This window comes from Streptosporangium sp. NPDC006007, from assembly GCF_040614315.1.
In the GTDB taxonomy this organism is placed as follows: domain Bacteria; phylum Actinomycetota; class Actinomycetes; order Streptosporangiales; family Streptosporangiaceae; genus Streptosporangium.
Genome location: NZ_JBEXUG010000009.1, coordinates 1 through 115,343 on the forward strand (window position 1 = coordinate 1; position 115,343 = coordinate 115,343).

Annotated in this window: 84 protein-coding genes, 2 pseudogenes and 1 riboswitch (1 of these 87 running past the window's edge); of the genes and pseudogenes, 37 read left to right on the forward strand and 49 right to left on the reverse strand. The window is 71.7% G+C overall.

Annotated elements, in window-relative coordinates; genetic code table 11:
- Positions 1 to 115 precede the first annotated feature (115 nt).
- Complete coding sequence (locus ABZ194_RS09795) at positions 116 to 496, forward strand: hypothetical protein (protein ID WP_355594291.1); 381 nt, start codon at positions 116 to 118, stop codon at positions 494 to 496.
- A 104-nt stretch (positions 497 to 600) separates the two neighbouring features.
- Here the strand turns inward: ABZ194_RS09795 and ABZ194_RS09800 are convergent, their stop codons facing one another.
- On the reverse strand, positions 601 to 1,683 hold the full coding sequence (locus tag ABZ194_RS09800; protein WP_355594293.1) for a protein kinase family protein: 1,083 nt from the start codon (positions 1,681 to 1,683) through the stop codon (positions 601 to 603).
- A gap of 1,069 nt (positions 1,684 to 2,752) precedes the next feature.
- Here ABZ194_RS09800 and ABZ194_RS09805 point away from each other — a divergent pair.
- Entirely contained in the window at positions 2,753 to 3,844 is a 1,092-nt protein-coding gene (locus ABZ194_RS09805) for a TerC/Alx family metal homeostasis membrane protein (protein WP_355594295.1), read from the forward strand.
- Positions 3,845 to 4,240: 396 nt separating this feature from the next.
- Here ABZ194_RS09805 and ABZ194_RS09810 read toward each other — a convergent pair whose 3' ends face one another.
- Positions 4,241 to 5,431 carry an NAD(P)/FAD-dependent oxidoreductase gene (locus ABZ194_RS09810; RefSeq protein ID WP_355594297.1) on the reverse strand — a complete coding sequence of 397 codons (1,191 nt, stop codon included), beginning with the start codon at positions 5,429 to 5,431 and terminating at the stop codon, positions 4,241 to 4,243.
- 53 nt (positions 5,432 to 5,484) lie between these two features.
- Here ABZ194_RS09810 and ABZ194_RS09815 point away from each other — a divergent pair, with 53 nt between their 5' ends.
- Complete coding sequence (locus tag ABZ194_RS09815; protein WP_355594299.1) at positions 5,485 to 6,177, forward strand: TetR/AcrR family transcriptional regulator C-terminal domain-containing protein; 693 nt, start codon at positions 5,485 to 5,487, stop codon at positions 6,175 to 6,177.
- Between the two features lie 450 nt (positions 6,178 to 6,627).
- Here ABZ194_RS09815 and ABZ194_RS09820 read toward each other — a convergent pair whose 3' ends face one another.
- The 7 genes from ABZ194_RS09820 to ABZ194_RS09850 form a co-directional block, all read right to left on the reverse strand.
- Positions 6,628 to 8,028 carry a DUF6297 family protein gene (locus ABZ194_RS09820; protein WP_355594578.1) on the reverse strand — a complete coding sequence of 467 codons (1,401 nt, stop codon included), beginning with the start codon at positions 8,026 to 8,028 and terminating at the stop codon, positions 6,628 to 6,630.
- Positions 8,028 to 8,627 carry an ABC transporter ATP-binding protein gene (locus ABZ194_RS09825; protein ID WP_355594301.1) on the reverse strand — a complete coding sequence of 200 codons (600 nt, stop codon included), beginning with the start codon at positions 8,625 to 8,627 and terminating at the stop codon, positions 8,028 to 8,030. Before ABZ194_RS09825 ends, ABZ194_RS09820 begins: the two co-directional genes overlap by 1 nt.
- 924 nt (positions 8,628 to 9,551) lie before the next feature.
- Positions 9,552 to 10,757 carry a cytochrome P450 gene (locus tag ABZ194_RS09830; RefSeq protein ID WP_355594303.1) on the reverse strand — a complete coding sequence of 402 codons (1,206 nt, stop codon included), beginning with the start codon at positions 10,755 to 10,757 and terminating at the stop codon, positions 9,552 to 9,554.
- A 218-nt stretch (positions 10,758 to 10,975) separates the two neighbouring features.
- Positions 10,976 to 11,767 (reverse strand): ABC transporter permease, encoded by a 792-nt coding sequence (locus tag ABZ194_RS09835; protein ID WP_355594305.1) that lies wholly within the window; start codon positions 11,765 to 11,767, stop codon positions 10,976 to 10,978.
- The gene (locus tag ABZ194_RS09840) at positions 11,764 to 12,708 is read right to left on the reverse strand and encodes an ATP-binding cassette domain-containing protein (protein ID WP_355594307.1); all 945 of its coding nucleotides are present in this window, start codon (positions 12,706 to 12,708) and stop codon (positions 11,764 to 11,766) included. Before ABZ194_RS09840 ends, ABZ194_RS09835 begins: the two co-directional genes overlap by 4 nt.
- 27 nt (positions 12,709 to 12,735) lie before the next feature.
- Positions 12,736 to 13,584: a DUF4097 family beta strand repeat-containing protein gene (locus tag ABZ194_RS09845; protein ID WP_355594309.1), complete on the reverse strand. Its 849-nt coding sequence runs from the start codon at positions 13,582 to 13,584 to the stop codon at positions 12,736 to 12,738.
- A gap of 83 nt (positions 13,585 to 13,667) precedes the next feature.
- On the reverse strand, positions 13,668 to 14,186 hold the full coding sequence (locus tag ABZ194_RS09850; RefSeq protein WP_355594311.1) for a toxin-antitoxin system HicB family antitoxin: 519 nt from the start codon (positions 14,184 to 14,186) through the stop codon (positions 13,668 to 13,670).
- Positions 14,187 to 14,481: 295 nt separating this feature from the next.
- Between ABZ194_RS09850 and ABZ194_RS09855 the strand changes: the two genes are divergently transcribed.
- Entirely contained in the window at positions 14,482 to 15,351 is an 870-nt protein-coding gene (locus ABZ194_RS09855) for an AraC family transcriptional regulator (protein WP_355594313.1), read from the forward strand.
- A gap of 185 nt (positions 15,352 to 15,536) precedes the next feature.
- Here ABZ194_RS09855 and ABZ194_RS09860 read toward each other — a convergent pair whose 3' ends face one another.
- The gene (locus tag ABZ194_RS09860) at positions 15,537 to 16,397 is read right to left on the reverse strand and encodes an alpha/beta fold hydrolase (protein WP_355594315.1); all 861 of its coding nucleotides are present in this window, start codon (positions 16,395 to 16,397) and stop codon (positions 15,537 to 15,539) included.
- A gap of 26 nt (positions 16,398 to 16,423) precedes the next feature.
- Here ABZ194_RS09860 and ABZ194_RS09865 point away from each other — a divergent pair.
- Positions 16,424 to 16,575: pseudogene (locus ABZ194_RS09865) on the forward strand (RNA-guided endonuclease TnpB family protein); the annotation flags it as partial.
- Here ABZ194_RS09865 and rox read toward each other — a convergent pair.
- Complete coding sequence (gene rox / locus ABZ194_RS09870) at positions 16,570 to 18,048, reverse strand: rifampin monooxygenase (RefSeq protein WP_355594580.1); 1,479 nt, start codon at positions 18,046 to 18,048, stop codon at positions 16,570 to 16,572. The pseudogene ABZ194_RS09865 and the gene rox sit on opposite strands and share 6 nt — an antisense overlap.
- A gap of 1,034 nt (positions 18,049 to 19,082) precedes the next feature.
- On the opposite strand from rox, the gene helR reads away from it, so the two are divergent.
- From helR to ABZ194_RS09895, 5 genes are all read left to right on the forward strand, one after another.
- A complete protein-coding gene (helR, locus tag ABZ194_RS09875; protein WP_355594317.1) occupies positions 19,083 to 21,230 on the forward strand; it encodes an RNA polymerase recycling motor ATPase HelR in 2,148 nt (715 codons plus the stop codon).
- A gap of 322 nt (positions 21,231 to 21,552) precedes the next feature.
- Positions 21,553 to 22,470, forward strand: coding sequence for a siderophore-interacting protein (locus tag ABZ194_RS09880; RefSeq protein ID WP_355594319.1), 918 nt, complete (start codon positions 21,553 to 21,555; stop codon positions 22,468 to 22,470).
- Between the two features lie 164 nt (positions 22,471 to 22,634).
- Positions 22,635 to 24,323, forward strand: a complete 1,689-nt coding sequence (locus ABZ194_RS09885; protein ID WP_355594321.1) for an ABC transporter ATP-binding protein — start codon at positions 22,635 to 22,637, stop codon at positions 24,321 to 24,323.
- A complete protein-coding gene (locus tag ABZ194_RS09890; RefSeq protein ID WP_355594323.1) occupies positions 24,320 to 26,281 on the forward strand; it encodes an ABC transporter ATP-binding protein in 1,962 nt (653 codons plus the stop codon). Before ABZ194_RS09885 ends, ABZ194_RS09890 begins: the two co-directional genes overlap by 4 nt.
- Positions 26,281 to 27,336: an iron-siderophore ABC transporter substrate-binding protein gene (locus ABZ194_RS09895; RefSeq protein ID WP_355594325.1), complete on the forward strand. Its 1,056-nt coding sequence runs from the start codon at positions 26,281 to 26,283 to the stop codon at positions 27,334 to 27,336. Before ABZ194_RS09890 ends, ABZ194_RS09895 begins: the two co-directional genes overlap by 1 nt.
- Before the next feature lie 78 nt (positions 27,337 to 27,414).
- Here the strand turns inward: ABZ194_RS09895 and ABZ194_RS09900 are convergent, their stop codons facing one another.
- Positions 27,415 to 27,615: an MbtH family protein gene (locus ABZ194_RS09900; protein ID WP_355594327.1), complete on the reverse strand. Its 201-nt coding sequence runs from the start codon at positions 27,613 to 27,615 to the stop codon at positions 27,415 to 27,417.
- Positions 27,612 to 49,826: a non-ribosomal peptide synthase/polyketide synthase gene (locus ABZ194_RS09905; RefSeq protein WP_355594329.1), complete on the reverse strand. Its 22,215-nt coding sequence runs from the start codon at positions 49,824 to 49,826 to the stop codon at positions 27,612 to 27,614. The genes ABZ194_RS09900 and ABZ194_RS09905 overlap by 4 nt, the downstream gene beginning before the upstream one ends.
- Before the next feature lie 174 nt (positions 49,827 to 50,000).
- Here ABZ194_RS09905 and ABZ194_RS09910 point away from each other — a divergent pair, with 174 nt between their 5' ends.
- Genes ABZ194_RS09910 through ABZ194_RS09920 form a run of 3 tightly spaced genes read left to right on the forward strand, consistent with a single transcriptional unit; the run spans position 50,001 to position 52,973 of the window.
- Entirely contained in the window at positions 50,001 to 51,026 is a 1,026-nt protein-coding gene (locus ABZ194_RS09910; RefSeq protein ID WP_355594331.1) for an iron chelate uptake ABC transporter family permease subunit, read from the forward strand.
- Positions 51,027 to 51,028: 2 nt separating this feature from the next.
- Positions 51,029 to 52,135, forward strand: a complete 1,107-nt coding sequence (locus tag ABZ194_RS09915; RefSeq protein ID WP_355594333.1) for an iron chelate uptake ABC transporter family permease subunit — start codon at positions 51,029 to 51,031, stop codon at positions 52,133 to 52,135.
- A gap of 4 nt (positions 52,136 to 52,139) precedes the next feature.
- Positions 52,140 to 52,973: an ABC transporter ATP-binding protein gene (locus ABZ194_RS09920; RefSeq protein WP_355594335.1), complete on the forward strand. Its 834-nt coding sequence runs from the start codon at positions 52,140 to 52,142 to the stop codon at positions 52,971 to 52,973.
- A 97-nt stretch (positions 52,974 to 53,070) separates the two neighbouring features.
- On the opposite strand, the gene ABZ194_RS09925 is transcribed toward ABZ194_RS09920, so the two are convergent.
- On the reverse strand, positions 53,071 to 54,018 hold the full coding sequence (locus ABZ194_RS09925) for a methionyl-tRNA formyltransferase (protein WP_355594337.1): 948 nt from the start codon (positions 54,016 to 54,018) through the stop codon (positions 53,071 to 53,073).
- A gap of 492 nt (positions 54,019 to 54,510) precedes the next feature.
- On the opposite strand from ABZ194_RS09925, the gene ABZ194_RS09930 reads away from it, so the two are divergent.
- The 6 genes from ABZ194_RS09930 to ABZ194_RS09955 all read left to right on the forward strand — a co-directional run bounded on the left by ABZ194_RS09930 (position 54,511) and on the right by ABZ194_RS09955 (position 57,633).
- Positions 54,511 to 54,924, forward strand: coding sequence for a recombinase family protein (locus ABZ194_RS09930; protein WP_355594582.1), 414 nt, complete (start codon positions 54,511 to 54,513; stop codon positions 54,922 to 54,924).
- Positions 54,925 to 54,961: 37 nt separating this feature from the next.
- Positions 54,962 to 55,303 (forward strand): LuxR C-terminal-related transcriptional regulator, encoded by a 342-nt coding sequence (locus ABZ194_RS09935; protein WP_355594339.1) that lies wholly within the window; start codon positions 54,962 to 54,964, stop codon positions 55,301 to 55,303.
- A 36-nt stretch (positions 55,304 to 55,339) separates the two neighbouring features.
- Positions 55,340 to 55,732 carry a serine hydrolase domain-containing protein gene (locus tag ABZ194_RS09940; protein WP_355594341.1) on the forward strand — a complete coding sequence of 131 codons (393 nt, stop codon included), beginning with the start codon at positions 55,340 to 55,342 and terminating at the stop codon, positions 55,730 to 55,732.
- Positions 55,729 to 56,547: a type II CAAX endopeptidase family protein gene (locus tag ABZ194_RS09945; RefSeq protein WP_355594343.1), complete on the forward strand. Its 819-nt coding sequence runs from the start codon at positions 55,729 to 55,731 to the stop codon at positions 56,545 to 56,547. Before ABZ194_RS09940 ends, ABZ194_RS09945 begins: the two co-directional genes overlap by 4 nt.
- A gap of 289 nt (positions 56,548 to 56,836) precedes the next feature.
- On the forward strand, positions 56,837 to 57,283 hold the full coding sequence (locus ABZ194_RS09950; RefSeq protein WP_355594345.1) for an SRPBCC domain-containing protein: 447 nt from the start codon (positions 56,837 to 56,839) through the stop codon (positions 57,281 to 57,283).
- Positions 57,283 to 57,633, forward strand: coding sequence for a metalloregulator ArsR/SmtB family transcription factor (locus ABZ194_RS09955; protein WP_355594347.1), 351 nt, complete (start codon positions 57,283 to 57,285; stop codon positions 57,631 to 57,633). Before ABZ194_RS09950 ends, ABZ194_RS09955 begins: the two co-directional genes overlap by 1 nt.
- 83 nt (positions 57,634 to 57,716) lie before the next feature.
- Here the strand turns inward: ABZ194_RS09955 and ABZ194_RS09960 are convergent.
- Positions 57,717 to 58,238, reverse strand: a pseudogene (locus ABZ194_RS09960) (N-acetyltransferase); the annotation flags it as partial.
- Between the two features lie 134 nt (positions 58,239 to 58,372).
- Positions 58,373 to 58,975, reverse strand: a complete 603-nt coding sequence (locus tag ABZ194_RS09965) for a CGNR zinc finger domain-containing protein (protein WP_355594349.1) — start codon at positions 58,973 to 58,975, stop codon at positions 58,373 to 58,375.
- 21 nt (positions 58,976 to 58,996) lie between these two features.
- Here ABZ194_RS09965 and ABZ194_RS09970 point away from each other — a divergent pair, with 21 nt between their 5' ends.
- The 3 genes from ABZ194_RS09970 to ABZ194_RS09980 all read left to right on the forward strand — a co-directional run bounded on the left by ABZ194_RS09970 (position 58,997) and on the right by ABZ194_RS09980 (position 61,663).
- Positions 58,997 to 59,449, forward strand: coding sequence for a VOC family protein (locus tag ABZ194_RS09970; RefSeq protein ID WP_355594351.1), 453 nt, complete (start codon positions 58,997 to 58,999; stop codon positions 59,447 to 59,449).
- Between the two features lie 249 nt (positions 59,450 to 59,698).
- Positions 59,699 to 60,499: an SDR family NAD(P)-dependent oxidoreductase gene (locus ABZ194_RS09975; protein ID WP_355594353.1), complete on the forward strand. Its 801-nt coding sequence runs from the start codon at positions 59,699 to 59,701 to the stop codon at positions 60,497 to 60,499.
- 228 nt (positions 60,500 to 60,727) lie between these two features.
- Positions 60,728 to 61,663, forward strand: coding sequence for an MBL fold metallo-hydrolase (locus ABZ194_RS09980; RefSeq protein ID WP_355594355.1), 936 nt, complete (start codon positions 60,728 to 60,730; stop codon positions 61,661 to 61,663).
- Between the two features lie 26 nt (positions 61,664 to 61,689).
- On the opposite strand, the gene ABZ194_RS09985 is transcribed toward ABZ194_RS09980, so the two are convergent.
- Genes ABZ194_RS09985 through ABZ194_RS10000 form a run of 4 tightly spaced genes read right to left on the reverse strand, consistent with a single transcriptional unit; the run spans position 61,690 to position 65,695 of the window.
- On the reverse strand, positions 61,690 to 62,889 hold the full coding sequence (locus tag ABZ194_RS09985; RefSeq protein ID WP_355594357.1) for an MFS transporter: 1,200 nt from the start codon (positions 62,887 to 62,889) through the stop codon (positions 61,690 to 61,692).
- Complete coding sequence (locus ABZ194_RS09990; protein ID WP_355594359.1) at positions 62,886 to 63,812, reverse strand: cupin domain-containing protein; 927 nt, start codon at positions 63,810 to 63,812, stop codon at positions 62,886 to 62,888. The genes ABZ194_RS09985 and ABZ194_RS09990 overlap by 4 nt, the downstream gene beginning before the upstream one ends.
- 3 nt (positions 63,813 to 63,815) lie before the next feature.
- Complete coding sequence (locus ABZ194_RS09995; protein WP_355594361.1) at positions 63,816 to 65,183, reverse strand: TfuA-like protein; 1,368 nt, start codon at positions 65,181 to 65,183, stop codon at positions 63,816 to 63,818.
- The gene (locus ABZ194_RS10000) at positions 65,180 to 65,695 is read right to left on the reverse strand and encodes a YcaO-like family protein (protein ID WP_355594584.1); all 516 of its coding nucleotides are present in this window, start codon (positions 65,693 to 65,695) and stop codon (positions 65,180 to 65,182) included. Before ABZ194_RS10000 ends, ABZ194_RS09995 begins: the two co-directional genes overlap by 4 nt.
- 295 nt (positions 65,696 to 65,990) lie before the next feature.
- On the opposite strand from ABZ194_RS10000, the gene ABZ194_RS10005 reads away from it, so the two are divergent.
- From ABZ194_RS10005 to narI, 5 genes are all read left to right on the forward strand, one after another.
- Complete coding sequence (locus tag ABZ194_RS10005; RefSeq protein WP_355594363.1) at positions 65,991 to 67,229, forward strand: MFS transporter; 1,239 nt, start codon at positions 65,991 to 65,993, stop codon at positions 67,227 to 67,229.
- Between the two features lie 329 nt (positions 67,230 to 67,558).
- Positions 67,559 to 71,287 (forward strand): nitrate reductase subunit alpha, encoded by a 3,729-nt coding sequence (locus tag ABZ194_RS10010; protein ID WP_355594365.1) that lies wholly within the window; start codon positions 67,559 to 67,561, stop codon positions 71,285 to 71,287.
- Complete coding sequence (gene narH, locus ABZ194_RS10015) at positions 71,287 to 72,951, forward strand: nitrate reductase subunit beta (protein ID WP_355594367.1); 1,665 nt, start codon at positions 71,287 to 71,289, stop codon at positions 72,949 to 72,951. The genes ABZ194_RS10010 and narH overlap by 1 nt, the downstream gene beginning before the upstream one ends.
- Complete coding sequence (gene narJ / locus ABZ194_RS10020) at positions 72,948 to 73,574, forward strand: nitrate reductase molybdenum cofactor assembly chaperone (RefSeq protein WP_355594369.1); 627 nt, start codon at positions 72,948 to 72,950, stop codon at positions 73,572 to 73,574. Before narH ends, narJ begins: the two co-directional genes overlap by 4 nt.
- Entirely contained in the window at positions 73,571 to 74,302 is a 732-nt protein-coding gene (gene narI / locus ABZ194_RS10025) for a respiratory nitrate reductase subunit gamma (RefSeq protein ID WP_355594371.1), read from the forward strand. Before narJ ends, narI begins: the two co-directional genes overlap by 4 nt.
- Before the next feature lie 222 nt (positions 74,303 to 74,524).
- Here the strand turns inward: narI and ABZ194_RS10030 are convergent, their stop codons facing one another.
- Together ABZ194_RS10030 and ABZ194_RS10035 are read right to left on the reverse strand one after the other, a co-directional pair.
- A complete protein-coding gene (locus ABZ194_RS10030; RefSeq protein WP_355594373.1) occupies positions 74,525 to 75,016 on the reverse strand; it encodes a signal peptidase II in 492 nt (163 codons plus the stop codon).
- A gap of 215 nt (positions 75,017 to 75,231) precedes the next feature.
- Positions 75,232 to 75,858, reverse strand: a complete 627-nt coding sequence (locus ABZ194_RS10035) for a helix-turn-helix domain-containing protein (RefSeq protein WP_355594375.1) — start codon at positions 75,856 to 75,858, stop codon at positions 75,232 to 75,234.
- Positions 75,859 to 75,927: 69 nt separating this feature from the next.
- On the opposite strand from ABZ194_RS10035, the gene ABZ194_RS10040 reads away from it, so the two are divergent.
- Positions 75,928 to 77,256: an erythromycin esterase family protein gene (locus ABZ194_RS10040; protein WP_355594377.1), complete on the forward strand. Its 1,329-nt coding sequence runs from the start codon at positions 75,928 to 75,930 to the stop codon at positions 77,254 to 77,256.
- On the opposite strand, the gene ABZ194_RS10045 is transcribed toward ABZ194_RS10040, so the two are convergent.
- From ABZ194_RS10045 to ABZ194_RS10060, 4 genes are all read right to left on the reverse strand, one after another.
- Positions 77,171 to 77,596, reverse strand: coding sequence for a DUF4158 domain-containing protein (locus ABZ194_RS10045; protein WP_355594379.1), 426 nt, complete (start codon positions 77,594 to 77,596; stop codon positions 77,171 to 77,173). The genes ABZ194_RS10040 and ABZ194_RS10045 overlap by 86 nt on opposite strands.
- Before the next feature lie 24 nt (positions 77,597 to 77,620).
- Positions 77,621 to 78,175 carry a hypothetical protein gene (locus ABZ194_RS10050; protein WP_355594381.1) on the reverse strand — a complete coding sequence of 185 codons (555 nt, stop codon included), beginning with the start codon at positions 78,173 to 78,175 and terminating at the stop codon, positions 77,621 to 77,623.
- 282 nt (positions 78,176 to 78,457) lie between these two features.
- On the reverse strand, positions 78,458 to 79,150 hold the full coding sequence (locus ABZ194_RS10055; RefSeq protein ID WP_355594383.1) for an RraA family protein: 693 nt from the start codon (positions 79,148 to 79,150) through the stop codon (positions 78,458 to 78,460).
- A 272-nt stretch (positions 79,151 to 79,422) separates the two neighbouring features.
- Positions 79,423 to 80,109 (reverse strand): MerR family DNA-binding transcriptional regulator, encoded by a 687-nt coding sequence (locus ABZ194_RS10060; RefSeq protein WP_355594385.1) that lies wholly within the window; start codon positions 80,107 to 80,109, stop codon positions 79,423 to 79,425.
- Positions 80,110 to 80,186: 77 nt separating this feature from the next.
- Between ABZ194_RS10060 and ABZ194_RS10065 the strand changes: the two genes are divergently transcribed.
- Entirely contained in the window at positions 80,187 to 81,344 is a 1,158-nt protein-coding gene (locus ABZ194_RS10065) for an erythromycin esterase family protein (protein WP_355594387.1), read from the forward strand.
- Between the two features lie 488 nt (positions 81,345 to 81,832).
- On the opposite strand, the gene ABZ194_RS10070 is transcribed toward ABZ194_RS10065, so the two are convergent.
- Complete coding sequence (locus ABZ194_RS10070) at positions 81,833 to 82,702, reverse strand: GDSL-type esterase/lipase family protein (RefSeq protein ID WP_355594389.1); 870 nt, start codon at positions 82,700 to 82,702, stop codon at positions 81,833 to 81,835.
- Positions 82,703 to 82,859: 157 nt separating this feature from the next.
- Here ABZ194_RS10070 and ABZ194_RS10075 point away from each other — a divergent pair, with 157 nt between their 5' ends.
- Positions 82,860 to 84,098: an isochorismate synthase gene (locus ABZ194_RS10075; protein ID WP_355594391.1), complete on the forward strand. Its 1,239-nt coding sequence runs from the start codon at positions 82,860 to 82,862 to the stop codon at positions 84,096 to 84,098.
- Positions 84,099 to 84,198: 100 nt separating this feature from the next.
- Here ABZ194_RS10075 and ABZ194_RS10080 read toward each other — a convergent pair whose 3' ends face one another.
- The 6 genes from ABZ194_RS10080 to ABZ194_RS10105 form a co-directional block, all read right to left on the reverse strand.
- Positions 84,199 to 84,789, reverse strand: a complete 591-nt coding sequence (locus ABZ194_RS10080; protein WP_355594393.1) for a rhodanese-like domain-containing protein — start codon at positions 84,787 to 84,789, stop codon at positions 84,199 to 84,201.
- Between the two features lie 89 nt (positions 84,790 to 84,878).
- Complete coding sequence (locus tag ABZ194_RS10085) at positions 84,879 to 86,219, reverse strand: MBL fold metallo-hydrolase (protein ID WP_355594395.1); 1,341 nt, start codon at positions 86,217 to 86,219, stop codon at positions 84,879 to 84,881.
- Between the two features lie 225 nt (positions 86,220 to 86,444).
- Complete coding sequence (locus ABZ194_RS10090) at positions 86,445 to 86,714, reverse strand: metal-sensitive transcriptional regulator (RefSeq protein ID WP_355594397.1); 270 nt, start codon at positions 86,712 to 86,714, stop codon at positions 86,445 to 86,447.
- Between the two features lie 73 nt (positions 86,715 to 86,787).
- Positions 86,788 to 87,861: a hypothetical protein gene (locus ABZ194_RS10095; protein WP_355594399.1), complete on the reverse strand. Its 1,074-nt coding sequence runs from the start codon at positions 87,859 to 87,861 to the stop codon at positions 86,788 to 86,790.
- A gap of 37 nt (positions 87,862 to 87,898) precedes the next feature.
- Positions 87,899 to 88,528: a YigZ family protein gene (locus tag ABZ194_RS10100; protein ID WP_355594401.1), complete on the reverse strand. Its 630-nt coding sequence runs from the start codon at positions 88,526 to 88,528 to the stop codon at positions 87,899 to 87,901.
- A 97-nt stretch (positions 88,529 to 88,625) separates the two neighbouring features.
- Complete coding sequence (locus tag ABZ194_RS10105) at positions 88,626 to 89,948, reverse strand: lanthionine synthetase LanC family protein (protein ID WP_355594403.1); 1,323 nt, start codon at positions 89,946 to 89,948, stop codon at positions 88,626 to 88,628.
- Between the two features lie 304 nt (positions 89,949 to 90,252).
- On the opposite strand from ABZ194_RS10105, the gene ABZ194_RS10110 reads away from it, so the two are divergent.
- Positions 90,253 to 92,532, forward strand: a complete 2,280-nt coding sequence (locus ABZ194_RS10110) for an AAA family ATPase (protein ID WP_355594405.1) — start codon at positions 90,253 to 90,255, stop codon at positions 92,530 to 92,532.
- Positions 92,533 to 92,545: 13 nt separating this feature from the next.
- Here the strand turns inward: ABZ194_RS10110 and ABZ194_RS10115 are convergent, their stop codons facing one another.
- From ABZ194_RS10115 to menB, 11 genes are all read right to left on the reverse strand, one after another.
- Positions 92,546 to 94,147: an FAD-dependent oxidoreductase gene (locus ABZ194_RS10115; RefSeq protein WP_355594407.1), complete on the reverse strand. Its 1,602-nt coding sequence runs from the start codon at positions 94,145 to 94,147 to the stop codon at positions 92,546 to 92,548.
- Position 94,148: 1 nt separating this feature from the next.
- A complete protein-coding gene (locus ABZ194_RS10120) occupies positions 94,149 to 94,580 on the reverse strand; it encodes a thioredoxin domain-containing protein (RefSeq protein WP_355594409.1) in 432 nt (143 codons plus the stop codon).
- Positions 94,581 to 94,632: 52 nt separating this feature from the next.
- Positions 94,633 to 97,239, reverse strand: coding sequence for an ATP-dependent chaperone ClpB (gene clpB / locus ABZ194_RS10125; protein WP_355594411.1), 2,607 nt, complete (start codon positions 97,237 to 97,239; stop codon positions 94,633 to 94,635).
- Entirely contained in the window at positions 97,230 to 97,541 is a 312-nt protein-coding gene (locus ABZ194_RS10130) for a chaperone modulator CbpM (RefSeq protein ID WP_355594413.1), read from the reverse strand. Before ABZ194_RS10130 ends, clpB begins: the two co-directional genes overlap by 10 nt.
- A complete protein-coding gene (locus ABZ194_RS10135) occupies positions 97,541 to 98,497 on the reverse strand; it encodes a DnaJ C-terminal domain-containing protein (protein WP_355594415.1) in 957 nt (318 codons plus the stop codon). Before ABZ194_RS10135 ends, ABZ194_RS10130 begins: the two co-directional genes overlap by 1 nt.
- The gene (locus ABZ194_RS10140; RefSeq protein WP_355594417.1) at positions 98,497 to 99,105 is read right to left on the reverse strand and encodes a nucleotide exchange factor GrpE; all 609 of its coding nucleotides are present in this window, start codon (positions 99,103 to 99,105) and stop codon (positions 98,497 to 98,499) included. The genes ABZ194_RS10135 and ABZ194_RS10140 overlap by 1 nt, the downstream gene beginning before the upstream one ends.
- Positions 99,098 to 101,005 carry a molecular chaperone DnaK gene (gene dnaK, locus ABZ194_RS10145; RefSeq protein WP_355594419.1) on the reverse strand — a complete coding sequence of 636 codons (1,908 nt, stop codon included), beginning with the start codon at positions 101,003 to 101,005 and terminating at the stop codon, positions 99,098 to 99,100. Before dnaK ends, ABZ194_RS10140 begins: the two co-directional genes overlap by 8 nt.
- A 133-nt stretch (positions 101,006 to 101,138) precedes the next feature.
- A complete protein-coding gene (locus ABZ194_RS10150) occupies positions 101,139 to 101,609 on the reverse strand; it encodes a general stress protein (protein ID WP_355594421.1) in 471 nt (156 codons plus the stop codon).
- A 76-nt stretch (positions 101,610 to 101,685) separates the two neighbouring features.
- Positions 101,686 to 102,321, reverse strand: coding sequence for a DedA family protein (locus ABZ194_RS10155; protein ID WP_355594423.1), 636 nt, complete (start codon positions 102,319 to 102,321; stop codon positions 101,686 to 101,688).
- A gap of 54 nt (positions 102,322 to 102,375) precedes the next feature.
- On the reverse strand, positions 102,376 to 104,031 hold the full coding sequence (gene menD / locus ABZ194_RS10160; protein WP_355594425.1) for a 2-succinyl-5-enolpyruvyl-6-hydroxy-3-cyclohexene-1-carboxylic-acid synthase: 1,656 nt from the start codon (positions 104,029 to 104,031) through the stop codon (positions 102,376 to 102,378).
- A gap of 124 nt (positions 104,032 to 104,155) precedes the next feature.
- A complete protein-coding gene (gene menB / locus ABZ194_RS10165) occupies positions 104,156 to 104,995 on the reverse strand; it encodes a 1,4-dihydroxy-2-naphthoyl-CoA synthase (RefSeq protein ID WP_355594428.1) in 840 nt (279 codons plus the stop codon).
- A 143-nt stretch (positions 104,996 to 105,138) separates the two neighbouring features.
- Between menB and ABZ194_RS10170 the strand changes: the two genes are divergently transcribed.
- The 3 genes from ABZ194_RS10170 to ABZ194_RS10180 all read left to right on the forward strand — a co-directional run bounded on the left by ABZ194_RS10170 (position 105,139) and on the right by ABZ194_RS10180 (position 108,260).
- Positions 105,139 to 106,341: an AMP-binding protein gene (locus ABZ194_RS10170; protein WP_355594430.1), complete on the forward strand. Its 1,203-nt coding sequence runs from the start codon at positions 105,139 to 105,141 to the stop codon at positions 106,339 to 106,341.
- Between the two features lie 22 nt (positions 106,342 to 106,363).
- Complete coding sequence (locus tag ABZ194_RS10175) at positions 106,364 to 106,702, forward strand: hypothetical protein (RefSeq protein ID WP_355594433.1); 339 nt, start codon at positions 106,364 to 106,366, stop codon at positions 106,700 to 106,702.
- Positions 106,703 to 106,898: 196 nt separating this feature from the next.
- Positions 106,899 to 108,260 carry an RNA polymerase sigma factor gene (locus tag ABZ194_RS10180; protein ID WP_355594435.1) on the forward strand — a complete coding sequence of 454 codons (1,362 nt, stop codon included), beginning with the start codon at positions 106,899 to 106,901 and terminating at the stop codon, positions 108,258 to 108,260.
- An 88-nt stretch (positions 108,261 to 108,348) separates the two neighbouring features.
- Here ABZ194_RS10180 and ABZ194_RS10185 read toward each other — a convergent pair whose 3' ends face one another.
- Positions 108,349 to 108,747 carry a hypothetical protein gene (locus ABZ194_RS10185; RefSeq protein ID WP_355594437.1) on the reverse strand — a complete coding sequence of 133 codons (399 nt, stop codon included), beginning with the start codon at positions 108,745 to 108,747 and terminating at the stop codon, positions 108,349 to 108,351.
- Positions 108,748 to 108,928: 181 nt separating this feature from the next.
- Here ABZ194_RS10185 and ABZ194_RS10190 point away from each other — a divergent pair, with 181 nt between their 5' ends.
- Entirely contained in the window at positions 108,929 to 109,516 is a 588-nt protein-coding gene (locus ABZ194_RS10190) for a TetR/AcrR family transcriptional regulator C-terminal domain-containing protein (protein WP_355594439.1), read from the forward strand.
- 506 nt (positions 109,517 to 110,022) lie between these two features.
- Positions 110,023 to 110,214, forward strand: a complete 192-nt coding sequence (locus ABZ194_RS10195; protein WP_355594441.1) for a DUF5999 family protein — start codon at positions 110,023 to 110,025, stop codon at positions 110,212 to 110,214.
- A 9-nt stretch (positions 110,215 to 110,223) separates the two neighbouring features.
- On the opposite strand, the gene ABZ194_RS10200 is transcribed toward ABZ194_RS10195, so the two are convergent.
- Complete coding sequence (locus ABZ194_RS10200) at positions 110,224 to 110,859, reverse strand: alpha/beta family hydrolase (RefSeq protein WP_355594443.1); 636 nt, start codon at positions 110,857 to 110,859, stop codon at positions 110,224 to 110,226.
- A gap of 86 nt (positions 110,860 to 110,945) precedes the next feature.
- Between ABZ194_RS10200 and ABZ194_RS10205 the strand changes: the two genes are divergently transcribed.
- Positions 110,946 to 111,299 (forward strand): hypothetical protein, encoded by a 354-nt coding sequence (locus ABZ194_RS10205; protein WP_355594445.1) that lies wholly within the window; start codon positions 110,946 to 110,948, stop codon positions 111,297 to 111,299.
- A 23-nt stretch (positions 111,300 to 111,322) separates the two neighbouring features.
- Here the strand turns inward: ABZ194_RS10205 and ABZ194_RS10210 are convergent, their stop codons facing one another.
- The 3 genes from ABZ194_RS10210 to ABZ194_RS10220 all read right to left on the reverse strand — a co-directional run.
- The gene (locus ABZ194_RS10210) at positions 111,323 to 112,105 is read right to left on the reverse strand and encodes a hypothetical protein (protein WP_355594447.1); all 783 of its coding nucleotides are present in this window, start codon (positions 112,103 to 112,105) and stop codon (positions 111,323 to 111,325) included.
- A gap of 101 nt (positions 112,106 to 112,206) precedes the next feature.
- Entirely contained in the window at positions 112,207 to 115,062 is a 2,856-nt protein-coding gene (gcvP, locus tag ABZ194_RS10215) for an aminomethyl-transferring glycine dehydrogenase (protein WP_355594449.1), read from the reverse strand.
- 156 nt (positions 115,063 to 115,218) lie between these two features.
- Positions 115,219 to 115,310: riboswitch (glycine riboswitch) on the reverse strand.
- A 15-nt stretch (positions 115,311 to 115,325) separates the two neighbouring features.
- Positions 115,326 to 115,343: the final stretch of a MerR family transcriptional regulator gene (locus ABZ194_RS10220; protein WP_355594451.1), read on the reverse strand. 603 nt of this gene lie beyond the right edge of the window; 18 of the gene's 621 nt are visible here — the last part of the coding sequence; the start codon falls outside the window, past its right edge; it ends in the stop codon at positions 115,326 to 115,328.

The window sequence follows — 115,343 nt, forward strand, 5'->3', positions numbered from 1 at the left end:
GCCTCCCGAGCGCTGATCGAACGTGATCAGCACCATCCAACTGGCAGCAGCGCTCTACACGTCAACCCGGTGATCGTTTCCGGTCACAGCACTAGACGCCACGGAGCGGTGACCCGTGCCAATCCGCCCCGAGAACCGCGGCCGGTACCCCGCAGACTGGAAAGCGATCAGCCTCCGTATCCGCACGGTCCGCGCGGCCGGCCGCTGCGAATGCCTCGGCGAATGCGGACGCGGCACTCACACCGGCCGCTGCCCCAACCTGAACGGGCAGCCCGTGTACGGCACCGGTTCCCGTGTCGTCCTGACCGTCGCGCACATCGACCACACGCCGGAGAACCGCGACCCCGCCAACCTCCGGGCCATGTGCCAAGGCTGCCACCTGCACTACGACCAGGACCACCACGCTCGCACCCGGGCCGAAGCCCGCTGTACCGCGCTCGAAGCCTTCGGACAGCTCATGTTCGAGGTGCAGAGAACTTGCCGGCCAAGCCCATGATCGTTCTCGCCGGGATTTTCTGTACCTCAACCACTCACACCCGGGTAGGCAGCGGCCGTCGCGGCCGATGCCATACTGCCGGACAGCAGAGGCGAGGGCGTGGATCAGCCCGGGGTTGTGGCGCCGGCGCCCAACTGCCGCTCGATCTCCGCGGCCGGGAACGGCGTCTGCTTGCTCTCGGTGAACAGACGGCGAAAGAAGGAGTCCAGGACGACGGTAGGGCGTGCGTGCCGGTCGATGATGGCCGTGATCCCGGGCGGGATGCCGCCAGGTCGCCGGCCTGCGATCCAGTCGTGCAGGAAGACTTCACGTTCCGTATCACCGCGCACGCCGTCGAGCAAGTGGTATTGGAGCAGGTGACTCGCGGTGTAGCAGTGGTCGTACGCGAGGTGGTCCGAGAGGAAGTTGGACTCGTCCGCCGAAAGGTCGAAACGGGAGCTCAGAGCAAGTCCGAAGTCAGCGAAGTAGAGCCGGCGGCCATCGGTCAGGATGTTGGCAAAATGAGCATCGAAGTGGACAAGTCCGCGAGAACTCATGAAGGCGGCCCCGCTCCTCAGAGCTTCCTCCACCCAGCGGAAGGGCGAGCCGTCCCCGCCTTCCGGCACGGCGGTTTTGCAGTGGTCGGCCAGCCATCCGGCGAGTGTGTGCGGCACGTGCTCCAGGAAGAGCACCAGGCTGCACGAGGACTGGCCGATGGCCTCCAGCCGGTCACGAACGGCGGGTGATCCCTCCCAGTGCGCGACGGCCCCCTCCAGTCCCCCGAACTCGTCGGTGAATCCTTCGGGAGGGGAGTCAGGCAGAACCCGCCAGTGGTACATCAGGGGGAATCCCGCATACTCGTCGCCGAGAACCCAGTTCGTGGTCATGGTGTGCACGGCAAGCTCCCGCCAGGCACCGAACCCGGCCGAGCCCACCCCGTACTGGTAGAACATCGGCAGTTCGAAGACGTTCGCCGTCGACCGCGCGTTCTCCGGGCGCAATTCGATGTCCGTCAAAGGGATCCGCTTGACGAAGACGCGCGTTCCGTTGATGTCCAGCTCTGCCGACCTGCCGCCGATGCCCGACCCGAGCGGGGTGGCGGCTGCCACGACCTCCCCGAGCCGGTGGTCGCTCAGCAAGGACAGTTGAGTGCTCACGGTCCCGTAACCAGCCAGGCGCGCGGCGCGCAGCGAATCCCGGTCCAGCATCGACGGCTCCTCGGTGCCCGAACCAGGGCTTCGGCGATCCCGGGTACGGCATCGACTTTACGCTGAAAAGGTCAGCCACTCTCATGAACGACCCTTTCTCGGAGCAAGACCAAGAACAGCCGGCGGAAGCGGGCAGGGTCGCGGATTCGCCGTCACAACCCGTTCCCACTCAAAACCGGAACCCCGGCGCCCGCACCCGTCGGCCCGGACACCCCGAGCGCCGGCATCCGTAAGGTAAGCGTGTCATTTTCCGAAAGCACTTCAGCGCCGGCAACAGTGCGAACAGCGCCTGCGGACTGCTTGTCCGCCCTTGGGCCCAGGCGCTCTCCTCGGCGGTCGGGGTGAAGGACACGTGCAGCACCCGCGCTGAGGTCAGGCGCTTGAACTGCGGGTAGGCGGTTCGCTCGATGACGTCGCGCGAGCCCTTTCCGGCGTACTTGGTCTGTCCCCCGGAAGGGTTTGGCGGGTGGAGTAACGACGCGGTGCACGCCTTTCGCGGCTCGCCGTGGCTTCGGGAGTACCGGGGCCTCGCCGGGGAGGCGGCCCGAAGGTGGACGGTGGCCGGGGACGTCGTGGGCCCGGCCAGAGAACGGCGACGGTGACGATCGCGGAGAACGTCAGCAGCACGCCCAGGAGAAGTTCGAGAAACAGGTTGACCGGCATGGGATCCCCTTCGTCCTCACTGTGGACACGTGGACACGTGGACACGAGGACGGAGGTCTTCCCGCACCCTCCCCCGCATGGGGAGGGCCGCCTCGCCGGGCTTCCCGTACTCCGGGTGCCGTGCTGACGGACGAGGTGTCAGACGGCGGGTACTCCCCTCCGCTGAATCCACTATCCGCCCGGCTCAGCCCTCCGGTCAACCGGGCGGGACCGGGACGAGCGGATCGCTCGCGAGGACGGGGGTGTTCACTCGGAACCGGGAGTGGCCTAACCTGGAAGGAGCGAGGGGAGTACTTCCCAAGAGCCGCTCCGGTCAGTACGGACGCCCCGAGGCGTCCCCGGACGGCCACCCGCGTAGCGTGGGTGAAGGAGACCTCGGACAGCCAAGCGCGTTCGAGGAGTTCTCATGCCCGTCGAGGCGAGTTCATTGGCGGCCGATCTCACGACGATCGCCTCACCCGGACTGTGGGCGATCACCGTTGCCGTCCTACTGTTCCTTCTGGTCCTGGACTTCGTGCTGACCCGCCACCCCCACAAGGTGCGGATGCGCGAGGCGGTGGGCTGGTCGGCCTTCTACCTGATGCTTCCGCTGGTCTTCGGCGTCTACCTGTGGGGGGTACACGGCTCCACCGTCTCGGTGGAGTTCTTCACCGGCTATGTGGTGGAGAAGTCACTCTCGGTGGACAACCTGTTCGTCTTCATGCTGCTACTGGCGGCTTTCGCGGTCCCGCCCGCGCTGGCTCAGCGGGTCCTGCTGTACGGCATCGTCGGCGCGCTGGCACTGCGCGCGGTCTTCATCGCGCTCGGGGCCGCCGCCCTGAAGAGCGGTACCTGGGCGTTCCTGCTGTTCGGTGCGGTGCTGATCGTCACCGCGGTGAAGGTCTTCCGGGACGCGATGGCCGGGCACGAGCAGCAGATGGACATCTCCTCCATGCGCGTGGTCCGCCTGATCCGGCGCTTCATGCCGGTCACCGACGACTATCGGGGCTCGCGCCTGGTCGTCCGGGAGGGCGGACGGCGCGCGCTGACCCCGCTGGCCCTGGCCGTCGTGGCGGTCTTCGCCACCGACATCGTCTTCGCGGTCGACTCGGTGCCCGCGGTGTACGGTGTGACCGAGGACCCGTTCCTCGTCTTCGCCACGAACGCCTTCGCCCTGCTGGGTCTGCGGGCGCTCTACTTCGTGCTCCAGGACGCGCTGGCGAAGCTGCGGCACCTGAACCACGGGCTCAGCGTCATCCTCGCCTTCATCGGGGTCAAGCTCGTTCTGCACTGGGCGCACGGTATCTGGACCTGGGTCCCGGAAATCCCCACGCCCGCGTCGCTGGCGGTCATCGTCGGCGTGCTGACCACCGTCACCCTTACCAGCCTCCTCGCAGCCCGAAGGGCTCCGGCCACCCCGCCGTCCGGGACCGCCGCCCCCGCGCCGGCGCGGCCGACGGAGCTCCGGCCGGAACCACCGCGAACGGCACGCCCCACCTCCCCCGAACACCGCCCATAGGCCGGCCCACCGCGACCGGCGGCATGCGCGACAATGTGCCTGCGTGGACGGGGTGCCGTCTGACAGGATTCTCACCGGCCAGGGCTGCCTCACGGGTCCACCGACGGCACCCTCGGGGGGCGCCTCTTCCGCTGCCGGGCTCTGGCAGGGCAGACCTTCGCCGGACCGGCGGAGATCGCCTACGCCCTCCGGGGGGAGAACCTCGCCGGGTGGATCGACGCCGTCCGCGCCGACGATCTTCCCGTGCTGCGCTCCTTCGCCGGCAGCCTGCACGACGACCGCGCCGCCATCACCGCGGGCCTGACCCGGGGATCTTCCGGAAGGAGCCGCGGCGGTGCCGTGCTGTTCCGTGAAGCCGTGGCGAGCCTCTGGTGCTGGTGCTCTCGCGCCCGGCGGTCAGGATGGCTGAACCTCGTCGAAGAGAGCGAGGGCTTCGGTGGGGTCCGGGCTCACGAGGCGTTCCAGCCCGGCCGTCGTGATCTTGGCCCACCTGCCGGCCCGTGCCCACATCTGTTCCTCGAAGGCGCGGACGGCCTCGTCCAGATCGCCAGGGCCGGGGGCGGCGGCGACGGACTCGGCGAGTTCGGCGCCTTCCAGCATCGCGAGGTTCGCGCCCACCCCCAGCGGGGGCATCAGGTGGGCGGCGTCGCCCAGTAGCGTCACTCCGGGGACATGGGCCCAGGTGTGGCACACGGGCAGGACGTAGAGGGGACGGTGGACGAAGGCGGTGCCGTGGCGGAGGAGGTCGAGAACGGGAGCGGCCCAGCCGTCGAACAGAGCCAGCAGGCTTGATCGCACGGCCTCGGCGTCGGCCAGGTCCAGACCCGCGTCCAGGCCCGCGCGCCGGTTCAGGCCCATGTGCCGGTCCAGGCCCATGTGCCGGTCCAGGTTCGTGTGCCGGTCCAGCGGCACGCGGAACTGGGCGTACACCTTGACGTGGCCGCCGCTGTTGCGCTGGGCGACGAGGGCGCGGTTCACACCGTACACAGCCATGGAACCGTCGCCGATCAGCCGGGCGAGGTCGGGATGGCGGGTGTCGACGTCGTCCAGGGAGGTCTCGACCAAGGTGACGCCGGTGTAGTGCGGCGTCGCGGGCGAGATCGCCGGGCGGACCCGGGACCAGGCGCCGTCCGCGCCGATCACGAGGTCGAACGTCTCCTGTCGCCCGTCCGCGAAACGGACCAGCACGCCGTCCCGGGTCCCCGGCACGACCTCCGTCACGCCCCGCCCCCACTGAACGTCGAGGGGGCCGAGGAGCAGGTCACGGAGTTGTCCCCGGTCGATCTCGGGATTGGCCCGCTCCCCCGGACGGGGCCGCCAGTCGCGGAGGACGGTCCCGTCCGCGTCCAGGATGCGCATGGCCTGCCCCTCGGGACGGGACAGCGCCCGGAACTCCGCCAGCAGCCCCGCCTTGCCCAGCGCGAGCTGTCCCATCCTTTCGTGCAGGTCAAGCGTGCCGCCCGGGGGACGGGCGTCGGGGGCGGGGTCGCGTTCGAGGACGGTGACGGGGTGACCGTGGCGGTGCAGGACGCGGGCGAAGGTGAGGCCGGCCGGGCCGCCTCCGATTACGGCGATACGGTGTCTCATGGCGATATACTGTATTTACCTATTACGATGTATCGCAACAGTACGATGTAACCATGACTGTGTGGGACCGGCCGGAGCCGCCGACTCGCCCCGTGCCACTCGACCGGGAGCGAATCGTCGCCGCCGCCATCGCGCTGGCCGACGGGGGCGGGCTGGAGGCGGTGTCGTTGCGCAAGGTCGCCGCCCGGCTGGACGCCGGCCCGATGCGGCTGTACGGATACATCTCCGCCAAGGAGGAGCTGTTCGACCTCATGGTGGACGAGGTCTACGCCGAGATCCTCCCCGAGGAGCAGCCCGGCGACTGGCGAGAGGTGTTGCGCATCCGAGCCCACCGCACCAGGCAGGCCACCCTCCGTCACGAATGGCTGGCCGACCTTCTCGGCGGCCGTCCGACCCTGGGCCCAAACGCCCTCGCCGTGACTGAGGCCACGCTGGCCGCCCTCGACGGCCTCGCCGACCTCGACACCGTCCTGCGTGCCGTGGAGACCGTCGGCGCCTACTTCACCGGCGCGATCAGGCGCGAGATCGCGAATCTGCGGGCCGAACGCGCCACGGGCCTGTCCAAGCGCGACTGGCAGCGCGCCTCCGGCCCGCATGTGAGGAGGATGCTGGCCACGGGCCGCTTCCCGGCGCTGGCCAAGGCCGTACACGACGGCGCGGAGATGGACGCCGAGGCGTCCTTCGCGACCGGCCTGGACTGGGTCCTCGACGCCGTGGCCGCCAAACTCGCCCGGCCGCCGGCGTGACGCTCAGGATTTCCAGGTGACATCCGTGGTACCCCATGACGCCGCCAGACACGGCCAGGGCGAGCAGGCCGTCCTTTGTCGAGGCGGCGACCCGTTCCACGGCCACGCTCACACTCGCCGGGGCGACCACGTCTTCGGCGGCTCGCCGGGCGCGTCGGTGCCTGTTCCGCTGGTCTCGCTCACGGTCCCCGTCTCCTTGCCCGGAGTGATTTGGTGATTGCCCGAGACCTACCACCAGGTAGGACCTGAGACGGGCCGAACCATTGGTTGACGGAGATCGTGGGGGCTCCAGGCGTTCGAGGTGGATCGCCTGGTGGGTGAGGCGCGGATGGTGATCTTCGTGTCCGGAAGTCCTACCGTGCTCCTGGGCGGGGTTGGCCGACCGGTCTTCTGGCGCCGAAGGTCACCATCCGCAGGCCGTACTCGATCGGGCCGTGGCGGTGTTCCGGCTCATCGGCTCCTACGTCGATGGCGCAGGTGGATACCGAGCAGAACGGTACTCAGCAGAGCCTGGATCGCCAGCGAGGCCGGCGTTACAGCCAGCAGCAGCGGCGCATTGCCGAGAGCCGCCAGGTCTATTCCCGCGATCGCCCACAGTACGGGACCGGTGGGAACCCCTCCGAAACCGAGGTCGATGACGGGCATCGCATGGTTGATCGCATCCCGCCGCGCCATGCGCAGGGCTCCCGCGGCGAGGCTGGGAGCCGTCGCCAAGCCGTACAGGCAACTCCAAGCAGGCATGAACCCTGCGATGGACAACAGGATGAGAGCCAGGCTGATCCAGAGGAACGCGAGAACAGCGGGCATCACAGCCCTCGTAGTGGACCATTTCATGGTGAACAGACGGGCTAGTTCAGGATGCTGAGCATCCCAGCGCGCCCCGGCGGCCGCCGCCGTCGCCGCGGTCAGGCCTCCGCAGAAGAGCACGACCGTGGCCAGGCTGGTCGTTCCTCCAGCGGAGCAGACGAGGACAGGCAGTGAGGTCAGGGCTGCCAGTACGACAAGCCGGCCCGGACGGCGACTCAGCATGCGCGCGTCCGACCGCACCATCGCCAGCCGACCGGTCGTCGGCCAGGCACGTGAGCGCAGCCGCTTAGACCGCCAGAACCGTTGCTCGGCGATCGACGTCAACACGGCAGGTTCGAGGTTGAAGGAAGAGGCGACCAGCGTACCCATGCGAGCTGAAACGTCTAAGAGCGCACGCGAAGGGAAGCGCGCCAACGCCTGCCACGCACGCCACGCCAGGAACGACGCGATCACCGGGGCTGAACACGCGATCAAAGGGAGGGGCGGACCGGGAAGGGCCGGACGCAGCAAGATGAGCGCCCCCACCACCACGGCCAAGAGGATCACGGTGAGCCGAAGCCAGTCGCGTCTGGTTTCGGCTGCTTGGACCAGTACCGCCGTCGAACCCGCGGTGATCGCGGAGGCGATGCCCAGGGACACGCCGGCAATCACATCCTGCGGCCTGCCGAACACGGCCGTGCCCAAGGAGCCCAGGACCAGTCCCGCGACCGTTAAGGATGCCAGGAGCACCAGGGCGTTACGGGTGAGTACCCAACGGCGGTTCAGTGGGGAGAGAACCAGCCACCGTACATCGGCGGGCGACGACACCACCGGCCCTGCCCATGCCAGGAGCATGAGAAGACCGGCCAGAAGGGCCAGAAGAAGTGCCAGGCCCAACGCGGGGCTGGCCATCCTGGCCCCGCTGAAGAGCCAGGAGGTGAATCGGACGAACTGCGGGACGCCGATCGCGGCGGCGAGCCCCACGGCGATCAGCCAGTAATACGCTCGCTGCCAGCCCGGCTCCCGAACCGGCCGGCGACGTCGGGTCAGCTGGGCAACCGTCATCACGCGCGCCCCCCTCCGTGGAGTGTGACCACACGCGCCCCCACGGACTCGGCAAGCCGCGCATCGTGTGTCGCCATCACAAGGGTGCCGCCGTTGCCGGCGTACCTCGTGAGCAGAGTGCCAAGGCTACGGCGGAAAGCCTGATCCAGCCCCTGCTCAGGTTCGTCAAGCAGGAGGAGACGGCTCGGCCTGGCCAACATCGCGGCCAGCGACAGCCGTTGCCGCTGGCCGGTCGAGAGCATCATCGGTGCGACGTCGGCTCGGTCGGACAGACCAAACATCTCGAGCAGCGTCTCCGATTCCAGGCACGAGCCCTCAATCGGCGCATGGATCTTTCTGACCAATTCCAGATGCTCACGGACCGTGAGCCACGGATACCACGCCTGTTCCTCCGTGACCAGACCGACATCACGCCAGAACGCCTCATCATCCCTCGGCGGGGCGCCAAAGACCAGAATCTCTCCCTCCACTATCTGTTGGAGACCGGCGAAGCAGCGCAGCAGGGTCGATTTTCCGACACCGTTCACACCCGTCAGCGCGACGATTTCCCCTGAATCCACCCTGAGATCAAAGTGGTCAAGTACCGTGTAAGCGCCCAAGGCAACGCACACACCTTTAGCTGTGACCGCCGGCAACCGGCCGTCATCAACTTCGGACCGTACTACTTGAGGAACCCTGGCCATTGAACTCCAATCTCCCGAAGGGTATAGACGCCCTCAGTCTAGGCTTAGGGTCACCAAGCCGGACTTGTGACTGTCATCCTGGGAGAAACAAGTAATCGCAGCGGATTTTCCCGTCGGCCCTGTGCGATCCACGATCGCCGTATCCCCCGGGAGAGCGCATCGACAGGATTGTGGAGTCGGCAGCCGGCCGTCATCCCGACCTGCCCGCCATACGATATCAAGACACCATGCTCACCTACGGTGAGACGGTTCGCGATGCGGACTGAGCCGCCGCTCCCGCAACAATCGTCATATCCTCCGGAAAGGCGGTGGTCGTGCGAGGCGAACGAACCCCGAACACCGCTGTCGCGCTTCTTGTTATGAGGACCGGTACGGTCTATGCCTGCCGCCCAGGTGACCGGCCCGTGATTCGGTGCGCTCAACCCGTCCGGCGAACAAATGTCGTCCTGTGTTTGGTCACGGAGCCTCAGAAGCCGATCGCAGGCTTCCCACTGCTTTCCATTGGAGTTTCGCTCGCCATGCCTGGCCAGGGTGCGCAGCCGCATAAGACGATTAGGAAAACGCTCCGTTCTGCGTTTTCCCGGCCTCCGATGACGCCTGTGCCACTCGACGATCGTTATCTCACCGGGCACAGATCGCGGGAACCGGCCAGGGACAGCTTGTCCATGCTCACGATGGCCACGCCCGTGTCCGGCATGCGCCCGGACTCGTCGACCGGCGGTGACCGGCTTTCAGCCGACTGCGCCGGCCGGAGGAATACGCCCACACCCAGCTCATGCCGAGGTCACCGGTAACCCATGGCGCGCCCCCGCCCGGCCTCTGTGGCGCCGCCGTCGCGGATCACACGTCCCAGGTGACCGGGAGGCTCTTCACCCCGTAGATGTCCGCGGTCTCCGGGCGCAGGCCGACCTCTTCAGCCGGTACGGCCAGGCGCAGAGTGGGGAAACGGTTGACCAGCGCGGGGAAGGCGACCCGCATCTCGACACGGGCCAGCTGCTGACCCAGGCACTGGTGGATGCCGTGGCCGAAGGCCAGGTGCCCGCCGTCCTGCCTGCGGAGGTCGAGCACGTGGGGGTCGGCGAAGCGCTCGGGGTCGCGGTTGGCGGTGTTGTACGACAGGATGACCGTCGTACCGGCCTCGATGGTCTGGCCGCCCAACTCGACGTCCTCCAGCGCCGTCCTCATGAACGTCTTGGCGACGCTCAGATACCGCAGCAGCTCCTCCACGGCCCGGTCGGCGAGCGCGGGATCGGCGCGCAGCGCGGCCGGCTGCGCCGGGTTGCGCAGTAGCGCGAAGGTGCCCAGCGCCAGCGTGTTCGCGGTGGTGTCGAACCCGGCCGCCAGCAGAAGCAGGCTGATCCCCCTCAGCTCCTCATCGGTCAGATCGCTGTCGATGAGGTCGCTGAGCACGTCGTCGGTGGGGTTCGCGCGCTTGGCGGCCACCAGCTCCGCGAGGTAGTGCTGGGTCGCGGTGTAGGCCGCTATCAGGTCCTCGTCGCTTGTCTCCCCGCTGAGGAACGACTCGATCCGCTCCTGGAAGGAGCCCCGGTCCTCGTACGGCACCCCCAGCAGCTCACAGATCATGATGGCGGGGATGGGCTTGGCGAACGCGGTCACCAGATCCACCGGCGGCCCGGTCTTCTCCATGGCGTCCAGGTGGTCGGCGGTGATCTGCTCGACGCGCTCGGTGAGCAGTCGCATCCGCCGTACGGTGAACTTGCCCACCAGCGGTTTCCGATAGCGCCCGTGCTGTGGCTCGTCCATGAGGAGGAACTCGCCGGGCGGCGCCGGAGGAATCTCCATACCGGTGACGTCGATGGACGGGTGGAGCATGAGCTCCTTGCGCGAGCTGAACCGCGAGTCGGCCAGGACCGACCTGACCAGGTCGTATCCGGTGATCAGCCAGCCGGGTTTTCCGCCGGGAAAGGTGTAGCGACTGATCGGGCCGTGCCGGCGGGCGTCGATCAGCTCTGCCGGCGGGTCGAAGGGGCAGCCGGGCTGACGCGCCGCCGGCAGCGTCGTGACGGTGTGGAGGGATTCTCCCATGACCATTCCTCTTATCAACTTGGGCTCTACTCGCGATATCACTTATTTGGCGCAGCTTGAAAGCCGCGTCGCGTTCGGAATTTCCGTCAACCACAGGAAGTACATTCAGGCGGGTAACCAGCGTTGATTAAGGTGATCACGCTGCGCGCGAATGCGATGTCGCGTCGCAATGAACTTGGCAGCGTGAGCGCATCGTTTCTCCCTGGCTCACGTGCGGCTTAGCGGGTGGGCTCGCGGTTGAACAGCTTCTTCGACCAGAGGTGGCCGCCGAGCGCGATGACGACGCACCAGCCGACCGCGATGGCGGCGTTGTTCCCGATCGGCGTGCCCATCAGCAGGCCGCGCAGGGTCTCGATGAGCGGCGTGAACGGCTGGTACTCGGCGAACCAGCGCAGCACGGTGGGCATCGAGTCGGTCGGGACGAATCCGCTGCCCAGGAACGGGAGCAGCATCAGCGGCATACCGACGTTGCTCGACGACTCGACGGTCTTGCTGGCCAGGCCGAACGCGACCGACAGCCAGATGAAGGCGAAGGCCATCATCACCAGGACACCGATGAGGGCGAGCCAGTCGCCGGGCCCCGCCGACGGCCGGAAGCCGACGAGCAGCGCGACGCCGATGACCGCCGCGATGCTGAGCATCGTCTGGATGAGGCTGCCGATGACGTGTCCGGTTAGGACGGACACGCGGGCGACGGCCATGGTGCGGAACCGGTCGACGATGCCCTCGGTCATGTCCATGGCGATCGAGATGGCGGTGCCCTGGACCGCGGCGGTGATCGTCATCAGGATGATCGCGGGGGTGACGTAGTTGACGTACTCCGCACGTCCGCCGGAGACGCCGCCGAGCCCGGCGCCGAGCGTGCCGCCGAAGACGTAGACGAACAGCAGCAGGAAGACGATCGGCATGCCGATGAGCGTCAGTGTCATGGACGGGTAGCGCACCATGCGCTTGAGGTTGCGGCGGAGCATCGTCGCCGAGTCGGTCAGGGCGTATGGCACAGTGCTCATCGTGCGGTCACCTTCTCCTTGTCGCCGGTGAGAGCGAGGAAGACATCATCGAGGTCGGGGGTGTGCACGCTCAGCGAGTCGACCTCGACCGCGTTCCGGTCGAGCCGGTCGAGCAGCGCCTTCAGCGACCTGAGGCCGCCGTCGTGCGGTACGCGCAGGGCGAGCGCGTCGCTGTCGCGAGACACCCGGCCCACGGCGCGCGCGGCGGATTCGAGGGCGCGCTCGTCGGCGAATCGCAGCAGGACGTGGCCGCCGGGAACGCGCCGCTTGAGTTCGTCCGCGGTGCCCTCGGCGACGATCTTCCCGTGGTCGAGCACCGCGACCCGGTCGGCGAGCTCGTCGGCCTCCTCCAGGTACTGGGTGGTGAGGAGGATGGTGACGCCATCCGCCACGAGCTCCCGCACGATCTGCCACATGGTGCGGCGGCTGCGCGGGTCCAGCCCGGTGGTCGGCTCGTCGAGGAAGATCACCTGCGGTGAGCCGACCAGCGTCATCGCGAGGTCGAGCCGCCGCCGCATCCCGCCGGAGTAGGTCATCGCCGTCTTCTTGGCCGCATCGACGAGATCGAACTGTTCGAGCAGCTGGGCGGCCCTGCGTCTGCCCGCTTTCCGGCCGAGGTGGTGCAGGTCCGCCATCAGGGTCAGGTTCTCCTGACCGGTCAGCAGGTTGTCGACCGCCGAGAACTGGCCGGTGACGCCGATCGCGGCACGCACCGCGTCCGGCTCGGCGGACAGGTCGTGACCCGCGATCCGCGCGCTGCCCCCGTCGGCGCGGATCAGGGTGGACAAGATCTTGACTGTGGTGGTCTTGCCGGCGCCGTTGGCGCCGAGCAACGAGAAAACGGTGCCACGCGGGACGTTCAGGTCGACGCCGTCGAGCACGACGTGGTCGCCGTACGACCGGCGCAGTCCGGTCGCCGTGATCGCAGATTGGGATGGCATGGTCATGAGAACCCCTTCGAGATCTGGTCAGGAACGGTGGACGGTGATGTCTCCGAACAATGTGCGCGCGCGGACTTCGACGGTCTGCTCGGACTTCTCCGGTGCTTCGCTGAGACCGTCCAGCGAGTTCTCCACCCGCCCGTGCGAGGTGTTCAGGTCGAGCCATGCGGCGGTGCCGGCGGCGACACCGATTTCGAGGTGGCCGGTCGAGGTGTGCAGCGTGACGGTGTCGCGCGTGATCTGGCCGACGCGAATGGCTCCGTTGGAGGTCTTGGCTTCCACCATGGCGTCGGCCCGGTCGACGGAGATGTCACCGTTGGCCGAGCGCACCTGCAGTTCGCCGGTGACGGTGCCGATGTCGGTGTTGCCGTTGGAGTTCTTGATGACGGCGGTGCCGCCGATCTCGCCGATGTGCACGCGCCCGGTGCCGGTGGAGACATCGGCGTTGCCCGCGACCGTTTCGACGGTGATGTCGCCACCAGAGGTGCCCAGTCGAAGTGGTCCGGTCCGGTCGAGGCGGAAATGCCCGACCGACGCCTTGAGCCGGCACTCCCCCAGCGTGCCGACGCCGCTCAGGTCCGCTACCGACAGGTCCGCGTGCACGTGCGAGCCGGTGGGAAGTTCGATCAGTACGTCGACCGACCTGGTCTTCTTGGAGAAGTCGAGTATGCGGGCCTTCGGCCCACGGACCGTCAACGTGCCGTTGGCGTACTCGACGCGCGTCTTCTGCGCGGCGTCCACGTCGGACTCATCGGACTCGTCGCTCGGCCGTATCTCGACGACGGTGTCGATCCGGTCGCTCGCGATGATCCGCACGTCACCGACGGAGAGCTCGATCGTGGCGGAAATCGGTTCAGGCGTGGCGAAAACAGGCATGGCTATCCCCTCAGAATGAGTCAGAAGAACATCTCCGCTGGTCGGAGATGTACGAAGAAAGTGGTTCTGGGTGTCGGCGCGGGCTAGCGAGCCCAGCCGGTGTAACGCTGCGTGCCGCGTTTGCCGCGCCGGTCGGAGTCGTGGTCGCGCTCCGGGGAACGCAGCGCGGTCGAGGCGGCCCGCACCAGCCAGGCGTTGAGCGAGCGCCCCTCCTTGCCCGCCGCCTCCTCGATCGCGGCCTTGAGCTGTTCCGGGAGACGGACGTTGATCCGTGCCACCGGGCCGTCCTCGAAGCTCGCCGCGGCGTCGTCAGCCGACACCGCGCCCAGATCCGGGCCGTCCTCAAGTGGCTGCTCCGCCTGCCGAACCGTCACGACGAAGCTCGGGTCACGCCCACGCAGGCGCACCTGGACCGAACCGGGAGCCAGGTCTCGGGTGATCTCGTCGGCAGCCGCCGACAACGCTTCGAGCAGGGTGAGCCGGATCGCCGACTCCATCGACACGGTCAGCCGCTCGATCAGCGCACTGGCGTCACCATCACCGGTCTCGACGGCGCTCAGCAACTCGCGACCGAGGGAGGCCACATACGGGGTCAGATCCATGGCATCACTATGGCACGCCGTGATGCCATCAGCAAGCCATGTTGGCTCAGATTGGCATCATTCTGGCTCAGGTGGATGTTCGGTCGATCGCGACACGACAGGCCTCCAGGGAGGATGAGTGCAGAAATCAGCGGTTGTGAAGTAGTGCCGTCCGGACGTCGAAGACCGCCGGCCTTTGTCCTCGGCGACTTTCCACGCCGGCTCCGCGTCCGTCCAGGCGCCTGATCGGATCGGATCGCGGCGGTCGGGTACGGCCGGGGTTCTTCCGGCAGGGTTGACATCGAAAGGAGGCCTCGTGATCTCAGCACTCAACCAGCTTGTCGATCTCGTCGAGGAGCACCTCGCCGAGGGACTCGACGTTCACGGGCTGGCCAGGGAGCTCGGCACGACCGAGTACCACCTGCGCCGGATGTTCTCGTCGTTGGCCGGCATGTCGCTGTCGGAGTATGTGCGCCGCCGCCGCATGACCGTCGCCGCCGCCGACGTCGTCCGGGGTGAGGACGATTTGCTGAGCATCGCCGTCCGGCATGGATACGCCTCGACCGAGGCGTTCGGACGCGCGTTCCGCGCGGTCCACGGCTCCGGCCCCGGTGACGTGCGCCGCGCCGGAGGTCCCCTGCGCACACAACCACAGCTCAGGTTCCGCCTGACCGTCGAAGGGAGAACCCCCATGGACACCCGCCTCGTCGACCGCCCCGCGTTCCGGCTGGTCGGACACTCAGCCCGGGTTCCGCTCATCCACCAGGGCATCAACCCACACATCCAGCAGCACATCACCGCACTGCCGCAGGAGGAGCATCACCGGCTGAAGGCCCTCGGCGACACCGAACCGGGGGGCCTGCTGCAGGTCTGCGACGATCTCGACCCCGACGGCACAGAGGGTAGCGAACTGACCTACCTGCACGGGGTCGCTGTCTCCCGGAACACGCCGGCCCCCGACGACCTTGACGCCGTCGAGGTACCGGCCGGCATGTGGGCGGTCTTCCGCACTGCCGGACCGCATCCGCAGGCCCTGCAGACGACCTGGGCCGCGACCGCGACCGAGTGGTTCCCCTCCAACCCTTGGCGTCTGCGGCCAGGTCCCTCGATCGTCGCGGTTGTCGAGCGCGCGGACGACTTCAGCACCGCGACATGCGAGCTGTGGCTACCCGTCGAACCGGCGTGACGGACCGCGGTCACGGAATCGACCCAGGCCGCCGTAACCCATTCGGCTGACGCTCTTTGAGCGCGGCGGCACAGTGGACAGGCCCGCAGCGCCCTCCCCATCGGCGTTGCGGGCCTGAACCATGTGAACGGTCAGCGGCTGGCCAACGGCATTCCACCGCGGGCCGGAAGGGGCGCCGCAGACGCTCAGACCGTGGCGAGGAAGTCCTTGATCTTCCCGGTGATCGCGGGGTAGTCCGGGGCGAACCAGATCATATGGCCATCGGCCCGGCTTTCCACCAGCTCGGCCCGGGGGATGGTCGCGGCGAGGGATTCGGCGTGGGTGAAGGGGACCGAGCGGTCGGTGCGGGTGGCGATGACCAGAGCCGGTTGGGTGACCTGCCTCGCGCAGTCCGGTACGGGCAGCATGTCATTGACGAAGCCCCCGCCTGAGCGCATGAGGGTGAACAGTGCGAGGAGTTCGGCCTGGTCGTGCTCGCTCAGGCCGGCCATGACCCGGCTGACGGGCCGGGTGGACAGGTCGCGCAGCAACAACCGCAACCCCGCCCGCGGCGCCGTGCGCGTCACCAGCCGCACAGCCGCCCAGGTCGCGGCTTCGACGCGGGCGTTGAACATCAGGCGACCGCCCAGGCGGGTGCGCCGGTCGCCGGGCCAGGGGGCGAAGCCGACCGCGCTTTGCAGGATCACCCTGCCCACCAGGTGCGGGTGGCGGGCGGCCATGGTCAGGGCGGTGCGCCCGCCCGCCGAGATGCCCACCACCGCGGCGACCCGCCCGATGCCCAGGTCGCGGCACAGCTGCGCGGTGACGTCGGCGAAGGCTGCGGGCGTGGTGGCGGTACTCAGGGGGGTTCGTCCGTATCCGGGGCGAGAAGGCGCGAGCACCTGGTGGCCCGAGGTGGTGAAGACCTCCTCCCCCAGGGCCAGCCCGGCCCGCATGTGACCACCGTGGAAGATCACGACCGTCTGAGGGCCGTCACCTTCCAGCCGGTACTCCACCGCGCCCGCCGCCAGGCGGGCGGTGATCGTCTCTCGCTCCAAAGCCGTCATGGACCGCAATGCTCGCACGCCCGCCGGTGAACGGCCTGGCGCGCACCCGGCTCGCGAAGTCCGTGCACGACGCCGGATGGTCGCGGTTCGCCGGCATGCTGGAGGACAAGGCCACCCGGTACGGACGACCTTCACCAGGATCGACCGGTGGTTCCCCTCCAGCAGGCTGTGCTCAGTCCGCGGGACCGTCGCCGAATCGATGCCGCTGAACGTCCGGGAGCGGGAGTGCCCGTGCGGCGCCGAACCACCTGGGCAGCCGGGCGAGCAGCTCCTGCTGATCGTCACCGGCCCACGCCACGTGGCCGTCCGGCCGCAGCAGCACCGCGGGCACGTCCAGTTCCTCGCTGACGTCGACGACGTGGTCGACCCGCTCTGCCCAGCCCGCCACCGAGAGCCGGCCGGTCTGGTCGAGCAGCAGCCCGCGACCACCGCGCATCAGCTCATACAGGCGCCCCCGCTTCAGCTCCACGTCCCGCATCCGCCGGCCGAGCAGGTCATGCCCCTCGCCGAAGTCGTAGCGCACCCCGATCGCAGTGATCTTCTCGATCAGGTACCGGTTCACCTCCTCGAAGTCCATCAGTTCCGCCAGCAGCCGGCGCACCGCCTGCGGCCCCGGCTCGGTGGACAGCAGCTCCATCTGCGCGCGGGTGTTGTCCAGCACGTCGGCGGCCACCGGGTGCCGTTCGGTGTGGTAGCTGTCCAGCAGCCCCTCCGGCGCCCAGCCGTTCACCTCGGCGGCCAGTTTCCAGCCGAGGTTGAACGCGTCCTGAACACCGAGGTTGAGCCCCTGCCCGCCCATCGGCGGGTGGATGTGTGCCGCGTCGCCGGCCAGCAGCACCCGGCCGGTCCGGTAGCGCTCGGCCAGCCGCGTGGCGTCGCCGAACCGGGACAGCCAACGCGGCGAGTGCACACCGAAGTCGGTACCCGCGGTCACCCGCAACTGCTGTTTGAACTCCTCCAGAGTCGGCGGGACCGTGCGGTTCCCGGCCACCCCTGCGGCGGGCACGACGACGCGGTACGCCCCGTTTTCGAGGGGTCCGGCGCCGAACCTCAGCTGGGTCTTGCGGACCTCCGCGACGATGGCGGCGAGCGTCGCCGGATCCTCGGTCAGCTCCATCTCGCCCAGCAGCGTGTCGACCCCGGAGGGCTCACCGGGAAAGCCGACGCCGAGCAGCCTGCGCACCGTGCTGCGGCCGCCGTCGCAGCCGACGAGGTAGCGCGAGCGCAACCGCGTGCCGTCGGCCAGTTCGGCGGTCACCCCGTGCTCGTCCTGGCTCAGCCCGACCAGTTCGCAGCCGCGCCGGATCTCGGCGCCGAGCCCGTCGGCGTGCTCGGCCAGCAGGCGCTCGGTGATGGTCTGCGGGATGCCGAGGACGTACGGATGCGCGGTGTCCAGCCGGTCGGGCCACGACTTGGTGATGCCGGCGAAGAAACCACCGACCGCGAACCGCCGGCCGAGCGCGAGGAACCGCTCCAGCAGACCGCGCTGGTCCATCACCTCGATGCTGCGCACGTGCAGGCCGAGCGCGCGGACATATCCGGCCGGCTCCGCCTCCTTCTCCAGCACGAGCGTGTGCACGCCGTGTAGCCGCAACTCACCGGCCAGCATCAAGCCGGTCGGCCCGCCGCCGGCAACGATCACGTCGATCATGAAACCCCCCATTCGACAAGGCTGCGTTTCGGCCGGCCGCTCCGCGCGGTCCGGCGGCGCGCGCACCCGCACCTCCACGCCGCGTGCCCGCAACCGCACCACCCACGGGTCGCCAAAAGCACATGCGCTTCGCGAACCCCTGACTTCCTCAGGTTCCGGCCTTGGCCGACGATTCTGCGGCACGACCCGGGTCTTGCCGCAAGCCCCCCGGCGCGCTATACGTTGAGAGTGGCAAGGAGTGGGTGACCTCCTTGCCTTTGCCTTTTTGTCGTCCGTTGTGGACGGCAAACTCTTCCCGAAGAGGTGACTTGCCGTACGGCGATGCCGCCGCCGGCCGGTATGGAGGCGCGGAAGCGTAGCGGCCCAGCACGTTGAGGTTCGCGTACTTGAGCGGGGAGAGCCGGGCGACGTTCTCTTCGGCGCGTCCTGCTCACGTGTTCCGGCGGGCAGCGGGCAGGCGACCGGCCGGTCTTGCCGGGCGGGCACGGCCTCATCGTGTTGATCCGCTTTGATCCGCTTGAAGCGGGCGATCGGATCGGAGTTCAGAAGCCTGGTGATATCCAAACCCGTGAAGCCGGCGCCGTGGGAATCCACGTAGCCGGTCTCCACGCCCGTTCCAGCGCTTCCTGGGGATCCAGGCCGATGCGGACGCCGGCAGCGATGAGCGCAGGCAGCCGGTGCGCGGTGCGGCGCCGCTTCGCGAAGGGCGTGTCCGTCCACAACGGACGATCAGGGAAAAGGGGAGTACCCACTCCTTTCCCCTCTCAACGTATAGCGCGCCGGGGGGCTTGCGGCAAGACCCGGGTCGTGCCGCAGAATCGTCGGCCGGGGCCGGAACCTGCGGAAACGAGGGATGCGAAGTGCGTGTGTTGTTGTCGACGCATGGGGTGCGAGGGGACGTCGAACCGCTGGCCGCACCACCCGCCGCGGGCGAGGCCGGGCCGGCCGTTCCCACCGGAGGTGACCGGCTGTGAACCACGCGGGATCGTCGAGCCGGGAAAGTGCCTTGTCCACCTCAGATCGGAGCCGATGACGTGAACCCTCTGACCACCAGCGCGTTTGACCTTCCCGACCACCTCACCCCCAAGGCCGACCCGACGCTGATCGCCGGCGACGAGCGGCACTTCGCGGCCATCGCGGAGAGCCTTGAGCAGTCGATCGCCGACCTGTCCGACCGCCTCGACGCCGAGCGCAAGGCGCCCGGCGGCATAGGCCGGCAGGCGATGGACCGGGACCTGGAGATCCACCGGCTGACCGCTCGCCTGCGCGCCCTGCGTCGTTTCGGTCTGGACCTGTGTCTCGGGCACATGGTCGGCGCGGACAGCCCCGAGCCCGTGTACGTCGGACGACTCGGCCTCACGGACAGCGCGGGCCGTCGGCTGCTGCTCGACTGGCGCTCCCCCGCGGCTGAGCCGTTCTTCGGAGCCACCCACGCCAACCCGATGGGGCTGGCAAGCCGCCGCAGGTATCGCTGGACCCGCGGCCGGATCAACGACTACTGGGACGAGGTGTTCACCGCGGACGGGTTCGAAGGGCACGCCGCGCTCGACGACCAGTCCGCCTTCATCGCCAGTCTGGGCGGCAACCGGTCGGCACGGATGCGAGACGTGCTCGGCACCATCCAGGCCGACCAGGACGCCATCATCCGCGCGGGATCCCGCGGCGCTCTCGTCGTCGACGGTGGTCCGGGGACGGGGAAGACCGTCGTCGCTCTGCACCGCTCCGCCTATCTCCTCTACTCCGACCCTCGCCTCGGTCACCGCCGGGGCGGCGTGCTGTTCGTCGGCCCGCACCAGCCCTACCTGGCCTACGTCGCCGACGTCCTCCCCAGCCTCGGAGAGGAGGGCGTGCAGACCTGCACCCTGCGGGATCTCGTCGCGGAGGGAGCCGCGGCAGCGATCGAGGCCGACCCGGACGTGGCTCTCCTGAAGTCGTCCGCGAACCTGGTGAAGGCGATCGAGGCGGCCGTCGGGTTCTACGAGAACCCGCCCGCCAAGGGGATGACGGTCACGACACACTGGTCCGACATCTGGCTGAGCGCCGACGATTGGGCCGAGGCGTTCGAAGCACCGGAACCCGGTACTCCGCACAACGAGGCGCGCGACCGGATCTGGGAGGAACTGCTCACGATCCTGGTGGACAAGCACGACGGCGACGCACCGGACGACCTGCTTCGGAGGTCGCTGCTGCGAAACAGGGAGCTGCTCACGACCTTCAACCGCGCGTGGCCGCTGCTCGAAGCGGCTGACCTCGTCGGAGACCTGTGGTCGGTACCCGCCTACCTGCGGAAGTGCGCTCCCTGGCTCGGCTCCGATGACGTTCAGGCGCTGCGGCGCGGGGACGCCCAGGCCTGGACGGTGTCCGACCTGCCGCTCCTGGACGCAGCACGGCAGCGGCTGGGCGACCCGGAGGCGTCGCGGCGTAAGCGTCGGCACAACGCCTCTGTCGCCGCCGAACGCGAGCACATGGCCAAGGTCGTCGACGCTCTGCTTGAGGCCGATGACGACGGTGAAGGTGTGGTGACGATGCTGCGCGGACAGGACATACAGGACGCCCTGGTCGACGAGACCGCACCGCCCGGCACCGAACCGGACCTGCTCGCCGGCCCGTTCGCGCACATCGTCGTGGACGAGGCTCAGGAACTGACCGACGCGGAGTGGCAGATGTTGCTGCTCCGCTGCCCGTCGCGGAGCTTCACCATCGTCGGGGACCGCGCCCAGGCCAGGCACGGGTTCACGGAGTCGTGGCGGGAACGGCTTGAGCGGATCGGGCTCGACCGGATCAACCTGGCCTCCCTCAGCATCAACTACCGGACGCCGGAAGAAATCATGGCGGAAGCCGAGCCGGTCATCCGGGCCGTGCTCCCGGACGCCAACGTGCCGGTCTCCATCCGCGGCGGCGACGTCCCCGTCGTGCACGGATCCGCTTCGGATCTGGGCTCGATCCTTGACACCTGGCTCGCCGCACATACCGACGGAATCGCCTGCGTCATCGGCGACCCCATGTTCCGGGCGACGTCCCGCGTCCGGTCACTGACGCCGGAACTGTCGAAGGGGCTCGAATTCGACCTGGTCATCCTTATCGACCCGGAGGCGTTCGGCAAGGGCATCGAAGGAGCGGTCGACCGCTATGTCGCGATGACCCGGGCGACCCAGCGACTCGTCATCCTCACGAGCCCCTGACCCTGACCAGGGTGAACGGCTCGGGGCTGCGCCGGAGCCAGGGCGGCCGAACCCAACGGCTGTGATGATCAACCAAGGGCGAACGATCAGCCGTCAGGCCGCGGTGTGTTTCCGGCGTATTCCGGCCGTACCTCTACCTGCGCAGACGTGGTATCCGAGCGGTCATTCCGGAGAAGGCGGACCGGGCGGCCGACCGCAGGAGGCCTTGACGTGGGGCGGTGCCGAGTGGGGCTCGACGAATACCCCGGAGGCAAAAGATAGGCTAGCCTAACTTTACCTTGTCGCCGGCGGGGTGCTCGCGAGGGAAAGGGCAGCCGAGACGATGATCGACCCCTTCCGCATCTTTCACGTGCGGGTGAGCGGACTGAGACGGCTCAGCCCCACATTCATGCGCGTGACCTTCAACGGTGACGATCTCGACCTGTTCGCCGACAACGGGCTGGACCAGCGGATAAAGATCATCTTGCCGCTGCCCGGGCACGGGCTGACCTCGCTGCCGACCGGCCCCGACTGGTACGCCCGCTGGCGCGAACTCCCCGACGAGCTGCGCAACTCCGTACGCACCTACACCGCCCGGGCGGTCCGGCCCCACCTGCGCGAGGTGGACGTCGACATCGTCATGCACGAGTTGCACGACGACGCCGGCCCCGCCGCCCGCTGGGCCTGCGACGCACGGCCCGGCGACGAGGTCGCGCTGTTCGGCCCCGACGCCCGGCACGACGGGGAACACGGAGGGGTGGAGTTCCGTCTGCCCTCCGAGAGCGGCCCCGTGCTGCTGGCCGGCGACGAGACCGCGGTGCCCGCGATCACCGCGATCCTGGAGCGCATTCCCCGCCACTGCTCGGGTGAGGCGCTGCTGGAGGTGCCGCACGAGGCCGACATCCTGGATGTCGACGCGCCGAGCGGGCTGGTCGTCACCTGGCTGCCGCGCGACGGCTCCGGCCACGGCAGCCGGCTGGTGCCCGCCGTACGGGCCGCCGCCGACCGGCTGCTGCCCTCCCCGTCCTCTCCCCAGCATGTCACGGACGTGGACGTCGACGTGGAGGAGCTGTGGGAGGTGCCGGAGGAAGAGGAGGATGAGAAGGGGGCGCGGGCGGCCCGCCCGGTGTACGCGTGGCTGGCCGGCGAGGCGGCCGTCATCAGGACGCTCCGCCGCCACCTGGTCGCCGAACGCGGGCTGGACCGGCGGTCGGTGGCGTTCATGGGCTACTGGCGGATGGGCCGTTCCGAGCAGTACTAGCGACGTCTTCCGCGTCCGTCGCCTCCTGGCCTCCCGTCCCCGCCGCCAAGGCGTCCGCGTCCGGTGGGCGAACCGGCCGCAGCCCTCGGCGGGACTGGTTCACGACCGCGAACTTAGACTAGCCTTACCTAAGTTTTTATCGGCTGCACGGAGGGGTGGTGGGCGTGTCAGGGCCGTCGGGACGGAACGTTCTGGGGCGCGCGGTCCGAGGGCAGCGGCGCGACGTCGCCCTCGGTTCCCTCCTGGGAGCCGGGCACCAGGCCGGAGAGGCGCTGGTGCCGGTCCTGATCGGCCTCGTTATCGACCAGGCCGTCGCCGAGTCCGACATGGGCGCGCTGCTGCGCTGGCTCGCGGTCCTCGCCGTGGTCTACGTGGGGCTGTCGTTCAGCTTCCGCTTCGGCGCCCGCGCCGGGGAGCGGGCCGCCGAGCAGGCCGGTCACGCACTGCGCCTGGAGCTGGTGCGCCGCGTGCTGGACCCCCGCGGCGGGGCCGAGAACGGCCGGCTGCCCGGCGCCCTGACCATCATCGCGACCGAGGACGCCAAGCGTGTCGGCGCCGTGAACATGGCGCTGATGTCGGGAATATCGGCGCTCGCGGGGCTCCTGGTCGGCGCGGTGGTGCTGCTGCGGACCTCGGTACCGCTCGGCCTGATGGTGCTGCTGGGAACGCCGGTGCTGCTCTGGCTCGGCCACCTGCTGAGTAAGCCGCTGGAGCAGCGCAGCGAGGCCGAGCAGGAGCGGGCGGCGCACGCGTCGGGCGTCGCCGCCGACCTGATAACCGGGCTGCGGGTGCTCAAGGGGATCGGCGCGGAGTCCGCGGCGGTCGCCCGCTATAGGCGCACCAGCCGCGAGTCCCTGACGGCCACGCTGCGCGCGGCGCGCGCGGAATCCTGGCAGAGCGGCATGGTCCTCGCCCTGACCGGCGGCTTCATCGCCGTCGTCGCGCTGGTCGGCGGCCGGCTCGCGGCCCAGGGCGACATCAGCCTGGGCCAGCTCGTCTCGGCGGTCGGCCTCGCACTGTTCCTGCTCGGACCACTGGAGGTGTTCTCCTGGGTGAACGCCGAGCTCGCCCAGAGCCGGGCGTCGGCGGCGCGTATCGCCAGGGTCCTGGCCGCGCCGCCGGCCGTGACGGGCGGCGGCAGGCCGCTGCCGCGACCGGTGCGGGGCGGGGTACGGCTGCGCGGCGTCAGCCATGGCGGGCTGCGCGAGGTCGATCTGGACCTCGCGCCCGGCGAGATGATCGGCGTGGCCGCGACGGACCCGGCGGACGCGGCGGCCCTGCTGCGTTGCCTGAGCCGGCAGGCCGACCCCGACACCGGGGTCGTCGAGCTGGACGGCGTGACGATGCGCGACCTGGACCCGGCCGACATCCGCATGGCGGTGCTGGTGGCCGAGCACGACACGGATCTGTTCGAGGGCACCCTGCACGACAACGTCGGCGCCGCCGCGCCCGGATCGGCCGATCCGGCGCGGGCGATGGCGGCGGCCGGGGCCGACGAGATCGCCCGGACACTGCCGGAGGGCGGCGACACGGCGGTGAGCGAGCGCGGCCGCTCGCTGTCCGGCGGGCAGCGCCAGCGCGTGGCCCTCGCCCGGGCCCTGGCCGCCGATCGGCCCGTGCTGGTGGTCCACGACCCGACCACCGCGGTCGACGCGGTCACCGAGGCCCGTATCGCCGCCGGCATCCGCGAGATCCGCCGGGACCGTACGACGATCCTGGTCACCACCAGCCCCGCGCTGCTCATGGTCGCCGACCGGGTGGTCCTGCTCGACGACGGCCGAGTCGTCGACGAGGCCCCGCACGCCGAACTGGTACGGCGCCACGCCCTCTACCGGACGGCGGTGTTGGCATGACCGGCGGCCCCGTCACCGGGAGGGCGGAGGCGATGACCACGGCGGACCACCAGGTGCCGGATCCGGCCGCGGGCGGCACGGCGGACGCGACGGACGCGACGGAGCGCCGGGAGGCGGACGCGCGGCGGACACCGGAGAAAGGCCGCGAGCTGCTGCCCGTCGCGGCCCCCGCCCGGACCCGCGCCGCCGTCCGCGAACTGCTGCGCCCCCATCGGGGACTGGCGCTCGGCGGGTTTACCGTGATGGTCGCGGCGACCGCCGTCGGACTGCTCACGCAGCCGCTGCTGGGACAGATCGTGGATCTGGTCGCCGACCGGCACCCGGCCGGGGCGCTCACGCTGCCGGCGGCGCTCCTGGTGCTCGTCGCGCTCACGCAGGGAGGCGCCACCGCGCTCGGGCTGTCGCTGATCTCACGGCTCGGCGAGACCGCGCTGGCGGAGCTGCGCGAACGGTTCATCGAGCGGGCCCTGCGGCTGCCCCTGGAGCAGGTGGAGAAGGCCGGCTCGGGTGATCTCACCGCCCGGGTCACCGGCGACGTGTCGCAGGTGTCGGAGGCGATGCGGACCGCCCTGCCCGAGCTGGCCCGCTCCCTGCTGGCCATCGTGCTGACCCTCGGGGCGCTGGCCCTGCTCGACTGGCGGTTCCTGCTCGCGGCACTGCTCGCGGTGCCGGTCCAGGCGCACACCGCGCGCTGGTACGTACGCAACGCCGTGCCGCTCTACGCCCGGCAGCGCATCGCCGCCGGAGCCCAGCAGCAGCAGCTGCTGGACACCATCGGCGGCGCCGCCACGGTGCGGGCGTTCCGGCTGGAGGCCGGGCACACCGAGCGGGTCACCCGGCGTTCCCGGGCGGCGGTGGAGCTGACGATGCGCGGGGTAGGGCTGGTGCTGCGGTTCTACAGCCGCCTGCACCTGGCCGAGTACACCGGCCTGGCGGCGGTGCTGGTGGTTGGATTCCTCCTGGTGCGCGGCGGAAGCGCGTCCATCGGCACCGCGACGGCGGCGGCCCTGTACTTCCACAGCCTGTTCGGGCCGGTCAACTCCGCGCTCGTGCTGCTGGACGACGCCCAGTCGGCCGGTGCGAGCCTCTCCCGGCTGGTCGGGGTCGCCGACCAGCCGGCGCAGGAGAAACCGGAACGACCGAGCGAGGAGCCGCGGGAACCCGCCGCGCCGCGGGGCGGGGCGGTGACGGTGACCGGCCTCGGTCACGCCTACGAACCCGGGCGGCCCGTGCTGCACGATGTGGACCTCACCCTGCGGCCCGGGGAACACGTGGCCCTGGTGGGCGCCAGCGGCGCGGGTAAGACCACGCTCGCCAAGCTCATCGCCGGCATCCACCGGCCGACCACCGGCTCGGTACGGCTGGCCGTCGCCGAGCGGCCCGGGATCGGCCGTTCGGTGGCGCTGGTCACCCAGGAGGTACACGTCTTCGCCGGGGCTCTCGCCGACGACCTGCGCCTGGCCAGGCCCGAGGCCACCGATGACGACCTGTGCGAGGCTCTCGGCCGCGTGAACGCGCTGACCTGGGCCGAGGCGCTGCCCGACGGCCTGCGGACGATCGTGGGGGAAGGCGGCCACCGCCTCACCGCCGCACAGGCCCAGCAGCTCGCCCTCGCCCGCCTGGTCCTGGCCGACCTGCCGATCGCCGTGCTCGACGAGGCGACGGCCGAGGCGGGCAGCACCGGGGCCCTCACTCTGGAGAAGGCCACCAAGCGCGCGATCGAGGGCCGCACCGCCCTGGTCGTCGCCCACCGCCTCACCCAGGCCGCGACCGCCGACCGCGTCGTCGTCATGGACGGCGGCCGGATCGTGGAGAGCGGCGGGCACGACGAGCTGCGCGCCGCCGGCGGACAGTACGCCGCCCTGTGGGGAGCATGGTCGGACATCCGTGCCACCGCCCGTCATCACCCCCCGCGCACGACGAATCCACCACCTGACGAAAACACAGAGGACCCCTGATGTTCCCCTTCCTGAAAGGCGGCCGGCTCGCCACCGCGATCGCCTCCGCGCTGCTGCTCTTCGGCGCCGCCGCCGGGTGCGGCTCCGGCTCCACCACCGCCGATCCCGCCACCACCGCGCCGAAGAGCGCCGCCTTCCCGGTGACGGTCGAGCACAAGTTCGGCAGCACCACCATCACGTCCGAACCCAAACGGATCGTCACGGTCGGCCTGACCGACCAGGACGCCGTGCTGGCCCTCGGCAAGGTCCCCGTCGGCACCACCGACTGGCTTGGCGGCTACGCCGGCGCCATCGGCCCCTGGGCCACCGGAAAGCTGGGCGGTGCCGCCGCGCCGACGATGCTGACCGACACCGGCACGGGCCCCCAGGTGGAAAAGATCGCCGCGCTCGCGCCGGACCTGATTCTCGCGCTGTACGCGGGCCTCACCAAGGAGCAGTACGAGACCCTGTCGAAGCTGGCACCGGTCGTGGCCCAGCCGAAGGAGTACATCGACTACGGCATCCCCTGGCAGCGGCAGACCGAGACCACCGCCAAGGCCCTGGGCAAGGAGGCCGAGGGCAAAAGGCTCGTCGAAGACGTCGAGGCCGCCTTCACGGCCGCGAAGAAGGAGCACCCGGAGTTCGCGGGGGCCGACGTCGTGGTCGCCGCGCCGTACGAGGGGTTCTTCGTCTACGGCAGTCAGGACTCGCGTTCGCGTACCCTCACCTCGCTTGGCTTCAAGCTGCCGGCCGATCTCGACAAGGTAATCGGCGATCGGTTCGGCGTCAGCATCAGCAAGGAACGCAGCGACCTGCTCGATCAGGACGCGATCGTGTGGACCGTGCCCGACGTCGCCAAGGACCCGGACACGCTTCACGGAGACGGCGTCTACAAGGACCTGAAGGTGGCCAGGCAGAGCCGTGAGGTCTTCATCGGTGAGAGCACCGACTACGGCAAGGCCTTCTCGTTCGTCACCGTGCTGAGCCTGCCGTACGTCCTGGAGCGCCTCGTCCCGCAGCTCTCGGCGGCGGTCGACGGCGACACCGCCACGAAGGTGGAGCAGCCGGGGTCCTGACCGGACGTGCCGCGTTGAAGGGGCCGGGCCGCGAAGCGATTCGCGGCCCGGCCCCTTCTTCAACGCGCGCGGTGACGGCTAAGACTCGATGAGGCTCTTGGGACGCATGTCGGTCCAGTTGGCCTCGATGTACTCCAGGCACTCCTGGCGGCCGCCGGGGCCGTGGACGACGGTCCAGCCGGCCGGGACCTCGGCGAAGTCGGGCCAGAGACTGTGCTGTCCCTCGCCGTTGACCAGGACGGAGTAGACGCCCTCGGGGTTGTCGAACGGGTTGCTCATGCCGGATTCTCCTCTGTTGTGTGTAGGGGGGCGGCCAGCGCTCGCGCGCGGTCCACCAGGGCTTCCAACACCCGGAACCAGGTCTCGGCCAGGTCGCCGACCGCCTCCTCGGTCAGCACCCCCGAGGCGAAGGACCAGGAGGCGACGAACTCCGGTCCTCCGGGCCGGTCCTCGGTCAGGCAGTTGACGGCCAGGGCGTGGGACATCGGCGTCTCCGGATCGTCGCCCGCCTCCGCGGCCTCCGCCTCGGCCGCCCACGACCAGTCGGTCGCCTCCGGGACGCCGAAGCGGCCCAGGTAGTTGAACTGGATCCGCGGCTCCGGAAGGCGGGCCAGTTCCGGCCCGGTCACCGGATTCAGGTACCGCAGCAGACCGTGGCCGATGCCCGCCGCCGGCAGGGAGGCCAGATGCTCCCTGATCCGGGCCAGCGCCTCGTCGAGCGCGGGCCCGCCGGCGAGCGCGTCGGCCAGGTCCACGGCGCCCGGGTCCAGGCGGACCGGGACAACGCTGGTGAACCAGCCGACCGTGCGCGACAGGTCCGCGTCGCCCGCCAGCTCCCCATTGCGGCCGTGACCCTCCAGGTCCGCCAGCACCGAGGTGCCGGGGCTCGGCCCGTCCGTCCGGCGACGCCGCCAGTCGGCGACGGCCAGCGCCAGTGCGGTCAGCAGCACGTCGTTGACGGTCGCTCCGAAGGCGGCCGGCACCCGCCCCAGCAGCGGCGCCGTACGGTCGGCGGGCAGGGTGAGGGACAGTTGCCGCGAGGTGGCGGCCACATCCCGCTCCGGGTCGAGGGCCCGCGCCAGAGGGAGCGGGTCGCCGCCCTCCAGGATCGAGGTCCACAGTGGCAACTCGTCCTCGCGGGCCGGGTCCTTGGCGCGCTCGCCGAGCAGGTGCGACCAGCGGCGGAACGACAGGCCGACCGGCGCCGGCGTCACGGTCCTGCCGGCGGCGACGTCCTGCCAGGCGGCGGCGAGGTCGGGCAGCAGGACGCGCCAGGACACGCCGTCCACCGCCAGGTGATGGATCAGCAGCAGCAGCCGTCCGGGCCGGTCCCCGCCCGCGTCGAACCAGACCGCCCGCAGCATGTCTCCCGTGTCCGGGTCGAGGCGGGCTCGGGCCGCGCGGGCGTGATCGGCGATGACCTCACGGAGCGCCGTCTCGCCGGTCGCGGCCGTGTCGACCCGGACGAGCCGGGACGCCACGTCCACCGTGCCCGGGACGGGCACCCGCAGCGACCACTGCCCGGCGCTGTCTCCCCGGGTCCGCTCCAGGCGGGCCCGCAACATGTCGTGGCGGTCCACGACGGCCTGGAGCACGGACCTGAGCCCGGCCTCGTCCATGGTCGCGGGGGTCTGCAGCAGCGCTGCCTGGTGGTAGCCCCGGATCGGGCCGCCGCGCTCGCGCAGGGCGTGCATGATCGGAGTCAGCGGGACCGTGCCGGTGCCGTCGCCGGCTACCGGGTTCCCGGCGTCCGGGCCCGGTGTGCCGGCGACGGCGGCAAGGGCCGCGACCGTGCGGTGCCGGAAGATCTGACGCGGCGTGATCCTCAGGCCCGCCGCGCGGATCCGGCTCACCACCCGCATCGCGACGATGCTGTCACCGCCGAGGGCGAAGAAGTCGTCGTCGGCACCGATCCCGGGCAGGCCGAGCACCTCGGCGAAGATCGCGCCGAGGGCGCGCTCGACGTCGCCGGTGGGCGCGCGCCCACCGGCGGCGGACGCGAAGTCCGGCGCCGGCAACGCCTTGCGGTCGAGCTTGCCGTTGGGCAGCAGCGGCAGCTCGTCCAGGATCACCACCGCCGCCGGGACCATGTAGTCGGGCAGGGCGGCGGCGGCGAGGGCGCGCAGGGCGGCCGGGGCCGGGGGCTCCGCGCCCTCGGCCGGAACCACGTAGGCGACCAGTTGCCTGACCCGGGGCCGGTCCTCGCGGGCGACGACCACGACCTGGGCGACGGCCCCGTGCCGGTCCAGCACGGCCTCGACCTCGGCCGGTTCGACGCGGAACCCGCGGATCTTGACCTGGTCGTCGGCGCGTCCGCCGTACTCCAGCCGCCCGTCGGCGTCCCAGCGGGCCAGGTCGCCGGTGCGGTACATCCGGGCGCCGGCCTCACCGAACAGGTGCCCGTGCGGGTCGGCGACGAACCGCTCGGCGGTCAGGTCCGGGCGGCCGAGGTAGCCGCGGGCCAGGCCCGCGCCGGCGAGGTACAGCTCCCCGGTGACGCCCGGGGGGACAGGCCTCAGGCCGGTGTCGAGCACGTAGGCGCGGGTGTCGCCGACCGGGCGGCCGACCAGTGGGGAGTCGCTGTCCCGGACCCGGGCGACCAGGGCGTCCACGGTGGCCTCGGTGGGACCGTAGAGGTTGAACGCCTCGGTGGAACGCAGGCCGGCCAGGCGGCTCCAGAGCAGGTCCGGCACCGCCTCACCGCCGACGCCGACCACGGCGAGCGGGCACTCGCCGTCCTCGACCAGGCCGATGTCGGCCATCTGCGCGAAGAACGAGGGTGTGACCTCGATGAAGTCCAGCCTCTGCTCGCGGATGACCGCGGCCAGCAGTTCGGGGTCGCGGCGCGTCTCGTCGTCCACGATGTGCAGCGCGTGCCCGTCCAGCAGCCACAGCTGCGGCTGCCATGAGGCGTCGAAGGAGAACGACCAGGCGTGGCCGACGCGCAGGTGGCGGCGGCCGGTGGCGCGTTTGGCCGGGTCGTGGAGCGTGCGGCGGTGGCTGTGGAAGAGGTTGACGACACCGCGGTGGCAGACCACCACGCCCTTGGGCCGTCCCGTGGAGCCGGAGGTGTAGATGACGTAGGCCGGGTGCCGCGGGTCCGGGGCGGTGGTGAGGTCGTTCCCGGGCTGGACGGCCAGCCGTTCGGCGGTCTCGGGCGTGCCGAGCCGCAGCAGCGGCACGCCGCCGCCGGCCAGGGCGGCGGCGGGCTCCGCGCCGGTCAGGACCAGCCGGGGCCGGGCGTCGCCGAGCATGCCGAGCACCCGCTCGGCGGGCAGGTCCGCGTCGATGGGCAGGTAGGCGGCGCCCGACTTCAGCACGGCGAGGATCGCGAGCATGAAGTCCGCCGAGCGCGGCAGCGACAGGGCGACGATCCGCTCCGGTCCCGCGCCGTGCTCGGCGAGCAGGCGCGCGAGCCGGTTGGCCCGCTCGTTGAGCTCGGCGAAGGTCCAGCTGACCGTGCCCGAGACGACCGCGACGGCGTCCGGGGTGGCGGCGGCCTGGGCCTCGAAGAGCTCCGGGACGGTGGCGGGCGAACCGGGGACGGCGGGCAGGGCGGTGTCGTTCCAGCTCTCCAGGATGGTGCGGCGGCCGGCGGGACCGAGGATGTCGACCCGGCCGAGGGGTTGTCCGGCGTCGGCCGTCATCGCCTCGAAGAGCCGGACCATCGAGTCGGCCATCCGCCTGGCCGCCGCGCGGTCGAACAGGTCGGGCCGGTACTCGGCGGTCAGGACGAGGGTGCCGGCGGGCTCGACCGCCCAGGTGAACGGGTAGTGGGTCGAGTCCTGGTGGTCGCGTACGGCGGTGCGCAGGCCGTCGCCGGCCCCGAGGCCGGGCCCCCCGGCGTCGGGGTAGGACTCGAACACGACGAGTGTGTCGAAGAGCTCTCCCAGCCCGGCCCGGCGCTGGATGTCGGCCAAGCCGTGGTGCTGGTGGGCGATAAGCCGGGACTGCTCGTCCTGGAGGCGGCGGAGGAACGCCGACAGGGGCTCGCCGTCGCGGACGCGGACGCGGACCGGGACCGTGTTGATGAACAGGCCGATCATCGACTCGACGCCGTTCAGCTCCGGGGGTCGCCCGGAGACGGTCGCGCCGAAGACCACGTCGTCGCGGCCGGTGAGCCGGGACAGCAGGATGCCCCAGGCCCCCTGGACCAGGGTGTTGACGGTCAGGCCGTGGGAGCGGGCGAGGGCCGTCAGGGCCTCGGTCAGCTCCCGGGTCAGGTGCGTGGTGTGCGTCTCGGGTACGACCGGTACCCGGTTCGGGTCGGCGGCCACCAGGTGGGTGGGCCCGTCCAGGCCGTCCAGGGCCTCGGCCCAGGCGGCCGCGGAGGTTTCGGCGTCCTGCCGCGCGAGCCAGGCGAGGTGGTCGCGGTACGGGATCGGGGCCGGCAGTCCGGAGGGGTCCGCCCCGCGGGCGTACAGCTCGGACAGCTCGCCCATCAGCAGCGGCAGCGACCAGCCGTCCAGCAGCAGGTGCTGGTGCGACAGCGCCAGACGGTGGCGGCCGGGCTCCAGGCGGACCAGCATCAGCCGCAGCAGGGGCGGCTCGGCCGGTGTGAAACGGCGTCGCTCCTGGGCGAGGTAGGAGGTCCACCGGGCTTCCCGGGCCGCCTCGTCCAGCTCCGAGAGGTCCACCTGACGCCAGGGCAGGGCGACCGTGCGCGGTATGACGGCCACCGGACGGCCGGAGGACAGATAGTGGAAGCCGGCGCGGAGGTTGTCGTGCCGGTCGAGCAGGGACTGCCCGGCCTCGCGCAGCCGGGCGGCGTCCAGCGGGCCGTCGATGTCGTAGGACACCTGGACCGTGTAGACGTCCGGCGCGTCGTCGCCGGAATCGAAGGAGGCGTGGAACAACAGGCCCGCCTGGAGCGACGTCAGCGGCAGGATCTCGGCGGCGCCCACGGCGGGCGGTTCGGCGCGCTCGTCCTCGGTGAGCGTGATGAGCGCGGTGGAGGAGGCTTCGCCGTCCGTGGCGTCCGGCACATCGGCGACGGCGGCCAGCGCGGCGACCGTCTTGTGCCGGAAGACGTCCCGGGGACTGATCACCAGACCGGCCGCCCGGGCCCGGCTGACCAACTGCATGGCGACGATGCTGTCGCCGCCGAGAGTGAAGAAGTCGTCCTCGGCGCCGACGCGCCCGAGGCCCAGGGCGGCGGCGAACAGCTCGCACAGCAGCTCCTCGCGCGGGGTGCGCGGGAGGGTGCCGGTCACCTCGGCGGCGAAGTCGGCCGCGGGCAGGGCGCCGCGGTCGAGCTTGCCGTTCGGGGTGACCGGAAGGGCGTCCAGGACGACGAAGGCCGCCGGGACCATGTACTCGGGCAGCGCGGCGGCGACGTGGCCGCGCAGGGCCGCCACGCCGGGGGCCGCCCGGCCGGGCGCCGGGACGACGTAGGCGACCAGCCGCCGCTCACGGGCGACCACCGTGGCGTGCGCCACCGCCTCGTGGCGGGACAGCACCTCCTCGATCTCCCCGGGCTCGATCCGGAAGCCCCGGATCTTGACCTGGTCGTCGGCCCGGCCGAGGAACTCCAGCGCCCCGTCGCGGTCCCACCGCGCCAGGTCACCGGTGCGGTACATGCGTGTGCCGGGCGCGCCGTACGGGTCGGCGACGAACCGTTCGGCGGTCAGCCCGGGACGGTCCAGGTATCCACGGGCGAGCTGGACGCCCGCCAGGTACAGCTCCCCGGCCACGCCCGGCGGCACCGGGCGCAGCGCGGCGTCCAGCACATACGTCCTGGTGTTCCACACCGGCCGTCCGATCGGGACGCTCACGGCTCCGGGCGGTATCCGGACGGCGGTCACGTCGACGGACGCCTCGGTCGGGCCGTACAGGTTGTGCAGCTCCGCGGAGAGCACGGAGTGGAGGCGGGAGGCGAGGTCGGCGGGCAGGGCCTCACCGCTGCACATGACCCGGCGCAGCCCCGGGCACCGCGCGGCGCCCGGCTCCTCCAGGAAGGCCCGCAGCATCGACGGCACGAAGTGCGCCGTGGTGACCCGCTCGTCGCGGATCAGCCCGGCCAGGTACGCCGGGTCCTTGTGGCCCTCAGGCCTGGCCACCACCAGCGTCGCCCCGGTGATCAGCGGCCAGAAGAACTCCCACACCGACACGTCGAAGCTGGACGGCGTCTTCTGCAGCACCCGGTCCTCGCCGGTCAGGCCGTAGGCGTCCTGCATCCACAGCAGGCGGTTGACGATGCCCTCGTGCGGCACCACCACGCCCTTCGGCCGGCCGGTGGATCCGGAGGTGTAGATCACATACGCCGGGTGCCGCGGGTCGTAGGACCCGGGCAGCTCTCCCGGCGGGCCGTCCGGCAGCCCGTCGCGCAGCACGCAGAGCGGGCGGGCGTCCCGCAGCGTGAACGCGACGCGCTCCCGCGGGTGGTCCGCGTCCAGCGGCAGGTACGCCGCGCCCGCCCGGTGCACCGCCAGCAGTGCGACCACCAGCTCGACGGAGCGCGGCAGCGCCACCGCCACCGTGTGCCCGGGACCGGCCCCCATGCCGGCCAGCGCCCGCGCCGCGCGCTCGGCGCGGGCGTCCAGCTCCGCGTACGTCAGGCGCTCGTCATCGAAGACCAGGGCGAGCGCGTCCGGCGTCCGCGCCGCCTGGGCGCGGAACAGCTCCGGCAGGGTGGTCGCCTCCACCGCTCGCGCGGTGTCGTTCCACTCATCGACGACCAGCCGGTGTTCCCGCTCGTCCAGCACCTCCAGGTGGCGCACCTGGAGGCCGGGATCGGCCACCACCTGCTCCAGCAACCGCACCAGCCGCCGGGCGACCTGCTCGACCGTGTCGTGGTCGAACAGGTCGGCGCTGTATTCGATCCAGCCCTGGATGCCGTTGCCGTCGCCCTGTTCGACGAAGTCGAAGCTCAGGTCGAACTTGGCGGTCTCCTGGCCGAGCGGTTCGGGCCGCGCGGTCAGCCCCGGGAAGGCGGGGAGGGCGCCCTGGTCGGCAAGGTAGACGACCATCACCTGGAACAGCGGGTGCCTGGCCAGTGAACGGGCCGGGTTGATCGCCTCCACCAGCCGCTCGAACGGCAGGTCCTGGTGCTCGTAGGCGGCCAGGTCCGCCTCGCGCACCCGCTCCAGCAGTTCACCGAAGGTCGGCGCGCCGGACAGGTCGGCGCGCAGCACCAGGGAGTTGACGAAGAACCCGACCAGGTCCTCCAGTCTCTCGTCGGTACGGCCGGAGATCGGCGCGCCGAGCGGGATGTCCTCACCCGCTCCCAGCCTGTGCAGCAGCGTGGCCACGGCCGCCTGCGCCACCATGAACATGCTGACGCCGTGAGCGCGGGCGAGCCGGCGCAGGCCGCTCTCCAGTTCGGGGCCGAGCGACAGGCCGACCGCCCCGCCGCGGTGGCTGCTCTCCCGGGGCCGGGGCCGGTCCGCCGGGAGCGTCAGCTCCTCGGGCAGCCCCGCCAGGGTCCGCCGCCAGAAGGCGAGCTGGCGCGCCTGCTGGCTGTCCGGGTCGTCGCCGTCTCCGAGCACGTCGCGGTGCCAGAGGGCGTAGTCGGCGTACTGGAGCGGCAGCGGCTCCCACCGCGGTGCCCGGCCCTCGCGGCGGGCCTGGTAGGCGGTGGTGAGGTCGCGCAGCAGGGGCCGGTCCGACCACTCGTCACCGGCGATGTGGTGGACCACCAGCAGCAGTACGTGCTCCTGCGGCGCCACCTGGAAGACCCGGGCTCGCAGCGGCGGTTCGCGGTCGAGTTCGAAGCCGTGGCCGGCCGCCTCGGCCAGCCGCCCGGAGAGCTCGTCCTCGGTGACCCGTTCGGTGCGGGTGACGACGCGGACCCGGTCCGGGTCGAGGACGAGCTGGTGGGGGTGGCCGTCCCGCTCGGGGAAGACCGTGCGCAGGCTCTCGTGCCGGACCACCAGGTCCCGCACGGCGGCGTCCAGGGCGTCCGGGTCCAGCGGGCCCGACAACCGCCAGGCCATCGGGATGTTGTAGGTGGCGCTCGGGCCCTCCAGCCGGTACAGCACCCACAGCCGCCGCTGGGCGAAGGAGAGCGGCGGGTACTCCGCCCGGACCGCCGGGGCGAGGGCGGGCCTGCCGCCCCGTCCCTCCCGCAGCCGCTCGGCGAGCCGGGCCACCGTGGGGGCCTCGAAGACCGCGCGGAGGGTGATCTCGGCGCCCAGCGCCGTGCGGACACGGCTGACCAGCCGCATCGCCAGCAGGGAGTGGCCGCCGAGGGCGAAGAAGTCGTCGTCGACACCCACCCGTTCCGCTCCCAGCACGGCGGCGAACAGCTCGCGCAGGATCTCTTCACGGGCGTTGCGGGGACGGCGCCCGGACGTGACGGCCGCCGGGTCGGGGGCGGGCAGCGCGCGACGGTCCAGCTTGCCGCTGACCGACCTCGGCAGGGCGGGGAGCCACACGAAGGCCGTCGGGACCATGTGCTCGGGCAGCGCGGAGGCGGCGTGTGCCCGCAGCTCGGCGGGGTCCGTGCCACGGCCGGGCGGGGCGGCCGTGCCGGATCCGGACGGGAGGGGCGGGCCCTGGCCGGACACGGGGACCAGGTAGGCCACGAGGCGGCGCACGCCGGGAGTGTCCTCGCGGATCGCCACGGCGGCCTGTGCCACGCCGGGGTGAGCGCGCAGCACCGCCTCGATCTCGCCGAGCTCGATGCGGAAGCCGCGCAGTTTCACCTGGTCGTCGGCCCGGCCGAGGAACGAAAGGGTGCCGTCGGCACGGCGCCGCACCAGGTCGCCGGTCCGGTACATGCGGCTGCCGGGTGCGCCGAACGGGTCGGCGACGAACCGTTCGGCGGTCAGCCCGGGGCGGCCCAGGTATCCGCGGGCCAGGCCCTCACCGGCCAGGTAGAGCTCGCCGGGCACCCCGGCGGGGACCGGGCGCAGCGCGGTGTCCAGCACGTGGGCGCGGGTGTTGGCCAGCGGTGCCGCCCAGGGGCGCCGGTCCGGGCCGCCGCCGTGCCAGCCGTAGGCGTCGACGGCGCACTCGGTCGGTCCGTACAGGTCGTGGACCACCGTGCCGGGCAGCGCGCACAGCCGCTCCCACAGCGGGGCGGGGGTGGCCTCGCCGCCCACCGCGATGACCCCCGGCCGGTGGCGGCCGGGGTCGAGGAACCCGTGGTGGACCAGTTCCTGCAGGTAGGTCGGGGTGAGGTCGACGAAGTCGATCCGCTCGTCGGCCAGGTAGGCCAGTAGCGCGGCCGGGTCGGTCATGGTGGTCTCGCCGACGACGTGCAGCTCGTGTCCGGCGAGCAGCCACAGCAGAGGCTCCCACGAGCCGTCGAAGCCGAAGGACGCGGCGTGCACGGCGCGCAGCGTCTCGCGGCCCGCCGCGCGGCGGGCCGGGTCGATGAGGTCCTCGCGGTGCGAGCCGAACAGGTTGCTCAGCCCGCGATACGTGCCGATCACGCCCTTGGGCCTGCCGGTGGAGCCAGAGGTGTAGATGATGTACGCGGCGTCGGACGGCATTGCGCGGGCGGCGGAGGATCGCCGGCCGGCCGGTGGCGGCATGCGGGCGGGCGAGCCGTCGCCGGGGTGGTTCTCCAGCTCGGCGGCGATCCGGGGGTCGTCCAGCGGCAGGGTTTCGGCCCGCCCGGCGGGAAGCGCGGGGGCGGCGGCCTCAGTGGTGAGCACGCAGGCCGGCGCCGCGTCGTCGATCATGTACTTCAGCCGTTCGGCCGGATGGCCGGGATCGAGCGGAAGGTAGGCGGCGCCCGCGGTGAGCACCCCGAGGATCGCCGGCACCATCTCGGCGCGGGGAAGGGCCAGGCCGACCACGCTCCCGGCGGTCACCCCGCGCCGCAGCAGCAGTCGCGCGATGCCCTCGACCCTGGCGGACAGTTCGGCGAAGGTCAGCCGGCGACCGTCGGCGACCAGGGCAGTCCGGTCGCTCCGGGTCCGGGCGGCTTCGGCGAACAGCTCGGGGACCGTGCGCCGTTCCACCGGCCGCGCGGTGTCGTTCCAGGTGCTCAGGGACGCCCGGCGCTCCTCGTCGGTCAGTACGGGCACCTGGCTGATCGGCCGGTCCGGGTCGGCGCTCAGCCGGCCCAGCAGGGCCACGGTGCGCTCGGCCATCGCCCGGGCGGTCTCCGGGTCGGCGAGGTCGGCGGCGTACTCCAGCAGCAGGATGACGCGGTCCTCGCCGACGTGGTCGACGAAGGTGAAGTCCAGGTCGAACTTGGCGGTCTGGATCCGGGTCGGCCACCACTCGGTGGGCAGGCCGAGCACCTGCGGATCGCCGTCGGGGCGGTAGTGGTAGCCCAGCATGACCTGGAACAGCGGGTTGCGGCCCGGCACGCGCGGCGGGTTGACCGCTTCCACCACCCGCTCGAAGGGCAGGTCCTGGTGCTCGAAGGCCGCCAGGTCGGCGTCCCTGACCCGGTTCAGCAGCTCGGTGAACGTCGGGTCGCCGGACAGGTCGGCGCGCAGCACCAGGGTATTGACGAAGAAGCCGACCAGGTCGTCCAGGGCGCTGTCGGTGCGACCGGCGATCGGCGCGCCCAGGGGGATGTCGGTGCCCGCCCCCATCCGGTGCAGCAGGGCGGCGACCGCGGCCTGAAGAAGCATGAACATGCTGGTGCCGGTCTCGGCGCACATGGCGCGCAGGGCTCGGGCGGTGTCCGTGGGCAGCTCCGCGCGTACCATGCCGCCGCGGCCGGTCGGCTCGGCGGGGCGGGGCCGGTCGAGCGGCAGCGGAATCTCCTCCGGCAGGCCGGTCAGCGTCCCGGTCCAGAAGGCGAGCTGCCGCGTGCCCTCGCCACCGGGGTCGGCCGGCTCACCGAGGAGCCGCCGCTGCCAGATGGTGTAGTCGGCGTACTGCACCGGCAGCGGCGTCCAGTGCGGCGCCCGGCCCTCGCGGCGGGCCCGGTAGGCGGTGCCCAGGTCGGTGAGGAACGGCCGGTCGGACCACTCGTCGGTGGTGATGTGGTGCAGCACGATCGCCACCACGTGGTCGTCCGGGGCCACCCGGAACACCGCGGCCCGTAGCGGGAGTTCGGTGCCCAGGTCGAACGGGCGGCCGACGGCGGCGCCGATCCGGGCGTCCAGCTCCTCCCGCGGGCAGTCCTCGACGGTGAGGCGCGGCCAGGTCTCGGCCTCGGGCATGATCAACTGGTACGGCTCGCCCTCCCGCTCGGCGAAGACCGTGCGCAGCGCCTCATGACGGCCCGCCACGTCGCGCAGCGCCCGGTGGAGCGCGCCGGTGTCCAGCGCGCCGCGCAGCCGGAAGACCAGCGGGAAGTGGTAGGCGTCGCCGCCGCTGAGCCGCTCGGCCAGCCACAGCCGCCGCTGCGCCGGGGAGAGCGGAATGCGCTCGGGGCGGTCGGCCACAGGTTCGACGGCGGCCCGGGCCTGCCGGCCGGTGTCCGCGCGACCGGCCAGCAGGGCGGGCGTCGGGGCCTCGAACAGGTCGCGGATGGCGAGTTCGGCGCCCAGCTCCGTCCGGGCCCGGCTGATGAGCCGGGTGGCGAGCAGCGAGTGGCCTCCGAGGTCGAAGAAACCGTCCTCGGCGCCGACCTCGGGCAGGCCCAGAACCTCGGCGAAGAGGCGGCAGAGCACCTCTTCGCGAGGGGTACGCGGCCCGCGTCCACCGGTGAGCGGCACGGCCGGTTCGGCGTCGGGCAGCATCCGCACGTCGAGCTTGCCGTTGTCGTTCATGGGCAGCCGGTCGAGGATGACGAACGCGGCCGGGACCATGTAGTCGGGCAGTTGCCGCCGGAGGTCCTCCCGCAGGCGCCGTATCAGGCCACTCGCGCCGCGCGCCGCCATCGGGACGTTGGCGTACGGGGCCGTACCGCCGCCCGGCAGGTAGAGGCCCGAGGTGGTCCGGAACTCGCCCCGCACGAAGACGGCGTCGTAGCCGCCCGGCTCGCGCGACCAGGTGGTGAGCAGCCGGTAGCCCTCCTCGGCCGCGAGCGCGTGCAGCGCCTCGGGATCCACTCCCCCGGCTCCCCCGGCCGGTGCGGCTCCCCGCTCCGTGGCGGCACGCGCGTCGGGGACGCCGTTCACCCGCAGCCGCTCGGGCCGCCGCTCGCGCAGGTGCCGGGCGAGGCCGCCGACACCCTCCGCCGCCGGTTCGCCGCCCGGCCGGGCGGCGACGTCGGCCCATGCCAGCACCGGTTCGCCACCGAGGCCGACATCGGGCTCGCCGTGGTGGAGGACGACGTCGTAGCGGTGACGGGTGAGCTCGTTGTGGTGATGTCCGCGCTTGGTGCGCAGGTCGACGCCGAAGCCCAGGGTGGTGAAGTAGTCGGGGTCGACGAGGAGTTCCTTCTCCAGCGCGAGGCTCCGCTCGACGGCCCTGCGGACGTGCTCGGGGTCGGCGTCCTCCCCCGCGCGGGTGAGCTGGACGCCGGTGTGGAAGGAGCGTGCCCGCCTCAGGTTCCGTACGTCGCCGACGAACAGGGCGCCGCCCGGCGCCAGCAGCCGCATGGCGCTCCCGATGACCTCGGTCAGGTGGTCGACGCTCGGGAGGTACTGGATGACGGAGTTGATGACGATCGTGTCGAAGTAGCCGGTGGGCAGCCCTTCGGTCACGTGGGCGGCCTGGCAGCGCAGCTCGACCTTGGCGGCCAGTTCGGGGACGCGGCGCAGGTCCTCCGCGATCTTGCGGATCACGGGGGCGGCGAAGTCCGTCGCCCAGTACGCCTCCGCCTCGGGCGCCAGGCGCGACAGCAGCAGCCCGGAGCCGACGCCGATCTCCAGGATCCGGCGCGGGCGCAGTTCCCGGATGCGGGCGACGGTCTGCTCGCGCCACTCGCGCATCTGCTCCAGCGGGATGGGCCGGCCGTCATAGCTGCTGTCCCACCCGGCGAAGTCCTCGGCGAGGACGGCGGTGCCGATCTGCTCGTACTCGTCGGAGTAGATCTTCTGCCACTCGCCGATCCGCTCCCGCTCGGCGGACTCCCGCTCCTCGCCCGTCGGTTCGGCGGGCACGACGTAACCGACGAGGCGCCGGGTGCCGGGGGCGGAGACGTCGTCGCGGGCGATGACGGCGGCCTGGGCGACCTGGGGATGCCGGGTGAGCGCGGTCTCGACCTCACCCGGTTCCACCCGGTAGCCCCGGATCTTGACCTGGTCGTCGGTGCGGCCGAGGAAGTCCAGGTTGCCGTCGGCGCGGCGGCGCACCAGGTCTCCGGTGCGGTACATGCGCTCGCCGGGCTCGCCGTACGGGTCGGCGACGAACCGTTCGGCGCTCAGGCCCGGCCGGTCGAGGTAGCCGCGGGCCAGGCCGACTCCGGCGATGTACAGCTCGCCGGGGACGCCGTCGGGGAGCGGTCGCAGCCAGGCGTCCAGGATGTGGGCGCGGGTGCCGCGGATGGGGCGGCCGACGGTGGGGGTGGGGCTGTCGTCCGTACCGCCGCCGAGGGTGTTGATGGTGTACTCGGTGGGGCCGTAGAGGTTGTAGCCATAGGTGCCCTCGGTGTCGCGGAGCCGGTTCCAGACCGTCTCCGACACCGCCTCGCCGCCGAGCAGCACCAGCGGCGGGCGGTGCCCTTGGAGCAGCCCCTCCTCGATCAGCAGGTGGGCGTAGGTGGGGGTGACGTTGACGACGTCGACGCGGTGGGCCTCGCAGTAGGCGACCAGGGCTTCGGCGTCGCGCCGCAGCTCCTCGTCGCAGATGTGCACCTCGTGCCCCTCGACCAGCCAGAGCAGCTCCTCCCACGACATGTCGAAGGCGAAGGAGACCGTGTGCGCGATGCGCAGCCGGCGGTCGCCGGCGGAGGCGACGGCCGGGGCGAAGATCTCCTTTTGGTGGTTGAGCTGCATGTTGGTCAGGCCGCGGTAGGGCGTGACGACGCCCTTGGGGCGCCCGGTGGATCCGGAGGTGTAGACGATGTACGCCGGGTGCTCCAGGCTGAAACGAGGACGGTCGGCCTCGGTGACCGGGTCACCGGGGAGCCGGGCCAGTCGCCCGATCACCGCCGGGTCGTCGAGCGCGACGCGAGGCAGGTCCGGGACACCGTGCTCCAGCCGCGCGGAGACGGCGGCGGTGCACAGCAGCAGCACCGGCCGGGCGTCGGCGAGCGTCGTCGTGAGCCGGTCGTCCGGGTGGTCCAGTTCCAGCGGCAGGTAGGCGGCGCCGGTGCGCAGTACGGCGAAGAGCGCGACGACCATGTCGATGGAGCGCGGCAGGCCGAGTGCGACGACCTTCTCCGGCGCCGCGCCCCGCGCGAGCAGTAGCCGCGCCATGCGGTTGACGCGGGCGTCCATGTCGGCGTAGGTGACGCTCTGGCCGCCGAAGACGAGCGCGGTCGCCTCGGGGGTGCGGGCCGCCTGGGCGGCGAGCAGGTCGGCGACGGTCTCCTGCGGGACGGGCACGCGGCTTGCGGCCCGTTCCCGTTCCAGCGCGGCGTGTTCGGCGGGCAGCAGCGGGTCCAGGCTGCCCGCGGGCGCGGCCAGGTCGTGTGTCAGCCGCTCCAGCAGGAGGGTGAAACGGTCCAGCAAAGCCTGGGCGCGGGGGCGGGCGATGACGTCGGGCCGGTGGGCGAGGGTGACCCGGATCCGCTCTCCCGGCGTCACGATGAGGTTGACCGGATAGTGGGTGGCGTCGACGTTGGCCACGGCGGTGGCGCCGTGGCGGCCGGAGAGCTCGGCCAGCCGCTCCTCGGTGTCGCTGTTGCGCAGCACGAAGAGGGTGTCGAAAAGCTGCCGGTGGCCGCTCTCGGCCTGCAGGACGCCCAGGCCCAGATACTCGTACGGCATCAGGGCCAGCCGCTCGCGCTGGACTCGCCGCAGCAGGTCCAGTACCGGCTCGGCCGGGGCGAAGGCGATGCGTGCGGGGACGGTGTTGAGGAACATGCCGATGACGTTCTCGACGTCCGGCACCTCGCTCGGCCGGCCCGCGACCGTCGTGCCGAAGACGACGTCGGTGCTGCCGGTGGCGCTGGCCAGCACCAGGCCCCAGGCGGTGGTGAGCACCGTGTTGAGGGTCAGGCCGTGCCGGCGGGTGGTGTCGCGCAGCCGCTCCCCCAGGTCGGCGGGGAGGAGGGCCTCCAGGCTCTCCGGGATGACCGGTTCCGGGCCCGGGCCGGCGGCGGCGAGCAGGGTGGGCTCGTCCAGCCCGCCGAGGGCGGCGCGCCAGGCGCGGGTGGCGATCCCGGTGTCCTGGGCCTCCAGCCAGGTCAGGTAGTCGCGGTAGGAGCCGGGGCGTGGCAGTTCACGTCCGTCGCCGCCCGTCTCGTAGAGCGCGAAGAGCTGGTCGAGGAAGAGCCAGGCGGACCAGCCGTCCCACAGCAGCAGGTGCCGGCCGATGACGAGCCGGTCGCCGCGGGCCTCGCCGAGGCGGATCAGCAGCATCCGGAAGAGCGGCGGCCGGGCCAGGTCGAACCTGCGGGTCCGCTCGGCGTCCATCAGCTCGCGCAGCCGCGCGTCCTGTCCGGCGGCGGGCAGCCCGGACAGGTCGATCTCTTCGAGCGGTGCCTCCGGGTCGCCGACGATGAACTGCACCGGCCGGCGCAGGCCGTCGCTGGTGAAGCCGGCGCGCAGGCTGGGGTTACGGGCCAGCAGCGCCGTGGTGGCGGCGCGCAGACGGCCGGCGTCGAGGCGGGTGGCGAAGTCGAAGGACTCGTGGACGGTGTAGACGTCCAGGACGCCGTCGTCGTAGGTGGAGTGGAAGAACAGGCCTTCCTGGAGCGGCGCCAGCGGCCAGATGTCCTCCACGGAGCCGCCGAGGCGGCGGACCCGCTCGGTCTCCTCCTCGGTCAGCGCGAAGGTGGCGCTCAGATCACGGGGCGCGGCCACGGCGGTGGCCGTGGCCGCGGCGGCCAGGGCGGCGGGAGTGCGGTGCTCGAAGACGTCGCGGGGACTCAGGTCCAGGCCAGCCCGGCGGGCACGGCTGGAGACGCCGATCGAGGTGATGCTGTCGCCGCCGAGCATGAAGAAGTCGTCGTCGACGCCGGCCTCGTCGAGTCTCAGCACGGCGGCGAAGATCTCGGTGAGGGCACGCTCGCGTTCGTCGCGCGGGGCGCGCGCCCCGGCCCGCGCCACCGGGGGCGCGGGGAGCGCGTTGCGGTCGAGTTTGCCGCTGGGGCTCAGCGGCAGGGCGTCGAGCACCACGTACGCCCCGGGCACCAAGGGCGCGGGCAGCACACCGGCGAGGGCGGCCTGCAGCGCGGCGGTGTCAAGGGGGCGAGGCTCGCCGCCGGCGGGGATGACGTACGCGACGAGCGCCGGCCCGTGGACGGTCACCGCGGCCCGGGCGACGGAGGGCAGAGCAGCCAGGGCGGCCTCGATCTCGCCGGGTTCGACGCGGTTGCCGCGCAGCTTGATTTGCCGATCGGTGCGGCCCAGATACTCGACGATTCCGTCCTCGCGGCGGCGCACCAGGTCTCCGGTGCGGTACATACGGCCACCGGCCGGTCCGTGGGGGTCGGCCACGAACCGCTCGCCGGTCAGGCCGGGCCGGGCGTGGTAGCCCCGGGCGAGTTGCACGCCGGTCAGGTACAGCTCGCCGGGCACATCGGCCGGTACGGGGCGCAGGCAGGAGTCCAGCACCCGCAGCCCGGTGTTCCACACCGGGCGGCCGATGGGGACGGTGGTGTCCGCCGAGCCGTCGCAGGCGTGGTGGGTGACGTCGACGGCGGCCTCGGTGGGCCCGTACAGGTTGTGCAGCGGCACAGCGGTGAGCGCCCGCCAGCGTGCGGCGGCGGCGGCGGGCAGCGCCTCGCCGCTGCTGAAGACACGGCGTAGCGAGGCGGCCCAGGACGGGTCGTCGGTGATCTCGTCGGCCTGGAGGAAGGCTTCCAGCATCGACGGCACGAAATGCATGGTGGTGACGCGCTGCTCGCGGATGAGCGCGGCCAGATACGACGGGTCGCGGTGGCCGTCGGGCCTGGCGAGCACCACGGCGGCGCCCTCGCACAGCGCCCAGAAGAACTCCCAGACGCTCACGTCGAAGCTGGACGGTGTCTTCTGCAGCACCCGGTCGTCGGCGCGCAGCCCGTACTCGCCCTGCATCCACGCCAGCCGGTTGACGATGGCGCGGTGGGTGACGACGACCCCCTTGGGGCGGCCGGTCGAGCCGGAGGTGTAGATCAGGTACGCCGGACCGTCCGGGCGGGCGGGCACCGGGACGGGGCCGGTGCCCCGGTCGCCGCCGCCCGGAGAGTCCGGGGTGTCCGGGGTGTCGATGACGAGCGGGACAGGCCCGTCGGCCTCGGGCAGCAGCGCGGCCGTGGCGGCGGTCGTCACCACCGTTCTCGCGCCGGAGTCGGTGAGCATGTAGGCGACGCGGTCGGCCGGGTAATCCACGTCGACCGGCAGGTAGGCCGCGCCGGACTTCAGCACGCCGAGCAGGGCCACCATCAGTTCCGCCGAACGCGGCACGAGGACCGCGACGATCCGCTCCGGGCCCGCGCCCCGGGCTCGCAGGCGGCGGGCCAGGGCCTCGGCGCGGGCGTCCAGTTCCTCATAGGTGAGGCTCTCACCGTCGTAGACGACCGCCGTGGCCCGTGGGGTACGGGCCACCTGGGCCTCGAAGAGGGCGGCCAGGGTGGTCTCGGGGACGTCCCGTTCCTCCCCCGCCGGCTGCGCTCGCGTCAGTTCTTCGCCGGACAACACCTCGACGCGGGCCGCGACCTGCCCGGGGTCGTCGGCCAGGGCCCGCAGGATTCGGACCAGCCGGTCGGCGATCCGCTGGACGGCCTCGCCGTCCAGCCGCCGGGCGTGGTGCTTCAGGCGCAGGTCGAGCCGGCGGCCCGGCTTGACGATCAGGGCGAGGGGGTAGTGGACGGCGTCGTGGAACTCGTGGCCGGTGATCCGTACCGTGCCGGAGGGGTCGGCGAGGCCGGTGCCGGACGGGTAGTTCTCGAAGACGACGAGGGTGTCGAAGAGTTCGCCGCCGCCCGCGAGCCCGGCGACGCGCTGGAGTTCGGCGAGGCCGAGATGCTGGTGGTCCAGGAGTCCGGCCTGCTCCTCCTGGAGCCGGCCCATCAGATCGGCGAGGGTGTCGGCGGGCTGCCACCGGAAGCGGGTCGGCAGGGTGTTGATGAACAGGCCGACCATGGACTCGATGCCGTCGACCTCGGCGTCGCGACCGGAGACGGTGGTGCCGAAGATCACGTCCTGGCGGCCGGTCAGCCGCCCGAGAAGCAGGCCCCAGGCGCTCTGGACGACCGTGCCGAGGGTGACCCCGTGTTCCCTCGCGCGGGCCGCGAGCCGGGCGGTGACGCGCTCGGGCAGCTCCACGCGGACCTGCTGGGGCTGGAGCGGCGTGCCGTCCGCCGGAACGCCGACCAGACGGGTCGGCTCGTCCAGCCCGCCGAGCGCGGTCCGCCAGGCCGCGCGGGCGGCGTCACGGTCCGCCGCGGACAGGCGGCGCAGATAGTCGCGGTAGGGGGCCGGCTCGGGCAGCACGGTGGAGGCGGTCCCGTAGGAGGCCATCAGCTCGCGGTGCAGCACCGGCAGCGACCAGCCGTCCGCCACGATGTGATGGAACGTCAGCATCAGAAGGGCGCGCTCGTGCCCGAGCCGCACCAGCGCGCATCGCACCAGCGGTGGCCGGGCCAGGTCGAAGCGGCGGGCGCGCTCGTCGGTCGCGACGGCGTCGATGAGCGGCCGCCGCTCCCCGGCGTCCCGCGTGGACAGGTCCACCTCGCGCCAGGGCAGGGCCGGCCGGTCGGCGACGATCTGCACGGGCCGGCCGTCCGGGCGCTGGCGGAAGCAGGCGCGCAGCGGGGCGTGCCGGTCCAGGAGGCCCTGGGCGGCACGGCGCAGGCTCTCACCGTCAACCGGGCCGGCCAGCTCGATGACCTGCTGGACGACGTAGGCGTCACCGTCCGGGCCGTCCAGGAGGGAGTGGAAGAAGAAGCCCTCCTGGAGCGGGCTGAGCGGCAGCAGGTCCTCGACGGTGACCGGGTGATCGCCCTGGATCTCGGCGAGCTCGGCCTCCGGAAGCCGCACCAGCGGGAGGTCGCGCTCGGCGTCCCGGGCCTCGGTGCGCTCCGGTGCGATCTCCGCCAGCGCGGCGACCGTACGATGCCGGAAGACCTCCCGTGAGGTGAGCCGCACCCCGGCCTTACGCGCCCGGATGAGCAGTTGGATGGCGATGATGCTGTCGCCGCCGAGGGCGAAGAAGTCGTCGTCGATGGAGACCGACTCCAGGCCCAGCACCTCGGCGTACAGCGCGCACAGCAGCTCTTCGCGGGCGTCGCGCGGCGCGCGGCCCGAGCTGAGTGCCGCGTGGTCGGGGGCCGGGAGCGCGACGCTGTCGAGTTTGCCGCTCGGGGTGACCGGGAGCCGGTCGAGGGGGACGAAGGCGGAGGGGACCATGTACTCGGGCAGTCGTTCCGCCGTGTGCGAGCGCAGGGTCCTCATCAGGGCGGTGACGTCCCGGAACGGGGCGGGCCGGTTGGCGTGCGCGAAACCGCCGGCCGGGCGGTAGGGGACGGCTAGCGGCGCGTCCCCGGTGGCGAAGAGCACGTCGAGGCGGCCGTCGTCGGCGTGACCGTTCCAGGTGACGGCCACGCGGTAGCCGTGCCGGGCGCCGAGCGCGTGCAGCGTCTCGGGGTCGGTGTCGTCGGCCGGGGCGGGACGGCTGCTGTCCTCCAGGGCGCACAGCGCGGTGAGGTCCTCGGTGAGCCGGGCGTTGGGCACACCGGTGACCCGGAGCCGGGCGGGACGGCCGGCCAGGCGCGCGCCGAGCGCGCCCAGGCCGCCGAGGTCGGCCCAGCCGATCTCCTCCGCGCCGGTCGGGGCCGGTGTCCCGTCGCCGTCCGGCGTGGTGGTGGCCCGCTTGCGCAGCACCACGTCGTAGCGGTAGCGGGTCAGCTCGTTGTGGAAAGAGCCCCGCTTGACGTGGATGTCGGCCTCGAAGTCCTCCAGTGTCGCGAAGAAGTCGGGGTCGAGCAGCAGCTCGCCCTCCCACGCCACGGACCGCTCGACGGCCGCCCGCAGGGCCTGTTTGTCCTGCGGGTCGGCGCCGCGCCGGGTCTCGACGGCCGCCCGCAGGCAGCGCAGCAGGCGCAGGTTGCGCACGTCGCCGACGAAAACGCTGCCACCGGGGGCCAGGAGCGCCCCGGCCTCGCGCAGCACATCCTTCAGGTACTCGGCGCTCGGGAAGTACTGGGCGACGGAGTTGACGACGACCGTGTCGAAGAAGCCCCTGGGCAGCCCGGTGACGTCGTGCGCGGGCTGGGCGCGCAGTTCCACCCGGCCGACCGGCCCCGCCACCGCGCCGGTTTGGGCGCGCAACGCCCGTACCGCCTCCTCGGAGACGTCCGTGCCCCAGTAGCTCTCACAATCGGGCGCGACGCGGGAGAGGATGAGTCCGCTGCCGACGCCGATCTCCAGCACCCGGCGCGGCCGCGACTCGTCGATGAGGCCGATCGTGGCGTCCCGCCACTCCCGCATCTCCTCCACCGGGATGGGCAGGCCGTCGTACATGCTGTTCCAGCCCGCGAAGTTCTCCCGGAGGCCCTCGGAGCCGGCGGCGGAGTAGAGCAGTTCGTGAAGAGCCTTCCACTCCTGCACCCGCTCGGTCTCGTCGCGGCCCGCCTCGGCGTTCAGCGACGGGACGACGTAGGCGGCCAGCCGCCGGTCGCCCGGCCGGTCCTCGCGGACCACGACCGCGACCTGGTCCACGGCAGGGTGCCCCCGCAGCACGGACTCGATCTCGCCGGGCTCGATGCGGAAGCCGCGGATCTTCACCTGGGAGTCGACGCGGCCGAGGAACTCCAGCCGCCCGCCGGGCTTCCAGCGCACCAGGTCACCGGTGCGGTACAGGCGTTCCCCCGGTGCGCCGAAGGGGTCGGCGACGAACCGCTCGGCGGTCAGGCCCATCCGCCCGAGGTAGCCGCGTGCCAGGCCGGCACCACCCAGGTACAGCTCGCCCGTGGCCCCCACCGGGACGGGCCTGAGGCGGGTGTCGAGCACATAGGCCCGGGTGCCCGGGTCGGGGCCGCCGATGGGCACGATGGCGCCGGAGGGGATGTCGGGGTCGCACAGGCCGAGGGTGGAGTTGGTGGTCGCCTCGGTCGGGCCGTAGGCGTTGAACATCATCCGGCCGCGCGCGTAGCGGCCGACCAGCTCGGGCGAGACGCGTTCGGTGCCGGCCAGCAAGGTGGCGGCGGGCGGCAGCCGGACGTCGTCCGGCATGGCGGCCAGCAGGGCCGGAGGCAGGATCATGAAGGTGACGCCGTTGGCGTTCGCGTAGTCGGCGAGCGGCGCGCCGGGCACTCGGCGCTCGGCCGGCACGACGACGAGGCGGCCCCCGGAGAGCAGGCCGAGGCACAGGTCCCAGAAGGCCACGTCGAAGCTGGGGGAGGCGAACTGCAGGACGCGGCTGTCCGGCCCGACGCCGAAGCGCTCGCTCTGGGTGGCCACGAGTTTGGCGACGCCGCCGTGGGACAGCACGACGCCCTTGGGGCGGCCGGTGGAGCCGGAGGTGTAGATCACATATGCCGCGTTGAGGACGGACAGCGGCCCCCGGTCGGCCTCCGCCGGATCGTGGCCGGGGCGGGCCGCCACCTCCCGCTCGGTCTGCGGCGCGTCGAGGAGCATCACCTCCGTCCCGGCGCGCGGGGGGATGCCGGCCGCCGTGTCGGCGGTGGCGATCAGGCAGGCGGGGGCGGCGTCGGCCAGCATGTAGGCGATGCGATCGGCCGGGTAGTCGGTGTCCACCGGCAGGTAGGCGGCGCCGGACTTCAGGACGGCCACCTCCGCGACGATCAGCTCGGCCGACCGGGGCAGGGCCAGGGCCACCACGCGCTCGGGGCCCGCACCGCGCGCGATCAGCGCGTGGGCCAGCCGGTTGGCGCGCTCGTCCAGCTCCGCGTAGGTGAACGAGGTGTCCTCGAACACGAGGGCGACGGCGTCCGGCCGCCTGCGGACCTGCTCGGCGAACATCTCCGGCCAGGTGAGCGGCGGGACGGAGTGGCCGGTGTCGTTCCACTCGACGAGGATCTCGTGCCGTTCCCCGGCGCTCAGCAACTCCAGATCGCCGACGGGGACGTCCGGCCGGGCCAGAGCGTCGGCCAGCAGGGTCGCGTAGTGCCCCAGGAGCCTGTCGACGGTCGCGGCCTCGAACAGGTCCGGGCGGTAGGTCATCCGCGCCTGCCCCGCGGTGACCTCCAGGACCATGTCCAGGGGTCCGGCGGCCTCCCCCGCCGCGGAGCCGGGGCCGAAGCCGGCGTTGAAGAACAGCCCGCCGCCACGTGTGGGTTCCGGCCGTAGTTCGGCCACCAGGGCCGACAGCGGGACCCGGTGCGCCCGCGCCTCCCGGCAGGCGTCCGTCACGCGCCGTTCCAGTTCACCGAAGCCCGTCTCGCCGCTCAGCCCGATCCGCAGCGGTAGCCCGTCATATCCGACGCCGATCTCGCCCGACCTGCCGTAGCGGTGCAGCAGCGCGACGTACGCGGTGAGCAGGGACGTCTCCGGTGCGGTGACGGCGAGTGTGCGGGCGCGCGTCCGCCGGTTCCCGGCGGACGCCGACGGATAGGGGAAATCGACCGGAAGAGCCGTTTCCTGCGGAAGCGGGGCAAGCTGCCGACGCCAGTACGCCATCGCTTCTTCACTAGCGGACACGGGTGACCGCTCCTCCCGAGCTGGACGGAACCGGCTCGGCTGAGCCGCGACCGCCACATACTAAGGTAAGCGTTACCTAAGTAGATAGACCCCTGCCAAGAGTGGCAATACAGACCCAATGGCTAAAGTTAAGGTCTGCCTAACCTAAGGAAGTCGCACAGTGGAGACAGCTCGATGACTCCAGGCCGGGGGCTCCGGCCGGCGCTTCTCGTGACGCTGCTCGGTGGTGTCCTCGTCGTGCTCTGCCTGTCGTCGATCGCGTTCGGCGCCCTGAGCATCCCCCTCGACCAGGTCGTGCGGACGCTGCTCGGCCACCCGGGCAGCCCGCTCGTGGAGAACGTCGTCTGGTCCGTGCGCGTGCCGCGCACCGCGCTGGGCATCACGGCCGGCGCGGCTCTCGGACTGTCCGGCGCGCTCATGCAGGCGCTGACCCGCAACCCGCTCGCCGACCCCGGCATCCTGGGCGTCAGCGCCGGCGCCGCCTTCGCGATCGTGCTGTCGGTCGCGTTCCTCGGGCCGGGGTCGCTGTTCGGCCACATCTGGTTCGCGTTCGCCGGCGCCCTCGTCGCGAGTGTCCTGGTCTTCCTGCTGGGCAAGCTGGGACGTTCCGGCCTGACACCGGTCAAGCTCGCACTCGCCGGAGTCGCCGTAACCTCGCTGCTGTTCTCGCTCACCAGCGCCGTCGTCCTGACCAACCCGGAGACGCTCAACCGCTACCGTTTCTGGTCGGCCGGCTCGCTCGCCGACCAGAACGGCGAGGTGGTGCTCCAGCTCCTGCCGTTCGTCGCCGCCGGCGCGGTGCTGGCGCTGGCCTGCGCGCCCATGCTCAACAGCCTGGCCCTCGGTGACGACGTGGCCGCCTCGCTGGGGCGGCGGCTCGGTCTCATCCGGCTCCAGGGCGTGATCGCCGTCACCCTGCTGACCGGCGGGGCGGTGGCGGTCATCGGCCCGGTCGTCTTCCTCGGCCTGGCGGTCCCGCACATCGCCCGGGTCCTCGCCCAACACGCCGGCCTGGGCCCCGACCACCGCTGGCTGCTACCGCTGTCGGCGGTGCTCGCCCCCTGCCTGCTGCTCACCGCGGACATCACCGGGCGGGTCGTCGGCCGGCCGGCCGAGATCCAGGCCGGAATCCTGGTCGCCTTCATCGGCGGCCCCTTCTTCATCGCCATGGTCCGCCGCCGCCGGCTCGCGGAGGTGTGAGCATGACCCGCCCGTCGCCCCCGCGCCCCCGGCAGAACTCACACCACCCCGGCGGCACGTTCCCGCACCCTTCCCGCCGTCCCTTCCGGCTGACCGCGCCGCCCGTCTCCGGAATCCTGCGGCCCCGGCTGATCGTGGTGTGCGTGGCACTCGCCGTCGCCGCCTTTCTGGTCTTCTGCCGGGGCATCTCGGTCGGCGACTACCCGATCGGCCTGACCGGCGTGGTGAAGGCGCTGGCCGGCTCCGGTGACCCCGGGACCCTGCTGGTCGTCCGGGAACTGCGACTGCCGCGCGCCGTGGTCGGGCTCCTGGCCGGCATCGCCTTCGCCGTCTCCGGCGCGCTGTTTCAGACCATGACCCGCAACCCGCTGGCCAGCCCGGACATGATCGGCCTCACCGCGGGCGCCGGAACCGCCGTGGTCGCCGGCATCGTACTGGGCTGGGACGGCGGCCTCGGCACCCAGACACTCGGGCTGCTCGGCGCGCTGGCCACCGCCCTGCTCGTCTACACGCTGGCCTGGAAGCGCGGCACCACCGGCTACCGGATCATCCTGGTGGGCATCGGGGTGTCGTGGGTCTGCACCAGCGCCACCGACTACCTGGTGGCCAGGGGCGGACGCTTCCAGGCGCAGGCCGCGCTCGGCTGGCTGGTGGGCAACCTCAACGGCCGCGGCTGGGACCAGGCGGTCCCGCTCACCGTCGTCATGGCGCTGCTGGTGCCGGCGGCGCTGGTGCTGGGCCGCCTGATGCGTACGCTCCAGCTCGGCGACGACGTCGCCGCCGGTCTCGGCACCCGGGTGCAGCCGGTCCGCTTCGCCCTGCTGCTCACCGGTGTCGGGCTGGTCGCCTTCGGCACCGCGGCGGCCGGGCCGATCGCCTTCGTGGCACTCGCCGCGCCGCAGATCGCCCAGCGGCTGGCCGGCACCGCCTGGCCGCCCCCGATCGCCTCGGGGCTGACCGGGGCCCTGATCGTACTCGCCGGTGATCTCATCGCACGCGAGCTGATCTCCGGCACGGAACTACCCGTCGGAATCGTCACCGGCGTCCTCGGCACGCCGGTCCTGCTCTGGCTACTCATCCGCACCAACCGCGCGGGCTCAGGAGGCTGAACGCATGTCGACCACCGACCCGGACCTGCGGGCGAACGGCCTGCACCTGGCATACGACAACCGGCTGGTCGCGGAGGATCTCGACCTGGTCGTCCCGCCGGGCCGCATCACCGCCATCATCGGCGCCAACGCCTGCGGCAAGTCCACGTTGCTGCGGGCCCTGGCCCGGCTGCTCGCGCCTCGTCAGGGCGCCGTCCGGCTCGACGGCCGCGCCCTGCAGTCCATCCCGACCAGGGAACTGGCCCAGCGCCTGGGCATCCTGCCGCAGACACCGGTCGCCCCGGAGGGATTGACCGTCATCGACCTGGTCAACCGCGGCCGGTCACCGCACCAGACATGGTGGCGGCAGTGGTCGAAGGCCGACGAGCAGGCCGTCCACGGCGCGCTGGCCGCCACCGGCATGACCGACCTCGCCAACCGCGCGGTCGACGAGCTCTCCGGCGGCCAGCGCCAGCGCGCCTGGATCGCCATGGCCGTCGCCCAGGGCACCCCGGTGCTGCTCCTGGACGAGCCGACGACCTACCTGGACCTGGCCCACCAGGTCGACGTCCTGGACTTGATCACCGACCTCAATCGGCGCGAGAGCCGTACCATCGTGATGGTCCTTCACGACCTCAATCAGGCCTGCCGGTACGCCGATCACGTCGTCGCCATGAAGGCCGGCCGCATCGTCGCCGAGGGGGCCCCGGCCGATGTCATCACCGCTCAGACCGTGGAGGAGATCTTCGACCTGCGCTGCCAGGTCATGACGGACCCGGTGAGCGGCACACCGCTGATCATCCCGATGGGCCGCCACCACGACGCCCCCGGCGTCAGGGCGGTCGCCGAGACGGCTTGAACCCTCCGCCGGCCGTCACCTCAGGCGACGGCCGGCGGTCATGCGGGGAGCGGGCGATCCCGCGACGGGAACCCTCCGCCGAGCGCGGGCGCCACGCTCACGGCTGCGGGGTGAGATAGCCGCCCATGGTCTGGAAGTAGTCGGAGGCGGCGTGCTCGGTGCCGTCATCGGTGCGCAGCCGCCTGACGACCAGCCCGGGCCTCCGCCCGCTCCGGGCATCCGCGCCGGCGACGATGACGACCCCGTCCCCCTCGCGGATGAAGACACGCCCCGGGGTGCCGCCGTAACGGGCCCGCGACACCGCCGCCGACACGATCCGGATCCGCTCTCCGCGGTGATGGGTGAACGCGTTGGGATACGGATCCGACTGCGCGCGCACCAGCCGCTCCAGATCCTCCGCCGGCCAGTTCCAGTCGATACGGCTGTCCTCGACGGACCGCTTGTGGAAGAAACTCGCCCTGCCGCGATCCTGCGGGACCCACTGTGCCCGGCCGGAGGCGATCAGGTCGAGCGCGTCGTGCACGATCGGCTCGATCAGGTCGAGCGTCCGGTGGAACAGGTCGGTGGCGGTGTCGTCCGGTCTCACCCGCACGGCCCGTTGCAGCACGACGTCGCCCATGTCCAGCTCGGTGTTCATGCGGTGCGCGGTGACCCCGACCTCCCTCTCCCCGTTGATCAGGGCCCAGATCAGCGGGGAGAACCCCGCGTAAGCGGGAAGCAGCGAGTCGTGGACGTTGAGCGTGCCGTGCGGCGGCGCGTCGAAGATCTCCGGCGGTAGCCAGGTCCGCCAGTTGTTGGCGACGATGATGTCCGGTGCCGCGTCGCGGAGCGCGCGCAACAGTTCGTCGTCGTCGGGCCGGTAGCGCAGCAGCACCGGGACGTCGTGTTTCTCGGCGAGTTCGGCGACCGAGTCGTCCCAGATCCTCTCGTAGACGTGGTCGCTCCTGGGGTGGGTCACCACTAAGACCACCTCGTGGTCGGAGTCCAGCAGAGCCCGCAGCGTGCGATGGCCCCAGGTCTGGTAGCCGAACATGACGACCCGCATAGTGGACCCTCTCCTCGGTATGCATTATTGCAAGGCAAGGCTAACCTTATTTATGGTGTGACGCACAGGGTCACCTCCGGGCGGGCCGGCAGTCTGGGCCCGGTACTCGGGTCGGCGTCACCGGGGGCGAGGTAGCTCTTCGCAGCCAAGGTGACGGTGTGTGATTCGCAGAAATGACCAGTTCCGCGAGAGCTCACGACCATCCGGCGCACGTCCGGTTTGTCCTCGATCTCCGTTCTCATAACCTCTCGCAAAACCGCCTTCCAACAGCACCCGCGATAGGTTTTGCGACATGACCGAGCTCGCGGCCCCGGCCGCCGCTGTCGAACAGTTCGATTGCCCGATGTGTGAGGCGTCTGCGGGCAGCACCTGCCGGACACGGGGCGGCAAGGTCGCATCCAAGTACCACACGCCGCGCTTCATGCTGGTGCCGCGGTTGCGTACCGAGTTGGAGGTGCGCACTCCCGCCAAGCACGGGCCGCCCGGCCGCGTCTGGCAGGTGGGACCGGCCCTGGACGCTGTGGCGCCGCCGGCCGCGAGGAGGCCGACCCGGGTGGCTATGCCCGGTGCAGCACAGCGCAGCAGGAGCTGGACAGTCAGCTCGACGCCCTGAAGGCGGCGGGCTGCGAACCGATCTTTGCCGAGAAGATCAGCACGCGCATCAAGCCGCGGCCGGAGTCCGCCCGCGCGATGGACCACGCCCGCACGATCAAGCAGGCCGTCCCATATCAGCGCGTGATTTTCACGGTGCACGAGATGATGCCGGGCAGGGATATCCGGCCTGGTCGCCGACGAGCACCACGGCGATCGTCGCCTCGGCCGAGGATCCGGGCACCAGGCGGACCATGTCGCCCGGTCGCGCTGAGGCCGGCTCGTGAGGATCGGCCGGCGCGAGCGGCTACCTGACCAAGGACGTCCGGCCCGCCGCCCTGGCCCAGGCCGTGTGCGACGTCGCCTCCGGCGCGTCGGCGCCGGCCCCGGGGTCGCCGCGACTGTCCTTGATCTCGTACGGCGGGTGCCGATGCGGAGGACGGCGGCCCTGGACGGCCTCACCCCGCGCGAGGCCGAGATCTTCGGCCCGCTCGCCCGCGGCAGGTCCAACAGCGAGATCCGCGCGGAACGGGTACTGAGCGAGAACACGGTGAAGCCGCACGTCCGGGCCGTCCTGCAGAAACTGGACCTGCGCGACCGCGTACACGCGGTGATCCACGCCTACGAGAACGGGCTCGTCGCTCGCCACGAATTCCATCCTAACGGGCGGTACCAGGTTCACCCCTTCGGGTGAGGCCGGACCGATCCCGCCCGGCCTAGCTTCGAGCTTGTGCGTTTCCCACGTCTCATATCTCTCAGCGTCGTCATGCTCGTCGGCTGGACAGCCCAGGCCTATGCCGGTGACCAGGAGCTGATCGACGACTACCTCTCCGTCTACGGCACGCCGGGCGTCGCGGCCGCCGTGATCGACGGGTCGTCCGTCGAGACGATCGTCCGCGTCCGGGATGAGGACGACAACGCGGTGACTCCCCGGACGCCGTTCCGTATCGCTTCCTTGAGCAAGCCGATGACGGCGACGGCGATCATGCTGCTGACGGACCGATTCTCCGTGGACGACCCGGTCGTCAAGGTTCCCCCCGAGTTCAAGATGGCCGATCCGCGCTACACCAAGATCACTCATCGGGCTAGATCCTCGCGCCCGCACGAAACGAGGTCATCATGACTGCGTCCCCCACGCGCTCCAGTTCCGCCAGATCAACTGTTATCGATGTCACGTGGTTCTTCGCGATCGCCGTCCTGCTGTGTTTCGCGCTGTCCGTTCCGATGGTCTTCCGGCTGGTCCCGACGGACTTCTACAACCTGATCACTCCGATCCTGCAACTGACCCCGCTGCTCGCAGCGATCATCATGTGGCTTGCCCGACGACCCGGAACGTTCCGAGAGACGTTCGCCACCAAGTGGCGCGGCACACCCAAGTGGGCCGGCATCGGCATCGGCCTCATCGCCGCGATCGCCGCGATCCAAACCACCATCGCACTGGCATTGGGGATCTGGCAGCTCAATCCGCTTGACCAGATCTTCGCGGCGACCATGTGGATCGTTCCGGTCCTCCTCATGCAGTCGGTCTTCGCCATCGGCGAAGAGTTCGGCTGGCGCGGCTGGCTGGCGACGCGCGCCGCGTCATGGGGATTCTGGCCGCTGGCCCTTGTCAGCGGTCTGGTCTGGATCGTCTGGCACCTGCCGGTCCTCGCCGTCATCGGCGATCGACCACCCTGGGACATCGTTATCTACTTCGCGGGCATGCTGCCATGGGCGCCGCTGTTGCTCGCACTTCGCCGGCGGTCGGGGAGTGTCTGGCCCGCGGTTTTGACGCACGGAGCGATCAACAGCGTCCGGGTGTACCTGCTGCAATCCGTCCCCAACGCGACGGATCACCTGCTCATCGAAGTGATCGGCTGGGTGCTCACGCTCGCCGCCGCCGTGTGGCTGATGCGCCCGAGCCGGGCGCAGCTCGTCCGCGAGTCTGTTGAAGGTTAGGTTGATTCCTGCCCGGCGGCAGTTTCTAGGCCTTTCAGGCCATCGAGTCGATCTGGGCCCTCGGCCTCGCCGCCGTACTCTTCACCGCCACCGTCTGGATCGTGCGCCGCCGCACCAGCTGAGGCCGTCAGCGCTCGCCGGGGAAGTGGTCGCAGCTGCGGAAACGACCATTCCTGCGAACCGCCCGGCGCAGCCGACTCGATCTAAGTGCAACTCACGGGTTGCATCGGATGGGGTAGATGTGCAACTCTGAAGTTGCATCAAATGGCGACACTGAAGGAGCTACCCCATGAGCGCGGATCGAATCGAACGCGAAACCCTGATCGAGGCGTCCCTGGAGCGGGTCTGGTCGCTGGTGACCGAACCCGGGTTCTGGGTGGCCGACCCGGCGAGCCCGCCGGGCACGGTGGCCAGGGAAGGAGAGTCGACGGTGGCGAAGAACGCCGAGTACGGCGACTTCCCGGTGCGCGTGGAGAAGGTCGAGCCGCCGACGTACGTGGCCTACCGCTGGGCCAGCGCGTTCCCCGGGCAGGAACCGCGCGAGGACAACAGCACCCTGGTGGAGTTCACGTTGACCCCGGAAGGCGACAAGACGCGGCTGCGCGTCGTCGAGAGCGGGTTCGCGACGCTGGCCGGCTCGGAGGAACTGCGCGGCCAGGCGGTGAAGGACAACCTCGGTGGCTGGCCCCAGGTGCTCGACGCGTTCAAGACGCGTGCCGAAGAGTCATCCGTGTGATGGGCGAACGTCGCGGCGCCGCCGAGGCGGTCGACGGCGTCCTCGCCGCGCTGGCCGACCCGATGCGACGGCGGCTGCTTGACCTGCTCGCCGCACAGGGCGAGGCCACCGCGACGACACTCGCCGAACGACTTCCCGTCTCGCGGCAGGCGGTGGTCAAGCACCTCGGTGTCCTGGATGCCGCCGGGCTCGTTTCCGGCGGCCGGATCGGGCGCGAGGTGCGATACACGGTGCGGCCCGCGGCGCTGGACGCGACGGCGCGGTGGATGGCAGCGCTGGCGGACGACTGGGATCGGCGGTTGGCGACCATCAAGCGCGTCGCCGAGGCAGCGGAACGGGATTCGCGCTAGCACTCCGTGTTTCCCGGGTCAGAGTGCGCCTGTATGCGCGGGGCCGTGTCGTGCTCTTCCCCGCGCGGATCGTTTCGGGGCCAGACCCCGAATGCCGTCGGGTAGCGGATGGTACCTGCGGGGACCGGGCACGTGGGATCGAAGGCGAGCGCCATCATGTACTCATCGGAGACGTCGAACGGTGGCCGGATGGCATAGCCCGAAGCCGGGGTGAAGCCGAAGCGGGGATAGTACTCGGCGTGGCCGAGGACGAGCACGAGGTTTTCACCCTGTTCGCGGGCGGCTCGCAGGGCGGCGTGGATGGCGGCCGAACCGGCGCCCCGCCTCTGGTGGCCGGGCCGGACGGCGCACGGGCCCAGGGCGAGGGCGGGGACGTCGCCGACGTGGCACCGGGTGAGGAGCGCGAATCCGGCGATGGTCCCGTCGGGGGCCTGGGCGAGCCAGGACAGGCCGGGAAGCCATGCCGCCGGGTCGGCGCGCAGAGCCTCGACCAGGTCGGCCTCCTCTGAGGTGGGAAAGGCGGCGAGGTTGACGGCGCGGATCGCGGCGAGGTCGGCGCCGGTCTCGGCGCGGGTGATCCAGGCGGTGTTCGTGGCGGTGGTCATGGCGGTGCGCGGGTCCGTTTCCGTACTGGTGGAGGGGCTGGTCCGCGGCGTCGTACCGCGAGGCGGCCGGAGAGAGGGGCGGGAGACGCCGATCCGCCGGTCGGCATCCCTGGCGGGTCCGGCGGGCATCGTGATCAGTCTTCCCTGGAACGGCGGGTGCGGAGCGCGCGTATTTTGTGCCGGTTGCCGCAGTGCTCCATGGAGCACCAGCGGCGACGGCCGGGCCGCGAGGCGTCGACGTAGATCAGATGACAGTCCTCGGCCGCGCACACCCGGATACGGTGCGCGAGGGGACCGGTGAGAAGTTCGACGGCGTCACGCGCGACGGTGGCGAGCAGCTGCGTGCCGCCGGCGGTCCCCGACCACCGCCGGTTTCCATCCGGTCCGATGACGGGTGCCAGGGGTGACTGGGCGGCTGCTTGATTGACGACCTCCAGATCGGCGCGTGCGGGCGGCTCGCCGCGGGTGCGGGCGACAGCCGCCCGAAACAGCGCGTCACGCAGCCGGCGCGCGTCGGTCACCTCGGTGTCGGAGATCTGCAATTCCGGTGTCGGCGTCAGCCGCGAACGCCCTGCCCAGGCGGCCAGGTCAGCGGGCCGGTGCAGTACCTCGTATCGGCGGTAGGGGCCCGGGCCGCCGGTGGTGAGCAGTTCCAGGCACAGGGCGCCGGGGTCGAACCGGTAGGCGACACCGGTGTGGGAGTACAGCGTGAGCCCTCGGGTTGCGACGGAGTTCATGTAACCAATATAACTAGTTACATGGCATTGAGCTGGAAACTTGTCGTCGACAGCACGAACGCACCCGTACTCGCGGACTTCTGGGCCGCGGCGCTGGGCTACGAGGTGGAAGACCCCGGCGCGCTCATCGAGCAGCTGCTGGCCGCCGGCCACATCGATGAGGAGGCGGTCGCCGAACACCGCGGCCGCAAGACCTTCCGCGGCTACGCCGCTATCCGCCACCCCGAGGATCCGTTCGACGAGACCAGCGGCATCGGCCGCGGGCGGCGACTGCTCTTCCAGGACGTCCCCGAGGGCAAGGCCGGCAAGAACCGCCTGCACATTGACGTCCACGGTGAGCCCGGTGGCCTCGACAAGCTGGTAGAGCGACTGGAGGACCTGGGGGCGACTCGCGTCCGCGAAGTGAACAAGGGGCCCGCCGGACAGTGGTGGATCATGCGGGACCCGGAAGGCAACGAGTTCTGCGCCGCGTAGGACCTTGACGACCGCAACCTCCTCTCCCGAGTCTCGGCGGCCACGGATGATCCGTCTTGCCGCCACGGCACGGGGCCGTACGCCGGTCGCCGGCGCCGACCGGCGGGGCCCGGAATGCGCGCGGGCGTGAGGTCATGGTGGACGCGCTCCTCGGCGAGGTCAGGGCGGTAAGTCGTCATGGACGACTTACGCTTGTCATCATCTTGACAAAGCTCGCGGGCAGCCCTGGGACGAGCAAAGGAGTAATCCATGAACCGCCTGAAGGACAAGGCCGCGATCATCACCGGCGCGGGCAGCGGGATAGGCCTGGCCGCGGCGGAGCTGATGAGCCGCGAGGGCGCCCGTGTCCTCGTGGCGGATTACGACGCCGCGTCGGCCGAGAGTGCCGCCGGCGCCATCGTCGAGGCGGGTGGCCTGGCGGTGCCGTGCACGGTGGACGTCACGGACGACACGTCCGTGGGCGACATGGTGGAGGCGGCTGTGCGCGAGTTCGGACGGCTGGACGTGCTCTGCAACCACGTGGGCGGGACGGACCCGCGCAAGGACCTGGACCTGCTCCGCCTCGACCTGGAGGAGTTCGGCCGGGCCGTCGACCTCAACATCCGCTCCACCCTGACGGGCTCCCGGAACGCCGTCCCGCACATGATCCGGGCGGGCGGCGGCTCGATCGTCAACACCGCCTCGGTGGCCGGTCTGGTCGGCGACGTACTCCAGATCTCCTACGGAGCGGTAAAGGCGGCGGTCATCAACATCACCAAGTCCATCGCCGTCCAGTACGGCCCCCAGGGCATCCGCTGCAACGCGGTGGCCCCAGGAGCGATCATGACCCCGGCGCTTCTGGACAACCTTCCCGCCGAGGTGATCGAGGCGCTGAAGGGGTACAACGCGCTTCCCTACCTTGGCGCTCCCGAGGACATCGGTTACACCATGGTCTTTCTCGCCTCCGACGAATCCCGCTATCTGACCGGACAGCTTCTGGTGGTGGACGGGGGAATGACCAGCCAATCCCCCGCCGCTCCTGGACGCCGCGCGATGCTCCCGACGGCATGACACCTTTCGGCCAGGTCATTCCCGGTTCACGGATCAGGCATAATCTGCAAGAAAGGGCCTAATGCCGCGCTCCCCTTTCTGCCTTCACCAGAAGCGGTTATGAGATATGAACTTCCTGGAAAGCTCAAGAAGCGGGCCCTCTTCCCTTTTCGCGTACTGCGCGATATTCCTGGCAGGACAGGCGGCCGGATCCCGGCGGCTCATGGAAAAGACGGAAAAGAGGGCACCATGGACAACCCGGCCGCCCCCGCGCGGGTGCAGGAGACCGGCGCGGCGGCGAAGCAGCCCGGTGGCGAACAGGGGTGGTACGTGGACGGCCGTTGTACGAACTGCGACGTCGCCCGGCAGCTCGCCCCGGGGTTGATCGGTGAGGCCGACCGCCGTTCGGTGGTGCTCCGCCAGCCGTACGGCGAGGCGGAGACCAGGCGGATGCACGCGGCCGCCTTCGCCTGCCCCACCCGCTCGATCCGTCACTCCTCCCGGGCTCTGGACCCGGGGGCGGATCCCTTCCCGCTCACTCTCGACGACTCCGTTCATCTGTGCGGGCACAACTCCCGGCACACCGCGGGAGCCAACTCCTACCTGCTGCGACGCCCGTCCGGGACCATGATGATGATCGACACTCCGCGGTGGGACCGTGGATTGGCGTCGCGGTACGAGACGCTGGGACCCGTCACCGACGTGCTGCTCACGCACCGCGACCACGCCGCGCACGGCCGCCGCTACGCCGACCGCTTCGGCGCCCGCCTGTGGATCCACGAGGGCGACCTCGATGCCGCGCCGGACGCCGACCGGGTGATGCGGGGCGTTGACCCGGTCGAGATCGCCGAGAACGTCATGGCGTACCCGCTGCCCGGACACACCCGGGGAAGCGTGCTCTACGTCGCCGACGAGCGGTACTGCTTCAGCGGCGACAGCTTCTACTGGTCGCGCACCACAGCGGATCTCGAAGTGGCCGAGAGCGTCACCTGGTACTCCATAGAGGAGTTGGCCGCCTCCCTGGCCCGCACAGCCGGCCGCCTCCGCTTCGAGTGGCTCCTTCCAGGTCATGGTGACCGCAGGCGGCTTCCGGCCCGCGAGATGTCCCGGCGGCTGAGCGAGCTCACGACACGGACGCGGGCGCTCCGGCCCCGGCCCGTCGACCTCTCCGCCCTGCGATGGTGAGTGCCGGCCGAGCCGATCCTCCGCGGTCATCGTGGTTCCGGAACGGCGTCGCGGCGAGCCCGGGTGACCAGTGTGAATCCGGCCGTCAGCGGGGTGAGCCCGATGCCGCTCACCCATGCCGGCGCCCGAAGGTCCCAGGAGGCGATCGCGCCGCCGGTCAGCGCGCCCAGGGGGACGGCTGAGATCGACAGCGTGCGGGCGGCGCTGTTGACGCGTCCGAGAAGCCCGGGCGGGACCAGGCGCTGACGCAAGGTGACCGACAGGACGTTCCACACCGCGAAGGCGCCCCCGGTACCGCCCCAGGCGACCGCGGCCGTGACGGGAGTGGGCAGGACCGCCAGCGTCAGGTCGATCAGCGCGCACACCGCCAGGGCCGCCACCTGCAGTGTCCAGCGGTCGAAACGGCGGACCAGCAGCGGCGTGATCACCGCTCCGGCGACGCCCCCGACGGCCCCCGCGGCGAGCACCACACCGTAGCCGGCCTCGCCGACTCCCATGGGGCCCGTGGCCAGCAGGACCAGCGTGGCCTCCCAGGTCATCGTGAGGAAGGTCAGCGCGGCCCCGGCCAGGACGAGGGTCCTGACCGGATGAGGGCGCAGCAGCCAGCGCATGCCGTCGGCCATGTCGGTCAGTACGGCTCTGGCGCCCCGCCCGGAGTCAGCCGGCGGTGGGGCCGCGGTACGAGTCCCGGCCAGCAGCGCGACCGCCACGACGAGGGCCGCGGTGTTCAACCCGAAGGGCAGGGCGAGGGCTGCGGCGAAAAGCACGCCACCCGCCGCCGGGCCGATCAGGTCCTGGCCGACGCGCTCGGCGGTGACCAGCGCGCTGTTGGCCTTCTCCAGGCCGGTGTCGCCAACAATCTTGGGCACGAGAGACTGGGCGGCGTTGTCGTAGGCGGCCTCGCCCACGCCGAGCAGGAAGGCCACGCCGTATACAAGGAGCATCGAGCGGACGTCGGCCAGCAGCGCGGCGGTGAGCAGGAACAGCAGGGCGGCGCGGCCGACGTTGGCGACCACCATGACCGCCTCCGGACGACTGCGGTCGATCAGCGCCCCGAGAGGCAGGCCGAACAGCACCCAGGGCATGAAGGAGCACGCGGTCAGGCCCGCGACCAGTACCGGGTCACGGGTGAGGGTGGCGGCCAGCAGGGGCAGGGCCACCACCCGGATGCCGTCGCCCAGGTTGGACAGGGCCGCGGCGGCGACGACGCGGGGGTAGGCGTTCATACGGGCCGGGCGAGGGCGGCGGCCAGCCGCCCGCGCGGCGCGGGTTCGGGCAGGGCCGCGTGCCTGGCGATGACCTCGCAGGCCAACCGGCCGGGGTCGGCGGTGCCGAGGAAGGCGATCAGGAGAGCGATCCGGTCCTTGGCCTGGCCGGTCAGCGCGTCGGGGTCGTCGCCGAAGCGCCACGGGAAGGTCTCCCGGAGCCGCTCGTCTCCGGCGGCTGCCCGGTCCACGAGCTGGTGCATGACGTCCGCCCAGGTGGGCGGGGTGTCGCCACTGAAGGTGATGTGCACCGACGGCTCTTCGCCGGTCCAGGCGTCATGTACGACGCCGCGCGGAATGTAGAGGGAATCGCCGGGGCGCAGGGTCAGCTCGGCGATGACGGGGGTGTCGTAGCGCTCGCCGGGTTCGGGCAGGGTGCGCGGCCGGCGCTCCGGCGGGGCCTGCAGGCGCCAGTGCTTGGTCCCGTGCACCTGGCGGACCAGGACGGACATGGGGTCGTAGTGCGGTCCCGCACCGCGTGAGCCGGCTGGAGTCAGGTAGGCGCCGGCCGACAGCGGCACGCCGAGCTCGGCCGACAGCTCCGCGCAGAAGTCGGCGATGGTGGGCGCGTAGCGGACCAGTCCGCGCAGCACGACGGTCGCGCCCCCGGCGACCTCGCGCAGAATGGCGTGCGGGTCTGCGACGCCGTCGGCCTGACCGGCGGCGGTGCCGGTGCGGTGGGTGAAGCGCGCGGACGGTAGGTACGCGCCGTCGCGCAGCAGCCGGAGATAGGGGATGCGCAGGCCGCGGTTGACGATGAGGTCCTCGGCCAGCGCCAGGCCGAAGACGTCGTCGAAGCCGCCCAGCCCGGTGCAGTGCAGGACCTCGGCCTCCCAGGCGGCGCGGAGCCGGTCGGTGTCGTCGACGAGGCGGTGCAGGGCCATCGGTCAGCTCCCTTGCAGGCGTACGGCGGGCGGGTCGGTGAGCGCGAGATGCGGGCAGAAACGGGTGGCCCTGGCGGCGAGGTCGCCGAGATCGAGGAAACCCCGGTCGTAGAGGGTGGGAGCGAGATCGGGGGCCTTCCAGCGTCGCAGGCAGAGCCGGGTCAGCGTCTGAGGGGAGATCCGGTCGAGGTGCCGGCCGCGCTCGGCCAGGGTCGCGTTGAGCGTGTCGGCGGCGGCGGCGAGTTCGCGGATCCGGTGGGTGCCGGGCAGCGGGCGGATGGCCTCGGTGAGGGCGGGGATCGGTGCCAGTCCGGACCGCCAGCGGTAGGACCGGACCAGGACGAGCGCCACCGCGCGGACCAGACCGCCGTCCGCAGCCGGATCCTGATGGATGGTCGTGCCGGTTCGTGGGCGCTCTTCTGGATCGAGCCAGCGGGTCCAGGCTTGGGGAAGCCCCGGGTGAGGGTTGTGCGAGCCGTTCGGCGAGGGGAACAGGCCGCGCCGCCGGGCCAGGCCGAACGCGTGGTGGCCGAGCTCGTCGAGGTCCTCGGCGGCGGATCCGGTGATCAGCCGCAGGATCACATGACGGTGCAGTTCGGGATAGTCCTCGGCGTAGAGCTGGGCGGCCGAGACGAGGACGGTGTCGTCGGGATACGCGGCGCGGCGCCAGCGTTCCATGTGGGTGGTGACGGGGGCGGGGCGCCGCCGGGTGGAGGTGCCCGGCAGGTTCCGGGCCAGCCGCCGCAGCAGCGCCAGCGCGTCCTGCGCCTTGACGTCCCAGCTGAGGGCGGGCGCCGCCGTGGTCCGGCGGAGGGTCTCCAGGGCGTTGCCGGAGACGCCTGCGGTGGTGGTGAGAAGCCGCCGCCATGTTCGTTCGGTGAACGGTAGTCTCCGCGCCGCCTCCAGCAGGCGGGTCTCGTCGGCCGGGCCGATCGCGCCGCGCCGTCGCAGCCTGCGTAGTGCCACCCGGACGGAGACCAGGGCGACGGTGTACGGCCGGGCGCCGGCGTCCGGGTCGGCGTGTACCAGCGCCACCTCGTCGTCGCGGTCGATCAGGCCGCTGGAGTAGAGGCGGTGGACGACGCCGTGACCGACCATTCCGAACGGGCCCAGCTCCGCGGCGCGCAAGGCACCCATGCTGGCCGCGCCGTACACCTCGGCCCCCCTGCCGAGGAGCGCGCAGATCTCCTTGTGCCGCACCGAGGCCGACTGGAGGAACTGGCCGTCGACGACGGCGACGCGGTCGCCGGGGCCGGCGTCGCAGGCTGTCAGGTCGCCGTGCCGTACCGGCGGATGCAGGATCGCGCCGGGCAGCGCCTCGCGTGCGGCCTCGGCGGGCAGGGACGGGCCGAGGTAGAGGTGGTCGGTCATGCCGGGCGTCCCGCGCTGACGTCGGCGCGGGAGTCGAAGGCCAGTCCGGGGGCGACGACCTTGACGACCGCGATGCCGGTGGGGCTGGGAAGAACGACCCGCACGGGCTCGTGACCGGTGCGCTCGGCGATGTGGTGCGCCAGGACGCGCGCGTCGGCGGTGAGGTCGGCGGCGCTCGCCGAGCGGCCGTTCCAGGGGACGGGCGTGCCCAGGTCTTCGCGGGCGGTTCCCGCCGAGGCCCGGTAGAGCAGTGCGGGCAGGTCGTCGCGCGCTCCGGCGATCGCGGTCAGGCGGCTCTGCGCGGCCTCGGTCAGTGCCCGGCACAGCGCGATCGCGGGGTCGAGGTGGCATCCGGCGCCGGTGAAGGTGACGGGTAACGCCTCGGAGCGGATGCGGGCCTCGAAACCCGCATGCCGGTACCACGCCCGGCCCCTCGGGGACGCGTTGGCGGCCTCAGGCGGAAGCGGGGGCGAAAGGTCCTCGGCCGGCAGGACCTTGGTCTCTACGGAGATCTAAGACTTCGGGGTGGGATGAGGGCGAAAAGGAAGAACCGCCGTGAGCGGAGGATCCGCCCGGGAAGCGCCGGTGCCGGTGGATGATGACTGAGGGGCGGATCGTCGTGAGAGCCGTTCACATGAGGGGTTCACAGCCCGCCGGGCCGCCCCGTCGCCCCCCGTCGGACACGTACCGATCATCCCGGTCATGCCTTATGGCCCCGCTCGCACGCAAACAGCCTCACGTGCCGGGCACAGCGAGACGCGCCGCGGCGCCGCATGGGCGTGAACCCGCGGACAGGAACGGACGAAAATGAGTACCGACAGAGCCAATCGGAAAACTCCGAGCGATTTCAGCCGCGGGCCGGCGCTGATGCTGACACTGGCCACCGTGGGGTTCGCGGTGAACTTCTGGGCGTGGGCGCTGCTCAGCCCTCTGGGCCCAAGGTTCAAGGAGCTCCTGAGCCTGTCGGCCTCCCAGCAGGCGCTGCTGGTGGCGGTCCCGGTGATCGTCGGCTCGCTGGGCCGCATTCCTGTCGGGGCGCTCACCGACCGGTTCGGCGGCAGGGTGATGTTCCCGCTGATCTCGGCCGCCACCATCGTCCCTGTCCTGTTCATCGGCGTGGCCGGGCAGACCTCGCTGGCGGCGCTGCTGGCCGGCGGGTTCTTCCTGGGGGTCGGCGGGACGGTGTTCGCCGTGGGCGTGCCCTTCGTGAGCGCCTGGTTTCCCCCCGAGCGCCGCGGCCTGGCCGTCGGAGTCTTCGGCATGGGGATGGCCGGCACCGCGATCAGCGCCCTGACCACGGTCAAACTGGTCAGGGCGGGCGGCCCGGCCACGCCCTTCCTGCTCACCGCGGCCGTGCTGACCGTCTACGCCATCGTGTCGGGGCTGTTCCTGCGGGACGCGCCGGGCCGTACGGCGCCGACGCAGTCGACCGCCGCGCGGCTGGTCGCCGCCGTAAGGCTCCCGATCACGTGGCGGGCCTGCATCCTGTACGCGGTGGCGTTCGGCGGCTACGTCGCCTTCTCCGTCTACTTGCCGGTCCACCTGCGGTCGGCCTACGGACTGGAGCAGGCGGACGCGGCGAACCGGATGGCGGGCTTCGTGCTCGTGGCGGTCGTGATGCGCCCGGTGGGGGGCTGGCTGTCGGACCGGATCGGGTCGATCCCGGTGCTGGCCGCGGTGTTCACCGTGGTCGCGTCCTGCGCGGCGGTGCAGGCGTTCACGCCGCCGCTGATGTTCCTGGGCACGGCCGCGTTCTTGGCCATGGCCGCGGCGCTCGGCGCCGGCAGCGGGGCGACCTTCGCGCTTGTCTCCCAGGTGGCCCCGGGCGACAAGGTTGGTTCGGTCACCGGCCTGGTCGGCGCCGCCGGCGGCCTGGGCGGGTTCGTTCCGCCGCTGGTGATGGGCTTCGTCTACGGCCGTTTCGGTTCCTACGGCCTGGGCCTGGCCCTGCTGGCCGGGGTGGCGGTGCTGACGTTGGCCGTGGTCCGCTCAACCGCCCGGGGTCACGCGGCCGTGCCCCCGGCGCCGTTGGTCTCCTCACGGTGAGGTCGGCACGGTGAGGTCGGCACGGGAGGCCCGCCGCCGGAGGCTCCGGCGGCGGGCGGGTGGCCCCTGATCTCCAGACCGGACTCCCATGACCAGGTAAAAGGGAGGGGGTGACGGCAGCTTTGGGGTCCTTCGGACTTGAAAATGGGACTAAAGGCCCTGAGCTGGTCATACAGTCAGCCGCAAAGATCAAGGTTTTAGCAGCATCGGGCCGGAGCGGCACAGGTGGCGCACAGGTCAAGGGCACAGGATCTTCTGTGCAGCTATATGGCCATAAAAACACCGATGACGGGCACGTCCGGTTCGTGACAAGGGAAAGAGGGTCACCTATGGCGGGTATGGACGGGCCGGTCAGCGACGCCCTGTTACGGCTGGGGCGCCACCTACGGCCGGGCCGGGTCGGTGACGACCTGCGGACCGTGCACCAGATCGGCGGACGCCGGGGGGACGCCTTCTACCGCGATCGGTGGAGCCATGACAAGGTGGTGCGCTCCACCCACGGCGTGAACTGCACCGGATCGTGCTCGTGGAAGGTCTACGTCAAAGACGGGATCATCACCTGGGAGTCCCAGCAGACCGACTACCCCACCGTCGGCCCCGACCGCCCGGAGTACGAACCGCGCGGCTGCCCGCGCGGCGCCGCCTTCTCCTGGTACACCTACTCCCCCACCCGGGTGCGCTTCCCCTACGCGCGCGGCGTGCTGGTGGAGATGTACCGGCAGGCCAAGGCCCGGCTGGGCGATCCGGTCCAGGCGTGGGCGGAGATCACCACCGACCCGGAGCGGCGGCGCCGCTACCAGTCGGCCCGGGGCAAGGGCGGCCTGGTCCGCATCACCTGGCCGGAGGCCACCGAGATCATCGCCGCGGCCCACGTGCACACCATCAAGACCTACGGCCCCGACCGTGTCGCCGGCTTCTCCCCGATCCCGGCCATGTCGATGGTCTCCCACGCCTCCGGTGCCCGGTTTGTCTCGCTGATCGGCGGCACGATGCTGTCGTTCTACGACTGGTACGCCGACCTGCCGGTGGCCTCCCCGCAGGTGTTCGGCGACCAGACCGACGTACCGGAGTCGGCCGACTGGTGGGACGCGGCCTACCTGATGCTGTGGGGCTCCAACGTGCCGGTGACGCGCACCCCCGACGCCCACTACATGGCCGAGGCCCGCTACCGCGGCCAGAAGGTCGTCGTGGTCAGCCCCGACTACAGCGACGCGACGAAGTTCGCCGACGAGTGGCTGGCGCCGCACCCGGGCACCGACGGCGCTCTGGCCATGGCGATGGGGCACGTGATCCTCAAGGAGTTCTTCGTCGACCGGCAGGTGCCGTACTTCACCGACTACGTCAAGCGCCACAGCGACCTGCCGTTCCTGGTGACGCTGACCGAGCGCGAGGAGGGCGGGTACGTGCCCGCCAAGTTCCTGACCGCGGCCGATCTCGGGGAGGCGGGCGATGAGGCGGCGTTCAAGACGGTGCTCGTCGACGCCGCCACCGGCGAGCCGGTCGTGCCCAACGGCTCGCTCGGCTTCCGTTACTCCGAGCGGGGCCAGGGGCGATGGAACCTCGACCTGGACGGCGTCGACCCGCAGCTGACGCTGCACGGCGGGCGGAGCGCGACGGTGCTGCTGCCCCGCTTCGACCAGGCCGCCGACGGTGACGGGGCCGGCGGGGTGCTGCGGCGCGGCGTGCCGGTGCGCGAGATCGCCGGCAGGCTGGTGACCACGGTCTTCGACCTCATGCTCGCCCAGTACGGCGTCGCCCGGAAGGGCCTGTCCAGCGGGACCGGCGGCGAGGAGCCGCGCGCGCGGGGCGGGCGGGACCGGCCGCCGGGCTACGACGACCCGCCGGGCTACGACGACGCGAGCGCGCCGTACACGCCGGCCTGGCAGGAGACGATCACCGGCGTACCGGCCGCGAAGGCGATCAAGATCGCCCGCGAGTTCGCCCGCAACGCCGAGGAGTCCAACGGCCGATCCATGATCATCATGGGGGCGGGCACCAACCACTGGTTCCACTCCGACACCATCTACCGCTCCTTCCTGGCACTGACGACGCTGACCGGCTGCCAGGGCGTCAACGGCGGCGGCTGGGCCCACTACGTGGGGCAGGAGAAGTGCCGCCCGGTCACCGGATGGGCGCAGATGGCCTCCGCCCTGGACTGGTCGCGCCCGCCCCGGCAGATGATCGGCACCGCGTACTGGTATCTGCACACCGACCAGTGGCGCTACGACACCTACAGCGCCGAGGTGGTCTCCTCCCCGCTGGGCGACGGCGCGTTCGCCGGCAAGGCGACCGCCGACCTGCTGTCGGCCTCGGCGCGGATGGGCTGGATGCCGTCCTATCCGACGTTCGACCGCAACCCCCTGGAACTGGCCGACGAGGCCGCCGCCGCGGGCCGGGAGGCGGGGCCGTACGTCACCGAGCAGATCGCGGCGGGCACGCTGGGCTTCGCCTGCGAGGACCCCGACGCGCCGCGGAACTGGCCGCGCGTGCTGACGGTGTGGCGGGCCAACCTGCTCGGTTCCTCGGCCAAGGGCAACGAGTACTTCCTGCGTCACCTGCTGGGCACCGACTCCTCCGTCCGAGCCGAGGAGGCCGCCCCGCAACAGCGGCCGCGGGACGTCACATGGCGGCAGGAGGCGCCACAGGGCAAGCTCGACCTGCTGCTGTCACTGGACTTCCGGATGACCTCCACGACGCTGTTCTCCGACATCGTGCTGCCCGCCGCCACCTGGTACGAGAAGCACGACCTGTCGTCCACCGACATGCACCCGTTCGTGCACGCCTTCTCCCCGGCCATCGACCCGCCCTGGCAGACCCGCACCGACTTCTCGGCCTTCGCCGCCATCGCCAAGGCCTTCAGCGCGCTGGCCGCCACCCACCTGGGCGTGCGCAGAGACCTGGTGGCGGTGCCGCTGCTGCACGACACGCCCGACGAGTTCGCCACCCCCGGCGGCGTCGTGGACGACTGGCGGGCCGGCGGACGGGCGCCCGTGCCGGGCCGGAACTTCCCGAAGATCGTCACGGTGGAGCGGGACTACGGGGCGATCGCGCAGAAGATGGCCGCACTCGGCCCGCTGATGGAGAAACTCGGCGCCACCACCAAGGGCCTGACGTTCGACGTGTCGGGCGAGATCAAGCGGCTCGGCCGGATGAACGGCACCGTCCGCGGCGGCGTGGCCGACGGCCGGCCGTCGCTGGCCCGCGACACCGACATGTGCGAGACGATCCTGGCCCTGTCGGGCACCACCAACGGCCACCTGGCCGCGCAGGGCTTCGCGACCCTGGGCCGCCGCACGGGCACGAGCTTCGACGGGCTCGCCGACGAACACAAGAGGATCACGTTCGCCGACACGCAGGCCCGGCCGGTGCCGGTGACCACCTCACCGGAGTGGTCGGGCAGCGAGAGCGGCGGGCGCCGCTACTCGGCCTTCACCATCAACGTCGAGCACCGCAAGCCCTGGCACACCCTCACCGGCCGCCAGCACTTCTTCCTCGACCACGACTGGATCCACGAGGCCGGTGAGGGGCTGCCGGTCTACCGGCCGCCGCTGAACATGACCGCGCTGTTCGGCGAGCCGGCCGTCGGCGAGGGCGGTGAGCAGGGCATCACCGTCCGATATCTGACGCCGCACTCCAAGTGGTCGATCCACTCCGAATACCAGGACAACCTGCTGATGCTGACGCTGTCGCGGGGCGGGCCGACCATCTGGATGAGCCCCGCCGACGCCGGGCGCGCCGGTATCGGCGACAACGACTGGGTGGAGGCGCTCAACCGCAACGGCGTCGTGGTGGCCCGCGCGATCGTCTCGCACCGTATGCCGGCTGGAACGGTGTACATGTACCACGCCCAGGAACGGGTCGTGGACGTGCCCAGGAGCGAGGCCTCCGGCAGGCGCGGCGGCATCCACAACTCCCTGACCCGGCTGCTGATCAAACCCACGCACCTGATCGGGGGTTACGCCCAGCTGTCGTTCGCGTTCAACTACCTGGGCCCGACCGGTAATCAGCGTGACGAGGTCACCGTGATCCGCCGCCGCAACCAGGAGGTCGACTACTGATGCGCGTCATGGCTCAGCTCGCCATGGTCATGAACCTGGACAAGTGCATCGGCTGCCATACCTGCTCGGTCACCTGCAAACAGGCATGGACCAACCGGGCCGGTACCGAATACGTCTGGTTCAACAACGTCGAGACCCGCCCCGGCCAGGGCTACCCCCGCACCTACCAGGACCAGGACAGGTGGAAGGGCGGCTGGCGGCTGAACAGGCGAGGCCGGCTGACACCGAAGGCCGGCGGCCGGCTCAGGAAGCTCTTGTCCATCTTCGCCAACCCCCTGATGCCGTCGATCCAGGACTACTACGAGCCCTGGACCTACGACTACGACCGGCTGTTCTCCGCGCCCATGCAGGACGACACCCCGGTCGCCCGGCCCCGCTCACTCATCACCGGCGAGCCCACCAAGATCAGCTGGAGTGCGAACTGGGACGACGACCTCGCCGGCGGTCCCGAGCTCGCGCCCGCCGACCCCGTCCTGCGCAAGATCTCCGGCCAGGTCCGGCTCGACTTCGAAAACGCCTTCATGTTCTACCTGCCGCGCATCTGCGAGCACTGCCTCAATCCCTCGTGCGTCGCCTCCTGCCCCTCCGGGGCGATGTACAAAAGATCCGAGGACGGCATTGTCCTGGTCGACCAGGACCGCTGCCGCGGCTGGCGGATGTGCGTGACCGGCTGCCCGTACAAGAAGGTGTACTTCAACCACCGCACCGGCAAGGCCGAGAAATGCACCTTCTGCTTTCCCCGCGTGGAGGTGGGCCTGCCCACCGTCTGCTCGGAGACGTGCGTGGGCCGGTTACGCTACATCGGGATCATCCTCTACGACGTCGACCGGGTGACCGAGGCCGCCTCCGTCGCCGAGGAGAAGGACCTGTACGAGGCGCAGAGAGGCGTCATGCTCGACCCCCACGACCCGGCCGTGATCGACGCGGCCCGCGCCGAGGGCATCCCGGAGGACTGGCTGGAGGCGGCGCGCCGCTCCCCCGTCCACCGGCTGATCTTCGAATTCGGGGTGGCGCTGCCGCTGCACCCCGAATACCGGACCATGCCGATGGTCTGGTACATCCCGCCGCTGTCGCCGGTGGTGGACGTGCTCAGCGGCACCGGCCACGACGGTGAGGACGCCGGCAACCTGTTCGGCGCCATCGACGCCCTGCGTATCCCGATCGGCTACCTGGCCGAGCTGTTCACCGCCGGAGACCCCGAACCGGTGCGGGCCGTACTGCGCCGCCTGGCCGCGATGCGCTCCTACATGCGCCGCGTCAACCTCGGCCAGGAGCGCGAGGAGTCGATCGCGGCCGCGGTCGGCATGACCGGCCGGGGCATCGAGGAGATGCACCGGCTGCTGGCCATCGCCGCCTACGGCGAACGCTACGTCATCCCCAAGGCCCACGCCGAGCAGGGCGCGCGACTGGAGGAGGCGGCCACCGGCTGCAGCCTCGACTACGAGGGCGGCCCCGGCATGGGCGGCCCGTTCGGTGAGGCCTCCGGCATGCCCGCCCCGATCGCGGTGGAGAACTTCCACATGCTCAAGAGGCGGCAGACGGACGACGGCCCGGAGGGGGCCGATGAGCTGCGCGGCCGGGTCAACCTCCTCAACTGGGACGGCAGGGGCACACCCGACGGCCTGTTCCCGAAGAACGGCGAGAACGGGAAGGGACGATCATGACGGCTCTGGGCGAAGGCGGGCTGCGCACCGCCCACATGGTGGCCGCGGTGACGCTCGGCTACCCCGACGAGCGGCTGTACGGCGGGCACGAGATCCTGTCCGAAGCGGTGGCCGGCCTGCCCGCCGGGGAGGTCCGCGACCGGCTGGCCGCCTTCCTTGAGCACGCCGCGACCACCGGCCGGGCCGAACTGGCCGCCCACTACGTGTCGACGTTCGACCTCAAGCGGCGCTGCTGCCCATACCTGACCTACTACGCCCACGGCGACACCCGTAAGCGCGGCGCGGCGCTGCTGCGGTTCAAGCACGCCTTCCGCGGCGCGGGCTTCGAACTCGCCGACGGGGAACTGCCCGACCATCTGGCGGTGGTGTGCGAGCTGTCCGCGCGCGGCGCGGTCCGAGAGGCCAGGCGCCTGCTGCAGGAGAACCGCGCGGGCGTGGAACTGCTACGCAGGGCGCTGGAGGCCGAGAACTCGCCGTACGCCGACGTGGTGGCCGCGGTGCTGGCCACGCTCGGCCCGGCGAGCCGGCGCGACCAAGAGGCCGCGCTGCGGCTGGCGACGCAGGGACCGCCGGCCGAGGAGGTCGGGCTGGAGCCCTACGCGGTTATGGAGGCGAGCAGGTGAACGCGGTGAACGTGCTGCTGTGGGTGGTGACGCCGTACATCGCGCTCACCGTATTCGTGCTCGGGCACGTGTGGCGCTATCGCTACGACAAGTTCGGCTGGACCACCCGTTCGTCGCAGATGTACGAATCAAGGCTGCTGCGCATCGGCAGCCCGCTGTTCCACTTCGGCATCCTGGTCGTGCTGCTCGGCCACATCGGCGGGCTGGTGATCCCCAAGAGCTGGACCGAGGCGGCGGGCGTCAGCGAGGAGGCCTACCATGTCGTCGCGGTCGGGCTGGGCACCATCGCGGGCGTGGCCACCCTCGGCGGCCTGGCGATCCTGATCTACCGGCGCCGCACCGTCGGCCCGGTGTTCACCGCCACCACCCGCAACGACAAGTTCATGTACGCGACGCTGAGTCTGGTCATTGTGCTGGGCCTGGCCGCCACGGTCGCGGCCAACGTCGTCGGCGGCGGCTACGACTACCGCACCACCATCTCGCCGTGGTTCCGTTCGATCTTCTACTTCCAGCCCGATCCGGCGCCGATGGCCGGCGCGCCGCCGCTGTTCCGGCTGCATGCGCTCAGCGCGCTGCTGCTGTTCGCGATCTGGCCGTTCACCCGGCTGGTGCACATGCTCACCGCGCCCATCGGCTACCTGACCCGGCCCTATGTCGTCTACCGCAGCCGTGACGAGCAGCGGGCCGGCTCCCGGGCCCCCCGGCGAGGCTGGGAGCCGTCTCGCTGACCGCCCCGCCGGCGCCGCCACACCCTCACGCTGCACGAGCCCCAAAGCAGCGCCGGCGATGCCCCGGCGCGACAACCGCAACGAGCGACGATCGGGTCTCACAGCCTCGCGTGCGCCGCCGATCCAGTTCGCTCATGGGCGCCAGTCTGCCGTCCGCCTGATCCCCGCCGTTCGCCGGAGACGCCAACACGACCACACCGGGCCGCATCACCTTCGAGCTGATCAGCTGCCCGGCCCCCTGGAAGACGAGTGCCCCTTCCCGGCCACGTCCCCCAGGGGGACGCCGTGGAGGCTGAGCAGCATGAGCAGGGCGCAGCCGCCGGTGAGGGCGATGTCGGCGACGTTGCCGACGAACAGGCCGCCGTAGTCGATGAAGTCGACGACATGGCCCTGGGCGAAACCGGGCGGGCGGAAGAGGCGGTCGAGCAGGTGGGAGATGGCGCCGCCCAGTAGCGCGCCCAGCACGACGGCCCAGGCGGGCGAGCGCAACCGCCGACCGGCGTACAGGATGCCGGCGACCGCGGCGGCGGCCGCAAGGGTGAACACCCACGTCGCCCCCGCGCCGATCGAAAACGCGGCACCGGGGTTGAACAACAGCCGCAGCTGGATCAGTCGCGGGATCACCGTGATGCGCTCACCGTCCGAGAGCGCCGAGGTCGCCCAGGACTTGGATGACTGGTCGCCGAGAAGAACCAGCGCGGCCAGCACGAGCATCAGCCCATATGGCCGCGTTCCTCGCCGTCTCGTCCCCTGCGAACTGCGTCCGACCGGCACCCCTACCCCGCAATCTGCGATCTTCTCGCATCGAATCTAGCGAAACCCCTGTCCGCGCGCGACGCCGGCGTGCGATGCCGGGCGGGGGCGGCTCCGGCCATCGGCGCCGGCGAAGCCGTGGAAGGCCTCGGCGCCGGAGAGCGCGGCAGGGCGTTTCAGGAGGGACGCTGCCGCGGAGTCCCCGGGGGTTGTGAGAGGCCACGTGCGGACTCGCCGGCGGGGGTCTCGGCCTGCCGGCCGGCACCGTCCCGCGAGGGATCCCCGGCCGGGAAAAAGATCGCGCTCGCCAGGTGAGGGCTGCGACCCGGCGCGGGCCCGTTGCCCCATCTGGCGGCGACGACCTCGCGCAGCTCGCCGAGCATCTCCGCGAGCTCGTCGCGGCTGAGCCAGAGAACGCTCTGCCGGTAGCCCACCAGGTCGGCGGCCGGGTCGGCTCCGTCCCGGCTGAGGTAGGCGTCGAACTCGGCGAGCAACGCGGCCATGGCCGCGGTGAATCCTCGGCGGTGGTCGTCCAGGGACATCGACGCGGCCGCGTCGGCGTCGATCACTGTCCGGTCCCGGCGCAGCCGGTAATGGCGTTCGACGGCGCCGTGCACGCGCTGTTCACCGGCGACCTCCAGCACCCCCGCGCCGGCCAGGAGGCCGACGTGCCGGTACACGGTGGTCTTCGGGACGTCGGGCAGGCGGGCGCACAGGTCTGAGGTGGTGTGGGTGCGCCCGCCGGACATGACGTGCACGATGCGCAGCCGGACCGGGTGAAGGAGCAGATCGAGGATGTCCATCCCCTTACTTTCCCATATCTGATACCGTCCCCAAAATTGGGAAAGCAATCGAAGGGATTAGAGATGACCATGAACACTCCGGCAGGGACGGCCCGGCTCAGTGACGAGGCGGTGATCGCACTGCGCACGCTCGATCCGGCCGAGCCACTGGACGACCTCGAATGGCTGGACGAGGCGATCGGTGACGCACGGGTGGTGGCGATCGGCGAGAGCGCGCACTACAACCGCGAATTCTTCCGGCTCCGCCACCGCCTGCTGCGCTACCTGGTCGAACGGCACGGATTCGGCGCCTACGCGATGGAGACCGGATTCGTCGAAGGATGGCTGGTCGACAGCTGGGTCCGAGACGGCGGTGAGGAGCGGCTCGGCCAGGTCATGGCGGACGGCATGACGTCACTGATGGGACTGTGGACGCCGATGCGCGCCCACCTGGAATGGACCCGCCGGCACAACGGCGGCGCCTCACACCCCGTCGGGTTCTACGGGATCGACCTGCCCGGCTCGATGGTCTCCCTGCTACCCGGCCTGGACACCGTAACCGCCTACCTCGCGCAGGCCGATCCGGATTTCCAGGTCGACCCGGGCATCCGGGAGACGGCCGCCGTCTTCGCGGCGCCGTCCGCGTTCTCCGCGCCCGCGGCCATCTCCACCTACGGGAGGCTCGCACCCGAGACCAGGGACGCGCTCACGGCGGGCCTTGGTGACCTCTCCGCGCGCATGACGGACCGGCGCCCGGACTACCTTCGGCGGGCCACCGCCGACGCCTACGAGCGCGCGCTCCGCTCGCTGCGCGTCACGGTCACCCTCGACGCGATGTTCCGGGAGCTGTCACGCGGCGACCAGGGAGCGATGATGTGCAACCGCGAGGCCGCGATCGCGGACACGGTCGAATGGATCCTGCACAGGGAGGACCGGATCGTCCTCGCCGCCCACAACGGCCACGTCCAACGCGGGCCCGGCGCCATTCCCGGCATACCCACGATGACCCCGATGGGCATGCACCTCGCCGACCGGCTGGGCTCGGACTATCTCGCCATCGGCACGACCTCGGGAACCGGCCAGATCCTCAACACGGGAGCCGACTTCTACACCGGCGTCCTCTTCACGGCCATGGAGGCACCCCGGCCCGACAGCATCGACGGACTCATGGCCGCAAGCCACGACGGGCCCTTCGCGACCGACCTGCGGCGGCTGTCGCCGGCCGACACCGGCGCCGTCCGGGCCGCCTCCCGGCAGCGTGCCGGCATCGGCACCTTCTACTCCGACCAGAGCCCACTGGACGCCTTCGACATCATCGTCCACCTCCCGCACGTCACGGCGGCCGAACCCGACCACGCCGCGCTCGCCCACGCTCCCCACGACGTACAGCGGGCATTCTCCCAGTGGAGGCCGGAGTGACACCCGTGCCGACGAATGACCGTTCTGAATCTTCACACGAACTGCCGGCCGCACCCCCGGAGCGGGTGAGTTCGAGGGGCATGTGCACGGCCTGCGCGGTCCAGGGATCAGCCCTCGCCGGCACGCCCAAGGGATCCTCCAGGAACGTTTTCACCCACCGAACGGCCACGAGCCGGAGGCTGAAACCGAGTCGCATGTGCTCGCCGCGGCGCCGCTCGATCAGCCTCCGGTCCTCCTCATTGAGGAAGAACACCCGTTCCAGGTCTGCGCGCGAAGACACCTCCGCGTACCAGCCGTACGCCGACCCCTCGCCATCGGCCAAGAACTCCACCACCGGCATAAGCCGCCGACGATGTGCGGGGGATCACCAGGGGGCGTCACTGTCGACGATGCGCCACAACCGGTCTGTGGAGCTTTGGTCCTGGGCGAGATAGAGGGAGTTCCAGACTCCGGAGCCCTGATAGATGTTGAGGGTCAATGCCAAGGAGGTGTTCACGCGAGGACGCAGGCGGCCCCAGCCGGTCTCGCCGCCCGCCGCGGTGTCCTCCCTCGCGCGGCTCCAATCCTGGAGGGCCGACCCGTCGCAGGTTTTGACGATCACGATGTCGTTGGCTCCGGGGGCACCGATGATCGGTTGCAGGCACTTGTCGGCCGCCTCGTTCTTGATCACCCAGTAGCCGTCACCCCCGGTGATCCAGGTCCACTTGGCGGTCCTGTAGTTCCAAGGGGGAAAACGCAGTGAGACGGCGTGGGCTCCCTCACCGACGCCATCGCCGTACAGAGCCAGGCGGCTGCCGTCCATCCGGTTGATGATCCTCTGGTCGGGCCGGGAGGTATCGGCGTGGGCGGGGGCCGAGACGGCGGTCAAGCCGGCCAGAGTGAGGGCGGCCACAGCCAGGGACGAGACGATTCTGTGCATGCTGAAGGGTTCCTCTGCATTCGGAGACGACCACAAAAAGTATCCATTTAATTACCGAACGTAGTGAACGATCTTCGGTGGACGCTTCCCTGTCCCAGCAGCCACACAACTCACACTCCCCGGGCACTGTGAAGACGGGGAAGAAACAGAGCGATGTCGTGCAGACGAATACCGGCAGGGTCGCCTCAGCCGCGTCCGCCATCACACCCACCGAACGTGCCGCACCCCGGCGCGCACCCGGCGCCGTCCTGCCCGCTCCCGGAGAAGCCCCGCCAGCGGCGGCTACTCCTCGACCGCCCCGCCGATACGCCGAAGATGCCGCCGGAAGGTGTACGACGGATCGGCGGCGCGCCGCGCCAGGTAGTCGTCGAAAGCCGTCTGCCGGCGCAACGTCTCACCGGCCCGGATCCGGCGGGCCTGCTCACGCTCGGTCCGCCGAATCCGGAGCGCCGTCGCCAGCACCTCCTCGACACACTCGGCGGCGACGAACAGCACCCCGTCGGCGTCACCGAAGACGACGTCGTCATCACTCACCAGATGCGGCCCGAACCGCGCAGTGGCCTGCGCCTCGGGCTCCCGCTCATCCAGCCGCACCGGACCAGGCGGATAACCGCCGTAGCTGAACACCGGAAGGCCGATCTCCACCAGTTCCGGCGTGTCGCGATGCAGCCCCCACACCACCAAGGCCGCCACCCCCGCCGCCTCGGCCTCCAGTACGGCGAGGTCACCGACACAGGCCTCATCCACCCTGCCGCCGTTGTCGACGACCAGCACATCACCCTGCCCGGCCCGGCTCAACACCTCCAAGAACACGTCCACACTGCCGTAGTGGCGCACCGGCAGCGCACGTCCCGCGATCCGGTGTCCGGAAACGACAGCGCCGATGCCGACCGGCGCGACGCGCAGCGGCACCCCGCCCCGGACACAGGCGTCGGCCACCAGCGGCGTGGACAGATCGGCGAAAGCCTTCAGCACGATGTTCTCCCCAGCTCGGCCCCGCCACCGCCGACACCCGGACGCGGCGGGCAGTGCGGTGATCCTACCGGTGACCGGCTCAACACACCGACGGCACGAGTCGCGACGGAACAAACAGGTATCACCGCGCACATCAGGAGCCGCCCTGACGGCGAAGGACGAAAGCCCCGCGGGCCGCCGCAAGCGGGAACGGCTCCTCCCCCTCCTGGATCGTCAGCGGCAGCCATACGACCACCACCCGCGCGTACCACCCGTGAACTCGCCGTCGGACGCTACGGCGTCCCCAGATAGGTGTCGAGCGCGGCCGCGCCCGCCAGCATCGCCAGGCCCCGCGCCGTCAGCCGGTCCCGCCACTCCCGCAGCGTCGCCCGCAGCGGCTCCGGCCCGCCCGCCGTCCGCACCCGCTCCAGCACCCGCGCGATCTGCTCCAACCCGTACCCACCCCGCCGCAACTGGTGGGCCAGCAGCACGTCGCGCACGTCGGCGGAGGTGTAGACACGATAGCCGGTGCGCGGATCGCGCCGAGGCACGATCAGCCCGGCCCGCTCCCATTTACGCAACGTCGCCGGCCGGATATCGAGCCTGCGCGCCAGCGGCCCGATGAACGTCACCCCCGGCTCCAGCTCACGCGGCGGCGCCAGATCACGCAACGCCCCTTCCACGGCCTCCAGCGTGCACCGGTCACCGGCCAGCTGCGCGTGGCCCTCATCGATCAGCCGCAACGCCCCCTCGACCGCGCCGCCGTTCACGGCCCGCATGATCGCCCCCGCGGACGCGTGGCCGTGCGCGGGGATCAACGCCAGGAACGTCCGCAACGCCGCCGCGTGACGCGGAGCGTAGACGCGGTAGCCGTGCGGCGAGCGCCCGGCCGGCGGCAGAATCCCCGCCTCCTCGTAGTTGCGCACCGCCTGAGTGGACAGGCCGTGCTCTCGCGCCAGATCGATCGGCCGCAACCGCATTTTGAAGGTAAGTCCTCGTCAAAAGCCGAAAATATCACCAAAGTTTACACCGAGTGTTCAACGATACCGTTAAAGGCATGGATATCAAGGACACGGCCCGGCCACTCGACGGCGCGGGCGTATCGGCGTTCCTCCAGTCGCTTCCCGCCAAGCCCCTGCTACTCGGCCTGGGCGAGGCCAGGCACTTCGTAGGGGAACTGGGCGAGTTGCGCAACGAGATCTTCCAGCACCTGGTCAAACACGAGGGCTACCGGTCATTCGCCATCGAGAGCGACTGCCTCAAGGGCCTCGTGGTGGACGACCACATCACGACGGGCGCGGGCACGCTCGACGACGTCATGGAACGCGGCTTCAGCCACGGCTTCGGCGCGTCCCCGGCCAACCGCGAACTCGTGCGCTGGATGCGCGCGTACAACGAGGAGCACGACGAAAAGCTCCGGTTCTTCGGCTTCGACGGCCCTCTGGAGTATTGGGCCGAGAGCCCGCGCCAGGCACTCACCGCCCTCCACACCCTCCTCGACGGCCCCCTCCCCTGCACCATGGAAACCCTCGACGCACTGCTCGGCCCGGACGACCGGTGGACGAACGAGGCCACGGTCATGGACCCGTCCCAGTCGATCGGCCGATCCACCGACGCCCAGCGGCTGCGACTGCTCGCCGACGACCTGGTGGCACTGCTCGACACTCAGGTGCCGCGGCTGAGCGCGAAAGACAGAGAGCGGGCGGCACTGTACGGACGCACCGCCATCGGCCTGCTCCGCTACCACTCCTGGATGGCCGGCACGTCCCCGGCGCGGATGACGCGGCTGTCGGCCCTGCGGGACGCGATGATGGCCGCCAACCTGCGTGCCGTCGCCGGACAGGGCCCCGCCCTGGTCTTCGCCCACAACCTCCACCTGCAGCGGAACAAGAGCCTCATGCGGCTCGGCGACCTGCCGCTGGAGTGGTGGAGCGCGGCGGCGATCACCGAAGCGCACCTGGGCGACCGGTACGCCTTCCTGGCCTCCGCCTTCGGCACGGTCGGCGACAACACCCCGCCCCCGGACACCGTCGAGGGCATCCTGTCCACGCTCCCGTGGGACCGCTCTCTCATCGACGCCCGCCGCCTGGCCGAAGCAGTCACGGAGCCCGCCCCGCGCGTCTCCCACGATTTCGCCTATTTCCCGCTGGACCCGGCCCAACTCGCCACGATCGACGGTGTCGTCTTCCTCAAGCAGGCTGACACGCTGGGCTGACAGGCGTGCGCGTGTCAGGCTGAGCCGGCACGCGCACGCATCGATCACACCATTCACGTCCGGCGTGCGCAGCTCCTCGGTCCTGCGGTCCGCGGTGAACGGCATCCACCAGAGCTCGGCGCTCTGCTTGGTTTTGGGGAGGGTCTTTAGTCCACTTTAAATGATCTTGAACCCAAACGATCGCCTTTACAATGTAGATTAATAAGTAGATTAATAAAAGGCGGTCGGCTTTCGGTGAAATCCCACTCCCGGGACGCCACTGATGATCGTGACATCGGCTTTCGGGCTGTGTCCGCCCGGAGGCCCGAAGTCCCCCGACGTGCCCGGGGACTAGGCGACCAGGGCCGGGCAGGCCGCTCCCCTGCCGTCTCCCAGCCCCCGCATGGCCCATGAGGCGATGACAGTCGGCCTTTCGGACGGCTCCAGGGGTGTCCGTGGTGAAACCGGCCGGCTCCGCACCGGAAACGAGGGAGGCGGGAGGACGGGATTCACGGCTGGACCGCGGGCTCGGGCATGGGCACGGGCTCCTCAAGCCAGGCACGGATCACCGGAAAGGTCCGCTGGGCGATCAGCCGCTGACCGGCGTCGTTGGGGTGGAAGAAGTCCCATTTACTGACGTGGTCCAGCGTGAACGGGCAGTTGAACAGGGCGTTGCCGTCGAACTTGCAGGCCGGGCCGTACGCGGCGCAGACCCGTGCCAGGGCGGCGTTGTAGCCGGCCACCCTGGCACGCACCCGGTCACGGCGGGCCTGGTCGGCCGGCGCGGTCGAGGTGGGCCTGGCCAGCATGGTGGGGCAGATCCGGCCCAGCGACCAGAACCCGCGCGCCGCCACGTTGTCCTTGCCGACCCGCCAGAGCCGCTTGACGTCGGGGATGCTCGCCACGAACACCCGGCCTGCGGGGCGGGCGGTCCGGAACAGTTTCAGCGCCTCGGCCACGCGCCTCTCGTAGACGCTCACCGGGGTCATCCGCCGTTCCTCCGCCACGCACGCGTCCTGGGCGCCGATCAGAACCGTCACGTAGTCGGCGTTCCGCTCGACCGCACCGGCCACCTGCCCGGCCAGATCCGCGCTGGTCGCCCCCGCGACGGCGAGACTCACGTTATGCCCGAAGAGATCCTCGTTCACGTCCAGCATCCGCAGGTAGTGGCTCTGGACGGCCGGGTTGTCCCCCGCCGACCAGGAACGGGACGCGCAGGCGACGTACCAGCCGCAGGCGTTGAACCCGGCACTGATCGAGTCTCCGAGCGCGGCCATCACCACCGGCCGCCACGGCTCGGCGCCCGCCGCCGGGGGGGCGGCCCAGACCGCCGCGAGCACGGCGACCCCTGTGAATGCGGTCACAGTCCTGCCGAACATGGCACCTCCGAACTGAGAGATCACGTCAGCTTCGGATGTATCACCGCAGGACAGCGAGGTGCCCTCCGTTGACCGAGTGCCTTGGTTTTCTTGACAGAGCGTGGCGGCCGTGCTGATCGGGGACCGGCCTCCGGACGCGTCCGGTTCGCGGCATAGAGTGTTTCGGGTGAGTGTCGCGCTCGGACTGACCCGTCCCCTCGTGGTGAGAACCACCCTTGTCGACGATCCCTGCGACCTGCTCGCGCGGCTTCCCGAGACCGCCTCCTACGCCTGGATCAGGCACGGTGAGGGTCTGGTGGGCTGGGGAGAGGCCGCGCGGGTGGCGGTGCCCCCGGGCACCGGGCGATTCGACTGGGCCCGCACCTGGCTGTCGGCCATCTTCGGCGACGCCCATGTCGACGACGACGTCGGCGCCCCCGGCTCGGGCCCCGTCGCCTTCGGCTCCTTCACCTTCGACCCGGAGGCCTACGGCTCGGTCCTCGTCGTGCCCCGGGTCGTCCTGGCCCGCCGCGACGGCCGAGCCTGGCTGACCACCGTCGGCGAGGAGCGACTCGACCTGGTCGCCCCGCCCCGCACCCCGGGGGGGATCCGGTACGGCGACGGCAGCCTGACCGCCCCGGAATGGGAGCACGCCGTGGCGCTGGCCGTGCGGCAGATCAGGTCGGGGCGGCTGGAGAAGACCGTGCTCGCCCGCGACCTGGTCGCCGTCGCCGAGCGGCCGATCGACGTTCGCGTGCTGCTGGCGCGCCTGGCGGACCGCTACCCCGACTGCTACACCTTCTCCTGTGCCGGCCTGGTGGGCGCCACCCCCGAGTTGCTGGTCAGGCGCACCGGCGAGACGATCGAGTCCCTGGTGCTGGCCGGCACGGCCTCGCGGGGCCGGGACCGGGCCGACGACATGACGCGCGGTACGGCCCTGTTCGCGTCGGAGAAGGACCGCTACGAGCACACCTGCGCGGTGGAGTCGGTGCGTCAGGCGCTAACCCCGCTCTGTTCGGAGCTGAAGGTGCCCGAGAGCCCCGAGTTGCTGCTGCTGCCGAACGTCCAGCATCTGGCCAGCCCGGTGACCGGGCGGCTGGCCGCCGGGACCTCGGTCCTGGACGTGGTGGCGGCCATGCATCCGACGGCCGCCGTCGGCGGCACACCCACGGAGACGGCGCTGAAGGTCATCCGTGAGCTGGAGGGTATGGATCGGGCCGGGTACGCCGGCCCCGTCGGCTGGGTGGACGCCAGAGGCGACGGCGAGTGGGGCATCGCGCTGCGCTGCGCCCAGATCGAGGGTTCCCGGGCCCGGCTGTTCGCCGGCTGCGGCATCATGGGCGACTCCGTCCCCTCCGCCGAGCTCGCCGAGGCTCAGGCCAAACTGCGCGTGATGCGCTACGCCCTGGAGGGCTGACCTCCGCGAGGGGCCGACCCGGGAAATCCCGGCCCAGGGCCCCGGCCGGCGCGGTTCCGGAGCGCTCTCCTGGAGGCGCGGCCGCCGGCGCGGCGATCGCTCACGCCCGGGCCGGGCCGCCGCGCAGCCGGGCGACGGCGGCGTCGATGTCGAACCGTTCACCGCGGTTGCAGGGCAGCCTGGCCAGCGCCATGCCCATCGCGCAGGTGTTGGTGAGGGCGGAGAACGTCAGACCGGCGCCGACGAATCCGGCGACGAATCGAGCCGGAGGCCACCAGACGCCGGCCAGGACCGAGGTGGCGACGAGGCCACCGGCCACCAGCCGGACCTGACGCTCCAGCCCCCAGCGCGGGCGGCCGGCGGCCGACGAGGTGGTGGGGGCACCGGCACCGGTCCAGGCGTTCATCCCGCCCTCCAGCACGACCACGCCGGTCAGGCCCGCGCGGGTCAGCGCGGCGTGCGCCTGGGAGGCTCGGCCGCCGGACTGGCAGATCAGCAGCATCGTGCCGCCGGCGTCGGCGACGACGCGCCGCAGGTGCGCGTTCACCTGGTCCAGGGGCAGGTTGACGGCGTCGGGGATGTGGGAGGAGGCGAACTCGCCGGGAGTGCGCACGTCGACGACGAGCACGCCGGGGTTGTCCGCGATCAGGGCGCGGGCGGTGGACACGTCGACGCCGGTCTCTGCGGTCATGATGGCAGGAGTCCTTTTCTTCATCGGAAAAATCAAATGGAAACGGTCAGATTGGGCGGCGAGCGGGTCGCGGCCGGACGCCGGAGCGGTCAGAACGCGGCCGGGAACTGGAGCAGGTCGGCGACGCCGGCGTCGTTCAGCACGACCGGCCGGTGGCCGGCTGCCAGCAGCAGGCCGGCGGCGATGCTCGCCCGGCGGCCGGAACCGCAGGCGACCAGGACCGGCCGGGACACGTCGAGCTCGGCGGGGATGCCGTCGGTGACCAGGTCGGGCAGAAAGCGGTGGATCGCGCCGGGCGGCGCGGCGGCGGCGTGCTCGCCGGGCATCCGCACATCCAGCAGCTGGGCGCCGGGGCGGGCCGCACGGGCGGCGAAGGCGGCCAGGTCCAGCAGTTCGAAGGTCTGGTCGGCGGCCGGTCCGGGGTCGACGATGACGCCGCGCACGGTGTCGACACCGATCTGGGCGAGCTGGGTGACGGCCTCCGCGACGTCCTGGCCGGGGTCGGCGACCAGTACCAGGGGCGCCCGGTATGGCAGCAGCCAACCGGCCCAGCTGCCGAAGTCGATGTCCAGCTCGATCCCGATCGAGCCTCTCAGCAGGCCGCCGGCCTGTCGGGAGCGCGGGCGGATGTCCACCACGCGGGTGCCGTTCGGCTGGTCGGCCAGGTCCTCGACGGTCAACGCGGGCACGGCCAGGGGTGGCATCGGCGGCACGCCCAGGGTGTTGGCCGGGCCCATGTACCGGTAGAACGCCGGGATCGGCAGGGGGGCGGCGAGCAGTTCGTCGGCGAACGTCTCGACGTCGCCGATGGCCAGCAGCGGGTTGCCCGCGGCCTCCTCGGCGATGGTGGAGGTGTACCGGCCGGCGCCGGTGGAGGTGCAGAACGATCCCTCGCCGTGGGTGGGCAGCAGTTTCACACCGCCGGGCAGGCCGGCCAGCCGGTGCAGCGAGCCGTGCTGCAGTCTGGCCAGGGTGCGTGCGCGCTCCGGGCCCAGCAGGTCCGGCCGGCCTGCCGAGGAGACCAGCAGGCTGCCGCCGGAGAACACCGCGACCGGCTCGCCGTCCAGGAGCACCAGGTAGCTGGTGTGCTCGGGGGTGTGGCCCGGGGTGTGGATCGGGCGGATGCTCAGCCCTCGCTCACCGGGGATGTCCTCCAGGTGAAAGGCCGGGGTGTGCGGATAGGCCGCCGCCGCGGCGGCGGGCAGCACCAGTTGCGCGCCTGTCCGGAGCGCGACCTGCTCTCCGCCGGAGAGGTAGTCGTTGTGCAGGTGGGTCTCCAGCACGAACCGTAGCTCCACATCCAGCTCGGCGGCCTTGGCCGTGAAGCGGTCGACGTCGCGCTGAGGGTCGACAAGGACACCGCGGCCCTCGTGGGTGAGCAGATGGCTCTGGTCCCCCAGGCCGGGGGTGCGGAACGAGATGATCTCCATCGGAGCCCCTCCAAACTGATCTGATACCCCGGGGGGTATGGGAAAGACGGGGGTGTGCCCCTCGGTTCCCGGCCACCTCTCTCCGGCGGCCGGCGAAACCCGAGATATACCCCGGGGGGTATATTGAACACGCGCCGAGAGGCCACTCCGACCCCTCGGTCCTTTACGGCGGCACCCCGGGCACGCCACCCGCCGTATAGCGGGCCGCACACCCGGGCCGGAGCCCTACGCCAGGGACAGGAACAGCTTCTCCAGCTCCTCGACGCCCATCGGCGCCTCCTCCCCTCGCGCCTGAGCGGCCTGACAGTGGCGCATCCCACTGGCCACGATCTTGAAACCCGCCCGGTCCAGCGCCTTGGAGACGGCCGCGAGCTGGGTGAGCACCTTCGCGCAGTCCTCGCCGGCCTCGATCATCGCGATCACACCGCCCAGCTGCCCATGGGCCCGGCGCAGGCGGGTCACCGCGTCACCGACCATCGACTCGTTCATCTCCATGCCCCCCAACATACCCGGGGGGGTACCCCTGCGGCAAACGGCCGGCGTTATGAACAACCCGGGGGAAGCCGTCTCACGGGCTTACCGGTGAAGGCGCCTCACCGTCCGGGGAACGGCCTCCGGGCTCCGTCCGAACGTGCTCACGGAACCGTTCGCAGAGGCGTTCGACGCCGAGGCCGCTGATGAGCAGGCGTTCCTTGGCGTTGCTCAGGAGGTCGGCGCTCCAGGAGGTGAATCCGCCGTCGGCCAGGTTGAGGTCGTCTCCGGCGGGGGTGGCGGCGCGGATCTCGAAACAGGCACCGGCGTAGTAGCCGCGGCCGGCCGCGCGTTCGTCGTCGAGGTCGAACGTGATGCCGGGATGCCCGCGGGTCAGGGGGTCCAGGACGCGCTCACGCAGGGCCGGGCGATGTCGTCCCCCGGTCAGGTCGGTAACGGTGACGCGTACCGCCGAGGCGTGGTAGCCGAGTTCGCGGGCACTGCGGAGAACGTCGAGGTGAGCGCTGATCTGCTCGATCAGGACCGCCGTCTCGAACCCGAACGACCCCTCGTCCCTGCCGGCGGTGCACAGTGCCAGCAGCTTGAAGTGCGACGCCATATCCGGGTCGGCGAACGCCTGGGCGCGCAGGACCCGATGCGTGGCGCCGAGCCGGACCCGCTGCCGCGAGCGGGCGTCGGCTCGCAGCAGTTCCCGGCGGCGGACGGCGCATTCGAGGGCCAGGACGTTGGTCGCGTCGGCGACGACCTCGGTGTTGCGGACAGTGGTCAGCACCTTGTTCTGATCCACGGTCGCCACGGCCGAGTTGGTGCCCAGCGGGCAGACCGGCGACAGCGCGAGCGCGGCGAAGCCGTGCCGGGTCAGCCGTTCATGGACGAGGACGTCAAAGCGCGCCAGGTCGCCCGGGTCGAGCGCCGAGGGCGTGGTGAAGCGGTTGCGCTCGTACTGCCGCAGCAGGAGACCCGGTGTGACGGCGGCGGCACGGCGGCGGTAGACGGCCAGCAGCAGCGTCTGCAGGTCAGCCGGGGACAGCCGCTCGGCGAGCGCGCTCAGCAGTCCGGGGGTGGCGCCCTCGCGCAGTACGCGGCCGAGCCGGGGATCGGGCGTCTCTCCCGCCGGCTGGTTCACATCGTGCCTGGACGGATCGTTCATCGCCCCATCGTGACCCATGGGGGAGGAGGGCGGAGGGTCAGACCTTTCTGAGGTAGACCGTCTCCCCCGCCCCGACCGTCGCCCGGCCCGCCGTCAGCGTGGCGACCCAGCCGGGGAAGGCCGCCGACTCCGGCTCGCGCACCGCGACCCGGAAACCGACCTCGTCCCCGTAGGCGACCTCCCTGACCTCGTACGGCGAGACACGCAGGTCGTTCTCCAGCCGCCCCGCCTGGACGTGGTCCACCGTCACCGTCATCAGCCTCGCCGGAACCATCTCGACCAGGGGCGCGAGGTCCAGCGTCTTGCCGACCGCCGAGCCGTATGCCCGGACCAGGCCGCCCGCGCCCAGCTTCACCCCGCCGAAGTAGCGGGTGACCACCGCCACCGTGTCGCCGAACCCCCGGCGCAGCAGCGTCTCCAGCATCGGGGTCCCCGCGGTGCCGCCGGGCTCGCCGTCGTCGTCGGCCTTCTGCAGCCGCCGGTCCCCGCCGATCACGTAGGCCGAGCAGTGGTGGCCGGCGTCGGCGTAGATTCCCCTGCACTCGGCGACGAACGCGCGGGCCGCCGCCTCCGAGGAGACCGGGGCGACGGCGCAGAGGAACCGCGATCGTTTGATCTCGATCTCGTGTTCGGTGACGTTCTCCGGTGTCAGGTACGGTTCGGCCATTTGTCCAAGCTACCCGCCTGTACAAAGTAGATTCACAGAGCCCGGAGGTGTCGGGCCCCCGCCGCCGCGGTCCTCCCCGCCGACGGGCCGTCTCGGGTCAGGAGCGCCGGAGCGTCGCCGTGGGCAGCGGGATGGCGGGGAAGGGGTTGTCGGGCGGCAGGATGAGCCGCCGCGCCTCCGCAGGGCGCGCGGCGGCGTCCAGGTGGAGCAGCGCGGCCCCGATCCCGGCGGCGCCGATCATGTAACCGGTGTCGGCGGTGACCTCCCAGGGCCGCAGCCGGCGATACGCCTGATACCACCGCGAGCCCCGCCCGTCGTGCCGGGTGGCCCTGCCGATCAGGTTCTCGCCCAGCTCGTGGGCGAACTCCAGGTGGGCCGGCCGGCCGGTCGCCGCCCAGAGGCCGACGAACAGCTCCAGCAGGCCGGCCGTGCCGCAGCACTGGCAGGCCACGTTCCAGTAGCCGCTGCTCTGACGGCCGGGGACGCCGCTGCGGACTATCCCCCTGGCCAGCCGCTCCACCCAGTCGAGCTCCCCCGCGTCGCCGGTCACCCGGTGCAGTTCGTAGAACATCCGGGCCACCCCGGCGGAGCCGGAGCAGAATCCGAGGTAGTGCAGGTCGCGTCCCTGGGGAAGGTGGTGCGGGATCAGCGCGCACCGGTCGGTCACCGTGCTGACCGCGCGGACGAAGTCGGCGCCCCGCCTCGCGGCGCTCAGGAAGCGCACCTGCCCGGTCACGCCGTACAGCCGGGCGAGCAGGAAGGCGGTGCCCGCCGTACCGGACAGGAAGCCGGGGGTGACGGCGTCCGGCGGCAGGTCGGCGCGGGCGCCGCCGCCGAAGCGGTGACCGGGTACGGCGAGCGCGGCGACGCGCGAGCCCGCCTCGACGGCGACCTCCTGGTAGGCGGGGACGCCCAGGATGCCCGCGGCGTGCAGGAGGGCGAGGATGATGCCTCCGTCCCCGCGCTGGGCGGGGTCGCCGGTCCAGCCGAGACCGCCGTCGATCGGGCGGGTGCCGCGCACGAGGTGATCGGCGATGGCCGCGGCCTCGACCTCGAAGGAGTCGTCCCCGGTGGCCCACCCCGTCTCGGCGAGCGCGAACATCGCTCCCGACAGGCCGTGGTGGAGGGAGAGGTCCGCCTGATCCCGCCAGGTGGCGGCCAGGTAGCGGGCTCCGGCGTGGGCGTCGCCGAGATAGTCGTCGTCTCCGGTGGCGACGGCGAGTTCGAGGAAGAACAGGACGACACCGGCCGCCCCCGAGTACAGCGAGAACGGCCGGCCGGGCAGGGCTGCCCCGCCCCGCGGGTCGGGGTTGGCGTTCCAGTGCCTTCCCCGCTCGTCGTCCACGGCCGCCGAACGGATCCAGCGCGCGGCCCCGACGGAGGCGAGCAGCGGGCTCTCGGCCCCGGGCTCCGGGCTCATGGCGGCTCCTTCGTACGGCGAGACCACCATTTTACCCTCATTTCCTACAGGATCAATAGGTAATACTGGGGGCGGCGAGATCGGCGACACCTGCCCCGGATATCAGGCAGGCTACTACGCCGGCCGCCACCCCGGAGCCCGGATGCCGGGACCACCCGCAACCGTAGGCCCGAAGGCCGAAAAAGCGGCCCTGACCTGCGGTCATGTTTTCGCGAAGGGTATTGTCCCCATGGGGCGTGATGCGAGAAATCACCTGATCAGAAAGCCAAAGCCACCCGTATGACCTCAGATCCGGGACAAGACGATGCGCGGCCGGGGAGATGAGTGGGCGACGGTCCTCCAACTGCTGGGGGCCGTCCCCCGGACCGGCGGGAACAACGTGGTGCTCGTCGAGGGGGAGCCCGGGATAGGCAAGAGCCTCATGCTCGCCGAGGCGGCGACCGTCGCGGCCGCACGGGGAACCGCCGTCGCGGCCGGGCGGGCCGACGAGCTGGGACGGCTGATGCCGCTGGGACCGCTGCTCTCCGCCCTGCAGGAGTCGCCGCCCGCGATGACCGTCACCAGGCACCCCTTCCCCGACGGACCCGCCCTGCTGATGTGGCTGGCCGAGCAGGTGCGGACCACGCTGGAGCGGCGGAGAAGGCGGGGACCGCTGCTGGTGGCCCTGGACGACCTGCAGTGGGCGGACCCGGCCACGCTCATGGCCCTGCGGACGCTGCCGTCCCAGCTGGCCCGCCGCCCGCCGGCGTGGCTGCTGGCCCGCCGCACCGTTCCCGGCCACGACGACGCCGCCCGGCTGTTCGACCTCCTGGCGCAGGAGGGTGCCACGCGGATCACGCTGCGCCCGCTCGGCGAGGAGGCGGTGGCCGAGGTGGCCGCCGACGCGCTGGGCGCCGCCCCGGGCGAGGAGCTGGCGGCCGTGGCCGCGCAAGCCGGCGGCAACCCCTTCCTGCTCCTGGAACTCCTCACCGGGCTGCGCGAGGAGGGCGCCGTACGGGTGGAGGCGGGCGTCGCCCGGCTGATCGGGACGGCCCTGCCGGGGCGTGTGCACGCCGCCGTCCGGCGCCGCCTCGACGAGGTGAGCACCAGGACCCGGTACCTGCTGGAGGCCACGGCGGTGCTGGGGCGCTCGTTCTCACCGGGGTACGCGGCCGAGATGCTCGGCGAGACCCCGGGCGCGCTGCTGCCCGCCCTGGAGGAGGCTCTGGCGGCCGGGGTGCTCGTCGCCGGCGACGACGAGCTGTCCTTCCGGCACGAGTTGCTGTGGCGGTCGGTCGTCGAGACCGTGCCCGCCCCGGTACGGCGGGCACTGCGCCACCAGATCGGGCGGGACGCGCCCTCCCGGCCCCCGTCGTCGCACCGGCCGGTGGACGGCGCCGGCGCCGAGACGCTGGTGATCCTGGCCCTGCTCGCCTGGGACGAGGGCAGGCTCTCACGCGGTCTTGAGCTGGCCCGCGAGGCCGTCGAGCTGCCACACGGCGGCGGCTACCCGCAGCCGCGGGCCGTACTGGCGGCGATGCTCATCGATCTGTGGCTGCTCGACGAGGCGGAGGCGATGACGGCCAGCGCCGCGGCGGAGACGACGGGACAGCCCGCGTGGGCCGCCGAGATCCCGGTACTCCGGGCCCGGCTGGACCTCGCCGCGGGCCGGCCCGGCAGCGCGATCGAGCAGGCGGAGGCCGCGCTGACCGCCGCCGGGGGCCTGGGCGTCCCGATCCTCACCTCCTCGGCCCTGTCGGTCCTGGGAACCGCGTCGCTGCGCGCGGGCGACCTTCCCCGCGCGATCAGGTGCCTGGAGAACGAGCTGGCGCGGGTGCCGGAGAACACGCCGCCGTACGCGCGGCTCCGGTCGGAGCTGGCGGCCGGGCGGATCAGCGAGGCACGTGACGGGGCGGCGGGCGGGATGAGCTCGCTGGGCCGGGTCTACGACGCGCTGCCCCGGCACACCATGGCGCTGACCAGCGAGCCGACCGCCGCGGCCTGGCTGGTGCGGGTTGCCATGGCCGTGGACGACCGGTGCCGGGCGGACGCCGTGGTGGACGCGGCCGAGGAGCTCGCCCGGCGCAACCCCGGCCTGCCCAACCCCGCGGTGGCCGCCACCCACGCGCGGGGTCTGCGCGACGGCGACCGGGAGGCGCTGGGCCTCGCGGCGACCGGGCACACCGACCCGTGGGCCAGGGCCTCGGCCGCCGAGGACCTCGGCGTGCTGCTCAGCGCCGACGGCGGCTGCCGCGCCCTGGCCGTCGACAGCTTCGACAGCGCGCTGTCCTGCTACGGGGCCGTGGAGGCGGTCCGGGACGCGGCGCGGGTGCGGGGCCGGCTACGAGTGCTCGGCGAGCGCCGCCGCCACTGGGTCACGACCGACCATCCCCCCTCGGGATGGGCCGGCCTGACCGGGACCGAGCGCACCGTCTGCGACCTCGTCGCCCATGGGCTGACCAACCGGCGGGCCGCCGAGCAGATGTTCATCAGCGAGCACACCGTCGCCTTCCACCTGCGCCAGGTCTTCCGCAAGCTGGGCATCCACTCGCGGGTCGAACTGGCCCGGCTCACCGTGGAGCGGGACGGCCGCCCGGAGCGCTGAACGGCCGCCGGGCTCAGCGCGTGAAGTGCTCGTGCACCAGCCGGACCGCCATGGCGCCCTCCCCCACCGCCGAGGCGACCCGTTTGACCGACCGGCTCCTGACGTCGCCCACCGCGAAGACACCCGGCAGGCTGGTCTCCAGCGGCAGGCCGTCGTCGAAGCCGGTGACCACGAACCCCCTGTCGTCGAGGGTGAGAGCGGAGGCGAGCCAGGCCGTGCACGGCCGGGCGCCGATGAGGACGAACATGGCCCGCGTGCCGAGGCGGCGCCGCTCCCCGGTGTGGGTGTCCACGGCGGCGACGGCCTCCAGGGTGTCGTGGCCGACGAGTTCGCGCACCTCGGTGTGGAGCATCACCTCCACCCCGGGGTCCCGCTCGATCCGGTCGACGAGATAGCGCGACATGCTCTCGGTGAGGTCGTCGCCGCGGACGAGCAGCCGCACCGGCGCGGCGTGCCCGGACAGGAGGCTCGCCGCCTGGCCCGCCGCGTTCCCCCCGCCCACGACCACGACCGGCTCGCCGTCGTACAGGCCGGCCTCGGCGAGCGTCGCGGCGTAGTGGACGCCGTTGCCCTCGAAGTCCTCCAGGCGTGGCACGTCGAGCCTGCGGTAGCGCGCCCCGGTGGCGATGACGATCGTGCGGCCCCGGAGCGACGGCTCACCGGCGAGCCCGACGGAGTAGTGCCCGTCGAGCCGCTGGAGCGAGGCGGCCTCGGCGGGCACGCCGAGGTGTACGCCGAACTTCTTCGCCTGGACGGCGGCCCGCTCGGCGAGTTCGCCGCCGGAGATGCCCGAGGGGAAACCGAGGTGGTTCTCGACGCGAGGGGAGGCGGCCGCCTGGCCGCCGGTCGCGACCGCGTCGAGCACCACGGTGCGCAGCCCCTCCGACGCGCCGTACACCGCGGCGGACAGGCCCGCCGGTCCCGCCCCCACCACGATCAGGTCGAACAGGTCACCGGGGGCCGACGGCGCCGGCAGGCCGACGGCGCGGGCCAGTTCGGCGTCGCCGGGGTTGCGCAGCACCCGGGTCCCGCCGAGGATCACGACCGGTGTCTCCTCCGGTGGTACGCCGAGGCCGCGGACCAGCGCCTCGGCCTCCGCGTCCTCCTCCAGGTCGATCCACCGGTGCGGCAGCCGGTCGCGGGCGGCGAACTCGCGCAGTCGCCGGCTGCCGGGCGAGTAACGGGAGCCGATGACTCTCAGGCCCGAGCCACTGGTGATCAGCGGTGAGCGGCGGATCATGAACGCGCGCAGGATCAGGTCCCCGAGCTCCGGGTCGTGGGCGACGACGCGCGGCAGGCCGTCGGCGGGCACCGTGAGCACCTCGCCGGCCTCGCAGACGACCGAGGTGACGAACGCCCGCCGGCCGATGAGCAGCCCGAGCTCGCCGAGGAAGCGGCCGGGGCCGTGCACCCGGGTGACCCGTTCGCCCTCGATGACGGCGACCTTCCCCGCCAGGATGACGAAGAAGTCGCGGCACTCGTCGCCCTGGTGGATCAGCACGTCGCCGGGGCGGGTGGGGCGCCGGGTCCCGTGGAGGGCGAGCCTGCCGATCTGCGCGTCGCCCAGCCGGGGGAATGCCCCGTGGTGGTCGGGCGTCTCCGCGAACGCGTCCACCTCAGCCACTCTCCCGCCCCGCCGTCTCGATCGCCCGGTCCACCCAGGCCCGCAGTTCGGGGGCCGGAGCCGCCCCGGCCCGCTCGGCCACGACGCGTCCGCCGCTCAGCACCGTCAGGTAGGGGATGTTCCGGATCGCGAACCGCTCGGAGAGGCCGGGCGCCCGGTCCACGTCGACCTTGACGAGCTTCACCGCACCGGCGAGATCTCCGGCGATCCGGTCGAGCGCCGGGCCGACCATCCGGCAGGGCGCGCACCACGAGGCCCAGAAGTCCACGATCGCCGGGACCGCCGACTCCTCGGCCACGTCGGTGAAGTCGTCGTCGCCGGCCTCGACGATCCACGGCAGCGGCCTGCGGCAGTCGCCGCAGCGCGGGACGCCCGCCGCCGCCGCGGGCGCCCTGTTTCGCTTCCCGCAATTCGTGCATCGCACGATATTTGTGGACATGCTCGTTTCTCCATCATTCGTTAGGTGACGGTCTCCGTCATTCGTAGACGACGGCGAGCTCGCCCCCGTCCGGCTCCACCCGGATCACGCCGCCCTCGCGCACGTCACCGGCGAGCAGCGCCCGGCCGATCCGGGTCTCGACGTCCCTGGCGATGAACCGGCGCAGCGGGCGGGCGCCGTACACCGGGTCGAATCCGCGCTCGGCGATGTACGCGCGCGCCTCCGCCGAGACCTCCAGCCGGATCCCCCGATCCTCCAGCCGGGTCCGCAGGTCGCCGAACATCAGCTCCACGATGCGCTCGATCTCCTGCTGCGTGAGCGGCTTGAAGATCACGATGTCGTCGACGCGGTTGAGGAACTCGGGGCGGAAGTGGGAGCGCAGATCGGCCATGACCTGCTCCTGCGCGTCGAGCTTGATCTCACCGCTCGACGTGACGCCTTCGAGCAGGTAGACGGAGCCGATGTTGGAGGTCATGATGAGGATGGTGTTGCGGAAGTCGACGGTCCGGCCCTGCGCGTCGGTGAGCCGCCCGTCGTCGAGAACCTGCAGCAGCATGTTGAAGACGTCGGGATGGGCCTTCTCCACCTCGTCGAAGAGCACCACCGAGTACGGCTTGCGCCGTACGGCCTCGGTGAGCTGGCCGCCCTCGTCGTATCCGACGTAGCCGGGAGGGGCGCCGACGAGCCGGCTGACCGTGTGACGTTCCTGGAACTCGCTCATGTCGATGCGGACCATGTTGTCCTCGGTGTCGAACAACGCCTCCGCGAGCGCCTTGGCCAGCTCGGTCTTGCCCACGCCCGTCGGCCCGAGGAAGATGAACGACCCGATCGGGCGGCGCGGGTCCTTTATGCCGGAGCGCGCCCTGATGATGGCGTCGGAGACCAGCCGGACCGCCTCGTCCTGGCCGACCACCCGTTCGTGCAGCACCTTGTCCAGGTGCAGGAGCTTCTCCCTCTCACCCTCCTGCAGGCGGCTCACCGGGATGCCCGTCCACCTGGAGACGATCATCGCGATCTCCTCCTCGGTCACCACCTCGCGCAGCAGCCGCCCGGCGCCCTGCTTGCTGCGCAGACGCTCCTCCTCACCCCGCAGCCGCCGTTCGAGCTCGGGCAGCCTGCCGTGCCGCAACTCGGCGGCGCGGTTGAGGTCGTAGTCGCGTTCGGCCCGCTCGGCCTCGGCGCGCACACGCTCCATCTCCTCCCGCAGGGCCTGGACGTTGTGCAGGGCGTGCCGCTCGGCCTCCCACTGCGCCCGCATCGCGTCGGCCTCGGCACGCAGGTCGACGAGCTCCTTGCGCAGCTCCTCCAGCCGGGCCGCGCTCGCCTGGTCCTCCTCCTTGGCCAGGGCGGCCTCCTCGATCTCCAGCCGCACCACCCGGCGGGTGAGCTCGTCGAGCTCGGCGGGCATCGAGTCGATCTCGGTGCGGAGCATCGCGCACGCCTCGTCCACCAGGTCGATCGCCTTGTCCGGCAGGAAGCGGTCGGAGATGTAGCGATGGCTCAGCACCACGGCGGCCACCAGCGCGGCGTCCTGGATCGTCACCCCGTGGAAGACCTCAAGCCGCTCGCGCAGGCCCCGCAGGATGGAGATGGCGTCCTCCACCGAGGGCTCGTCGACGACCACGGGCTGGAACCGGCGTTCCAGGGCGGCGTCCTTCTCGATGTGCTTGCGGTACTCGTCCAGGGTCGTCGCCCCGATCATGTGCAGCTCGCCGCGGGCCAGCATCGGCTTGAGCATGTTGCCCGCGTCCACGGCGCCCTCGGCCGCGCCCGCGCCCACGACCGTGTGCAGCTCGTCGACGAAGAGCAGGATCCGCCCCTCGGCGGCCAGAACCTCGCTGAGCACCGCCTTGAGGCGTTCCTCGAACTCGCCCCGGTACTTCGCCCCGGCCACGAGCGCGCCCATGTCGAGGCTGAAGATCGTCTTGTCCTTGAGACCCTCGGGGACGTCCCCGTTGCCGATCCGCTGGGCGAGACCCTCCACGATGGCGGTCTTGCCGACGCCGGGATCACCGACCAGGACCGGGTTGTTCTTGGTCTTCCGGGACAGGATCTGGACGACGCGGCGGATCTCGCCGTCGCGCCCGACGACCGGGTCGAGCCGGCCCGCGATGGCGTCGGCGACCAGGTCCCGCCCGTACTTGGCCAGCGCCTCGTAGGCGACCTCGGGCATCGCCGAGGTGACCCGCTGATTGCCCCGGACGGCGGTGAGCGCCTGCAGGAAGCCGTCCCTGGTCAGCCCCTGCTGGTGCAGCAGCCGCCCGGCGGAGGTCTCGCCGCCCTCCTCAAGCAGGGCGACGAGCAGGTGCTCGACCGAGACGTACTCGTCCTTGAGCCGGTCGGCCTCCCTCTTCGCCGTCTCCAGCAGACGTGACAGCCGCTGGGTCACCCGGACCTGACCGGGGTCGACACCGGGCCCGCCGACCCGGGGCCGGCGGCTCAGCTCGGCCTCCAGGTCCTCGGTGAGCCGGTCGGTGTCGACGGCGGCCCGCGACAGCAGGCGCGGGATCAGGCCGTCCGGCTGTTCCAGCAGCGCCAGCAGCAGGTGCTCACCGTCGACGTCGGTGTGCCCGAGGCGAAGGGCCCTGGTCTGCGCGTCGTGCAGCGCCTCCTGCGACTTCTGCGTCAGCTGGTTCACGTCCACGTCGATCCTCCGGTGATTCGGGAACGGTCCCGCAGGGTGGTCTCCAGGTCCGCGATGCGGTCGAGCAGGTCGACCACCAGGCCGAGAGCCGCGTAGTTGAGCGCGAATCCGGCGCGCAGACGCTGGATTCTGGCCATGGCCGGCAGTTGCGACATGGAAAACCACAGCTGCCCGGCCGCGTCGCGCTGCGCGTCGAGCACCCCGAGGGCGACAAGGCGGCGGACCAGCTCCGGATGCGTTCCGGTGGTCCGGGCGAACGACTCAAGGTCGAGGCGCGCCGGCCTGGCCAGGGTGTAGATCATCACCGCCTCCTCGGGTCGAAGGCCGAGACCTCCGCGAGCTTCTCGAACAGCCGCCGCTCCTCGTCGGTGAGCCGGTGCGGAACCGTGATCCGTACTTCGGCGAACAGGTCGCCGGCCTTGCCACGGGGGTTCGGCATCCCCCGGCCGCGCAGCCGCAGCCGCCGCCCGCCGGACGTGCCCGGCGGCACCTTGACCTTGGTCTCGCCGCCCGGCGTGTCGACGGTGACGGTCGCGCCGAGCGCCCCCTCCCACGCGGCGATCGGGAGCCGGACGTGGATGTCGCGCCCGGAGACCCGGTAGCGGGGGTGCGGCGCGATCCTGACGATCAGGTAGAGGTCCCCGGAGGGGGCCCCGTCGCCACCGCGCCCACCCTGCCCGGCCAGCCGGATTCGCTGCCCGTCCGTCACCCCGGCGGGGATCTCCACGTCGACCCTGCGCCCGCCCACGGTGATCGTGTGGCGTCCGCCCCGGTAGGCCGCCTCCAGGGGCAGTTCGATCTCCGCCTCCTGGTCGGCGCCGGGAATCGGCCCCCAGCCCCTTCCCGTCCCCCGCCCGGCCCGGCCTCCCCTGCCGGAGAACAGCCCTTCCAGGAGGTCGTCGATGTCGATCCCCTCACCGAACTCGGCACCCGGTCCGAAACCGCCCCTCGCGCCCGCCCCGGGCCGCCCGCCCGCGGTGGCCCGGCCGCCTCCGGCACGCGCCCAGGCCTCCGGGTCCACGTCCTCGGGAACCTGACGGAAGCCCGGGCCGAACGCGTCGTAGCGGCGGCGGGTCTTGGGGTCGGACAGGACGCTGTACGCCTCCGAGATGTCCTTGAAGCGGTCCTCCGCGGCCGGGTCCTTGTTGACGTCGGGGTGATTGGCCCGCGCGAGCTTACGGTAGGCGCGCTGGATGTCCTCCTGGCTCGCGCCCCTGGGCACCCCGAGGATCTCGTAGAAGTCCCGGTCCGGCGGCATCATTCCGCCTTGGAGACGACGACCAGCGCGGGCCGCAGTTGCCGTTCGCCCTCCCCGTAGGCGGGCTGCACCACGTGGATGACCGTTCCGTCGGGGGTGCCCTCCTGGGTGAGCACTCCCACCGCCTCGTGCCTGGCCGGGTCGAACGTCGTCCCGGTGTCGTCACGGCGCGGGAAGCCCAGCCTGGCGAGCACGTCCAGTGCCTGGTCGTGAACGGCCCGCAGCCCTTCCACGATGGAGGCGGGGTCGGTGCCCGCGTGCTCCAGGGCGCGATCCAGGTTGTCCAGCACGGGCAGCCACTCGGCGGCGGCCCTCGCCCGCTCCTCGGCACGCACCCGCCCGGCATCCCGGCTGACCCGTTTGCGTAGGTTGTCGAGGTCGGCCAGGGCCCGCTTCCAGCGGCCCTCCAGGTCGGCGACCTGGGCCTGGAGCCCGGCGATCCGCTCCTCCGGCCCGGCGGCCTCCGGCGCGGTCCCCTCCGGCGCGGCCTCCCGGTCACCGGCCTTCGGGGTACCCGGCTGCCAGGCGTCGGTCTCCCGGTCACCGGTCTGGCCGCCTCCGGCCCGCCGGTGGGCCGCGGCGTCCCCCCGCTCGGATCGCCTACTCATCGGTCGTGAACTCCGCGTCGATGACGTCGTCGTCGTGCCCGCCACCGGCACCGCCCGCGCCGCCCGCGCCTCCTCCGCCCCCGCCGGCCGGTCCACCCGGTCCGCCCGGGGATGCGGCGCCCACGCTCTGGTAGACCTGCTGAAGCTCACCGGTGAGGGACCGCAGCCGGTCGATCGGCGCGTCCGGCTGCTTGATCGCCTCCCTGGCGTCGGAGACAAGCATCTCGGCGCGTGCCTTCTCATGGACCGGAACCGCGTCGCCCAGCTCGGACAGGCGGCGTTCTACCTGGTAGGCGACGCTGTCGAGCTCGTTGCGCGCGTCGACGACCTGCCGCAGCCTCGTGTCCTCCTCCCGGTGCCGCTCGGCGTCGGCGACCATCCGCTCGACCTCGCTCTGGTCGAGGGTCGAGCTCTCGGTGATGGTGATGCGCTGCTCGGCGCCGGTGTCCTTGTCCTTGGCGGAGACGTTGAGGATCCCGTTGGCGTCGACGTCGAAGGTGACGTCGATCTGGGGCACACCGCGCGGCGCGGGCCTGATGTTCTCCAGCCGGAACCGGCCGAGGACCCGGTTGTCGGCGGCGCGCTCGCGCTCGCCCTGCAGCACCACGACGTCGACGGCGCCCTGGTTGTCCTCGGCGGTGCTGAACACCTCGCCGCGGCGGGCCGGGATCGTGGTGTTCCGCTCGATGACCTTGGTCATGATCCCGCCGAGCGTCTCGATTCCCAGTGACAGGGGGGTCACGTCCAGCAGGACGACGTCCTTCAGCTCACCCTTGATGACGGCCGCCTGCACCGCGGCGCCCAGCGCCACGACCTCATCGGGGTTGACCGTCATGTTCGGGTCCTTGCCGGTCATTCGGCGGACCAGACTCTGCACGGCGGGCATCCTGGTCGAGCCACCCACCAGGATCACCTCGTCGATGTCGTCGGCGGTGAGCCTGGCGTCGGCCATGGCCTGCTCGACCGGGCCCTTGCACCGCTGCAGGAGGTCGGAGGTGATCTCCTCGAACGTCGCCCGCCGCAACGTGGTGTTCAGGTGCTTGGGCCCCGAGGCGTCCGCGGTGACGAAGGGCAGGTTGATCTGCGTCTGGGTGACCGCGGACAGCTCGACCTTGGCCTTCTCCGCCGCCTCGAAGAGCCGCTGCAGGGCCTGGGGGTCGGCGCGCAGGTCGATGCCGGTGTCGCGCTGGAACTCGTCGGCGAGGTAGTCGACGACGCGCCGGTCGAAGTCGTCGCCGCCCAGGTGGGTGTCGCCCGCCGTCGAGCGGACCTCGACGACGCCGTCACCGATGGTGAGGATGCTGACGTCGAACGTCCCGCCGCCCAGGTCGAAGACGAGGACGGTCTCGTTCTCCTTGCGGTCCAGGCCGTAGGCGAGGGCGGCCGCGGTCGGCTCGTTGATGATCCTCAGCACCTCAAGACCCGCGATCTTCCCCGCGTCCTTGGTCGCCTGCCGCTGGGAGTCGTTGAAGTAGGCGGGCACGGTGATGACCGCCTCGGTGACCTTCTCGCCGAGGAACTTGGAGGCGTCGTCGACGAGCTTGCGCAGCACCAGCGCGGCGATCTCCTCGGGCGCGTACAGCTTGCCGCGGACCTTGAAGCGGACGGCCCCGTCCGGCCCGGACACCACGTCGAACGACACCGCGTTCATCTCGCTGGTGACCTCGTCGTAGCGGCGTCCGATGAAGCGCTTCGCCGAGTAGATCGTGCCCTTGGGGTTGAGGATCGCCTGGCGGCGGGCCAGCTGTCCCACCAGACGCTCGCCGTCCTCGGTGAAGGCGACCACGGACGGCGTCGTCCGCGCCCCCTCGGCGTTGGGGATCACGGTGGGCTTGTCGCCCTCCATCGTGGCGATCACCGAGTTGGTGGTGCCGAGGTCGATCCCGACTGCTTTAGCCATGCTGATCCTCCTCCTTGTGCACGCTGTACCGCCGAGACTCGTCTTCCGGCGGCGTTGCCACATCCTCAGACCTGACGGTTCCGCGCCCCGGCGGCCCGGCCGGACAGGGCAGGCGGAATGGACGGGTACGGGGTCAGGTGTGCTGGGGGATGCCGGATTCGAGCAGCCTGCGCGCCTCGGCGGCGTGCGGGGCCGCGACCAGCAGCTGATACTGGCCGGCGACGATCGAGGAGGAGGAGAGGAAGTCCCGCTTGCCGCGGGTGAGGGCGTGGGTGATCAGCCCGAAGACGGCTCCCGCTATCGCGCCCCAGATCAGGCCCCACAGCACGAGCACGAAGGGGAACCGCCCGGGAGTGAAGATCGCGAAGAAGAGGCCGATCAGCAGACCGAACCAGGCGCCCGCCGCCGCGCCCATCCCGATGGCCCGCAGGTAGGTCAACCGGCCGAGCACGTTCTCCACGAGCCGGAGGTCCACTCCGACGATCATCGTGTGCTCCACGGGAAACCGCTGGTCGGACAGGTAGTCCACGGCCCGCTGGGCCTCTTCGTAGCTGCGGTAGGTCACTATCGGCTCGTGGGTGGCCAGAGTGTCGTCAGGTCGCATGGCGCTCCTCCACGGTGAGTCCTTATCTGCTCAGCGTGATCGCGCCGTCGCGGCCGCACATCCCCAGACCTGGTAGTCAGCCGGCGCCGGCCGGCTCCTCGGCCTCCTGGCCGGCCAGGGCCGCGGCTCTGCGCTTGACGAGCAGCGTGGTCGCGACACCCAGCAGCAGCGCGAGCACCAGGCCCGCCCAGGAGAAGCCCTTCAGCCACCTTTCCGCGGCCCTGCCCAGGTAGTAGACGACCGCGGTGGTCCCGCCCGCCCAGGCGATCCCGCCGAGCACGTTGGCGACCAGGAACCTCCAGTACGGCATGTGCAGCGCACCGGCGAGCGGACCGGCCAGGATGCGCAGCAACGCGACGAACCGGCCGAAGAACACCGTCCACATGCCGTAGCGGTGGAAGTAACGCCCGGCTCTGGCGATGTGGGCCGGGCCGAAGTGCTTGGGGAACCTGCGGCCCAGCCGGTCGAACATGGGCTGGCCGCCCTTGCGCCCGATGGCGTAGCCGATCGAGTCGCCGACGACGGCCCCGACACTGGCGCAGACCCCGACCCAGACCGGGTCCACCACGCCCTTCGCGGCCAGCAGCGCCGAACTGACCAGGACGATCTCCCCCGGCAGTGGGATGCCCAGACTCTCCAGGCCGATCACCAGCCCGACCAGGACGCAGATCCACACCGCGGGGATCGCCTGGAGCCACTCGTCGACATGCATGTCGGCCACCCTATTGGGTCCGTCACGCCCCCTGGCCGCTCCCCCGCCGCGCCGTCACACGACCCGGCGGATCGCCTCGTGGGCCGCGTCGCGCATCCTGGCGTGCAGCGCCGCGTTGGGCTCCCGCCCGGTCCGGACCTCGACGATCCGCACCCCCTCCCCGCGCAGCGCCTTGGGCAGCTGGTCGGGCTCGCCGACGAAGGTGTACGGCGTGCCGGTGGCCGCGGCGACATGGGCCAGGTCCACCCCGTGCGAGGTGCCGAAGACCCGCTCGAACGGGTCGCGGAGCGTGGCCTGCGGCAACAGCGAGAAGATCCCGCCGCCGTCGTTGTTCACCACGACCAGGCACAGGTCGGGGCGGGGCTCGCGGGGGCCGAGGATCAGCCCGTTCTGGTCGTGCAGGAACGTCAGATCGCCCATCAGGGCGTAGGCGGGACCGTTGTGCGCCAGCGCCGCGCCCATCGCCGAGGACACCACTCCGTCGATCCCGGCGGCGCCCCGGTTGGCCAGGATCCGCAGCCCCCGCCGGGGGCGCATCGCCTGCTCCAGGTCGCGGATCGGCATGGAGGAGCCGGAGAACAGCAGCGCCCCGTTGGGCAGCAGGTCCACCAGGTCGCGGGCCGTCCTCGGCTCGCTGAGCCCGGCGCCGTCCAGCACCTCGTCGACCGCGGCCCTGGCCGCGGCGTCGGCGCGGCGCCAGGAGTGCAGCCAGGCGTCGTCTCCGGCGGCGACCTGGATCTCCACCGCCTGGGCCACCTGGGTGGCCGAGCGGGTGGGGTCGGGCCAGCGGGTCAGGTCGCCGGCGACCACGAAGTGCTCGGTGGCGTGCCTCAGCCAGTTCAGCAGCGGCCGGGACAGTCCGGGGCGGCCCAGGGTCACCACCACCTCGGGGCGGTGCCGGTCTGCGAACTCCGGGGTGCCGAGCAGGAAGTGGTAGGCCGACATCGCGTGGTCCCCGTAGCGGGCGCCGCCGTTGGGCTCCGACAGGACCGGCCACCCGGCCATGCCGGCCGCCGCGACGTACCTGCGCACGCCGACCGCGCCGTCGCCGACGACGAGCACGCCCCGCCGGGTCGGCGGCAGGTGCAGCGCCACCGAGGGGGGCGCCACCCGGGTGCGGACCCACGGCCCGCCCGCGTCGCCCTCCATGGACTCGCACCAGGAGGTGTCGCCGTCCGGGATCAGCGGTTCGCGGAAGGGAAGGTTCAGATGGACCGGACCGGGGTCGGACGGGCCCAGCGAGCGCTGGTAGGCGCGGCAGGCCAGCGACCGCCAGTAGGCGACCTGGCCGGGACGCTCCTCGGGGGCGCCGACCTCGCTGAACCAGCGGACCGCGGTGCCGTACAGCTTGATCTGGTCGACGGTCTGGCTGGCGCCGGTGTCGCGCAGCTCGGGCGGCCGGTCGGCGGTGAGCAGCAGCAGCGGCACCCCCGACTCGTGCGCCTCGATGACCGCGGGGTGGAAGTTCGCCGCCGCGGTGCCCGAGGTGCAGATCAGTGCCACCGGCCGTTCACCGCGCCGGGCCAGGCCCAGCGCGAGGAAGGAGGCCGAGCGCTCGTCGACGCGCACGTGCAGCCGGACCCGGCTGTCGGCGTGCGCGGCGAGGGCGAGCGGGGCCGAACGCGAGCCGGGCGCGAGCACCACCTCGGTAAGGCCACAGCGCACGAGCTCGTCGACCAGCACGGTCGCGAGCGCGGTGGCGGGGTTCACCGCACCGCCTCCTCTGGCTCCTCTGGTCGTCGCGTCCGGGCGGATGGACACCTCCTGCGGCACGCCTCGGTCGCCTCGCCGGCCTCGGAACGGCGCATCCCGAGACCGGCCCGCGTTCCGCTCATTACGGCCGGCGGGGGAACTTGCCGAAGTCGGGGGCGCGCTTCTCCTTGAAGGCGTCGCGGCCCTCCTGCGCCTCCTCGCTCATGTAGTACAGCAGGGTGGCGTCCCCGGCGAACTGCTGCATGCCCGCGGCGCCGTCGGTCACCGCGTTCAGCGCGCCCTTGAGCATGCGCAGCGCCAGCGGCGACTTCTCCAGCAGTTCCCTGGCCCACGCGACGGTCTCCTCCTCCAGCCGTTCGAGGGGGACGACCGCGTTGACCAGGCCCCAGTCGAGGGCGGTCGCCGCGTCGTACTGACGGCAGAGATACCAGATCTCACGCGCCCGCTTCAGGCCGACGGTCTCGGCCAGCAGCCAGGAGCCGTATCCGCCGTCGAAGGAGCCGACCTTCGGGCCGGTCTGGCCGAACACGGCGTTCTCCGCGGCGACCGACAGGTCGCAGCAGACGTGCAGAACGTGACCGCCGCCGATGGCGTAGCCCGCGATCATCGCGATGACCGGCTTGGGGCAGCGGCGGATCTGCACCTGCAGGTCGAGCACGTTGAGCCGGCCCACGTGCGGGGTGGACTTGTCCACGTAGCCGTCGTCTCCGCGGATCTTCTGGTCGCCGCCCGAGCAGAACGCCCGGTCCCCCGCGCCGGTGAAGATGATCACGCCGACCTCGGAGTCCTCCTGGGCGACGTTGAAGGCGTCCTTGAGCTCGAAGAGCGTCGTCGGGCGGAACGCGTTGTGCCGCTCGGGCCGGTTAATCGTGATCTTCGCGATGCCCTCGGCGGTCTCGTAGACGATGTCCTCGTAGTCGCCCGACCGCTTCCAGCCGGCGGCACGCGCCTGGACACTCACCGGCACGGGCCTCGTCTCGGCCGCCGCTCGCCCGCCGGTATCCGGCCCGACCCGCTCCGTGCTCACGATCGCTTCGCCCCTTCCGCTGCGCCGGGATGCTCCTGGGCGTCACCCGGCTTCCCGGCACTAACCTTACGACTGTGATGAACGGACCCGTACACGCGGAGTCGCCTTCCGGGCAGCGGGAGCTGAACGCCCTGGTACTGCCCGCCGGGCCCGAGTTGTTCCGGGCCGTCGGGGCGGCGCTCGACGGCGACGGCCCCGCCGTGCTTCCGCTGTCCCCCTCGCTGCCCGCCCCCGCCCTGCGCGCCACGCTCGACGCGCTCGCCCCCACCCACGTCAACGGGGTACGGCGCGCCTCCGGCACGGGGGTGCCCGCCGAGGTGGCCGTGGTCGTCGCCACGAGTGGCACCACCGGCGTCCCCAAGGGGGTTCAGCTGTCGGCCGGGGCCCTGCGCGCGTCCGCCGCGGCCTCGCTGCACCGCCTGGACGCCCGTCCCGGCGAGCGCTGGCTCTGCTGCCTGCCGCCCTCCCACGTCTCCGGCCTGCAGGTGCTCGTCAGGTCCCTGCTGGGCGGGACGGAGCCGATCATGCACGACGGCTTCTCCCCCGAGGCGGTGCTCACCAGCGGCGCCCAGCACGTCTCACTGGTGCCCACCCAGCTCCGCCGGCTGCTCGCGGCCCGGGCGGACCTGTCGGTGTTCACGACCGTCCTGCTCGGCGGGGCCGCCGCCTCCGGCGGGCTGCTCGCGGCGGCGCGGGCCGCCGGTGGGCGGGTGGTGGTCGGCTACGGCATGAGCGAGACCTGCGGGGGGTGTGTTTACGACGGCGACCCCCTTTACAATGTAGATCTTAAAATCGGCGGCGACGGCCTGATCCGCGTCGCCGGCCCGGTGTTGTTCTCCGGCTACCGGCTCCGCCCCGACCTGACCGACGCCGCCCGCGACGGCGGCTGGTTCCGCACCTCCGACCTCGGCGAGATGACCGGCGGGCGGCTGCGCGTGCTGGGCCGGGCCGACGACGTCGTCAACACGGGGGGGGAGAAGGTGGTGGCCCCGGCTGTGGCGGCCGTCGTGGCCGAGCATCCCGCGATCACCGACGCCGTGGTGGTCGGCCGCCCCGACCCCGAGTGGGGCGAGCGGGTGGTCGCCGTCGTGGTCTCGGCCGCCCCTCCGTCCCTGGCCGACCTGCGCGCCTTCGTCAAGGAACGGCTTCCCGCCCACGCGGCCCCGGCCGAGCTGGTCGTCATGACCGAAATACCACTTTTGCCCAACGGCAAGCCAGATCTCGCCGCCCTCCGTTATGGTCTGGGAACCATAACGGATCCCGGACCGTCAAACAGATAGCCGAACTGGAAGGACGAACCCGATGAACATCACCCGCAGAACGTGGGTGTCCGCCGGCGTCGTCAGCGCGATCCTCGTCGGCGGCGTCTCCGTGGCGGCGGCGGCCACAGCCGGCCGGACGAGCGGGGTCGACGGACCGGTGAACCCCGCGCCCCCGGCGGCGAGGCAGGCGGAACCGCCCGCCTCCGACACCGAGGCGACCGCACCGCGCACATCCCGGCCCCCGGACGGCTCGGTGGTCTCCCGGGAGGTCAACCCCGACCCCGCGCACGTCGCGAGATACTGGACGAAGGAGCGCCTGCGCGAGGCGGAGCCGTTCCCCATGCCGATGGCCGAGAGGTCACTGGACGTGTCCGAATAGGGCCGTCCCGGGCCGCTCAGGGACGTCGTGGACGGGACGGACCGCCTCCAAGCGGTCCGTCCATCATATTTTCCGCGTCAAGTCGGGAACATAAGGTTCTTGGTTGGGGTTATTGATACCGGTGCGCTGAGCGGCCTCACGCCGCCCCACCCCACAACCTGTAAGCAGACGACTCCGTGTTGGAGGAGGTGTCCTCATGCCCCAAACCGCCGCGGCGACCTCACCGGAGGCCCCGACGTCCCTCGAAGAGCTTCTTGACCGAGGGCGAGACCAGGGTCACCTTTCCCTCGCGGAGCTGCGTCGCGCCTTCGCGAAGGCGGGGGTCAGCCCCACCGAGGGCCGGTCGATCCTGAGGGAGCTCACCGAGTCGGGTGTCAGCCTGGCGGCCGAGGACGAGCCCACGCTCGCCGCCGCCACCAAGAAGGCCGCGGGCAAGACCGTCACCCGCAAACCGGGCACCCGCAAGGCCAAGGCCGCCCCCGCGAAGAAGACCCCGGCCGCCGCGTCCGAACCGGCCGGTGCCCCCGAGGCCCGCGAGGACGCCGGTCGCGCCCCGGAGGGCCTCGACCAGGAGCGCGAGGAGTGGAGCGCCGCCGACGAGGCGGAGCTGGAGGCCGAGCCCGCCGTCGACCTGGACGACCACTCATCGGTCATGGGCGACTCGGTGCACACCTACCTCAAGTCCATCGGCCGCCGCACCCTGCTCACCGCGGCCCAGGAGGTCGAGCTCGCCAAGCGGATCGAGGCCGGCCTGTACGCCGAGGCCAAGCTGGAGGCCGAGCCCGCCCTGTCCCCCGCCGTCCGCGACGACCTGGAGTGGGTCGCCGAGGACGGCCGCCGCGCCAAGGACCACATGCTGGAGGCCAACCTCCGCCTGGTCGTCTCCGTCGCCAAGAAGTACACCGACCGCGGCATGGCCCTGCTCGACGTGGTCCAGGAGGGCAACCTCGGCCTGATCCGCGCGGTGGAGAAGTTCGACTACACCAAGGGATACAAGTTCTCCACCTACGCCATGTGGTGGATCCGCCAGGCCATCCAGCGCGGCTTCGCCGACTCCGCCAGGACCATCCGCCTGCCCGTCCACGTACTGGAGATGCTCTCCAAGCTGTCACGCATCGAGCGCGACATGCACCAGCGCCTCGGCCGCGAGCCCACGCCCGAGGAGCTGGCGGTGGAGCTGGACCGGACCCCCGACCAGATCGAGGAGCTGCTCCGCACCAGCCGTCAGCCGCTCAGCCTCAACGCCACCATCGGTGACGACGGCGAGACCACGATCGGCGACCTCATCGAGGACGTCGACTCGCCCGAGGCGTCGGAGGTGGTGGACCGCCAGCTCCTCGGCGAGCAGCTCCGCGGTGTGCTGGGCAACCTCTCCCCCAGGGAGGCCAAGATCATGGCGCTGCGCTTCGGCCTGGTCGACGGCAAACCCCACACCCTCGACGAGATCGGCAAACATCTCGGCCTGACGCGCGAGCGCATCCGCCAGCTGGAGAAGGAGTCCCTCTCCAAGCTGCGCCACCCCAGCAACACCCGGCCGCTGCTCGACTGGGCCAGCTGACCACCACCCGCCGGGTTGCCGTCGCGACGTTCCCGTCCGCGGCGGCGCCCCGGGGGCCGGGCCCGGAGGCCGGACGGCCCTCTCCCGGTCAGCGGACCACGGTCACCGGACGCGGGACGCGGGCGATGCCGGTCAGGCGGTTCTGCTCCCTGAGGGTGCGCAGCCGCTCGACCTCGTCGGTCCACTCGGCGCCCTTGGGGGTGGCTTTGCCCTTGCGGCGACGGATCGGGTCGTCGTAGGCCCCGATGCCGAACGTCGCCCGCTGACCGGCCTCGGCCGCGCGCAGCGCCTCGGTCAGCGCCCGGTCGAAGGCCAGCCCAGCGGCCCTGAGGTCCTCCACGGAGGCCGGGGCCGTCTGCGCCCGGCGCAGCGCGACCTCGGCCGCGCGCGCCTTCTCCAGAAGCTCGGGGAAGCTCTTCCCGACCTCCTGGTCGGCGTGGTGGCGAACCTCCGCCTCCCGGCTCACCCTCGGTCGGAAAAACGCCATCGTCCGCCCTCTCTCACCCGTCGCCGGACACACCCCGGCAGATCACGGCTGTAGCCTACGCCGTCCGCCTCCGGCTCACGCACTCAGGGATCCGCCTCGGGGGACGCCTGTCCCGGAAGAGCCGGCCCGTCCGGCGTGGCGCCCTTTACGCAGTAAGGTCAGCGGTGCCAGGATGAGGCCCATGCCTGCCAAGCGACCACCGGTCCCGCTCTCCAGGGAGCGCATCATCGAGGCCGCCCTGCACATCGCCGACACCCAGGGGTTGCGCCGGCTGACGATGCGGCGGCTCGGCGACGCGCTCCAGGTGGAGGCCATGGCCGTCTACCACCATCTGCCGCGCGGCAAGGACGCCCTGATGGACGCCCTCGCCGAGCAGGTCACCGCCGTCCGTGTGGAGCCCCGCGGAAGCTGGCAGGAGAGCGCGAGGGCCTGGTGCCGGGCGAGCCGGGAGGCGCTCAGGGAGCATCCGGGGGTCCTGGCGCTGGCGCTCACCAAACCCCCCAGGGGCCGCACCGCGGCCGCCGTCAGGGAGCAGGTCGACCAGCTCGCCGACGCGGGGCTCGCCGACGCGGGACAGGCCGTGCGCGCGCTGCGGGCCTACGTCTTCGGCGCGGTGGCGGTGGAGGTGCAGCAGTCCGGGTGGGCCGAGCCGATGGACGAGGACGGCGAGCCCTGGCTCCCCCCGTCGCGCGGGGGCGGCTCGGCGGCGGCCGACGCCGACTTCGAACTCGGCCTGACCGCGTTGCTGGCGGGCCTGGCCTCGCGGTGATCCGGGTCGAGCGGGCCGTGCCGGGACGTGGGCGTCCGTGCGGCGATCCGGCTCACGGACCCGGCCTCCCGCCGGCTCCCCTGCCCGGTTTCGCGGATCCGGCGCGGCCGACGGCGCCGGGCCGTACTGCCCTGGTGAGCGCCCCCGGAAACCCATAACCCAATTGTTTACCCGCCAGACGGCGTGTCACTCTGGCTAGATGTTCGTTTATGGGGCATGCTGTGGTAAAGGTCACACCCTAGAACAGCCTTGAGGGACCATTCCTCAGCGTTCGCAAACAGTCCTAACGGGCTATGTCGCAGGGCGCGACCAGATCGCACACTTGAATCGCACACGTGATCTACACAATGTGCGAGCCTCACCCCGTTCGAGGTCCGCGCTGCCATACGTCCACCCAGATGCTCGTCCCCGTCGAACGATGGGAGCGGATCCCATCGGTGACGGTTGTACACCGGTTGTCCGATGTCGATCCAACGAGCCGACAAGAAAGATCCGGAGGCACGCCGATGTGCCCGCATAAGCCGTCCTGTCCGTCCGCCGAGGCGCTGGACCGTGAAGCCGCCCGCACGACGGCATCCCACCCCGAACAGGGCTGGAGCCTGCTCTGCAACGGCGTGGTGCTGTTCGAGGACACCGGTGAGCTTCTGCCCGACGGCGCCGTCATCGAACCGCACCGGCCGCTGGCCGGCGTCGCCTGATCACCCCCGTCACCTCCCGGAGCCCGGCCGCGTCCTCGCGTCAAGCCAGCGCGCGACCGTCTCACCCACCCTGGCCGGATCCCTGTTGAGGTCGTGACCCTCACCGGGCAGCACCACCAGGCACGAGGCGTCCGCCGCCGCCGGCACACCGAACCGGTCACGCTCCCCGCTCACCGCCAGCACGTCCACACCCGCCGCGCGCAGTTCCCCGACTCGGGATCGCTCCGGCCTGCCCGGCGGGTGGAGCGGGAAGGCGAGCGCGACGACCGCCTCGGCCCCCGTCGCCACGGCGGTACGGCAGGCGACGCGGGCCCCGTTGCTCCGGCCGCCCTGCACCAGCGGCAGCCCCGGGTAGCGACCGCGGAGGTCGGCCGCCAGCGCCGTCCAGGACTCGTCCTGCTTGACCACCGGGCCCGGCGCCCTGGCGCCCCGCAGCCGGAAGGGCTGGAGCACCCGCGCGACCGTCCCGCCGATCCCCGTCACCGCGTCCCGTACGGCCAGCAGGTCCGCCGACTCCACTCCCCCGGCCGAGCCGTGGGTGAGCAGCAGCAGGAACCTCCGGCCCGGGGCCTCGTCGATCTCCGCCAGGGCCGGGCCGTGCGGGGTGGTGATCTCCACGGACGAGGCCGTACTTCGGGTGGACACGGGATCTAGTCCTATCGGCTGATGTCACGGACCGCGGATGGGCGGAGAATCGCACCGTGCAGGAGCATCAAGATATCCGACAGGACATGCGCGCCACCATCGAGGCCCGGCGTGACCTCGGCCCGGAATACGAGGCCGCGCTGATCGAGTCGTTCGTGGAGCGGCTCGACGCGACCATCGCCGCGCGGGTGCGGGCCGAGATGCAGGGGGTGGGTGTCTACCCCCCGCATCCCGGCGTCCACCCCCACTCCCAGCCGCCCCATCCACCACGCAAGGGCGCCAACTCCGCCATTCCGATCGCGCTGGGCTCGATGGGCATCGCCATCCCGCTGACCGCCATCGCGAGCCAGTCGGGCACGGCGGGGCTGTTGCTGGCCTGGGGCGGCATCGTGGCGATCAACTTCGCCCACGCGATCGGCCGCTGGCGTGCCCGCGACTGAGAGCCGCACCCGGCGGGTGCCGATCAGGCGCCGCGGTCGAGGCGGAGCCTGACCTCCTCGGCGAGGTCCTCGTCCGCGCTGTCCAGACCGTAGCGCCACACCTGCTCGGCGTCCTCGTCACGGCCTCTCAGCGGGAGCGTGCGGGCCAGCAGCTCGATGGCCAGCGCACCGGTCCCGGCGTCGCCGCCCTCCTCCACCGCCCGGGTGAGCTCCACGCACGCCAGCTCCAGGTGGGCGATGCCGAGCAGCACCCGGAGCCTCGCCACGTCGGCCACCTCGGGCACCGAGAGGGCGTCCAGGAGCGCGTCGGCGGCCTGCCCGGCCTCCCCCTCCTCCAGCAGAAGCTCGGCCAGCCACTGGGCCGCCCGGGAGGCGATCTCCGGGTCGCCGGTGGCCAGCGCGGCCCTCAGGGCCGTCTCCGCCTCCTGCCGCCCGCCGGCGAGCCTGGCCAGCCCCATGTGGGCCAGCGGGACGCAGGCGGGGTTTCCGGTGCCGAGCGCGGCCTGCCAGGCGGCGCGGGCCTGGTCGGTCAGGTCCTCCCGCTCGAAACTCCTGGCGAGCAGGCAGGCGGCCTGCGCGGCGAACTCGGGGTGGCCGGTGGCCAGCGCGGTGCGCGCGGCCGTCCGGGCGCCCGCCACGTCTCCGCGCTCCTCCAGCACCACCGCCAGTCCCACCGCCGCCTGGGCCCGGTCCGGCCCCTGGGGGTCGGCGGCCAGTTCCGCGAAGATCACCGCGGCGCCGTCCAGATCACCGCCCTCGGCCAGCTTCCGCGCGGTGTCCAAGGGACGCGTGTCCACCTCTGGCATGCGGGGTCCTTCCGGGGGTCTTCCTGAGTGAGGAAACGCCCCGAGCCTAACGACTCGGGGCGCGGTCCGTCTCCGGCATACGAGGGGATCTCGTGGCCGGATCAGTCCTCGTACGCCTCCAGCGGCGGGCAGGAGCAGACGAGGTTGCGGTCGCCGTACGCCTGGTCGATGCGGCGGACCGGCGACCAGTACTTGCCCTCGCGCACCGACGGCAGCGGATAGGCGGCCTCGGTGCGGGCGTAGGCGTGCTCCCAGCCGTCGGCGACCAGGCAGTCGGCGGTGTGCGGGGCGTTGCGCAGCGGGTTGTCCGTCTTGTCGTACGCTCCGGAGGCGACCTTGTCGATCTCGCCGCGGATGGCGATCATCGCCTGGCAGAACCGGTCGAGCTCGGCCAGGTCCTCGCTCTCGGTCGGCTCGATCATGAGCGTGCCGGCCACCGGGAAGGACATGGTCGGCGCGTGGAAGCCGTAGTCGACGAGGCGCTTGGCCACGTCGTCCACGGTCACGCCGGTCTCCTTGGTGATCTGGCGCAGGTCGACGATGCACTCGTGGGCGACCAGGCCGCCTCGGCCGGTGTACAGGACGGGGTAGTGCGGCGCGAGCCTGGTGGCCAGGTAGTTGGCCGACAGGATGGCCTGCTCGGTGGCCGCCTTGAGACCGTCGGCGCCCATCATCCTGATGTAGGCCCACGAGATGGGCAGGATGCCCGCCGAGCCGTACGGCGCGGCCGAGACCGGCCCGACCGCCGAGTCGCCGCGGAGCGGGTGGCCCGGCAGGTAGTCGGCGAGGTGGGCGCGGACCGCGACCGGGCCGACGCCGGGGCCGCCGCCGCCGTGCGGGATGCAGAAGGTCTTGTGCAGGTTCAGGTGGGACACGTCGGCCCCGAACTCACCCGGCTTGGCCAGGCCGACCAGGGCGTTGAGGTTGGCGCCGTCCACGTAGACCTGGCCACCGGCCTCGTGCACCCGCTCGCAGATCTGGGTGATGGTCTCCTCGTAGACGCCGTGCGTCGACGGGTAGGTGACCATGATCGCGGCGAGCCGGTCGCGGTGCTTGTCGATCTTGGCGTTGAGGTCGTCGAGGTCCACGTTGCCGTTGTCGTCGCAGGCCACCACCGCGACGCGCATGCCCGCCATGACCGCGCTGGCGGCGTTGGTGCCGTGCGCCGAGGACGGGATCAGGCAGAGGTCGCGGCCGGACTCGCCGCGCGCCCGGTGGTAGGCGCGGATCGCCAGGAGGCCGGCGAACTCGCCCTGGGAGCCGGCGTTGGGCTGGATGGACACGGCGTCGTAACCGGTGACCTCGGCCAGCCAGCTCTCCAGCTCCCTGATCAGCTCCAGGTAGCCGACGGCCTGGTCCTCGGGGGCGTAGGGGTGCAGCCCGGCGAACTCCGGCCAGGTGATCGGCTCCATCTCGGTGGTCGCGTTGAGCTTCATGGTGCAGGAGCCCAGCGGGATCATGGACCGGTCGAGCGCGATGTCCTTGTCCTGGAGCCTGCGCAGGTAGCGCAGCATGGCGGTCTCGGACCGGTGGCTGTGGAACACCGGGTGGGTGAGATAGTCGCCGGTCCGGGCCAGGTCGCCGGGCAGCGCGTCGTGCGCGGCGGCGTCCAGGTCGGTCAGCACGGCGCCTGCGACGTCGAAGGCGGCCAGGACCTGTTCCAGGTGGATGAACTCGGTCCGCTCGTCACAGGTGACGCCCACGTGGTCGGCGTCCACCAGGCGCAGGTTGACCCCGTTGTCGCGGGCCGTGGCGACGATCCGGGCCGCGCGGCCGGGCACTCGGGCGAGCACGGTGTCGAAGAACTCGTCGTGCACGACCTCGACACCGCCCTGGCGCAGGCCCGCGGCGAGCACGACGGCGTGCCGGTGGACCCGCCGGGCGATCCGGCGCAGGCCCTCGGGGCCGTGGTAGACGGCGTACATGCCCGCGATCACCGCGAGCAGCACCTGCGCGGTGCAGATGTTGCTGGTCGCCTTCTCCCTGCGGATGTGCTGCTCGCGGGTCTGCAGCGCGAGCCGGTAGGCGGGGCGCCCGTCGGCGTCCTGGGAGACGCCCACCAGGCGGCCGGGCATCTGCCTCTGGAGGCCGTCGCGGACCGCCATGTAGGCGGCGTGCGGACCACCGAAGCCCATCGGGACGCCGAAGCGCTGTGAGGAGCCGATCGCGATGTCGGCGCCCAGCTCACCGGGGGCGGCCAGCAGGGTGAGGGCCAGCAGGTCTGCGGCGGCGACCACCTGGGCGCCGCGGGCGTGGGCGGCGTCGGCCACGGCGCGGAAGTCCCTGATCCGGCCGCCCGCGCCCGGATACTGCACGAGCACGCCGAAGCACTCGGGGAGCCCGGCGCCGAAGTCGCTCTCCACCAGCTCGATGCCGAGCGGCTCGGACCTGGTGCGCAGCACCGCCTTGGTCTGCGGCAGCGTGTCGGCGTCCACCACGAACACGTTCGAGGCCGAACGGCCGGCCCGGCGGGCCAGGGTCATCGCCTCGGCGGCCGCGGTGGCCTCGTCCAGCAGGGAGGCGCCGGCGACGTCGAGGGCGGTCAGGTCGGAGACGACCGTCTGGAAGTTGATCAGGGCTTCCAGGCGGCCCTGGGAGATCTCCGGCTGGTAGGGCGTGTACGCGGTGTACCAGCCCGGGTTCTCCAGGAGGTTGCGGCGGATGACGGCCGGGGTGATCGTGTCGTGGTAGCCAAGGCCGATCATCGAGGTGAGCAGGGTGTTACGCCCCGCCAGGGCGCGCAGTTCGGCGATGGCCTCGGTCTCACAGGCCGCCGGGGGCAGCCTCAGCCGCTCCTCGGCCCGGATCACCTCCGGCACGGTCGCCGCGACGAGGTCGGCGGTGGAGGCGAATCCCACCGCTTCCAGCATGCGGGTCCGGTCGGCGTCCGCGGGCCCGATGTGCCGGGTGGCGAACGGCGGAGAGATGAGCTCTCCGAGCGGTGAAAGGTCGGTCATGAAAAGCCTCCCGAGGCGGTGGAGACCGGCGCTGGGCGCGGGCGTATGCCGGATCTCCCCCTCTGTCACCTCGACCTGAGAGCTTCGCCTCCCGAAAGGGGGGCTTTCACCGTCGGTGAGACGCGCCTGGCGGGCGCACCTGCTTTCCAGAGTCGCCTCGTCCATGCGGTACCGGGTGCCTGAGAGATTCCGGGGAGGTTGCTCCTTCGGCGCCCCGATCAAGTCGGGGTCTCTCCCGCACAGGGTCAGCAGCTGGACTAACTTTACCCCGTGCGGCGAAC

Bases quoted from the DNA above. Each gene is read 5' to 3' on its own strand.
- ABZ194_RS10140 (WP_355594417.1), bottom strand. From the start codon at position 99,105: ATGAGTAGGCGATCCGAGCGGGGGGACGCCGCGGCCCACCGGCGGGCC.
- ABZ194_RS09800 (WP_355594293.1), bottom strand. From the start codon at position 1,683: ATGCTGGACCGGGATTCGCTGCGCGCCGCGCGCCTGGCTGGTTACGGG.
- ABZ194_RS10155 (WP_355594423.1), bottom strand. From the start codon at position 102,321: ATGCATGTCGACGAGTGGCTCCAGGCGATCCCCGCGGTGTGGATCTGC.
- ABZ194_RS09805 (WP_355594295.1), top strand. From the start codon at position 2,753: ATGCCCGTCGAGGCGAGTTCATTGGCGGCCGATCTCACGACGATCGCC.
- ABZ194_RS10170 (WP_355594430.1), top strand. From the start codon at position 105,139: ATGAACGGACCCGTACACGCGGAGTCGCCTTCCGGGCAGCGGGAGCTG.
- ABZ194_RS10130 (WP_355594413.1), bottom strand. From the start codon at position 97,541: ATGATCTACACCCTGGCCAGGCCGGCGCGCCTCGACCTTGAGTCGTTC.
- ABZ194_RS09840 (WP_355594307.1), bottom strand. From the start codon at position 12,708: ATGCCATCCCAATCTGCGATCACGGCGACCGGACTGCGCCGGTCGTAC.
- ABZ194_RS09955 (WP_355594347.1), top strand. From the start codon at position 57,283: ATGGGCGAACGTCGCGGCGCCGCCGAGGCGGTCGACGGCGTCCTCGCC.
- ABZ194_RS09945 (WP_355594343.1), top strand. From the start codon at position 55,729: ATGACTGCGTCCCCCACGCGCTCCAGTTCCGCCAGATCAACTGTTATC.
- narH (WP_355594367.1), top strand. From the start codon at position 71,287: ATGCGCGTCATGGCTCAGCTCGCCATGGTCATGAACCTGGACAAGTGC.
- ABZ194_RS10095 (WP_355594399.1), bottom strand. From the start codon at position 87,861: ATGAACGATCCGTCCAGGCACGATGTGAACCAGCCGGCGGGAGAGACG.
- ABZ194_RS10045 (WP_355594379.1), bottom strand. From the start codon at position 77,596: ATGCCGGTGGTGGAGTTCTTGGCCGATGGCGAGGGGTCGGCGTACGGC.
- ABZ194_RS09990 (WP_355594359.1), bottom strand. From the start codon at position 63,812: ATGGCCCTGCACCGCCTCGTCGACGACACCGACCGGCTCCGCGCCGCC.
- ABZ194_RS10100 (WP_355594401.1), bottom strand. From the start codon at position 88,528: ATGGCCGAACCGTACCTGACACCGGAGAACGTCACCGAACACGAGATC.
- ABZ194_RS09925 (WP_355594337.1), bottom strand. From the start codon at position 54,018: ATGCGGGTCGTCATGTTCGGCTACCAGACCTGGGGCCATCGCACGCTG.
- ABZ194_RS09890 (WP_355594323.1), top strand. From the start codon at position 24,320: ATGACCGGCGGCCCCGTCACCGGGAGGGCGGAGGCGATGACCACGGCG.
- ABZ194_RS09950 (WP_355594345.1), top strand. From the start codon at position 56,837: ATGAGCGCGGATCGAATCGAACGCGAAACCCTGATCGAGGCGTCCCTG.
- ABZ194_RS09850 (WP_355594311.1), bottom strand. From the start codon at position 14,186: ATGGATCTGACCCCGTATGTGGCCTCCCTCGGTCGCGAGTTGCTGAGC.
- ABZ194_RS09815 (WP_355594299.1), top strand. From the start codon at position 5,485: ATGACTGTGTGGGACCGGCCGGAGCCGCCGACTCGCCCCGTGCCACTC.
- ABZ194_RS10105 (WP_355594403.1), bottom strand. From the start codon at position 89,948: ATGAGCCCGGAGCCCGGGGCCGAGAGCCCGCTGCTCGCCTCCGTCGGG.
- ABZ194_RS10010 (WP_355594365.1), top strand. From the start codon at position 67,559: ATGGCGGGTATGGACGGGCCGGTCAGCGACGCCCTGTTACGGCTGGGG.
- ABZ194_RS10185 (WP_355594437.1), bottom strand. From the start codon at position 108,747: ATGGCGTTTTTCCGACCGAGGGTGAGCCGGGAGGCGGAGGTTCGCCAC.
- ABZ194_RS10110 (WP_355594405.1), top strand. From the start codon at position 90,253: ATGCGCGGCCGGGGAGATGAGTGGGCGACGGTCCTCCAACTGCTGGGG.
- ABZ194_RS09860 (WP_355594315.1), bottom strand. From the start codon at position 16,397: ATGACGGCTTTGGAGCGAGAGACGATCACCGCCCGCCTGGCGGCGGGC.
- ABZ194_RS10030 (WP_355594373.1), bottom strand. From the start codon at position 75,016: ATGCTCGTGCTGGCCGCGCTGGTTCTTCTCGGCGACCAGTCATCCAAG.
- ABZ194_RS09830 (WP_355594303.1), bottom strand. From the start codon at position 10,757: ATGGGAGAATCCCTCCACACCGTCACGACGCTGCCGGCGGCGCGTCAG.
- ABZ194_RS10080 (WP_355594393.1), bottom strand. From the start codon at position 84,789: ATGACCGCAGAGACCGGCGTCGACGTGTCCACCGCCCGCGCCCTGATC.
- ABZ194_RS09900 (WP_355594327.1), bottom strand. From the start codon at position 27,615: ATGAGCAACCCGTTCGACAACCCCGAGGGCGTCTACTCCGTCCTGGTC.
- ABZ194_RS09895 (WP_355594325.1), top strand. From the start codon at position 26,281: ATGTTCCCCTTCCTGAAAGGCGGCCGGCTCGCCACCGCGATCGCCTCC.
- ABZ194_RS09915 (WP_355594333.1), top strand. From the start codon at position 51,029: ATGACCCGCCCGTCGCCCCCGCGCCCCCGGCAGAACTCACACCACCCC.
- ABZ194_RS10190 (WP_355594439.1), top strand. From the start codon at position 108,929: ATGCCTGCCAAGCGACCACCGGTCCCGCTCTCCAGGGAGCGCATCATC.
- ABZ194_RS09995 (WP_355594361.1), bottom strand. From the start codon at position 65,183: ATGACCGACCACCTCTACCTCGGCCCGTCCCTGCCCGCCGAGGCCGCA.
- ABZ194_RS10205 (WP_355594445.1), top strand. From the start codon at position 110,946: ATGCGCGCCACCATCGAGGCCCGGCGTGACCTCGGCCCGGAATACGAG.
- ABZ194_RS10005 (WP_355594363.1), top strand. From the start codon at position 65,991: ATGAGTACCGACAGAGCCAATCGGAAAACTCCGAGCGATTTCAGCCGC.
- ABZ194_RS09920 (WP_355594335.1), top strand. From the start codon at position 52,140: ATGTCGACCACCGACCCGGACCTGCGGGCGAACGGCCTGCACCTGGCA.
- ABZ194_RS10050 (WP_355594381.1), bottom strand. From the start codon at position 78,175: ATGCACAGAATCGTCTCGTCCCTGGCTGTGGCCGCCCTCACTCTGGCC.
- ABZ194_RS10040 (WP_355594377.1), top strand. From the start codon at position 75,928: ATGAACACTCCGGCAGGGACGGCCCGGCTCAGTGACGAGGCGGTGATC.
- ABZ194_RS09975 (WP_355594353.1), top strand. From the start codon at position 59,699: ATGAACCGCCTGAAGGACAAGGCCGCGATCATCACCGGCGCGGGCAGC.
- ABZ194_RS10175 (WP_355594433.1), top strand. From the start codon at position 106,364: ATGAACATCACCCGCAGAACGTGGGTGTCCGCCGGCGTCGTCAGCGCG.
- ABZ194_RS09835 (WP_355594305.1), bottom strand. From the start codon at position 11,767: ATGAGCACTGTGCCATACGCCCTGACCGACTCGGCGACGATGCTCCGC.
- ABZ194_RS09965 (WP_355594349.1), bottom strand. From the start codon at position 58,975: ATGAACTCCGTCGCAACCCGAGGGCTCACGCTGTACTCCCACACCGGT.
- ABZ194_RS09880 (WP_355594319.1), top strand. From the start codon at position 21,553: ATGATCGACCCCTTCCGCATCTTTCACGTGCGGGTGAGCGGACTGAGA.
- ABZ194_RS09985 (WP_355594357.1), bottom strand. From the start codon at position 62,889: ATGAACGCCTACCCCCGCGTCGTCGCCGCCGCGGCCCTGTCCAACCTG.
- ABZ194_RS09910 (WP_355594331.1), top strand. From the start codon at position 50,001: ATGACTCCAGGCCGGGGGCTCCGGCCGGCGCTTCTCGTGACGCTGCTC.
- ABZ194_RS10135 (WP_355594415.1), bottom strand. From the start codon at position 98,497: ATGCCGCCGGACCGGGACTTCTACGAGATCCTCGGGGTGCCCAGGGGC.
- ABZ194_RS09810 (WP_355594297.1), bottom strand. From the start codon at position 5,431: ATGAGACACCGTATCGCCGTAATCGGAGGCGGCCCGGCCGGCCTCACC.
- ABZ194_RS10065 (WP_355594387.1), top strand. From the start codon at position 80,187: ATGGATATCAAGGACACGGCCCGGCCACTCGACGGCGCGGGCGTATCG.
- ABZ194_RS10210 (WP_355594447.1), bottom strand. From the start codon at position 112,105: ATGCCAGAGGTGGACACGCGTCCCTTGGACACCGCGCGGAAGCTGGCC.
- ABZ194_RS10070 (WP_355594389.1), bottom strand. From the start codon at position 82,702: ATGTTCGGCAGGACTGTGACCGCATTCACAGGGGTCGCCGTGCTCGCG.
- ABZ194_RS10060 (WP_355594385.1), bottom strand. From the start codon at position 80,109: ATGCGGTTGCGGCCGATCGATCTGGCGCGAGAGCACGGCCTGTCCACT.
- narJ (WP_355594369.1), top strand. From the start codon at position 72,948: ATGACGGCTCTGGGCGAAGGCGGGCTGCGCACCGCCCACATGGTGGCC.
- ABZ194_RS10085 (WP_355594395.1), bottom strand. From the start codon at position 86,219: ATGGAGATCATCTCGTTCCGCACCCCCGGCCTGGGGGACCAGAGCCAT.
- gcvP (WP_355594449.1), bottom strand. From the start codon at position 115,062: ATGACCGACCTTTCACCGCTCGGAGAGCTCATCTCTCCGCCGTTCGCC.
- ABZ194_RS10195 (WP_355594441.1), top strand. From the start codon at position 110,023: ATGTGCCCGCATAAGCCGTCCTGTCCGTCCGCCGAGGCGCTGGACCGT.
- ABZ194_RS09820 (WP_355594578.1), bottom strand. From the start codon at position 8,028: ATGACGGTTGCCCAGCTGACCCGACGTCGCCGGCCGGTTCGGGAGCCG.
- dnaK (WP_355594419.1), bottom strand. From the start codon at position 101,005: ATGGCTAAAGCAGTCGGGATCGACCTCGGCACCACCAACTCGGTGATC.
- ABZ194_RS09980 (WP_355594355.1), top strand. From the start codon at position 60,728: ATGGACAACCCGGCCGCCCCCGCGCGGGTGCAGGAGACCGGCGCGGCG.
- ABZ194_RS09970 (WP_355594351.1), top strand. From the start codon at position 58,997: ATGGCATTGAGCTGGAAACTTGTCGTCGACAGCACGAACGCACCCGTA.
- ABZ194_RS10180 (WP_355594435.1), top strand. From the start codon at position 106,899: ATGCCCCAAACCGCCGCGGCGACCTCACCGGAGGCCCCGACGTCCCTC.
- ABZ194_RS10035 (WP_355594375.1), bottom strand. From the start codon at position 75,858: ATGGACATCCTCGATCTGCTCCTTCACCCGGTCCGGCTGCGCATCGTG.
- ABZ194_RS10150 (WP_355594421.1), bottom strand. From the start codon at position 101,609: ATGCGACCTGACGACACTCTGGCCACCCACGAGCCGATAGTGACCTAC.
- rox (WP_355594580.1), bottom strand. From the start codon at position 18,048: ATGATCGACGTGATCGTTGCCGGCGGCGGGCCGACCGGCTTGATGCTG.
- ABZ194_RS10090 (WP_355594397.1), bottom strand. From the start codon at position 86,714: ATGGAGATGAACGAGTCGATGGTCGGTGACGCGGTGACCCGCCTGCGC.
- ABZ194_RS09845 (WP_355594309.1), bottom strand. From the start codon at position 13,584: ATGCCTGTTTTCGCCACGCCTGAACCGATTTCCGCCACGATCGAGCTC.